This window comes from Pseudoduganella sp. GCM10020061 (genome assembly GCF_042683405.1).
In the GTDB taxonomy this organism is placed as follows: Bacteria; Pseudomonadota; Gammaproteobacteria; order Burkholderiales; family Burkholderiaceae_D; genus Telluria.
The window spans coordinates 1-114,422 of record NZ_JBHUJS010000011.1; the positions used below are offsets into that span (position 1 = coordinate 1).

At 65.6% G+C, this 114,422-nt stretch carries 96 protein-coding genes and 1 tRNA gene (1 of these 97 running past the window's edge); 61 read left to right on the forward strand and 36 right to left on the reverse strand.

What is annotated here, in order from left to right; all coding sequences use genetic code 11:
• From ACFSQR_RS14385 to ACFSQR_RS14395, 3 genes are all read left to right on the forward strand, one after another.
• The coding region (locus ACFSQR_RS14385) for a hypothetical protein (protein WP_377730606.1) at positions 1–264 on the forward strand (264 nt) is incomplete at its 5' end.
• The gene (locus ACFSQR_RS14390) at positions 251–1,267 is read left to right on the forward strand and encodes a Fe(3+) ABC transporter substrate-binding protein (protein ID WP_377730607.1); all 1,017 of its coding nucleotides are present in this window, start codon (positions 251–253) and stop codon (positions 1,265–1,267) included. The genes ACFSQR_RS14385 and ACFSQR_RS14390, both read left to right, overlap by 14 nt.
• Positions 1,268–1,408: 141 nt before the next feature.
• Positions 1,409–2,593: an MFS transporter gene (locus ACFSQR_RS14395; protein WP_377730608.1), complete on the forward strand. Its 1,185-nt coding sequence runs from the start codon at positions 1,409–1,411 to the stop codon at positions 2,591–2,593.
• A 12-nt stretch (positions 2,594–2,605) separates the two neighbouring features.
• On the opposite strand, the gene ACFSQR_RS14400 is transcribed toward ACFSQR_RS14395, so the two are convergent.
• Positions 2,606–4,249 carry an ABC transporter permease gene (locus ACFSQR_RS14400; RefSeq protein ID WP_377730609.1) on the reverse strand — a complete coding sequence of 548 codons (1,644 nt, stop codon included), beginning with the start codon at positions 4,247–4,249 and terminating at the stop codon, positions 2,606–2,608.
• Between the two features lie 78 nt (positions 4,250–4,327).
• On the opposite strand from ACFSQR_RS14400, the gene ACFSQR_RS14405 reads away from it, so the two are divergent.
• Complete coding sequence (locus tag ACFSQR_RS14405) at positions 4,328–5,407, forward strand: ABC transporter ATP-binding protein (protein ID WP_377730610.1); 1,080 nt, start codon at positions 4,328–4,330, stop codon at positions 5,405–5,407.
• A gap of 2 nt (positions 5,408–5,409) precedes the next feature.
• On the forward strand, positions 5,410–6,906 hold the full coding sequence (locus tag ACFSQR_RS14410) for a tetratricopeptide repeat protein (protein ID WP_377730611.1): 1,497 nt from the start codon (positions 5,410–5,412) through the stop codon (positions 6,904–6,906).
• Here ACFSQR_RS14410 and ACFSQR_RS14415 read toward each other — a convergent pair.
• A complete protein-coding gene (locus ACFSQR_RS14415; RefSeq protein WP_377730612.1) occupies positions 6,881–7,261 on the reverse strand; it encodes a VOC family protein in 381 nt (126 codons plus the stop codon). The genes ACFSQR_RS14410 and ACFSQR_RS14415 overlap by 26 nt on opposite strands.
• A gap of 182 nt (positions 7,262–7,443) precedes the next feature.
• Between ACFSQR_RS14415 and ACFSQR_RS14420 the strand changes: the two genes are divergently transcribed.
• From ACFSQR_RS14420 to ACFSQR_RS14470, 11 genes are all read left to right on the forward strand, one after another.
• On the forward strand, positions 7,444–9,009 hold the full coding sequence (locus tag ACFSQR_RS14420) for a methyl-accepting chemotaxis protein (RefSeq protein WP_377730613.1): 1,566 nt from the start codon (positions 7,444–7,446) through the stop codon (positions 9,007–9,009).
• Positions 9,010–9,012: 3 nt separating this feature from the next.
• On the forward strand, positions 9,013–10,431 hold the full coding sequence (gene hemN, locus ACFSQR_RS14425) for an oxygen-independent coproporphyrinogen III oxidase (protein ID WP_377730614.1): 1,419 nt from the start codon (positions 9,013–9,015) through the stop codon (positions 10,429–10,431).
• Positions 10,432–10,445: 14 nt separating this feature from the next.
• Positions 10,446–11,207, forward strand: coding sequence for a sulfite exporter TauE/SafE family protein (locus ACFSQR_RS14430; protein ID WP_377730615.1), 762 nt, complete (start codon positions 10,446–10,448; stop codon positions 11,205–11,207).
• Positions 11,204–13,570 carry a heavy metal translocating P-type ATPase gene (locus tag ACFSQR_RS14435; RefSeq protein WP_377730616.1) on the forward strand — a complete coding sequence of 789 codons (2,367 nt, stop codon included), beginning with the start codon at positions 11,204–11,206 and terminating at the stop codon, positions 13,568–13,570. The genes ACFSQR_RS14430 and ACFSQR_RS14435 overlap by 4 nt, the downstream gene beginning before the upstream one ends.
• Positions 13,571–13,714, forward strand: a complete 144-nt coding sequence (gene ccoS, locus ACFSQR_RS14440) for a cbb3-type cytochrome oxidase assembly protein CcoS (RefSeq protein ID WP_377730617.1) — start codon at positions 13,571–13,573, stop codon at positions 13,712–13,714.
• A 221-nt stretch (positions 13,715–13,935) separates the two neighbouring features.
• Complete coding sequence (ccoN, locus tag ACFSQR_RS14445) at positions 13,936–15,363, forward strand: cytochrome-c oxidase, cbb3-type subunit I (protein WP_377730618.1); 1,428 nt, start codon at positions 13,936–13,938, stop codon at positions 15,361–15,363.
• A 16-nt stretch (positions 15,364–15,379) separates the two neighbouring features.
• Positions 15,380–15,994 carry a cytochrome-c oxidase, cbb3-type subunit II gene (ccoO, locus tag ACFSQR_RS14450; protein WP_377730619.1) on the forward strand — a complete coding sequence of 205 codons (615 nt, stop codon included), beginning with the start codon at positions 15,380–15,382 and terminating at the stop codon, positions 15,992–15,994.
• A gap of 4 nt (positions 15,995–15,998) precedes the next feature.
• The gene (locus ACFSQR_RS14455; protein ID WP_377730621.1) at positions 15,999–16,157 is read left to right on the forward strand and encodes a cbb3-type cytochrome oxidase subunit 3; all 159 of its coding nucleotides are present in this window, start codon (positions 15,999–16,001) and stop codon (positions 16,155–16,157) included.
• Positions 16,150–17,070: a cytochrome-c oxidase, cbb3-type subunit III gene (gene ccoP / locus ACFSQR_RS14460; protein ID WP_377730622.1), complete on the forward strand. Its 921-nt coding sequence runs from the start codon at positions 16,150–16,152 to the stop codon at positions 17,068–17,070. The genes ACFSQR_RS14455 and ccoP overlap by 8 nt, the downstream gene beginning before the upstream one ends.
• Positions 17,071–18,453 carry a cytochrome c oxidase accessory protein CcoG gene (ccoG, locus tag ACFSQR_RS14465; protein ID WP_377730623.1) on the forward strand — a complete coding sequence of 461 codons (1,383 nt, stop codon included), beginning with the start codon at positions 17,071–17,073 and terminating at the stop codon, positions 18,451–18,453.
• Positions 18,454–18,467: 14 nt separating this feature from the next.
• A complete protein-coding gene (locus tag ACFSQR_RS14470) occupies positions 18,468–18,998 on the forward strand; it encodes a FixH family protein (protein WP_377730624.1) in 531 nt (176 codons plus the stop codon).
• Positions 18,999–19,078: 80 nt separating this feature from the next.
• Here the strand turns inward: ACFSQR_RS14470 and fnr are convergent, their stop codons facing one another.
• Positions 19,079–19,849: a fumarate/nitrate reduction transcriptional regulator Fnr gene (gene fnr, locus ACFSQR_RS14475; RefSeq protein ID WP_377730625.1), complete on the reverse strand. Its 771-nt coding sequence runs from the start codon at positions 19,847–19,849 to the stop codon at positions 19,079–19,081.
• 74 nt (positions 19,850–19,923) lie between these two features.
• Here fnr and ACFSQR_RS14480 point away from each other — a divergent pair, with 74 nt between their 5' ends.
• On the forward strand, positions 19,924–21,033 hold the full coding sequence (locus ACFSQR_RS14480; protein WP_377730626.1) for a hypothetical protein: 1,110 nt from the start codon (positions 19,924–19,926) through the stop codon (positions 21,031–21,033).
• A 16-nt stretch (positions 21,034–21,049) separates the two neighbouring features.
• Here the strand turns inward: ACFSQR_RS14480 and ACFSQR_RS14485 are convergent, their stop codons facing one another.
• The 3 genes from ACFSQR_RS14485 to ACFSQR_RS14495 form a co-directional block, all read right to left on the reverse strand.
• Entirely contained in the window at positions 21,050–22,381 is a 1,332-nt protein-coding gene (locus tag ACFSQR_RS14485) for an erythromycin esterase family protein (RefSeq protein WP_377730627.1), read from the reverse strand.
• A 2-nt stretch (positions 22,382–22,383) separates the two neighbouring features.
• A complete protein-coding gene (locus ACFSQR_RS14490) occupies positions 22,384–23,088 on the reverse strand; it encodes a phosphoribosyltransferase (protein ID WP_377730629.1) in 705 nt (234 codons plus the stop codon).
• Positions 23,089–23,181: 93 nt separating this feature from the next.
• Positions 23,182–23,352, reverse strand: a complete 171-nt coding sequence (locus ACFSQR_RS14495; protein WP_377730631.1) for a hypothetical protein — start codon at positions 23,350–23,352, stop codon at positions 23,182–23,184.
• A gap of 590 nt (positions 23,353–23,942) precedes the next feature.
• On the opposite strand from ACFSQR_RS14495, the gene ACFSQR_RS14500 reads away from it, so the two are divergent.
• From ACFSQR_RS14500 to ACFSQR_RS14510, 3 genes are all read left to right on the forward strand, one after another.
• On the forward strand, positions 23,943–26,033 hold the full coding sequence (locus ACFSQR_RS14500; protein WP_377730632.1) for an ATP-dependent helicase: 2,091 nt from the start codon (positions 23,943–23,945) through the stop codon (positions 26,031–26,033).
• A gap of 130 nt (positions 26,034–26,163) precedes the next feature.
• Positions 26,164–26,559 carry a hypothetical protein gene (locus ACFSQR_RS14505; protein ID WP_377730633.1) on the forward strand — a complete coding sequence of 132 codons (396 nt, stop codon included), beginning with the start codon at positions 26,164–26,166 and terminating at the stop codon, positions 26,557–26,559.
• Positions 26,560–26,638: 79 nt separating this feature from the next.
• Positions 26,639–26,782: a hypothetical protein gene (locus ACFSQR_RS14510; protein WP_377730635.1), complete on the forward strand. Its 144-nt coding sequence runs from the start codon at positions 26,639–26,641 to the stop codon at positions 26,780–26,782.
• Positions 26,783–27,191: 409 nt separating this feature from the next.
• On the opposite strand, the gene ACFSQR_RS14515 is transcribed toward ACFSQR_RS14510, so the two are convergent.
• Positions 27,192–27,734, reverse strand: coding sequence for a phosphohydrolase (locus tag ACFSQR_RS14515; RefSeq protein WP_377730636.1), 543 nt, complete (start codon positions 27,732–27,734; stop codon positions 27,192–27,194).
• Here ACFSQR_RS14515 and glpD point away from each other — a divergent pair.
• Both glpD and ACFSQR_RS14525 read left to right on the forward strand, forming a co-directional pair.
• Entirely contained in the window at positions 27,733–29,355 is a 1,623-nt protein-coding gene (gene glpD, locus ACFSQR_RS14520; RefSeq protein WP_377730638.1) for a glycerol-3-phosphate dehydrogenase, read from the forward strand. The genes ACFSQR_RS14515 and glpD overlap by 2 nt on opposite strands.
• 72 nt (positions 29,356–29,427) lie before the next feature.
• Complete coding sequence (locus ACFSQR_RS14525) at positions 29,428–29,814, forward strand: hypothetical protein (RefSeq protein WP_377730639.1); 387 nt, start codon at positions 29,428–29,430, stop codon at positions 29,812–29,814.
• Between the two features lie 85 nt (positions 29,815–29,899).
• Here ACFSQR_RS14525 and ACFSQR_RS14530 read toward each other — a convergent pair whose 3' ends face one another.
• Positions 29,900–32,554, reverse strand: a complete 2,655-nt coding sequence (locus ACFSQR_RS14530) for a M1 family metallopeptidase (protein WP_377730640.1) — start codon at positions 32,552–32,554, stop codon at positions 29,900–29,902.
• 164 nt (positions 32,555–32,718) lie between these two features.
• Here ACFSQR_RS14530 and ACFSQR_RS14535 point away from each other — a divergent pair, with 164 nt between their 5' ends.
• Complete coding sequence (locus tag ACFSQR_RS14535) at positions 32,719–33,420, forward strand: glutathione S-transferase family protein (RefSeq protein ID WP_377730641.1); 702 nt, start codon at positions 32,719–32,721, stop codon at positions 33,418–33,420.
• A 23-nt stretch (positions 33,421–33,443) separates the two neighbouring features.
• Complete coding sequence (locus ACFSQR_RS14540) at positions 33,444–34,070, forward strand: glutathione S-transferase family protein (RefSeq protein ID WP_377730642.1); 627 nt, start codon at positions 33,444–33,446, stop codon at positions 34,068–34,070.
• 51 nt (positions 34,071–34,121) lie between these two features.
• Here the strand turns inward: ACFSQR_RS14540 and ACFSQR_RS14545 are convergent, their stop codons facing one another.
• The 3 genes from ACFSQR_RS14545 to ACFSQR_RS14555 are packed head-to-tail and all read right to left on the reverse strand — an operon-like array spanning position 34,122 to position 41,693.
• A complete protein-coding gene (locus tag ACFSQR_RS14545) occupies positions 34,122–34,976 on the reverse strand; it encodes a CheR family methyltransferase (RefSeq protein WP_377730643.1) in 855 nt (284 codons plus the stop codon).
• The gene (locus ACFSQR_RS14550; RefSeq protein ID WP_377730644.1) at positions 34,964–39,862 is read right to left on the reverse strand and encodes a response regulator; all 4,899 of its coding nucleotides are present in this window, start codon (positions 39,860–39,862) and stop codon (positions 34,964–34,966) included. The genes ACFSQR_RS14545 and ACFSQR_RS14550 overlap by 13 nt, the downstream gene beginning before the upstream one ends.
• The gene (locus ACFSQR_RS14555; RefSeq protein ID WP_377730645.1) at positions 39,855–41,693 is read right to left on the reverse strand and encodes a putative bifunctional diguanylate cyclase/phosphodiesterase; all 1,839 of its coding nucleotides are present in this window, start codon (positions 41,691–41,693) and stop codon (positions 39,855–39,857) included. The genes ACFSQR_RS14550 and ACFSQR_RS14555 overlap by 8 nt, the downstream gene beginning before the upstream one ends.
• A gap of 230 nt (positions 41,694–41,923) precedes the next feature.
• Between ACFSQR_RS14555 and ACFSQR_RS14560 the strand changes: the two genes are divergently transcribed.
• The 4 genes from ACFSQR_RS14560 (at position 41,924) to recD (ending at position 53,938) form a co-directional block, all read left to right on the forward strand.
• Positions 41,924–44,962 (forward strand): CHASE domain-containing protein, encoded by a 3,039-nt coding sequence (locus ACFSQR_RS14560; protein ID WP_377730646.1) that lies wholly within the window; start codon positions 41,924–41,926, stop codon positions 44,960–44,962.
• 63 nt (positions 44,963–45,025) lie between these two features.
• Entirely contained in the window at positions 45,026–48,406 is a 3,381-nt protein-coding gene (gene recC / locus ACFSQR_RS14565; protein WP_377730647.1) for an exodeoxyribonuclease V subunit gamma, read from the forward strand.
• On the forward strand, positions 48,403–52,044 hold the full coding sequence (gene recB, locus ACFSQR_RS14570; protein WP_377730648.1) for an exodeoxyribonuclease V subunit beta: 3,642 nt from the start codon (positions 48,403–48,405) through the stop codon (positions 52,042–52,044). The genes recC and recB overlap by 4 nt, the downstream gene beginning before the upstream one ends.
• Entirely contained in the window at positions 52,037–53,938 is a 1,902-nt protein-coding gene (gene recD, locus ACFSQR_RS14575) for an exodeoxyribonuclease V subunit alpha (RefSeq protein WP_377730649.1), read from the forward strand. The genes recB and recD overlap by 8 nt, the downstream gene beginning before the upstream one ends.
• A gap of 156 nt (positions 53,939–54,094) precedes the next feature.
• Here recD and ACFSQR_RS14580 read toward each other — a convergent pair whose 3' ends face one another.
• Positions 54,095–55,024, reverse strand: a complete 930-nt coding sequence (locus tag ACFSQR_RS14580; protein ID WP_377730650.1) for a serine hydrolase — start codon at positions 55,022–55,024, stop codon at positions 54,095–54,097.
• A gap of 380 nt (positions 55,025–55,404) precedes the next feature.
• Here ACFSQR_RS14580 and ACFSQR_RS14585 point away from each other — a divergent pair, with 380 nt between their 5' ends.
• Positions 55,405–55,926, forward strand: coding sequence for a GNAT family N-acetyltransferase (locus ACFSQR_RS14585; protein ID WP_377730651.1), 522 nt, complete (start codon positions 55,405–55,407; stop codon positions 55,924–55,926).
• 107 nt (positions 55,927–56,033) lie between these two features.
• Positions 56,034–56,666: a YcbK family protein gene (locus ACFSQR_RS14590; protein ID WP_377730652.1), complete on the forward strand. Its 633-nt coding sequence runs from the start codon at positions 56,034–56,036 to the stop codon at positions 56,664–56,666.
• Here ACFSQR_RS14590 and ACFSQR_RS14595 read toward each other — a convergent pair whose 3' ends face one another.
• The gene (locus ACFSQR_RS14595; protein WP_377730653.1) at positions 56,667–56,858 is read right to left on the reverse strand and encodes a DUF3460 family protein; all 192 of its coding nucleotides are present in this window, start codon (positions 56,856–56,858) and stop codon (positions 56,667–56,669) included.
• A gap of 76 nt (positions 56,859–56,934) precedes the next feature.
• On the opposite strand from ACFSQR_RS14595, the gene ACFSQR_RS14600 reads away from it, so the two are divergent.
• Genes ACFSQR_RS14600 through ACFSQR_RS14610 form a run of 3 tightly spaced genes read left to right on the forward strand, consistent with a single transcriptional unit; the run spans position 56,935 to position 58,782 of the window.
• Positions 56,935–57,333, forward strand: a complete 399-nt coding sequence (locus tag ACFSQR_RS14600; protein WP_377730654.1) for a hypothetical protein — start codon at positions 56,935–56,937, stop codon at positions 57,331–57,333.
• Positions 57,334–57,343: 10 nt separating this feature from the next.
• Positions 57,344–58,123 carry a transporter substrate-binding domain-containing protein gene (locus ACFSQR_RS14605; RefSeq protein WP_377730655.1) on the forward strand — a complete coding sequence of 260 codons (780 nt, stop codon included), beginning with the start codon at positions 57,344–57,346 and terminating at the stop codon, positions 58,121–58,123.
• Entirely contained in the window at positions 58,123–58,782 is a 660-nt protein-coding gene (locus ACFSQR_RS14610; protein WP_377730656.1) for an amino acid ABC transporter permease, read from the forward strand. Before ACFSQR_RS14605 ends, ACFSQR_RS14610 begins: the two co-directional genes overlap by 1 nt.
• A gap of 48 nt (positions 58,783–58,830) precedes the next feature.
• Here ACFSQR_RS14610 and ACFSQR_RS14615 read toward each other — a convergent pair whose 3' ends face one another.
• Positions 58,831–60,459, reverse strand: coding sequence for an electron transfer flavoprotein-ubiquinone oxidoreductase (locus tag ACFSQR_RS14615; protein ID WP_377730902.1), 1,629 nt, complete (start codon positions 60,457–60,459; stop codon positions 58,831–58,833).
• 210 nt (positions 60,460–60,669) lie between these two features.
• Between ACFSQR_RS14615 and ACFSQR_RS14620 the strand changes: the two genes are divergently transcribed.
• Both ACFSQR_RS14620 and ACFSQR_RS14625 read left to right on the forward strand, forming a co-directional pair.
• Positions 60,670–61,443, forward strand: a complete 774-nt coding sequence (locus ACFSQR_RS14620; RefSeq protein WP_377730658.1) for an SDR family oxidoreductase — start codon at positions 60,670–60,672, stop codon at positions 61,441–61,443.
• A complete protein-coding gene (locus ACFSQR_RS14625; RefSeq protein ID WP_377730659.1) occupies positions 61,440–61,853 on the forward strand; it encodes an acyl-CoA thioesterase in 414 nt (137 codons plus the stop codon). Before ACFSQR_RS14620 ends, ACFSQR_RS14625 begins: the two co-directional genes overlap by 4 nt.
• A 106-nt stretch (positions 61,854–61,959) precedes the next feature.
• Here ACFSQR_RS14625 and ACFSQR_RS14630 read toward each other — a convergent pair whose 3' ends face one another.
• Both ACFSQR_RS14630 and ACFSQR_RS14635 read right to left on the reverse strand, forming a co-directional pair.
• Positions 61,960–62,223: an ORF6N domain-containing protein gene (locus ACFSQR_RS14630; protein WP_377730661.1), complete on the reverse strand. Its 264-nt coding sequence runs from the start codon at positions 62,221–62,223 to the stop codon at positions 61,960–61,962.
• 137 nt (positions 62,224–62,360) lie between these two features.
• Entirely contained in the window at positions 62,361–62,915 is a 555-nt protein-coding gene (locus tag ACFSQR_RS14635) for a LuxR C-terminal-related transcriptional regulator (RefSeq protein ID WP_377730663.1), read from the reverse strand.
• A 113-nt stretch (positions 62,916–63,028) separates the two neighbouring features.
• Between ACFSQR_RS14635 and ACFSQR_RS14640 the strand changes: the two genes are divergently transcribed.
• Complete coding sequence (locus tag ACFSQR_RS14640) at positions 63,029–63,727, forward strand: CoA transferase subunit A (protein ID WP_377730664.1); 699 nt, start codon at positions 63,029–63,031, stop codon at positions 63,725–63,727.
• A gap of 21 nt (positions 63,728–63,748) precedes the next feature.
• A complete protein-coding gene (locus ACFSQR_RS14645; protein ID WP_377730666.1) occupies positions 63,749–64,399 on the forward strand; it encodes a CoA transferase subunit B in 651 nt (216 codons plus the stop codon).
• A gap of 132 nt (positions 64,400–64,531) precedes the next feature.
• Here ACFSQR_RS14645 and ACFSQR_RS14650 read toward each other — a convergent pair whose 3' ends face one another.
• The 3 genes from ACFSQR_RS14650 to ACFSQR_RS14660 are packed head-to-tail and all read right to left on the reverse strand — an operon-like array spanning position 64,532 to position 66,887.
• A complete protein-coding gene (locus tag ACFSQR_RS14650) occupies positions 64,532–65,236 on the reverse strand; it encodes a hypothetical protein (RefSeq protein WP_377730667.1) in 705 nt (234 codons plus the stop codon).
• Positions 65,237–65,256: 20 nt separating this feature from the next.
• On the reverse strand, positions 65,257–66,519 hold the full coding sequence (locus tag ACFSQR_RS14655; RefSeq protein ID WP_377730668.1) for a TonB family protein: 1,263 nt from the start codon (positions 66,517–66,519) through the stop codon (positions 65,257–65,259).
• A complete protein-coding gene (locus ACFSQR_RS14660; RefSeq protein WP_377730669.1) occupies positions 66,516–66,887 on the reverse strand; it encodes a BlaI/MecI/CopY family transcriptional regulator in 372 nt (123 codons plus the stop codon). The genes ACFSQR_RS14655 and ACFSQR_RS14660 overlap by 4 nt, the downstream gene beginning before the upstream one ends.
• 163 nt (positions 66,888–67,050) lie before the next feature.
• On the opposite strand from ACFSQR_RS14660, the gene ACFSQR_RS14665 reads away from it, so the two are divergent.
• Both ACFSQR_RS14665 and ACFSQR_RS14670 read left to right on the forward strand, forming a co-directional pair.
• Complete coding sequence (locus ACFSQR_RS14665) at positions 67,051–69,195, forward strand: TonB-dependent receptor plug domain-containing protein (protein WP_377730671.1); 2,145 nt, start codon at positions 67,051–67,053, stop codon at positions 69,193–69,195.
• 29 nt (positions 69,196–69,224) lie between these two features.
• Positions 69,225–69,938 (forward strand): SIMPL domain-containing protein, encoded by a 714-nt coding sequence (locus tag ACFSQR_RS14670; protein WP_377730672.1) that lies wholly within the window; start codon positions 69,225–69,227, stop codon positions 69,936–69,938.
• 58 nt (positions 69,939–69,996) lie between these two features.
• On the opposite strand, the gene ACFSQR_RS14675 is transcribed toward ACFSQR_RS14670, so the two are convergent.
• Together ACFSQR_RS14675 and ACFSQR_RS14680 are read right to left on the reverse strand one after the other, a co-directional pair.
• Positions 69,997–71,322, reverse strand: a complete 1,326-nt coding sequence (locus tag ACFSQR_RS14675; protein ID WP_377730673.1) for a dicarboxylate/amino acid:cation symporter — start codon at positions 71,320–71,322, stop codon at positions 69,997–69,999.
• Between the two features lie 151 nt (positions 71,323–71,473).
• A complete protein-coding gene (locus ACFSQR_RS14680; RefSeq protein WP_377730674.1) occupies positions 71,474–73,702 on the reverse strand; it encodes an ATP-binding protein in 2,229 nt (742 codons plus the stop codon).
• Positions 73,703–73,880: 178 nt separating this feature from the next.
• On the opposite strand from ACFSQR_RS14680, the gene ACFSQR_RS14685 reads away from it, so the two are divergent.
• Positions 73,881–75,164 carry a hypothetical protein gene (locus tag ACFSQR_RS14685; RefSeq protein WP_377730675.1) on the forward strand — a complete coding sequence of 428 codons (1,284 nt, stop codon included), beginning with the start codon at positions 73,881–73,883 and terminating at the stop codon, positions 75,162–75,164.
• A 42-nt stretch (positions 75,165–75,206) separates the two neighbouring features.
• Here the strand turns inward: ACFSQR_RS14685 and ACFSQR_RS14690 are convergent, their stop codons facing one another.
• The gene (locus ACFSQR_RS14690; protein ID WP_377730677.1) at positions 75,207–75,662 is read right to left on the reverse strand and encodes a DUF1801 domain-containing protein; all 456 of its coding nucleotides are present in this window, start codon (positions 75,660–75,662) and stop codon (positions 75,207–75,209) included.
• Between the two features lies 1 nt (position 75,663).
• Positions 75,664–76,446 (reverse strand): 3-hydroxybutyrate dehydrogenase, encoded by a 783-nt coding sequence (locus ACFSQR_RS14695; RefSeq protein WP_377730678.1) that lies wholly within the window; start codon positions 76,444–76,446, stop codon positions 75,664–75,666.
• A 173-nt stretch (positions 76,447–76,619) separates the two neighbouring features.
• Here ACFSQR_RS14695 and ACFSQR_RS14700 point away from each other — a divergent pair, with 173 nt between their 5' ends.
• From ACFSQR_RS14700 to ACFSQR_RS14730, 7 genes are all read left to right on the forward strand, one after another.
• Positions 76,620–77,492, forward strand: coding sequence for an alpha/beta fold hydrolase (locus tag ACFSQR_RS14700; protein ID WP_377730680.1), 873 nt, complete (start codon positions 76,620–76,622; stop codon positions 77,490–77,492).
• Between the two features lie 20 nt (positions 77,493–77,512).
• Positions 77,513–77,863, forward strand: a complete 351-nt coding sequence (locus tag ACFSQR_RS14705; RefSeq protein WP_377730682.1) for a RidA family protein — start codon at positions 77,513–77,515, stop codon at positions 77,861–77,863.
• 4 nt (positions 77,864–77,867) lie between these two features.
• Positions 77,868–80,093, forward strand: coding sequence for a RelA/SpoT family protein (locus tag ACFSQR_RS14710; protein ID WP_377730683.1), 2,226 nt, complete (start codon positions 77,868–77,870; stop codon positions 80,091–80,093).
• 103 nt (positions 80,094–80,196) lie between these two features.
• On the forward strand, positions 80,197–84,480 hold the full coding sequence (locus tag ACFSQR_RS14715; RefSeq protein WP_377730684.1) for an EAL domain-containing protein: 4,284 nt from the start codon (positions 80,197–80,199) through the stop codon (positions 84,478–84,480).
• Positions 84,481–84,538: 58 nt separating this feature from the next.
• On the forward strand, positions 84,539–85,339 hold the full coding sequence (locus ACFSQR_RS14720; protein ID WP_377730685.1) for an ABC transporter permease: 801 nt from the start codon (positions 84,539–84,541) through the stop codon (positions 85,337–85,339).
• A 9-nt stretch (positions 85,340–85,348) separates the two neighbouring features.
• Complete coding sequence (locus ACFSQR_RS14725; protein WP_377730686.1) at positions 85,349–86,290, forward strand: MlaD family protein; 942 nt, start codon at positions 85,349–85,351, stop codon at positions 86,288–86,290.
• A complete protein-coding gene (locus ACFSQR_RS14730; RefSeq protein WP_377730687.1) occupies positions 86,287–86,967 on the forward strand; it encodes a hypothetical protein in 681 nt (226 codons plus the stop codon). The genes ACFSQR_RS14725 and ACFSQR_RS14730 overlap by 4 nt, the downstream gene beginning before the upstream one ends.
• A 29-nt stretch (positions 86,968–86,996) precedes the next feature.
• Here ACFSQR_RS14730 and ACFSQR_RS14735 read toward each other — a convergent pair whose 3' ends face one another.
• Both ACFSQR_RS14735 and ACFSQR_RS14740 read right to left on the reverse strand, forming a co-directional pair.
• Positions 86,997–87,950 carry an NAD(P)/FAD-dependent oxidoreductase gene (locus ACFSQR_RS14735; protein ID WP_377730688.1) on the reverse strand — a complete coding sequence of 318 codons (954 nt, stop codon included), beginning with the start codon at positions 87,948–87,950 and terminating at the stop codon, positions 86,997–86,999.
• Positions 87,951–88,026: 76 nt separating this feature from the next.
• Positions 88,027–88,938 (reverse strand): cation diffusion facilitator family transporter, encoded by a 912-nt coding sequence (locus ACFSQR_RS14740; RefSeq protein WP_377730689.1) that lies wholly within the window; start codon positions 88,936–88,938, stop codon positions 88,027–88,029.
• Between the two features lie 135 nt (positions 88,939–89,073).
• On the opposite strand from ACFSQR_RS14740, the gene ACFSQR_RS14745 reads away from it, so the two are divergent.
• The 3 genes from ACFSQR_RS14745 to infC all read left to right on the forward strand — a co-directional run bounded on the left by ACFSQR_RS14745 (position 89,074) and on the right by infC (position 91,813).
• Positions 89,074–89,150 (forward strand) — tRNA-Val (locus ACFSQR_RS14745).
• A 187-nt stretch (positions 89,151–89,337) separates the two neighbouring features.
• The gene (gene thrS / locus ACFSQR_RS14750) at positions 89,338–91,245 is read left to right on the forward strand and encodes a threonine--tRNA ligase (RefSeq protein ID WP_377730691.1); all 1,908 of its coding nucleotides are present in this window, start codon (positions 89,338–89,340) and stop codon (positions 91,243–91,245) included.
• A gap of 19 nt (positions 91,246–91,264) precedes the next feature.
• A complete protein-coding gene (gene infC, locus ACFSQR_RS14755; protein WP_377730903.1) occupies positions 91,265–91,813 on the forward strand; it encodes a translation initiation factor IF-3 in 549 nt (182 codons plus the stop codon).
• A gap of 58 nt (positions 91,814–91,871) precedes the next feature.
• Here infC and ACFSQR_RS14760 read toward each other — a convergent pair whose 3' ends face one another.
• Both ACFSQR_RS14760 and ACFSQR_RS14765 read right to left on the reverse strand, forming a co-directional pair.
• Positions 91,872–92,144, reverse strand: a complete 273-nt coding sequence (locus tag ACFSQR_RS14760; protein WP_377730693.1) for a DUF4242 domain-containing protein — start codon at positions 92,142–92,144, stop codon at positions 91,872–91,874.
• Positions 92,145–92,557: 413 nt separating this feature from the next.
• Positions 92,558–92,929, reverse strand: a complete 372-nt coding sequence (locus tag ACFSQR_RS14765) for a hypothetical protein (protein WP_377730694.1) — start codon at positions 92,927–92,929, stop codon at positions 92,558–92,560.
• A 457-nt stretch (positions 92,930–93,386) separates the two neighbouring features.
• On the opposite strand from ACFSQR_RS14765, the gene rpmI reads away from it, so the two are divergent.
• From rpmI to ACFSQR_RS14805, 8 genes are all read left to right on the forward strand, one after another.
• Complete coding sequence (rpmI, locus tag ACFSQR_RS14770) at positions 93,387–93,584, forward strand: 50S ribosomal protein L35 (protein ID WP_026354218.1); 198 nt, start codon at positions 93,387–93,389, stop codon at positions 93,582–93,584.
• 25 nt (positions 93,585–93,609) lie between these two features.
• Positions 93,610–93,972, forward strand: a complete 363-nt coding sequence (gene rplT, locus ACFSQR_RS14775) for a 50S ribosomal protein L20 (RefSeq protein WP_377730695.1) — start codon at positions 93,610–93,612, stop codon at positions 93,970–93,972.
• Positions 93,973–94,076: 104 nt separating this feature from the next.
• The gene (gene pheS, locus ACFSQR_RS14780) at positions 94,077–95,093 is read left to right on the forward strand and encodes a phenylalanine--tRNA ligase subunit alpha (protein WP_377730697.1); all 1,017 of its coding nucleotides are present in this window, start codon (positions 94,077–94,079) and stop codon (positions 95,091–95,093) included.
• 19 nt (positions 95,094–95,112) lie between these two features.
• Entirely contained in the window at positions 95,113–97,536 is a 2,424-nt protein-coding gene (gene pheT / locus ACFSQR_RS14785) for a phenylalanine--tRNA ligase subunit beta (protein WP_377730698.1), read from the forward strand.
• A 77-nt stretch (positions 97,537–97,613) separates the two neighbouring features.
• Positions 97,614–97,961 carry an integration host factor subunit alpha gene (locus ACFSQR_RS14790; protein WP_377730905.1) on the forward strand — a complete coding sequence of 116 codons (348 nt, stop codon included), beginning with the start codon at positions 97,614–97,616 and terminating at the stop codon, positions 97,959–97,961.
• Positions 97,962–97,967: 6 nt separating this feature from the next.
• Entirely contained in the window at positions 97,968–98,402 is a 435-nt protein-coding gene (locus tag ACFSQR_RS14795) for a MerR family transcriptional regulator (protein WP_377730699.1), read from the forward strand.
• A 146-nt stretch (positions 98,403–98,548) separates the two neighbouring features.
• A complete protein-coding gene (locus tag ACFSQR_RS14800; protein ID WP_377730700.1) occupies positions 98,549–99,181 on the forward strand; it encodes a response regulator in 633 nt (210 codons plus the stop codon).
• 133 nt (positions 99,182–99,314) lie between these two features.
• The gene (locus ACFSQR_RS14805) at positions 99,315–100,829 is read left to right on the forward strand and encodes a CHASE3 domain-containing protein (protein ID WP_377730701.1); all 1,515 of its coding nucleotides are present in this window, start codon (positions 99,315–99,317) and stop codon (positions 100,827–100,829) included.
• Here the strand turns inward: ACFSQR_RS14805 and ACFSQR_RS14810 are convergent.
• Positions 100,729–101,538 (reverse strand): Crp/Fnr family transcriptional regulator, encoded by an 810-nt coding sequence (locus ACFSQR_RS14810; RefSeq protein ID WP_377730702.1) that lies wholly within the window; start codon positions 101,536–101,538, stop codon positions 100,729–100,731. The genes ACFSQR_RS14805 and ACFSQR_RS14810 overlap by 101 nt on opposite strands.
• 314 nt (positions 101,539–101,852) lie before the next feature.
• On the opposite strand from ACFSQR_RS14810, the gene ACFSQR_RS14815 reads away from it, so the two are divergent.
• Complete coding sequence (locus tag ACFSQR_RS14815) at positions 101,853–102,524, forward strand: response regulator transcription factor (RefSeq protein WP_377730703.1); 672 nt, start codon at positions 101,853–101,855, stop codon at positions 102,522–102,524.
• Entirely contained in the window at positions 102,521–103,873 is a 1,353-nt protein-coding gene (locus tag ACFSQR_RS14820) for a sensor histidine kinase (RefSeq protein ID WP_377730704.1), read from the forward strand. Before ACFSQR_RS14815 ends, ACFSQR_RS14820 begins: the two co-directional genes overlap by 4 nt.
• Positions 103,874–103,905: 32 nt before the next feature.
• Here the strand turns inward: ACFSQR_RS14820 and ACFSQR_RS14825 are convergent, their stop codons facing one another.
• Genes ACFSQR_RS14825 through ACFSQR_RS14850 form a run of 6 tightly spaced genes read right to left on the reverse strand, consistent with a single transcriptional unit; the run spans position 103,906 to position 110,271 of the window.
• Entirely contained in the window at positions 103,906–107,163 is a 3,258-nt protein-coding gene (locus tag ACFSQR_RS14825) for a pilus assembly protein (RefSeq protein ID WP_377730706.1), read from the reverse strand.
• A 20-nt stretch (positions 107,164–107,183) separates the two neighbouring features.
• Positions 107,184–107,771 carry a hypothetical protein gene (locus tag ACFSQR_RS14830; protein WP_377730707.1) on the reverse strand — a complete coding sequence of 196 codons (588 nt, stop codon included), beginning with the start codon at positions 107,769–107,771 and terminating at the stop codon, positions 107,184–107,186.
• Positions 107,768–108,826 carry a PilW family protein gene (locus ACFSQR_RS14835; RefSeq protein ID WP_377730708.1) on the reverse strand — a complete coding sequence of 353 codons (1,059 nt, stop codon included), beginning with the start codon at positions 108,824–108,826 and terminating at the stop codon, positions 107,768–107,770. Before ACFSQR_RS14835 ends, ACFSQR_RS14830 begins: the two co-directional genes overlap by 4 nt.
• A complete protein-coding gene (locus tag ACFSQR_RS14840) occupies positions 108,823–109,404 on the reverse strand; it encodes a prepilin-type N-terminal cleavage/methylation domain-containing protein (protein ID WP_377730709.1) in 582 nt (193 codons plus the stop codon). Before ACFSQR_RS14840 ends, ACFSQR_RS14835 begins: the two co-directional genes overlap by 4 nt.
• Positions 109,405–109,411: 7 nt before the next feature.
• Positions 109,412–109,879, reverse strand: coding sequence for a GspH/FimT family pseudopilin (locus tag ACFSQR_RS14845; RefSeq protein ID WP_377730710.1), 468 nt, complete (start codon positions 109,877–109,879; stop codon positions 109,412–109,414).
• Positions 109,873–110,271, reverse strand: a complete 399-nt coding sequence (locus ACFSQR_RS14850) for a type IV pilin protein (protein WP_377730711.1) — start codon at positions 110,269–110,271, stop codon at positions 109,873–109,875. Before ACFSQR_RS14850 ends, ACFSQR_RS14845 begins: the two co-directional genes overlap by 7 nt.
• Positions 110,272–110,487: 216 nt before the next feature.
• Between ACFSQR_RS14850 and ACFSQR_RS14855 the strand changes: the two genes are divergently transcribed.
• Complete coding sequence (locus tag ACFSQR_RS14855) at positions 110,488–112,137, forward strand: peptide chain release factor 3 (RefSeq protein ID WP_377730712.1); 1,650 nt, start codon at positions 110,488–110,490, stop codon at positions 112,135–112,137.
• 74 nt (positions 112,138–112,211) lie between these two features.
• Here ACFSQR_RS14855 and ACFSQR_RS14860 read toward each other — a convergent pair whose 3' ends face one another.
• A complete protein-coding gene (locus ACFSQR_RS14860; RefSeq protein ID WP_377730713.1) occupies positions 112,212–113,612 on the reverse strand; it encodes a sensor histidine kinase in 1,401 nt (466 codons plus the stop codon).
• Positions 113,609–114,422, reverse strand: the 3' portion of a protein-coding gene (locus ACFSQR_RS14865; RefSeq protein ID WP_377730714.1) for a sigma-54-dependent transcriptional regulator. The gene runs 581 nt beyond the window's last position; 814 of the gene's 1,395 nt are visible here — the last part of the coding sequence; the start codon falls outside the window, past its right edge; its stop codon occupies positions 113,609–113,611. The genes ACFSQR_RS14860 and ACFSQR_RS14865 overlap by 4 nt, the downstream gene beginning before the upstream one ends.

Sequence of the window (114,422 nt, forward strand, 5' to 3'; positions counted from 1 at the left end):
CGGACTTGGAATGAAAAAACGGGCAAAGCCACCTATCTGACCCACAGGCTCGCAGCCTTAAGCACCATCGGTGTGACTCTGCCCGACCGGAAAAACAGCAGAAGTATCTGCCGAATTGCAGGCGGTATCAATATACGAGGCACCAGGGGAGAGTGGTGCCTGACCCCGATTAAGAATGAGAATTATTTGCATTTGGTGGCGGGGTTTGCTAGGATTGTTTGCATCTCCACAATTTTGGGAAGACACCACCATGCAGAGCTTTAAACTCGCCATCGCCGCAGTGCTGTGCCTGAGCGCCTTCGGCGCGACCGCCCAGGAGAAAGTCCTGAACCTGTATTCGGCCCGCCACTACCAGACCGATGAGGCGCTGTATTCGAATTTCACCAAGCAGACCGGGATCAAGATCAACCGCATCGAGGCCGGCGAGAACGAGCTGCTCGAGCGCCTGCGCAACGAAGGCGCGAACAGCCCCGCCGATGTGTTCCTCACCGTGGACGCTGCACGCCTGGCCAAGGCGGACGAACTGCAGATGTTCCAGCCGGTGAAGTCGAGCGTGCTGGAGGCGCGCATCCCCGCGCACATGCGCACCGCGGACTGGTACGCGTTCTCGCAGCGCGCCCGCATCATCGTGTATAACAAGTCGACCGTGAAAACGGCCGATGTCCAGAACTATGAAGACCTGGCCAACCCCAAGCTGAAGGGCAAGGTCTGCGTGCGTTCCGGCTCGCACCCGTACAACCTGTCGCTCGGCGCGGCGCTGGTCGAGCACCTCGGCGAGCAGAAGACCGAAGCCTGGGCACGCGGCATGGTGGCCAACTTCGCGCGCGCGCCGAAGGGTGGCGACACCGACCAGATCAAGGCAGTGGCGGCCGGCGAATGCGGCGTGGCGCTGGCCAACTCCTACTACCTGGCGCGCATGATGCGCTCGGAAAAGCCGGCCGACCAGCAGGTCGTGGCGCAACTGGGCGTGGTCTGGCCGAACCAGAAGACGACCGGCACGCACGTGAACATCTCCGGCGCCGGCGTCATGAAGACCGCGCCGAACAAGGCCAACGCGATCAAATTCCTCGAGTACCTCGCGTCCGACCAGGCGCAGGTCTACTTCGCCGACGGTAACAACGAGTGGCCGGTCGTCGCCAGCGTCAAGACCAGCAATCCAGCGCTCGAGAAGCTGGGCAAGTTCAAGGCCGACACCATCAACGTCGGCAAGCTGGCTAAAAACCAGGCGACCGTCCAGAAGATCTACGACCGCGCAGGCTGGAAGTAAGCGGCGCCGCAACGCTGTTGCGCGCAAAGAAAGGGCCGTCCGCAAGGACGGCCTTTTTCGTTCGTGCTGCAGGTGCTTTACCTTAGAATGGGCTGACGCACCTGCGCCACGGCGCGCAGGAACCTTTCCAACCTGCCCGCCATGAACCAGCCAACGCACAACCGCCTTCCGCCCGCGATCTGGATGCTCGGCTTCGTGAGCATGCTGATGGATGTCTCGTCCGAAATGGTCCACAGCCTGCTGCCGATGTTCATGGTCGGCGTGCTGGGCGCCTCCGCCCTGACGGTCGGCCTGGTTGAAGGGCTGGCAGAAGCCACCGCGCTGATCGTCAAGGTCTTTTCCGGCACGCTCAGCGACTACCTCGGCAAGCGCAAGGGCCTGGCGGTATTCGGCTACGCGCTGGGAGCGCTGACCAAGCCGCTCTTCGCGATCGCCAGTTCATCCGGGGTGGTGCTCACCGCGCGCCTGATCGACCGTGTCGGAAAGGGCATCCGCGGCGCGCCGCGCGATGCGCTGGTGGCCGACATCGCGCCGCCGGAGATGCGCGGCGCCGCATTCGGCCTGCGCCAGTCGCTCGACACGGTCGGCGCGTTCCTCGGTCCCCTGCTCGCGGTGGCGCTGATGCTGCTGTGGGCGAACGACTTTCGCGCCGTGTTCTGGGTGGCGGTGATTCCCGGCGCGCTGGCAGTGCTGCTGCTGGTGTTCGGTGTGCGCGAGCCGCACCGCGAAACCGGCGCGCAGCGCACGAATCCCATCCGCCGCGAGAACCTTGGCCGCCTCGGGCGCGCCTACTGGTGGGTGGTCGGCATCGGCGCCGTGTTCACGCTGGCGCGATTCTCGGAGGCCTTCCTGGTGCTGCGCGCGCAGCAGGGCGGCATTCCGGTCGCGCTGGTGCCGCTGGTGATGGTCGCGATGAATGTGATCTACGCCGCCTGCGCCTATCCGTTCGGGCGCCTGGCCGACCGCGTCAGCCACACCGGGCTGCTGGCGATCGGTCTGGCCGTGCTGGTGGCCGCCGACCTGGTGCTCGCGGCGAGCGCGCACTGGGCGGTGGTGCTGGCCGGCGTGGCGCTGTGGGGCGTCCACATGGGCATGACGCAAGGCTTGCTGGCGACGATGGTGGCGGATACGGCGCCCGCCGACCTGCGCGGCACGGCCTACGGCTTCTTCAACCTGATGAGTGGCATCGCGCTGCTGGTGGCAAGCGTGGTGGCGGGACTGCTGTGGGACCGGCTGGGCGCGAGCGCAACCTTCCATGCGGGCGCCGGCTTCTGCGTGGCCGCACTGGCCGGCTTGCTGCTGTACCGGCGCGGCGCGCTGCGCTGACGCGAGCGGGCCTTAGCGGGTGCGGCTGCGCGCGATCTGGCGCGAGATGATGATCAGCGGCAGGACGCCGACCGCGACGATCGCCAGCGCGGCGGTCGACGCTTCCGTCAGGCGCTCGTCGGAGGCGAGCGTGTACGCCTGCGTGGCCAGTGTGTCGAAGTTAAACGGGCGCATGACGAGCGTGGCCGGCAGTTCCTTCATCACGTCGACGAACACCAGCAGGCCGGCGGTCAGCATGCTCCCGCGCAGCAGCGGCAGGTGCACGCGCCACAGCGTCTCGGCCTGGCCGTAGCCCAGCGAGCGCGCGGCGTCGTCCATGGCCGGCGTGATTTTTGCCAGGCTCGTTTCCACCGAGCCGAGCGACACGGTCAGGAAGCGCACCAGGTAGGCGTATACCAGCGCCGCGATGCCGCCCGTCAGCAGCAGGCCGGGGTTGTGCCCGGTCAGCGATTGCAGGGATCCGGCCAGCCAGGTGTCGATGCGGGTCACGGGAATCAGCACGCCCACCGCGATCACCGATCCGGGCAGCGCGTAGCCCAGGCCGACGATGCGGTTCACGAAGCCGGTGGCGGGGTGGCGGCTCATGCGGGCGGCGTACGCCAGCAGCACGGCGATGGCGACGGCGATCAGCGCCGTCACGGCCGCCAGGGTGAAGCTGTTGTGCGCGAGCTGGAAGAAGCGTTCGCCGAACTGCGCATCGCCTTCGGTCAGCGCCATCTCCAGCAGCACGCCGCCCGGCACCAGGAAGCCGAGCAGCAGCGGGACCGCGCATGCCACGATGGCGCCGAACGCGGCGGGACCGCGCAGGCGCCGCCCCGGCATCGGGCGATTGCGCCCCGTGGTGTTGTGGAAGCGCGCATTGCCGCGCGAGACGCGTTCGAGGAACAGGATCAGCGCGATGAAGAACAGCAGCACGGCCGAAAGCTGCGCCGCCGCGACCCGGTCGCCCAGCGAGAACCACGCGCGGTAGATGCCGGTCGTGAAGGTCTGCACGCCGAAGTACGATACCGCGCCGTAGTCGGCCAGTGTTTCCATCAGGGCGAGCGAGGCGCCGGCCGCGATAGCGGGACGCGCCAGCGGGATCGAGATGCGCAGGAAGCTCTGCCAGGCCGTCAGGCCCAGCGAGCGGCCCACTTCCAGCATGCCGCTCGCGCGTTCCAGGAAGGCGGCGCGCGCCAGCAGGTAGACATACGGGTAGAGCACGAAGATGAAGATCAGCGTGGCGCCGGTGACGGTGCGGATGTCGGGGAACCAGTACTGGCCGGGCGCCAGGTCGAAGGCGCTGCGCAGCCAGGTCTGCACCGGTCCCACGAACTGCAGCAGGTCGGTGTAGGTGTAGGCCATGACGTAGGCGGGCACCGCGAGCGGCAGCACCAGCGCCCACTCGAACACGCGCCGCAGCGGAAAGTCGTGCACGCTGACCAGCCATGCCGTGCCCACGCCGATGAGGATGGTGCCGGCCGAGACGCCGGCGCACAGCAGCAGGGTATTGACAATGTAGTCCGGCAGGACGGTGCTGGCGAGATGCTGCCAGGTGTCGCCGGAGCCGCCGGCCAGCAGGTTCGCGGCGACGCTCAGGATCGGCACGGCGACCAGCGACGCGACGAGCAGCGCCGCCCATGCGAGCGGCGAAAGGGCGTTGCGTCCGCGGGTCATGGCGAATTGTCTCTGCACGGAGTAGGGCTAAATGAAAATGAGAATTATAATTGATGACTACTCGATCAGATCCGCATCATGTCCCTGCTTGAACTAAGCAATATCAGTTATGCCTACGGCGCCCACCAGGTGGTGTCCGGCCTGTCCCTGCAACTGGAGCGCGGGGAGATCGGCTGCCTGCTCGGACCTTCGGGCTGCGGCAAGACCACGGTCCTGCGCTGCATCGCCGGTTTCGAGCATGTGAGCGGCGGTGCGATCCGGCTCGATAACGAAGTGATCAGCAGCCCGGACGTGCATGTGCCGGCGGAGCGGCGCCGCATCGGCATGGTGTTCCAGGACTATGCGCTGTTCCCGCACCTGACGGTCGCGGACAACGTGGCGTTCGGCCTGCGCGGCGCCAGCGCCAGGGAGAAGGAAGCGCGCGTCAACGAACTGCTGCTCACGGTGGGCCTGGCGGGCCACGGCTTCAGGCATCCGCACGAGCTGTCCGGCGGCCAGCAGCAGCGCGTGGCGCTCGCCCGCGCGCTGGCGCCGCGCCCGCGCCTGCTGCTGCTCGACGAGCCCTTCTCCAACCTGGACGTGGACCTGCGCGAGCGCCTGGCGCTGGAGGTGCGCAGCATCCTGCGCGCCGAAGGCACGACCGCGATCCTCGTCACTCACGACCAGAACGAGGCGTTCGCGCTGGCGGACCAGATCGGGATCATGCACGAGGGCCGGCTGCAGCAGTGGGACACTGCCTACAATCTGTACCACACGCCGTCGAACCGGTTCGTGGCCGACTTCGTGGGGCAGGGCGTGTTCCTGCCGGGCGAACTGGTGGATCCGCGCCACATCCGCATCGAACTGGGAACGCTGCCGGTGGCCCTGATGACCGGCGGCGACAAGGCCGGGCTGGGACGCGGCAGCCAGGTGTCCGTGCTGCTGCGCCCGGACGACATTACGCATGACGACGACAGCCTGCTCAAGGCCGAGGTCATCGCCAAGGCCTTCCGCGGCGCCGAATTCATGTACACCCTCAGGCTCGCGAGCGGGGCGCAGGTGCTGTCGCTGGTGCCGAGCCACCACAACCACGCGATCGGCGAGCATATCGGCATCCGGCTGGCGGTCGACCACGTAGTCGCCTTCCACGCGGACGCCGATGTCCCGCCGGTGATGTGAGCATGGACCCGCTGGCAACAAGCCTGCAACGCGCGCTGTCGCTGCACCAGCGCGGTGACTTCGCCGCGGCGATGCCGCTGTACCGCGAGGTGCTGGCGGCGCAGCCGCGCAATGCCGACGCGCTGCACCTGCTGGGCGTGGCCCTGCGCCAGGCCGGCGATGCGGCCGCCGCTGCCGCATCCATCGAAGCGGCCATCGCGATCGATCCTTCCCTCGCCATCGCGCACAGCAACCTGGGCGCCGCCCTGCAGGACCTTGGCCGCACCGAAGATGCGCTCGCCGCGTACGACCGGGCACTCGCGCTCAAGCCCGATTACGCGATGGCGCACGCCAACCGCGGCAATGCGCTGCGCCGCCTCGGCCGCATGGCCGACGCGCTGGACAGCTACGACCGCGCGCTGCACCTGAATCCTTCTGCGGCGGAAGCCTGGAGCAACCGCGGGCTGGCCCTCGATGCGCTGGGCCGCTTCGAAGCCGCGATGGACAGTTTCGGCCGCGCCCTCGCGCTCAGGCCGAAGTTCGCGGATTCGTGGAGCGGGCAGGGCGTCGCGCTGCAAGGCGCTGGCCACCTGGAGGCCGCCGGCGACAGCTACGCCCGCGCGCTCGAATGCGATCCCGGCCATGCGGAGGCGCTGGTCAACATGGCAACGCTGCTGCAGCGCCTGCACCGCCACGACGATGCGCTCGCCTACGCCGACGAGGCGGTGGCGCGCCATCCCGCCAACCCGGCGGCGCGGCTGCGGCGCGCCAACGCACTGCACGCGCTCGGTCGGCAGGAGGAGGCGGCGCATGCATTCCATGCGGCGCGCGCGTGCGGGGCCGATCCCGGCCTGTGTTCGTTCATGCTGGCCGCGCTCGGCGCGGAGCCTGCGCCGGCGGCGGCGCCGGCGCCCTATGTGCAGGCGCTGTTCGATCAGTACGCCGGCCATTTCGACGAGCACCTCGGGGAGGTGCTCGGGTACCGCACGCCGGAAGCGCTGGCCGCCGCGCTCGCGGCGCACGTGCAGGCGAAGGGGGATGTTCTGGATGCGGGCTGCGGCACGGGCCTGTGCGGCCCCTTGCTGCGCCCGTTCGCCGCGACGCTGGCCGGCGTGGACCTGTCGCCGAAGATGGTCGAGGCGGCGCGCCGGACCGGCGTGTACGACCTGCTCGAGTGTGCGGAGCTTGGCGCATTCCTGGCGCGGCACCGGCAGGCGTTCGATATCGTGGCCGCGGCGGACGTGCTGGTCTATGTGGGCGACCTGGAACCGGTGTTCGCGTCCGCTGCCGGCGCCCTGCGCGGCGATGGACTGCTTGCGTTCTCGGTTGAGGCGGGGACGGATGCGGGGTACACCCTGCAGCCGTCCGGCCGCTACGCCCACGGCGCAGGCTACCTGCGCGCGCTGGCTGCCCGCCACGGCTTCGAGGTCCTGGACCTGTCGCGCCACACGCTGCGGCGCGACCGCGAAGGCGGTATCGAGGGTTATCTCGCCGTCATGCGGCTGGGGCGTCGCCCTTAGGCTGCCACAGTTCCACCTTGTTCCCGTCCGGGTCCATGAACCAGCCGAAGCTGCCGATTTCGTCGGACACGACTTCATCCACCAGCGTCGCCCCGCCTTCCTGCACCTGCTTCAACGCGCCTTCCAGGTCGTCCACGACCAGGTTGAACATGAATTCGCGCGTGGTCGGCGCGAACTTGTCGCTGTCGGCCTTGAATGCGGCGAACACGGTGGCGCCGCCGGGCGGCATCGCCGATGGGGCCAGCACCGCGTAGCCGCCGTTGTCGAGGCCGAGATGGCGCTGGTACCACGCCATCAGCGCCGCAGGATCGGGCGATTTGAAGAACATGCCGCCAAAGCCCAGGACTTTTGCCATTTTGCTTCCTTGATGATGAGTGAAATGAAGGCCAGACAATAGCATGCTGATAAGTCCTGTCCAAGCTGTCATCGCTATCTTCCGCTAACCCCGCTGGTCTCGGCCGTTTTTGATCCAGGTCAAGGATTTCGGGACTTGCGACCACCTACACTCCCTGTTGTCGTGAGTAAAGGGGATCTGTTTTGCGTACCAACCTGCCGGTGACCGGCGTCGAATATGTCCTCCGGGACGACGAGTTCATCGTATCGAAGACCGACACCAAGGGACGGATCACCTATGTGAATCCGTGCTTCGTCGAAGTGAGCGGCTTTTCTGCCGATGAACTGATCGGCAAGGCGCACAACATCGTGCGCCATCCGGACATGCCGCCCGAGGCCTTCGCGGACCTGTGGACGACGCTGCAAAGCGGCCAGCCATGGACCGGCGTGGTGAAGAACCGCCGCAAGGACGGCGGTTTCTACTGGGTGGTGGCAAACGTGGTGCCGGTGCGCGAGAACGGTGCGCTGACGGGCTACATGTCTGTGCGCACCCGCCCGAGCCGCGAGCAGGTGGCTGCCGCAGGCGCCGCCTATGCGCGCGTGCGCGCCGGCCAGGCCAGGGGGATCGCGATCCGCCGCGGCGCCGTGGTGCGTACCGGCCTGCGCGGACGCATTGACAGCGCGCTCGACCTGCCGCTGGGCCGGCGCATCGGCGCGAGCATGCTGTCGCTGGGCGCTGTCATCGCCGCGCTGGGCGCGGCCGCGCCGTTCGGCTGGGCCACAGCGCTGGCGGCCGCCGGCGTTGCGCTCACTTTGCTGAGCTGGTACGCGCTGGTGCGCACCATCGTGTTCCCGATGCGCACTGCCACCGGCGCGGTGGTGGCGCTGGCAGGCGGCGACCTGGGGGCGACGGTCGATTCGCGCCGAAATGACGAGGTGGGCCAGTTGCTGCGCGCGTTGCGCCAACTGAACGTTAACCTGAAGGCGACCATCGGCGACGTGCGTACCAACGTGCAGGCGATCGAAACGGCCACCCGCGAGATCGCGGAAGGCAACCGAGACCTGGCCGGCCGCACCGAATCGCAGGCGGCCAACCTGGAGCAGACCACCGCGACCGTCGCGCACTTTGCCGAGAAGGTGGCACGCAACCAGCAAGGCGCGGTGCAGGCCGACGAGCTGGTCGTGGCCGCGTCGAAAGTCGCGGGCGCGGGCGGCCATGCGGTGTCGCAGGTGGGGGCGACCATGGGCCAGATCAGCGAGTCGGCCAGCCGCATTGTCGACATCATTGGCCTGATCGACGGGATCGCGTTCCAGACCAACATCCTCGCGTTGAACGCCGCCGTGGAAGCGGCCCGCGCGGGCGAACAGGGACGCGGCTTTGCCGTCGTAGCCGGCGAAGTGCGCAGCCTGGCGCAGCGATCGGCCAGCGCGGCGAAAGAGATCAAGATCCTGATCGGCAATTCGGTCGAGAAGGTCGGTCACGGCAACGAGTTGGTCGATGCAGCCGGACGCACCATGATCGACGTGGTGGGATCGGTCGAGCGTGCGACCGGGATCATGGCGGACATCTCCCGCGCAAGCATCGAGCAGACCCGCGGGATCGCCGAGATCAACCAGTCGCTGGGCGAACTCGATGCGCTGACGCAGCAGAACGCGCGGCTCGTCGGCCAGCACGCCGACGCCACCGCGCATGTAGCAAGCCAGGCCGCGCAGCTGTCGCGCGCCGTGGGGATTTTCCAGTTTGGCGGCACACATATCAAAAGGACCTGACACATGAACACCGTTATCCCGATCGCGCCCGCCATGCCGCCCGTGGAATTCGACATCGGCCTGCTGCGCGAACTGCCGCAGACCGGCCCGCGCTACACCTCCTATCCGACCGCGGACCGCTTCACCGATGCATTCGGCTACAAGGACTACCTGCATTCGGTGGCCGGCCTGCGCACGCGCGGCGCGGACAAGCCGCTGTCGCTGTACCTGCACATCCCGTTCTGCGAGAACATCTGCTACTACTGCGCCTGCAACAAGATCATCACCCGCAACCGCGAGCGCGCCGGCACCTACCTGGGCTACCTCAAGCGCGAGATCGACATGCAGGGCACGCTGCTGGGCGCCATGAACAAGGTCGAGCAGCTGCACTTCGGCGGCGGCACCCCGACCTACCTGTCGGACGAGCAGATGGGCGACCTGATGGCGCACCTGCGCCGCACCTTCAACTTTGCTTCGGACAGCGAGGGCGAGTTCTCGATCGAGGTCGATCCGCGCACCGTGTCGCCGGAGCGCGTGCACAGCCTGCGCCGCCAGGGCTTCAACCGCATCAGCCTCGGCGTGCAGGACTACGATCCGCAGGTGCAGGAGGCGGTGAACCGGAAGCAGCCGGCCGAGGCGACCCAGGCGATCATCGACGCGGCCCGCGCCGCCGGCTTCCGCTCGGTCAGCATCGACCTGATCTACGGCCTGTCACGGCAGACCCTCGACACGATGGGCCGCACGCTGGAGCAGGTGATCGAGGCCAGCCCGGACCGCATCGCGGTTTACCACTATGCGCACATGCCGCACCTGTTCAAGCCGCAGCGCCGCATCAACGAGGCCGATATGCCGGACGCCGAGACCAAGCTGGCCATGCTCTCGCTGTGCATCGAGCGCCTGACCGCTGCCGGCTACGTCTACATCGGCATGGATCACTTCGCCAAGCCCAACGACGACCTCGCGGTGGCGCAGCGCCAGGGCCGCCTGCACCGCAACTTCCAGGGCTACTCGACCCATGCGGACACCGACATCGTGGCATTCGGCGTGTCGGCCATCGGTTCGGTCGGCGGCACCTACAGCCAGAATGCCAAGACGCTGGAGGGCTACTACGATGCGCTCGACCGCAACGAGCTGCCGGTCGCCCGCGGTATCAAGCTGACCATGGACGATGCGCTGCGCCGCACGATCATCCAGATGCTGATGTGCCATTTCGACCTGTCGATGCGCGCGATCGAGGAAGCCTACCCGATCACGTTCGCCAGCTACTTCGCCACCGAACTGGAGAAGCTGCGCGGCCTGGCCGACGCCGGCCTGCTGACGCTGGGCGACGACTGGATCAGCGTGACCCCCAAGGGCCGCCTCCTGATCCGCAACATCTGCATGGTGTTCGACCGCCACCTGGCCAAGGGTGTCCAGGGTCCGCGCTTCTCGCGCACGGTCTGAACGGCAGCGCCTGCATGTCCGTCAACCTGCTCCCAGTCCTGCTTGCCGGCCTCGCCGGCAGCGTGCATTGCGCCGCCATGTGCGGCGGCATCGTGGGCGCCTTCTCGGCCGCGCCGCGCGGGCGCGCGTTCCCGGTCGCGGTGGTCACGCAGACCGCGCAGGCGGCCGTACTCGATTCCACCGCGCGCGTGCTGGCCTATAACGGCGGCCGCATCGCAAGCTACGCCGCGGCCGGCGCGCTGGCAGGCGGCGTTGCCGCATCGGCCGGCATGCTGGGCGCGATGGAGCAGGTGCAGGCGGCGGCCTACTGGGGCGCCAACGCCATGCTGGTCGCGCTCGGCCTGTACCTGGCGGGCATCTGGAACGGTATCGCGGTGCTGGAGCGCGCGGGCAGCCGCCTGTGGCGCAGGGTCGAGCCGCTCGGGCGCCGCGTCATGCCGCTCGATACGCCGCTCAAGATGCTCGCCCTCGGCGCGGTGTGGGGATGGCTGCCTTGCGGGATGGTCTACAGCATGTTGGTCACCGCGATGCTGGCCGGCTCCGCGCTCGACGGCGCCAGCGTGATGGCCGCGTTCGGCCTCGGCACGCTGCCGGTGATGCTGTCGCTGGGACTGGCGGGCGAGCGCATGCGCGCCTTCCTGCGCAAGCCCCTGTTCCGCTTCGGCGCCGGGATGACGGTCGCAGCATTCGGCGTGGCAGGCCTGGCAAGGGCGGCCGGCGGACTGCCGGCGCACTGGCTGTCCACACTGTGCCTGACGTCGGGAGTAGGCGCATGAGCTGCTTCCATTGCGGCACCCCGATTCCGGCCGGCGTGCGTTTCTCTGCGCTGGTCGACCAGCAGGAGCGGGCGATGTGCTGCGCCGGCTGTGCAGCCGTCGCCACGTCGATCGTGGCGGCCGGACTCGATACCTACTACCGCGATCGCACAGGCTTTGCGTCGCCAGGCGGCGACGCCGCGGTGCCCGAAGAGCTGCGCCTGTACGACGATGCCGCGCCGGCCGTCGCGGGCGCCGGCTGTGCCGAAGGCGTGCTGACGGTGGAGGGCGTGCGCTGCGGCGCCTGCGTCTGGCTGATCGAACGCCACCTCGCTCGCCAGGCCGGCGTGCAGCAGGCAGTGCTGAACGTCGCCACCGGGCGCCTGAACGTGCGCTGGGATGCCGCGCGCGCCAGGCTGTCGGACCTGCTGCTGGCCTTGCGCGAGATCGGCTACGTGGCCTATCCGTTCGACGCCGGGCGGCACGAGGAGCAGCTCACGCGCGAGCGCCGCCGCTCTTTCCGCCAGCTGTTCATCGCCGGCCTGTCGATGATGCAGGTGATGATGTACGCGGTTCCGGTGTACATGGCCGATGACGGCACCATGGACGCCTCGATGGAAGGGCTGATGGAATGGGCATCGCTGTTCCTGACGCTGCCCGCCGTGCTGTATTCGGCGCGGCCGTTCTTCTCCGGCGCGTGGGCCAGCCTCAAGGCGCGCATGCCGGGCATGGACGTGCCGGTCGCGCTGGGCATCGCCGCCGCATTCGGCGGCAGCCTGCACGCCACGCTGACCGGCAGCGGTGACGTCTATTACGATTCCGTCACGATGTTCATCTTCCTGCTGCTCGGCAGCCGCCACCTGGAGCTGCTCGCGCGGCACCGCGCCGCGCGCTCGCTGGAGACGCTGCAGCGCGCGCAGCCGGCATCGGCCATGCTGGTGGACGATTTTCCGGCCAGCCGCGAGGCCAGGCTGGTCGGCGCCGGCCGCCTGCAGGCCGGCGACATCATCCTCGTGCGTCCCGGCGAAGCGTTCGCGGCCGACGCCATGCTGGTGGAAGGCGATACCCGGGTCGACCTGTCGCTGCTGAGCGGCGAGAGCGATCCGCAAAAGGCAGGCGCGGGCGATGGCGTGCCCGGCGGCGCGGTCAATGTCGCGCAGGCGGTGTTCGCCCGCGTCGAACGCCCCACCGGCGACAGCACGCTGGCCAGGCTGGTGCAGCTGGTCGAGCGCGCAGGACTGGGCAAGCCGGCCATCTCGCAGTGGGCCGACAGCGTGGCCACCTGGTTCGTGGCTGCGCTGCTGGTGCTGACCGTGGTGGTATTCGCGGCATGGCAGGTGGTCGATCCCTCCCGTGCATGGGTAGTGGCGGTGGCCGTGCTGGTGGTGTCGTGCCCGTGCGCGCTGTCGCTGGCCACGCCCGCCGCGCTGGCCGCCGCCACCGAAAGCCTGCAGCGGCGCGGCGTGCTGATCGTCCGGCCTCATGTGCTGGAGACCTTGCAGCGCTCGACCCATATCGTGTTCGACAAGACCGGGACGCTGACCGAGGGCCGGCCGGTGCTTACCCGCGTCACCGAGCTGGCCGGCATGCAGCGCTTCGATTGCCTGCGCATTGCGGCCGCGCTGGAAGCGGGCAGCAGCCATCCGCTGGCCGCGGCGATCCGCAACGCGGCGGCGCACCTGCCGCAGGACCCCGCGTTCGAAGTGCGCCAGTTCGACGGGATGGGCATCGAAGGCGTGGTGGGCGGCGTGCGGTACCGGATCGGTTCGCCCGCGTTCGCAGGCGGCGGCATGGAGGAGGGTATCGTGCTGGCCGGCCCGCAAGGCCCGCTCGCGCACTTCATGGTCGAAGATGCATTGCGCCCCGGCGCGCGCGAACTGGTCGAGCGCTTTGCCGCGCTGGGCAAGCAGGTCGTGCTGCTGTCGGGCGATGCGCCCGCGGTGGCCGAACGGGTCGCGCGGGAACTCGGGATCGGCACCGCCCTCGGCGGCCAGATGCCGGAACAGAAACTGGAGACGGTGCGCGCGCTGCAAGGGCAGGGCGCCGTGGTGGCGATGGTGGGCGATGGCGTCAATGACGCGGCGGTCCTGCGCGCGGCCGACGTGTCCTTCGCCATGGGCAGCGGCACCGCGCTGGCGCAGCTGCACGCGGACTGCGTGCTCCTGCAGGGGCGCATCGGCCTGCTCGGCGAGGCGGCCGGCGTTGCCAGCCGCACCATGACGGTGGTGCGCCAGAACCTGGCCTGGGCCAGTTTGTATAATGTGGTGGCGATTCCCGCGGCCGCATTCGGACTCCTCAATCCCTGGATGTCCGGGATCGGCATGTCCCTGAGTTCCGCCGTAGTGGTCGTCAACGCAATGCGCCTGCGGCGCGGAAGGAAATAAATGGAAGCCTTGTATTTGCTGGTGCCCCTGAGCGTGGTCGTGGTCGGCCTCGGGATCGCCGTGTTCTTCCGCGCCAGCGACAGCGGCCAGTTCGACGACCTCGAAGGCCCCGCCATGCGCATCCTTCACGACGACGACCGCTGACGCGGCGGGCCGCGGCGCGGTTTGCGCACGGCTTTTCCCCGCCGGCCGATGCCAATTCGGCATCGGTTTTTCCCTGTGCCGGAAGGCCGGCTTTGCGCCTTTTCCACACCTGCCGGATAAACATGCCTTCAGTCTGCCAGTTTTGATTCAGATCAAGGATTTTTGACTCTCCGAAACATAAGCTCTCATCCGTCATCAATGTTTCATTTCGGGAGAGCGTTTTGGACACCAGTTCCAATTACAACTACAAGATCGTCAGGCTGTTCACGATCGCCACCGTGTTCTGGGGCGTCGTCGGCATGGCAGTCGGCGTCTTCATCGCCGCGCAGCTGGCCTGGCCGGCGCTGAACTTCGACATCGCATGGCTGAGCTACGGCCGCCTGCGTCCGCTGCACACCAACGCAGTCATCTTCGCCTTTGGCATCAACGGCCTGTTCGCGACCTCGTACTGGGTGGTGCAGCGCACCTGCCAGGTGCGCCTGTTCTCGGACAAGCTGGCCGCCTTCACCTTCTGGGGATGGCAGGCCGTGCTCGTGCTGGCCACGATCACGCTGCCGATGGGCTTCACGCGCGGCAAGGAATACGCCGAACTCGAATGGCCCATCGCGATCCTGATCGCGGTGGTCTGGGTGGTGTACGCGATCGTCTTCTTCGGCACCATCGTCAAGCGCAAGGTCCAGCACATCTACGTCGCCAACTGGTTCTTCGGCGGCTACATCCTCGCCGTCGCCGTGCTGCACATCGTGAACGGTGCTGCGATGCCGGCCACGCTGTGGAAGTCCTACTCGGCCTACGCCGGCGTGCAGGACGCGATGATCCAGTGGTGGTATGGCCACAATGCGGTGGGCTTCATCCTGACCGCAGGCTACCTGGGCATGGTGTACTACTTCATCCCGAAGCAGGCCGAGCGTCCCGTGTACTCGTACCGCCTGTCGATCGTGCACTTCTGGGCGCTGATCTTCACCTACATGTGGGCGGGTCCGCACCACCTGCACTACACCGCGCTGCCTGACTGGACCCAGTCGCTCGGCATGGTGTTCTCCCTGATCCTGCTGGCGCCATCGTGGGGCGGCATGATCAACGGGATCATGACCCTGTCCGGCGCCTGGCACAAGCTGCGCTCGGATCCGATCCTGAAGTTCCTGATCGTCTCGCTCTCGTTCTACGGCATGGCGACCTTCGAAGGTCCGATGATGTCGATCAAGACCGTCAACTCGCTGTCGCACTACACCGACTGGACCGTGGCGCACGTGCACGCCGGCGCCCTGGGCTGGGTGGGCTTCATCACCATGGGCTCGATCTACTACCTGATCCCGCGCCTGGCCGGCAAGAAGGAAATGTGGAGCGTGCGCCTGGTCGACACCCACTTCTGGGTCGCGACGATCGGCGTGGTGCTGTACATCGCCGCGATGTGGATCGCCGGCGTCATGCAGGGCCTGATGTGGCGCGCGGTGAACCCGGATGGCACGCTGACCTACACCTTCGTCGAAAGCGTCAAGGCGACCTATCCGTACTACGTGATCCGCGTCCTGGGTGGCCTGCTGTACCTGTCCGGCATGCTGCTGATGGCCTGGAACACCTGGATGACGATGCGCGAGACCAAGGCTGCCGACCTGCGCATTCCTGCAGCGCTGGCGCCCCAACACTGATACACGGAGTTTTTACATGAAGTTCTCACATGAGTGGATCGAAAAGAATCCCTGGCTGCTGATCTCGCTGGTCGTGGTGGTCATCTCGTTCGGCGGACTGGTCGAAATCGTGCCGCTGTTCTTCCAGAAGTCCACCACCGAGCCGGTGACGGGCCTCAAGCCCTACTCGGCGCTGCGCCTGGTGGGCCGCGACGTGTACGTGCGCGAAGGCTGCTACAACTGCCATTCGCAGATGATCCGTCCGTTCCGCGCCGAGACCGAGCGCTATGGCCACTATTCGGTGGCGGGCGAGTTCGTGTATGACCGCCCGTTCCAGTGGGGCTCCAAGCGCACCGGCCCGGACCTGGCGCGCGTGGGCGGCCGCTACTCCGACGAGTGGCACCGTGTCCACCTGGACAATCCGCGTGACCTGGTGCCCGAGTCGAACATGCCGGGCTACCCGTGGCTTGCCGCCACCAAGCTGGATCCGCAGTCGGTGGTGCCGAAGATGCGCGCGCTGCAGCGCCTCGGCACGCCGTACTCGGAACAAGACATTGCGGCCGGTCCTTCTGAACTCGAAGGCAAGACCGAACAGGACGCGCTGGTCGCGTACCTGCAGGGGCTCGGCACACAGATCAAGGCAAGGAACTAAGACTATGGAACAGATTTTTGACAGCGCAAGCAGCGTGATGACGGTGGTGAGCTTTGTCACCTTCGTCGGCATCCTGCTGTGGACTTACGCACTGAAGGGAAAGCGCGACTTCGACCAGGCTGCGCGCCTGCCGTTCGCGGACGAGGAGAATGGCCATGGCTGATTTCACCAGCGGTTTCTGGAACTGGTACATCGCGATCATCACGATCCTGTCGATCGCCGGCTGCGGCCTGCTGCTGTGGTCCCAATCCACGCACAAGGTGGCGCCCGATTCGGACGGCACCACCGGCCACGTGTGGGACGAGAACCTCAAGGAGCTCAACACGCCGATGCCGCGCTGGTGGATGTGGCTGTTCTACATCACCATCGTGTTCTCGCTCGCCTACCTGGTGCTGTACCCGGGCCTGGGCACCTACAAGGGCACGCTCGGCTGGCAGTCCAGCGGCGAGTACAAGGAAGAACTGGCCAAGGCCAGCACCGAGTACGGCCCGCTGTTCGCGAAGTACGCAAAGCAGGACCTGCCGACCGTGGCGGCCGACCCGCAGGCACAGGAAATCGGCGAGCGCCTGTTCCTGACCTACTGCGCGCAGTGCCATGGATCGGACGCCCGCGGCAACAAGGGCTATCCGAACCTGACCGACAAGGACTGGCTGCACGGCGGTACGCCTGACGACATCAAGAAGACCATCCTTGCCGGCCGCACCGGCATGATGCCGCCGATGGCTTCCGCGATCGGATCGGACAAGGATGTCGAAGCCGTCGCCCACTATGTGCGCAGCCTGTCCGGCCTGACCACCGACCCGATCAAGACGCACTTCGGCAAGTCCAAGTTTGCGGCCTGTATCGCGTGCCACGGCGCGGGCGGCACCGGCAACACCATGATGGGTGCGCCGAACCTGGCCGACAAGACCTGGTTGTACGGCGGCAGCGAAGAGACCATCATGGAGACGATCCGCAAGGGCCGCACCAACACCATGCCTGCATTCGCCGAGTTCCTCGGTGAAGACAAGGTGCACGTGGTGGCTGCGTACGTGTGGAGCCTGTCGAACGAACCAAAAGCATTGGCAGCAAAGTAAATGAATAACCCGGAAGTAAAGGTCATCAAAATGTACGCGGCCCGCGAGGAGATCTATCCTCGCGAGGCAAAGGGGCGCTACGCGTCCCTGCGCTGGATGACCGTCTGGCTGACCCAGATCCTGTTCTACGGACTGCCTTGGCTCGAATGGAACGGTCGCCAGGCCGTGCTGTTCGACCTGGCAGCGCGCAAGTTCTACATCTTCGGCATCGTGCTGTGGCCGCAGGACTTCATCTACCTGGCGGCGCTGCTGATCATCTGCGCGTATGGGCTGTTCCTGGTGACGGCGGTGGCGGGACGGGTGTGGTGCGGCTTTGCCTGCCCGCAGACCGTGTACAGCGAGATCTTCATGTGGATCGAGCGCAAGATCGAAGGCGAGCGCAGTGCGCGCATCCGCCTCGACCGCCAGCCATGGTCGGTGAACAAGGTGGCGCGCAAGCTCGCCAAGCACACCGGCTGGGCCATCGTCGCGCTGTGGACCGGCATCACCTTTGTCGGCTACTTCACGCCGATGCGCATGATGGGTGCGGAGATCGCGGCATTTGCGCTGGGCGGCTGGGAAACCTTCTGGGTTGGATTCTACGCACTGGCCACCTACGGGAATGCCGGCTGGCTGCGCGAGCAGGTGTGCAAGTACATGTGCCCGTATGCGCGCTTCCAGAGTTCGATGTTCGACAAGGACACGCTGATCGTCACCTACGACAAGGAACGCGGCGAGCCGCGCGGCCCGAACTCCGGCGACAAGCCGGCTGGCGACTGCATCGACTGCACCCTGTGCGTCCAGGTGTGCCCGACCGGCATCGACATCCGCAAGGGCCTGCAGTACGAGTGCATCGGCTGCGCGGCCTGCATCGACGCGTGCAACACCGTGATGGACAAGGTGGGCAAGCCGCAAGGCCTGATCCGCTACGCCACCGAGCGCGCGCTCGAGAAGAAGTGGAATCCGGCACAGATCGCGCGCCGGGTCCTGCGTCCGCGCGTATTGATCTACACCGGCCTGCTGTTGGCTATCATGGTCGGGTTCGTCGCCTCGCTGGCGATGCGCAACCCGGTCAAGCTGGACGTGATCCGCGACCGTGGCTCGATGGGCCGCGAAGTGGATAACGACATGATCGAGAACGTGTACCGCCTGCAGATCATGAATACGGCCGAGAAGCCGCATGTGTTCGTGATCAGCGCGAGCGGCATCGAGTCGCTGCATGTGGCCGAGCCGACCGAAGCGGCGCTCGATGGCGCCACTACCCGCTCCGTTGCGGTGCGCGTGCGCATCCGCCACGGCAAAGGGCAGAAGGGCGCCAACCCGATTGAATTTGCGATCGTCGCGAAGGACGATCCCGCGCTGCGCGTGACCGAAGAAGCGGTCTTCATCGTGCCGCGCCGTTAAGGACAGGAGCCAGGATGGAACAGCAGGACACGCAACAGACGCCCTGGTACAAGCAGCGCTGGCCATGGCTGCTGATGATCGGCCCGGCCTGGGTGGTAGTGGGCGCGATCATCATGATCACGCTGGCATCGCGCACGCCGGACGCGCTGGTGGTGGACGACTACTACAAGCGCGGCAAGGCGATCAACCAGGACCTGAGCCGCGACCGCGCGGCAGCGGAACGCCAGCTGCAGGTCGAAGCGCGCTACAACCCGGCGAGCGAGCGGCTGGAAGGGGTGCTCAGCGCCGCAGGGAAGCCGATGGCGGCCGCGCTCGACATCCAGCTGGTGCATTCCACGCAGCCGGACAAGGACCTGAAGCTGGCTGCCCGCAGCGACGGGGAGGGACGCTTCTCGGTGCCGCTGCCGATGCTGGAGCGGGCCCGCTGGCAGGTGATCGTGGAGGGCGAAGGCCGCACCTGGCGGCTGACGGGGGAGTGGCGTTGGCCGGACGAGCAAAACGTGACGCTGGTGGCTGATGCGGAGCGTTCGCCACTGGTGCATTAAGTTGGGACACGAAAGGGCGCTTGCGCCCTTTTTCGTTATGCGGGGACGGTCCCTGGAGGGATAGTCCCCCTTGGGGCTGGCTAGTCCGAGCCGCCGGGACAGGACTCGGTGCCTGCCGCGATCGCTTTCAGCTGGACCGGATCGATGATCGTCACCTCGCGCTTGTCGACCTTGATGCAGCCTTGCTTCTTGAAGCGCGACAGCAGGCGGCTCACGCTTTCGATGGTGAGCCCCAGGTAGTTGCCGATGTCCTCGCGCGACATGCGCAGCGCGAAACTGGTGGACGAGTAGCCGCGCGCCGCATAGCGCGTGGACAGGTTGACCAGGAAGGCGGCGAAGCGCTGGTCCGCACGCATGTTCCCGAGCAGGAGCATGACGTTCTGTTCGCGTGTGATTTCCTGGCTCATGATGCGGTGGAAGTGGCGCAGCAGCGTCGGCACGTGGCCGAACAGGTCCTCCAGGCGCTCGAACGGAATCTCGCACACCTCGCTGTCCTCCAGCGCCACCGCGTCGCAGTGGTGGTGGTCCGAGCTGATCGCATCCATGCCCAGCAGCTCGCCGGCCATCTGGAAGCCCGTGATCTGCTCTTCGCCGCGCGCGTTGACCTGGTAGGTCTTGAAGTGGCCGAAGCGGATCGCGTACAGGTTGCGAAACGGCTGGTCGACCTTGTACAGCCGTTCATCCTTGGCGACACGGCGGCGCCCTCCGATGATCTGGTCGAGGCGGTTGATCTCGTTGTCTTCGAGTCCGAGCGGAAGGCACAACTGGTGCATGCTGCAGCTCGAACAACTCGCTTTCAGCGCGCCAAGGTTGATCGACGACTGCGGAACATATGGAAGTGGCTGGCTCATGGGCGCTATTATAGAAGGACTGGCGGTGCCGTGCTCAGCGGCCATGCGCTTATTCCCGAATACTCCATTAATACATGACAAAAACACAAAATCCCGCAGACGAACCCGATCACGATGTCGACGACGAGGCGGCGGTCCGCGCCCTGACCGACCTGGCGCTCGAATGCGCACGCAAGAAGGCCGAGGTGGCCTCCCTGCAGCGCGAAGTGCGCAAGCACTTGTTGAAGAAGCACGACGACGTGCTGTACGACGCGATCGAGGAAGCGCGCGACATGGCCGATGGCACCCACGCGCTGCTGCGCGAGACGGTCGAGGAATCGGCGTCGACCGTGCTGCTGCGCAGCCGGCAGGCGCGCGGCGATGCGCCGGACATGGAGATCAACGCCTTCGCCATTCCGCTGTTCGTGCGCAGCACGGGCGGCCTGCGCGCCGAACAGGGCTTCGAAGACCAGCAGGCCTACGAACAGCTGCTCGACAGCTTCACCGCGCAGGGGCTGGAAAGCCCGGATGCGCGTGTGGTGCTGATCCAGCACTGGTATGACCTTGCCGAGATGGACCGCATCAGCTACGCCAGCCTGCACGAGATCGTGCGCGAGGTGGCGAACGGGATGGACGAACGCAAGGTCAAACCGATGCCGGCGCTCGAGCGCAGCATGAGCGGCTGGGATAGCGCGCCATTCGCGCCGGACGACGAGGCGCTCGAGCTGCGCTTCCTGCTTGGCTTCTCGCTCAAGCGCGTGGACGACAAGTTCTACGCGGTGCCGAAGGGCGAGGCGCAGGCCGACGACTACTTCGAGCGGCGCATGGAACGCTATCGCGCGTGGACCGCCATGGCCGAACCGCTGCTGGCGCGGCTGCTCGCGCCGGGACGCGAGATCGAGATCAGCTTCCTGTACCAGGACCTGTTCCATGGAGCCAAGGAGCAGGGTGCGAACGAGCTGTTCATGCTGCGCATGATGGCAGGTGCGCGCGCGCTGATGGAGGAGGGCGGCATCGATCCGGGCAGCGTCGGCGCCACCGTTTCGGCGGCGGACGAGGGCCACGTCGTGCGGGCGGAGCTGCGCGATGCGTCGGGCGCGGTGCTGGCCACGTTCGACCGGCCGCTGGATGCGCCGGACCAGCTGGAGGCAGTGGTGGACGACGTGGCCGATGCGCTCGCGTCCATCGGCATCCGTCGCGTGTAATAGGCGTTTCTACACCCTAGAAGCCGGATGGGTAGGTCTCCGGCGGCTCTTCGCCTGCCATCGCGCCGCGGTCGATCGGCGTCACGGAATCGGTGCGGTCGAAGTGCAGGATCGCGTCGAACTGCTGCGGCAGGCGCGACATGAAGTAGTGGCTCTGGCGCTCGGTGCGCGGCAGGTAGACGACGCCGATCGCGCGCTGGAGCCGTTCCTGCATCAGCGCCTCGGTCGCGTGGTTGTGCTCCCGCAGCGGCAGGTAGAAGCGTTCCATGCCCGCGCGATGGAACACATCCTCATAGCTGTGCGGCAGGCCCGGGTTGACGCGCTTGCGCTCGGGCGGCTCGTCCCACGCCGACGCCGCGGTCACGTAGCCGTGGTAGGTCGAAAAGCCGATCAGCACCACTTCATCCTTGCCCCACTGCTGGCGCGCCAGCTGGCCGACCGTCCACTCTCCCATGCGACCCACTTCGGTCGCGCGCGCGTCGCCGATGTGCGAGTTGTGCTCCCACACCACGATGCGGGCCGGTTCGCCCGCCTGGATCGAGAGGTGGCGGTCGAGCGCTTCCAGTGTCTCGGCCATGTGGCGGTCGCGCAGGTTCCACGACGAGATCCGGCCGCGGAACATGGTGCGGTAGTACTCCTCGGCGTTGTGGACCAGGCGCGCATTCTGGTGCGCGGCGAAGAACTCGTCGGCGCCCGCTGTGCGCGCATAGTCGCCGGCGCGCTGCTGCAGTTCGCGCAGCTGGTTCAGCACATCCTGTTCGCACGATTCGGACATGCCGATCCCCGCCGCATAACCGTAGCGCTGGCTGTCCGCATGGTAGTGGTCGAAGCAGGCGTAGCGTTCTCGCGCATTGCGCGCCGCTTCCGGATCGACCTTGCCCAGGTAGCGCAGCACTTCCTCGATCGAGGTGAACATGCTGTACAGGTCAAGTCCGTAGAACCCCACCTTGCCGTGCACCCCGTCGTTGTGGCCGCGCAGCCATTCGACGAAGTTGACCACGTCGGTGTTGCGCCACATCCAGGTGGGAAAGCGCCTGAAGCCGTCCAGCGACTGCACCGCGTCGCGGTCCTCGCTTTCGCCGCGCACGTAGCGGTTGACGCGGTAGGCGTCGGGCCAGTCGGCTTCCACCGCCACCGCATGGAATCCCTTCTCGGTGATCAGGCGCTGCGTGATGCGGGCACGCTCCTCGTAGAACTCGTGCGTGCCGTGGGTCGCTTCGCCGAGCAGCACGAAGCGCGCGTCGCCCACCAGGTCCAGCAGCGCGTCGTAATCGCGCGCGCTGCCTTCCAGCCCGGTGGCGTGGTTGCCGATGGCGTCGGCGAGGGTGGTGTCTTTGATGCTGGGCATGGCTAGCGCGTGAACTGGGTGGCGATTTCGGCTTCGCGCTCGGTTTCAGCGTCGTCGGGATCGCGCGCGGCCTCCAGCAGCTGCTGGACCTCCGCATCGCTGGTCTGGTCGAAGTGGCCGTACCATTCGCTCACCGCCCGGAACATCATCGGGGCGCTCAGGCAGACCACGTCGTCGACTTCGGCGGCGATCATGTCGCGCGAATCGGGCGCTGCGACCGGCACTGCCACCACCACCCGGGCCGGCTTGTGGCGCTTGAGCGATTCGACGGCGACGCGCATCGTGGCGCCTGTCGCCAAGCCGTCATCGACCAGGATCACGGTCTTGCCGGTGATGGAGCGCGGCTTGCGCCCGCCGCGGTAGGCCAGCTCGCGCCGCTCGATCTCCTGCGTCTCGCGGTCGATCACCTGTTGCACCACCTGGGGCGGCACATGCATCTGCTGGACCACGGAAGTCTGCAGCACCCGCACGCCGCCGCTGGCAATCGCGCCCATCGCATATTCCTCGTGGCCGGGCAGGCCGAGCTTGCGCACCAGCAGGATATCGAGCGGAGCGTGCAGGGCGGTGGCGATCTGGTAGGCGACCGGCACGCCGCCGCGGGGCAGGGCCAGCACGACCACGTCGTCACGGTTGGCGTAGTCCGTGAGCTGGCGGGCGAGCTGGGCGCCGGCGTCCTCACGGTTCTTGAAGTGGTGAAATTCGTTCATCCGTTTGCTCGCGGGTTAGGAATTGTCGCAATGATTATAGGACCCGCCCCGTGGGCGGGAGGGTTCGGTTGCCGCAGGCAATATCCGTTTTGCTCAGCCGCCGCCGATGCCGCGCATCACGCGTCCGGTACCGCCGCATTCCTGGCACGGTTTGCCGTCCTCCATCTTTCCCGTTCCTGCGCAGTGGTCGCAAATGCCTTCGCCTGCGCCAACGGTACCCGGCTCGGCTTCGTCGCCCGGGTTGAGACGTTCATGTGGTTCCATGGTGCCCTCCTGTCGATGCACTAATTTTAGGCACGCGGGTGGCGCAGGGGCGCGCCTTTGCCCCACGGTATAAAGGCTTCAGCCGCCCGCCCGGCTCGCGTCGGCGCATTCCTACAGGCACTTTTCGGACACATGGACCGGAAAGCCGTCGAGCGAAGGCTGCGTTAGCGCCGGACTTGTCATTTTTTTATCAAAAGGATTGCTCTGGAAGGCATAGATAACCGATGGTTATTCACAAAAACGGCTGACCGGATGGCGCGGGAAAAAAGTTCGGCCGCTGCCGCGGCCTTCATCTAAGTCATTGATTTGCATGGGGTCCGGAAGCTGCCTCAAGAATGGGCACTTTGTTGGAAGCCGCATCACTGCTGGGTTCCCGCGTGTCAAGCCCGCATTGTCCACAAAGTTATTCACAATCAGTGTGGATATCATAAAAAGTCGTTTGTGTTCAGCCACTTAGCGTGAGCGGCGTATCCGCGTGGCAACAAGTTTGTAGGAGTATTCCCCGTCGCTCTGACATTCCAACTGAAAAAAACCTTGCGGCGCAGTACTGGATAAATGTACAGTCGTGACAACCGTCAATTTCTCTTTGTATGTCCGCCGTCATCGAATCCCCGCCCGCAGTCGATCCATTCGCCAGCCTCAACGAGGCGCAGCGCGAGGCCGTCGAACACGACATAGCATTGCCGCCAGGCCAGGTCCGGCCCATGCTGGTGATCGCCGGCGCCGGCTCCGGCAAGACCAACACGCTCGCGCACCGCGTCGCGCGGCTGATCGCGGCGGGGGCCGACCCGCAGCGCATGCTGCTGCTGACATTCTCGCGCCGCGCGGCGCAGGAGATGGGACGGCGCGCGGGAGGCGTGCTGCAAAAAGTGATGAAGCTGTCGCCGTCTGCATCGCCGGCCACGCTGCCGTGGGCGGGTACCTTCCACAGCATCGGCGCGCGCCTGCTGCGCGAATACGCCGGCCGCATCGGACTGGAAGACTCGTTCACCATTCACGACCGCGGTGATTCGGAAGACCTGATGGGCCTCGTGCGCCACGACATCGGCCTGACCCAGACCGCCAAGCGCTTCCCGCTCAAGGGCACCTGCCTGTCGATCTATTCGCGCGTCGTGAACACGCGCGAGCCGCTGGGCGAGGTGCTGCAGTCGGCCTTCCCCTGGTGCTCGGAATGGGAAGAAGACCTCAAGCGTCTGTTCGGCGCCTACGTCGACGCCAAGCAGGAGCAGAACGTTCTCGATTATGACGACCTGCTGCTGTTCTGGGCCGAGATGGTGGCCGACCCCGAGTTGGGGCCGGAAGTGGGCGCGTTGTTCGACCACGTGCTGGTGGACGAGTACCAGGACACCAACCGCCTGCAGGCCGCGATCCTGCAAGGCATGAAGCCGCGCGGCGAAGGCGTGATGGTGGTGGGCGACGACGCCCAGTCGATCTATTCCTTCCGCGGCGCGACCGTCCGCAACATCCTCGACTTCCCCAAGCAGTTCGGCGACAACACCCGGGTCGTCACCCTGGACCGCAACTACCGCTCCACCCAGCCGATCCTGGACGCCTCCAACGCCGTCATCGCGGCGGCCGTCGAGCGGCACACCAAGACGCTGTGGACCGACAAGGTATCGACCGCCAGGCCGCAGCTCGTGCTGATCCCGGATGAAGCCGAACAAGCGCGCTGGGTATGCAACCGCATCCTCGAACACCGCGAGGCCGGGATCGCCCTGACCCAGCAGGCGGTCCTGTTCCGCGCCGCCAGCCACTCGGCCGCGCTGGAGCTAGAGCTCATGCGGCGCAATATTCCGTTTGTCAAATTCGGCGGCCTCAAGTTCCTCGAGGCCTCGCACATCAAGGACGTCCTGGCGGTCCTGCGCTTTGCCCAGAACCCTAACGGCCGCATGGCCGGCTTCCGCGTCGCCCAGCTCATCCCGGGCATCGGTCCGGCGACCGCCACGCGCCTGCTGGACGCCATCGGCGAAGCGGCTGAACCGGTGGCCGCAGTGGAAGCGTTCGACGCGCCCGCCAAGGCCGGCGGCGAATGGCAATCCTTCGTCGAACTGTACCGCGCCTTGCGCACGCCGGGCCTGCGCTGGCCGGCCGACATCGAACTGGTGCGCAACTGGTACATGCCGCACCTCGAGCGCATGCACGATGACGCCAGCGTGCGCGCCGCCGACGTCGAACAGCTGGCGCAGCTTGCGGGCGGCTACGGCTCGCGCGAGACCTTCCTCGCCGAGATCACGCTCGATCCGCCGGAAGCGACCAGCGACCGCGCCGGCCCGCCGCTGCTGGACGAGGACTACGTGATCCTGTCGACGATTCATTCGTCCAAGGGCCAGGAATGGAAATCGGTGCACGTGTTGAACGTCGTCGACGGCTGCATCCCGTCCGACATGGCGACAGGAAGCCAGGCCGACATCGAAGAAGAGCGCCGCCTGCTGTACGTCGCCATGACGCGCGCCAAGGAGCACCTGCACATCGTCGTCCCCAACAAATTCTTCATCAAGCAGCAATCACAGATGGGCGACCGCCACGTGTACGCCGCGCGCACACGCTTCATCACCCCGGCCATGCTCAAGCATTATGAGGAGAGCGTCTGGATGGATGCGAGCACCGTGAAGAGCCGCGCGCCGATGCCTGACAGCGTGCGGATGATGGTGCGCGACCGCGCCCGTAACGCGTGGAAGTAGGGCATACCGTCCCTCAGCACCAGTCCCTCGATCCTTCCTCCACTCCAGCCACGCTTCGGCGGGGCGCGCCGCTTGCAATCCGGCGCAGCGCGTCGATACTGAGGTAAGGAGCCCAATGGGAGGATTGGTCATGAAGAACTTCTCTCGCATCGTACTGGTCGTGATTGCCTGCCTTTCAGCGAACGCATACGCTGCGGGGAGCGGAACACCGGCCGAGCCAGTCAAGAAGTGCGCTCCTGCCGACCTGGATGCCAGGACGCTGGCACGGATCGCCGATGAGCTCGACAAGTTGAAAGATCAGGTCTCGCCGAATACGAGGATTGGCGAAAACCTTTCGGGAGTGTTCAGCCCCATTGCGTTGATTGAAGCGCTGCAAGACGAATTCAATATCGTCCTCACCGAAGAGGAGGAGGAGCGCATCCTGAACGGGACCGTCAAAACGGCGCAGGAAATTGTCCGCGCCAAGCATCGTAAGAATGTCCCGCCCAATTCCTGCCATCGCGACGGCTACGATTTCGACTTGTGAATGTGTCCGGTCCGGTGGACGCGAACCTGACTCCAAATTTTCGTAAGATTACTACTCGGCTGTCGTAATGACGCAGTAGGTGTCAGGGGCAATGGCGCTGCCGGCTGCGATGCATGGGCTGCAGCTGGCCGATGCGCTGACGGGCCAGCCAGTGAAAGTCAGCGGCGGCAAGGTGCGCATCACGGTTCCGGCGCTGTTCGGCAGCGTGCTAGTGAATCGCTAACCGAGGGCCGGGCGTCCGAGCGAGTCAGGATCGCGCAGGATCGGCAAGGATGGGCAAAGATCGGCTCAATTCGGCTTCAATCGCGGCGGATCGGCACCGATCTCACCAATAGCATCAGGTTATTCTTTGATAACGCGAGTAGACCGAAGATGGGCGCAATTAGGCCTCGTTCCGCGCGACTTATCCCCTGACGCGCCGCACAATCAAAATTTCGTCCCGAAAGCGCAGCGCCGAACCAACCGTGGTAGCCAAGTCATTGATTTTTAAAGCATTTGGCTACTGCCGCCGAAACGTGCAGATTGTTACAAACCCCATCGTTACGGGCGTTTTGGCTTGTCAAGCACCCCTTATCCACATGTTTATCCACATTTGCTGTGGATATCGGCAAAAGCCCTGATAAATCCTGCACTTAGCGCCGGCGGTGCGTGCCGGCCGCGAGATCGTACGCTGCCAGGAAGGCCAGCTTGGCGGTGGCCGGATCCATCGCCACGATCGGTTCGGGCAGCGGCGCAATGTCGTCCAGGTAGGCCCAGCGCTCGGCGGAATGGGGCATGAGGTCGCGCTTTTCGGTGGCCAGCGCGATGAGGTCGGCGCGCTTGATCGGCGCGTACTCGCTGAAATCGATGTCGAAGGTGCGCGCAATGATATCGCCCACCTGCTCCTCGATCTGCGCAAACTGCGGCAGCAGCACCTTGAGCGGCTTGACCATGTCGCCGAGATAAGCCTCGGCGGCGTCGTGCATCAGTGCGGCAAAACGCAGGTGCTCCGGCACCAGCTGCGCGACCACCAGGCTGTGCTGCGCGATCGAGTAGAACTCGCAGGTCTGGCCGTTAAAGCGGCACTGGTAGGCGAGGCCGTGGGCGATATCCTCGATCGCGACCTTGTCGATGCGCGGTTCGAGCGGATAAAAGCGGTTGCCGAGAAATGTGGAAACGTAGGGCGTGGTGATCATGATGCTGCCATCTTACCTGCAGCGAGCGGCGCGCACATTTTCGATTCCTTGTCCCATATCGAATTACAATCGCACCATTGCGCCACGCGCGTACCTGCCGGGAGCGGTTCTGGAACAGATCGATTGCGATGTGCTGGTGGTGGGCGGCGGCATCAACGGCGCGGGCATCGCACGCGACGCGGCCGGGCGCGGCCTGTCGGTGGTCCTGTGCGAAAAGGACGACCTGGGCGCGCACACATCGTCCGCGTCGAGCAAGCTGATTCACGGCGGGCTGCGCTACCTCGAACACTTCGAATTTTCCCTGGTGCGCAAGGCACTGCGCGAGCGCGAGATCCTGCTGCGCAGCGCACCGCACATCATGTGGCCGCTGCGCTTCGTGATGCCGCACGACGCGGGCCAGCGCCCGGCATGGCTGATCCGTACCGGCCTGTGGCTGTACGACCGGCTCGCGCGCCGCGAATTCCTGCCCGGCTCGGAGTCGCTCAGGCTGGCGGGCCACCCGGCGGGGGAACCGCTCAAACCCGAATTCAAACGCGGTTTCGCCTATTCGGACGCCTGGGTCGACGATGCGCGCCTGGTCCTGCTGTGCGCGATGGATGCGCGTGAACGTGGCGCCAACATCCTCACCCGAACCTTGTGCGGCCCGCTGCGCCGCGAGGAGGACAGGTGGCATGCCCGCCTCATGCACGACGACGGCCGCCGCACCGATGTGCGCGCGCGCTGCCTGGTGAATGCCGCCGGCCCGTGGGCGGGAAGCGTCCGCCAACTCGCCACCGGCACATCAGCGGCGCAGCCGCTGCGCCTGGTCAAGGGCAGCCATATCGTCGTGCCGAAACTCTTCGAACACGACTATGCCTACATTTTTCAGAGCGCCGACAAGCGCATCGTGTTCGCGCTGCCGTACGAGCGGGACTTCACACTGATCGGCACCACCGACCTGGATTTCACGGGAAGCCCGGACCACGTCGCGATCGGTGACGCCGAAACCGCGTACCTGTGCGCCATCGCCAGCCAATATTTCCGCAAGCAGCTGGCGCCGGCGGACGTGGTCTGGTCGTACTCGGGCGTGCGCCCGATCGCGGATGACGACGCGGGCGATCCCTCGTCCGCCACGCGCGATTTCCGCTTCGAATACGACGCCGACGGCGCCCCGATGCTGACCGTCCTGGGCGGCAAGCTCACCACCTTCCGCAAGCTGGCGGAGGAGGCGGTATCGCGCATCGCCCCCGGGCTGGGCGCGCCGCGCGGGCCGTGGACGGAAGGCGCCGTGCTTCCGGGCGGCGACCTGTTCGGCGAACGCCCAAGCAATCGCAGCGTGCTCGAATTCGGGGAGTGGCAGCGCGGCATGCGCCTGCGTTATCCATGGCTGCCGCTGGACGCATTTCGACGCTATTGCCGCGCTTACGGCAACCGGATGAACCGGCTGCTCGAGCATTGCCGCTCGATGAACGACATGGGGCCGGAGATCGTGCCCGGCCTGTACGCGGCGGAAGTCTATTACCTCACGACGCAGGAATGGGCAGTCAGCGCGCAGGACATCCTGTGGCGCCGCACGAAGCTGGGCTTGCATGCGCCAGCCGGCAGCGAGGGCGTGCTGGCGGCGTGGCTGGCGAGCCACTGATAAACCGCGCACGCACGTCGGCCGCCATGTTATTGTCCTGCCCAACAATAACTCCCATGAACTGGCGCCCAGATGCAAATCGTCTTCTTCTTCCTCTTCCTGTTGCTCGTCCTGGGGATGCTGGCTGCGGTGGCGAAATTCGCGGTGTTCCTGTCCCGCTCCGGGACCCTCAGCTGGAAGCACAGCCTGTTCTTCGCGGGATTCCTGTTCACGCTGTCGATGGCGATCCGGGTCTTCCTCAACTTTTATCCGCTGCCTGAAGAGCTGCCGCCGCTGGTGCGGGCAGGCTTCGGCCTGGCGCTGACGACCACCTTCGCCGCGTTCTTCTTCCGGCACCATATCGTCGCTGCCGATGGCGCAGCGGTGAGCCGTGCGGCCGGCATCAAGGCCGCCGGTGTCTGGGCCGGCCTCTTCATCCTGCTTGCCATTCCCATGGTGCTGCTGGCGCCACGGCCTTGAATGCGCCGCACGCGGCTCACGCTCGTGCTCCTGCCGGGCCGCGAGCCGGGCCGGCGCATTGCGCCGCCCGGCAGCGTTCAACCGGTCAGTGCGCAGCCAGCCACTTGTCGATCTTCGGCAGCAGCTCGTTGCGCACCTTGATGCGGGTGGCGATGTTTGCCGCCGCGGTTTCTGCGTCCCGGCGCGAGGTCGGGGCGAGGTGCTCCTGCGCGTATTTCTCCAGCTTGGCGATGGTGGCCTGCTCGCCGGAGTCGCCCGCGAGCCGCGGAATGTAGCGGCTGCGCGAGGTGGCATCGACACGCTCGTTGACCTTGGCGAGATTCGCGAGCGCGAAGTCGAGCGCCATTTCCGGGTGGTTCTGCGCCACCGTCGCGATCATGTCCGCGCTGTTGGTCACGCCCGGCTCGTCGGTCAGCGCCAGTTCCAGCGCGCGCTGCGCCAGCGCCTTATCGGCCGGCGACGCGAGCAGCTCGTAGTAGCTGTCCTTGATCAGCTGCGATTTCTCGGCGCGTGCCGCCGCCCGCAATTTGTCCCAGGTGGCCGCATCCGCGTGGTAGGCAACGACATGCATGATGGTCTTGCGCAGCGGCCCTGGCATCGCGGAAGGGTCGGTTGCCGACGCTGCATAGCGGCGGCGCGCTTCGGCGATGACGGCCGGGTCGCCCAGCTGGCCGAGCGTGACAATCAGCTGCTCGCGCAGCGTCGCGATGGTTTCCAGCTCGCCCTTGCGCGCGGTCCAGCCGGTTTGCTCCATCACCGGACGCAGGCGCTTGAGGGCGTAGGCGCGGAACTTCTGCTGGCGTGCCTCGTCGCCGCGATAGCGGTCGTCGAGCCCGTTGAACACGCCGGCCACGCGCCCCCATACCTGCGGGTCTGCCGACAGCGGCAGCGTGTTGGCCAGGTCGAAGAAATTGGCCGGATCCTGCACACCGGCCATGCCCAGCGCCCAGCTATCGGACAGGATGCCCAGCTGGTCGATCGGCTTGACCTTGGCGAAGTCTTTGGCAAGGCGCGCGAACAGCGCATCCGAATACACGGTCCGGTAGTAGCCCGCCTGTCCGGCGTTGATGACCAGCGGTCCGCAGCCCGGCACAGTGAACGTGCCCTTGCCGCCGGAGACCAGTGTGCGCGCGGTCGAGATGGAGCCGACGGTCTGCGCGACCACCGGCACGCGCCACGCGAGCGGCTGTTTGCCCGGACGGTCGCGCGTGAATTCGTCCTGCGTCACGCTGACCTGTGTGTTACCGCTCTTGCAGGATGCGTCCGCAACGCGCAGCATCGGCACGCCCGGCTGCAGCGTGAAGTCGTGCGCGATTGCGGTGATCGGCTTGCGCGCCGCCTTTTCGATCTCGCGCCACAGGTCGTCCGACACCGTGTTCTGGTACGCATACTTCTTGATGTACGCACGTACGCCTTCGCGCCAGGCGGTCTCGCCCACATAGTTCTCGAGCATGCGGATGACCGCTTCGCCCTTCTGGTAGGTGATGTTGTCAAATGCCTGGCTGGCCTGTTCCACCGTGTCGATCTTCTGCACCACCGGGTGCGTGCTGGCGACCGAATCGCGGTTCATCGCATCCTCGCGCACGGCGACGGCGCTCAGGTGGCTGTTCCATTCCGGATGCAGCTTCTCGGTCATGCGGCTTTCCATCCACGATGCGAAGCCCTCGTTCAGCCACAGGTCGTCCCACCAGCGCATCGTGACGAGGTTGCCGAACCACTGGTGCGCCATTTCGTGCGCGTCGATCTGGAAGGCGCCTTGCTTGTCGCCCTGCGTGGAAATGGCAGGGTCGAGCAGCAGCGCGTACTCGAAGGTGAAAATCGCACCCCAGTTCTCCATCGCACCGAAGAACTGGCTGCGCCCCGGCGCTGCCACGTTATCGAGCTTTGGCAGCGGGTAGGGCACGCCGAAGTAGCTGTTGAATTCCTTGAGTAGCTTGCCCGATTCGTCCAGCACGTACTGGGCCTGCTTGATGTTGCCGCGCTTGGTGACGACGCCCAGTTCGGTGCCGGCCACCACCTTGGTTGCGCGTTCGAAGTCGCCCAGCGCGAAGAACAGCAGGTAGGTCGACATCTTCGGCGAGCGGCCGAACTGCACTTTCTTGCGGCCGTCCGGCAGCTTGCCGGTGCTCTTGACCGGCATGTTACTGACGGCCATCTGGTCGGCCGGCACGATCGCCTCGAGCGTGAAGGTGGCCTTGTACGCCGGCTCGTCCCACGAGGGGATCACGCGGCGCGCGTCGGAGTTCTCGAACTGGGTGTACAGCGCACGCTTCTTGCCCTGTGGCGTGTCGTAGTCGAGCGAGAACAGGCCCACGGCCTGCGTGCCGATCTTGCCGCTGTAGTCGAGCGCGAGCTTGTATTCGCCGCGCGGCAGGGGCTGCGCGAACGTGAAGGTCGCCGTCTGCGCCTGCTCGTCCACCGCGATCTTCGGCTGCTGTGCCATGCCCGATGCGCCGGTCAGTTGTGCCGACGCGAACGCCATCTCGGTCGCGTTGAGCGTGATCGATGCGGTCGGTTCCAGCACGGTCAGCGTGATCGTGGTCCTGGCGGTGTAGGTCGCGTTGGCGGCGTTCGGCGTGATCGACACATCGTAGTGGCTTGGCGCCGTGTGGCGCGGCAGCTGCGTGGTCGCATCGGCTGCGATTGCGCGTGCAGGCGCGTTGGACGGGGCGGGCGCGGCGATGGCCGGGATCGAGGCAAAAGCGGAGAGCAGGGAAGTGACGAGCAGCGTGCGGCGCATTGGAATCCTTCTCACTATATGTATGTAGGGGCGCCGGCATTTTCTGCGGCGGACCGGGCAATCTATCGTTAAATCCGCGTTGATGTCAAACCATTCAGCCGCAAGCGTGGCAGTGGAAAAGGGGATATGATCGCCGTTGCCAAAAAGTGAACAAGGAGATCCGGATGATCGATCTATATTCCGCGGCCACGCCAAATGGCCACAAAGCCTCGATCGCGCTCGAAGAACTCGGGCTGCCGTACGAACTGCATGCGCTCGAGCTGTCGACCAATGTGCAGAAGGAGCCGTGGTTCCTCGCGATTAACCCGAACGGGCGCATCCCCGCCATCGTCGACCGCGCGGAAGACAACTTCGCCGTGTTCGAATCGGGCGCGATCCTGATCTACCTGGCCGAGAAGACGGGCCAGCTGATGCCCACGGACGCCAAGGGCCGTTCGCGCGTGATCCAGTGGCTCATGTTCCAGATGGGCGGCGTCGGCCCGATGATGGGCCAGGCCAACGCCTTCTACCGCTACTTCCCCGAAAAGATCCAGCCCGCGATCGACCGCTACCAGGGCGAGAGCCGCCGCCTGTTCACGGTGCTGGACGGGCAGCTCAAGGACCACGAGTACCTCGCGGGCGACTATTCGATCGCCGACATTGCGCACTTTGCCTGGGTGCGCACCGCGCCATGGTCGGGCGTGTCGACCGAGGGCCTGCCGCACCTGCAGCGCTGGCTGGCGCAGATCGAGCAGCGGCCGGCAGTGCAGAAGGGCGTGCAGATGCCGCCATACAAGCGCGACCTCACGCGCAATGTGGACGATGCGGAAGCGCTGATCAGCGAAGTGCGCGGCATGATCGAAACCGGCCAGTCCAAACAGAAGTAACCCGCCAATAAAAAGGAGAAGCAATGAAGCTCTACGTCAGCCCGTACGCGCCGAATCCGCGCCGTGTCACCATGTTCATGGCCGAGAAGGGCATCACCGGCATCGAGCAGGTATCGATCGACCTGATGAAGGATGAGCACCGCACGCCCGAGTACCTGGCCAAGAATCCGCTCGGCCTGGTGCCGGCGCTGGAGCTGGACGATGGGCGCGTGCTGTCCGAGACGCGCGCGATCTGCACCTACCTCGAGGGGCTGTATCCGGAGCCGAACCTGATGGGCAGGGACGCGGAAGAGCGCGCGTTCATCGAAATGGCGGACCGCCGCGTCGAGTTGCAGCTGTTCCGCGGGATCACCGACTGGGTGCGCCACACGCATCCGGCGCTGGCGACGCTGGAGAGGCCGCAGTTCTCCGAGTTCGGGCTGGCGCAGGCGGGCAAGGCGCGCGACAAGCTGCGCTGGCTGGACGAGGTGCTGGGCAAGCAGCAGTACGTGGCGGGTGACCGCTTCACGATCGCCGACATCACGGCCTACTGCGGGCTGGAGTTTGCCAAGGCGCTGGTCAAGCTGCGGCCGGGCGAGGAGGGGCTGGTCAATGTGCAGGCGTGGCGGGACCGGATCCATGAGCGGCCGTCTGCCGCCGCGTCGAAGTAATACAGGCCGTGGGACTGTCCCCGCAGGACCGTCCCACCCGACCAAACCGTATTACGCGATGCGCTTGTACCAGGGCTCGCTCGGAAACACCGGCTGGTAGCGACCATGCAGCGCATCGCCCGGCTCGAGCATGCGGTCGATGCCCAGCACCCCGAACAGCGCCAGGCTGTCGTGGAATAGTTGCAGCACCCGCGCGCGCAGCACGGGGCCGTAGTCCGGCAGCGAACGCCGGCAGATAATCATCTGGAACTCGTTGGGCGAGGCATCCGTCACCAGGTTGTACTGCGCCCAGGTGATACGGCTTTGCAGCCGCGGCAGCAGCGTTGCGCGCTTGCCCTTGATGACGAAGTAGTCGGCCAGGTTGCCCGTGCCTCCGCTCTTCAGGTAGGCCTCCTGGTACTCATCCATCCGCTCCACCGGGATGCTCGCTCCGGCCGCTTCTGCCGCCGCTTCCTCGCTTGGGAAGGTCGCATAGATCTCGGTGCGGCGGTGGAGCTGCTCTTCGGCCAGCAGGATCGCCAGCGACCACGCAGCCTCCGGCCCGGCACAATCGGGCATCCACACCTTGGGAACCGGCGACGCGTGCAGGCAGGCCAGCACGATGCGCATCAGGCGCGCCTGCTCCGGGTCGTCGAACAGCAGCGCCGGCTGCACCGACAGCGCGCGCAGCAGGTCCGAGCTGACGCCGGCCTGGTGCAGCACCGCGTGCTGCAACAGCGAGACGGTCTGATGCCCGTGCGACTGCATCAGCGAGTGCAGCCTGCGCCGCACGCTGGCGCGGTCGAAGGAGCGGAAATCGAAGCCGTAGCGCTGGTAGACTGCCTCCAGCAGCAAGTCGATCTCCAGCTCCTCCGTGGCCAGGACCGCGCCCGGGTCCATGATCGGGAGCCGCGTCAATGCAGCCACACTCGCATCAGCGACAGCAGCTGCGCCACGTCCACCGGCTTGGTGATGTAGTCGGACGCGCCGGCGGCAATACACTTGTCGCGGTCACCCTTCATCGCCTTCGCGGTCAGCGTGATGATCGGCAGCGAACGGAACTTCGGAATGCGGCGGATCGCCCGCATCGTGTCGTAGCCGTCCATCTCCGGCATCATGATGTCCATCAGGACGATCTCGATGCTCGGGTCCTTCTCCAGCACCTCGATGCCGTCGCGGCCGTTCTCGGCGAACAGCACCTGCATCTGCTGGCGCTCCAGCAGCGAGGACAGCGCGAAGATGTTGCGCAGGTCGTCGTCGACGATCAGCACTTTGCGTCCGGCGAGACCGCCATCCTGCGCGTGGATCTCGTCCAGGATGCGGCGCTGCGCTTCCGGCAGGCTGGCGTGCGAACGGTGCAGGAACAGCGCCGTTTCGTCCAGCAGGCGTTCCGGCGAGCGTGCGTCCTTGATCACGATGGTCTTGGCGTATTTCTTGAGCTTCGCGACTTCGCGCTTGTTCAGTTCCTTCGCCGTGTAGATCACGACCGGCACGTCGCGCAGGGTCTTGTCCTTGCCGATCGTGTCCAGCAGGTCGAAGCCGGAGATGTCGGGCAGGGTCAGGTCCAGCACCATGCAGTCGAAGTGGTTGTTCTTCAGCGCTTCCAGCGCCTCGGCGCCATTTTCGACGGCGACGATGCGGATGTCCTTCGCGCCGATCAGCTCCACGATCGAATCGCGCTGCGCCTGTTCGTCATCCACCACCAGCAGGCTGCGCTTGCCGCCCAGCAGGAACTTCTGGATGCGGGTGAACTCTTCGTGCAGCGCTTCCTTCGACACCGGCTTGTTGAGGTAGGAGATGGCGCCCTGGCGCAGCGCCTTCTCGCGCTCGCGCATGCTGGACATCACGTGCACAGGGATGTGGCGGGTGCTCGGGTCGCGCTTGAGGCGGTCCAGCACCGTGAAGCCGTCGATGTCCGGCAGGTCCAGGTCGAGCAGGATCGCGGACGGCAGGTAGTCGCGCGCCAGCGACAGCGCCGAGTCGCCCTTGTGCGTGACGATGCCCTTGAAGTTCTTTTCGCGCGCATAGTCCAGCACCACCTTGGCGAAGCGGTCGTCGTCCTCGATGATGAGCACGGACGGGTCGCCCGGCGCCACCAGGCCCCGGTCGTCTAGCATGTTGCCGTATTCGACCGGCGGCGCCGAGCTGCTTTCGTCCAGCACTTCGACGGTGGTGACGTCCATTTCGCGCGCAGGAGCGTACACCACGTGCGACGGCAGGGCCGCTGCAGGGCGTGCGACCGGCTGGCGCGCCAGGTCGTAGTTGATGAAGCCTGCGCGGTTGTACGGCAGGTACAGGGTGAAGGTCGATCCGGAGTTGACCACCGACTCCACGCGGATCTCGCCGCCCAGCAGTCGCGCCAGTTCACGGGAGATGGACAGGCCAAGGCCGGTGCCGCCGTATTTACGCGCGGTGGAGCCGTCGGCCTGCTGGAACGCTTCGAAGATCAGCTGCAGCTTGTCGGACGCGATACCCACACCGGTATCCTTGACCGAAAACGCCAGCACCGCGTCGGCGTGCACCAGGTTCGGGTGGTCGCTGGTCCAGCCGGAATCGGCCATCGAGATTTCCAGCTCCACCTGGCCGTGGCTGGTGAACTTGAACGCGTTCGACAGCAGGTTCTTCAGGACCTGCTGCAGGCGCGTGGTATCGGTCATCACGGAGTTCGGCAGGTTGTCCGCCAGTTCCACCTTGAAGCCGAGGTGCTTCTGTTCGGCCATGTGGCGGAAGGTACGCTCCACGTAGTTGCGCAGGTTCGAGAAGCGGTACTCGGACACGTCCAGCGTGACGGTACCGGATTCGATCTTCGACAGGTCGAGAATGTCGTTAATCAGGGTCAGCAGGTCGGAACCAGAGCCGTGGATGGTCTTCGCGAATTCCACCTGGCGCGGCGACAGGTTGCCTTCCGGGTTGTCGCCCAGCTGCTGCGCCAGGATCAGCAGGGAGTTCAGCGGGGTACGCAGCTCGTGCGACATGTTCGCCAGGAACTCGGACTTGTACTTGGAGGACAGCGCCAGCTGGGTGGCTTTTTCTTCCAGCGCCAGCTTTGCCTGTTCCACCTCGCGGTTCTTGCGTTCCACCTCGATGTTCTGCTCGGACAGCAGGCGCGCCTTCTCCGCCAGCTCCTGGTTGGTCTGCTGCAGTTCCTGCGCCAGCGACTGGGACTGGGTCAGCAGCGATTCGGTACGGCTGTTCGCCTCGATGGTGTTCAGGACGACGCCGATCGATTCCATCAGCTGGTCCAGGAAGGACAGGTGGGTCTCGGTGAAGCGGTCCAGCGACGCGATCTCGATGACCGCCTTGACCTGCTGTTCGAACAGGATCGGCAGCACCACGATGTTGGTCGGCGGCGCCGCGCCCAGGCCGGACGAGACCACGATGTAGTCGCGCGGCACGTCGGTCAGCCAGATACGGGTCTTCTCGACCGCGCACTGTCCCACCAGGCCTTCGCCCGGCAGGAAGGAGGTCGGCAGCTTGCGGCTTGAACGGTAGCCGTAGCTGGCGATCATGCGCAGGCGTGCGTCCATCTCCTGCGAGTCCATCATGTAGAACACGCCGTGGTGCGCCGACACCAGCGGCGCCAGTTCGGACAGGATCAGCTTGGTCACCGCGCCAAGGTCGCGCTGGCCCTGCAGGAGTCGCGTGAAGCGCGCCAGGTTGGTCTTCAGCCAGTCCTGCTGCGCGTTCTTCTGCGTGGTCTCCTTCAGGTTTCGGATCATCTCGTTGATGTTGTCCTTCAGGTAGGAGACCTCGCCGCGCGCTTCCACCTGGATGGAACGGGACAAGTCGCCTCGCGTCACTGCGGTTGCCACCTCGCCGATCGCGCGCATCTGGTTGGTCAGGTTCGCCGCCAGCTGGTTCACGTTCTCGGTCAAGTCCTTCCAGGTACCTGCCACACCGGACACGTTTGCCTGGCCGCCCAGCTTACCTTCGGTACCCACCTCACGCGCCACACGGGTCACCTCCGATGCGAACGAGGACAACTGGTCCACCATGACGTTAATGGTGTCTTTCAGTTCGAGAATCTCGCCCTTGACGTCCACGGTAATCTTCTTGGACAAGTCGCCTCGCGCCACCGCGGTCGTCACCGCCGCGATGTTACGGACCTGGCCCGTCAGGTTCGACGCCATGAAGTTCACGTTGTCGGTCAAGTCCTTCCAGGTGCCGCCCACGCCCGGCACGTATGCCTGGCCGCCCAGCTTGCCTTCGGTACCCACCTCACGCGCCACGCGGGTCACCTCGGACGCGAATGAGGACAACTGGTCCACCATGACGTTAATGGTGTTCTTCAGTTCGAGAATCTCGCCCTTCACGTCCACGGTAATCTTCTTGGACAGGTCGCCGTTCGCCACCGCGGTCGTCACGTCCGCGATGTTACGCACCTGGCCGGTCAGGTTACCCGCCATCGAGTTCACGCCGTCGGTCAAGTCCTTCCAGGTACCCGCGACGCCTGGCACGTTTGCCTGGCCGCCCAGCTTACCTTCGGTACCCACCTCACGCGCCACGCGGGTCACCTCGGATGCGAAGGAGTTCAGCTGGTCGACCATGACGTTAATGGTGTTCTTCAGCTCCAGGATCTCGCCCTTCACGTCCACCGTGATCTTCTTGGACAAGTCGCCGTTCGCCACCGCGGTGGTCACCTCCGCGATGTTACGCACCTGGCCGGTCAGGTTACCCGCCATCGAGTTCACCGAGTCGGTCAAGTCCTTCCAGGTACCCGCGACGCCCTTCACCTGCGCCTGGCCGCCCAGCTTGCCCTCGGTACCCACCTCTCGCGCGACTCGCGTCACCTCGGATGCGAACGAGGACAGCTGGTCCACCATGACGTTAATGGTGTTCTTCAGTTCGAGAATCTCGCCCTTCACGTCCACCGTAATCTTCTTTGACAAGTCGCCGTTCGCCACCGCGGTCGTCACCGCCGCGATGTTACGGACCTGGCCCGTCAGGTTCGACGCCATGAAGTTCACGTTATCGGTCAAGTCCTTCCAGGTGCCGCCCACGCCCGGCACGTATGCCTGGCCGCCCAGCTTGCCCTCGGTACCCACCTCACGCGCCACGCGCGTCACCTCGGATGCGAAGGAGCGCAGCTGGTCCACCATGACGTTAATCGTGTCCTTCAGCTGCAGGATCTCGCCGCGCACGTCCACCGTAATCTTCTTGGACAAGTCGCCGTTCGCCACCGCAGTGGTCACCTCCGCGATGTTACGCACCTGCGACGTCAGGTTACCCGCCATCGAGTTCACCGAGTCGGTCAAGTCCTTCCAGGTGCCCGCCACGCCCTTCACCTGCGCCTGGCCGCCCAGCTTGCCCTCGGTACCGACCTCTCGCGCCACGCGCGTCACTTCGGAAGAGAAGGAGGAAAGCTGTTCCACCATCGTGTTCGCGGTGGTCGCCGCGCGCAGGTACTGGCCCTTCAGCGGATGGCCGTCGACCTCCAGCGCCATGGTCTGCGACAGGTCGCCTTTTGCCACCGCGCCGATGACACGCGCCATCTCGGTGGTCGGGCGCACCAGGTCGTCGATCAGGGTGTTGACGGAGCTGATGATCGTTCCCCAGCCGCCCTGCATGTTCGGCACGGCGGCGCGCTGGGTCAGGCGGCCTTCGCGGCCCACCACGCGCGAGACCTCGGTGATGGTCTTGACCATCCGCTCCTTGGTCTCGATGATCTCGTTCAGCGTATCGGCGATCTTGCCGGAGATGCCGGTCAGGTCGCTCGGCATGCGCGCGCTGAAGTCACCCTTCCTGAGTGCCATCAGTGTTTGCAGCAGCAGCTTGGCATCCAACTCTTCGGCAAATTCGGTCATGTTATTCATTGACTAAGTCCTCATTCCTGGGGATGGTGGGGTGAAGCATGTAATTATGCACTGCCGCGAACTCCGGGACGGAATGCGCAGGCAGCGGGGGAGAGAGCAGGTCGCCCTGGTACTGGTCGCACTCGTGCAGGCGCAGCGTGTCGAGCTGCTCCTGGGTCGAGACGCCCTCTGCCACGGCGCTGAGTTTCAGGGCGTGGGCCATGTGGATAATGGCCGCAACGAGGTCCGCGCCGCCGGGGTGATGGCCGATCCCCTCCACGAAGGACGGGTCCATCTTGACCAGGGCGAGCGGGGCCTGCTGCAGCGTGGCGAGCGAAAATGCGCTGCGGCCGAAGCCGTCGAGCGCAAGCCTGGCGCCGGCGCCGGACAGCTCGCGCAGCTGGCTGGCGGCGCTGCCGTCTTCGAGCAGCGCGGCGCCCACTTCCAGTTCCAGCCAGCCCTCCGGCAGGCCGCTGTCGGCCAGCTGGCGCAGCAGCCGTTCGGTGGACTCCGGCACCAGGCTGGCGAATTCCAGGTTGAGCGCGAGCGGCAGGGCAGGCAGGCTGCTGCGCCACTGGCGCGCATGGCCGGTCAGTTCGCGCATCGCCCATTCGTTGAAGCGCTCCTGGAGGCCGCGGTCGTTGGCCTCGGCCAGCGGGCCGCTCGCGGCAACCAGTCCGTGGCGGGGATGATTCCAGTAGGGCAGGGCTTCGATTCCGGTCAGGTGGCCGCTGGCGACCGCCGCGCGCGGGGCGTAGTACAGCTCCAGCTGGCCCAGTTCCAGCGCCTCGTGCAGCTCGCCGACCAGGCGCGTCCGCTCATTTTCCTGCTGGTCCTGCTCGGCACAGAAGAATGCGATGCCGCCGCGCTGTTTCTGCTTGGCGAAATACATGGCGCTGTCGGCGCGCTGCATCAGGAGCGTGGCGTTGACGCCGTCTTGCGGGTAGAGAGCGATGCCGATGCTGGCGCTGCACGCCAGCGGCTTGGCGCCGATGTCGAACGGGCGCGTGTGCGCCTGCTCGATCTTGCGCGCCACCCGCGCGGCATTCTGGTGCGCGCCGCGGCCTTCCAGCAGGATCACGAATTCGTCGCCCCCCAGGCGCGCCACCACGTCCGAGGCGCGCACCGCGGCAGTCAGGCGGGAGGCGACTTCGCGCAGCAGCTGGTCGCCCACTTCGTGGCCAAGGGTGTCGTTGACCTGCTTGAAGCGGTCGAGGTCCAGGTAGAGCAGCGCGAATTCGGTATCGTGGCGCTCGGCCGAGGCCACCGCATGCTCGAGCTGGGCGATCAGGGCGCGCCGGTTGACCAGGCCGGTGAGCGGGTCGCGGATCGACAGCTCGTGGGCGCGCTGTTCGGCCAGGCGGCGTTCGGCCACCTCCTGCTCCAGCACGCGGTTGGCGCGTTCGAGTTCGCGCACGCGCTGCACCTTCAGGTTGCGGTACAGCTGTTCCAGCTCGCCGGTGCGCTCGAGCAGCTCGGCGTTCTTGCGCGCCAGTTCGACGAACACCGCCACCTTGGCCTGCAGGATGCGCGGCACCAGCGGGGTAAACAGGTAGTCGACCGCGCCCATGCCGTAGCCTTCGACCTTGTGCAGCTCGTCGGCATAGTATGCGGTGATGAAGATGATCGGCACGTGCGCCGAGCGGGGATGGGAGTGGATCGCGCGCGCGGTTTCAAAACCGTCCATGTCCGGCATGTCCACGTCGAGCAGGATGACCGCGAAATCGTGGATCAGCACCTGGCGCAGCGCATCCTGCCCCGAGCCGGCGCGCACCAGCTGGTATTCGCGCGCACGGTCCTGTCCCGAGAGCACACTTTCCAGTGCGGTCAGGCTCGCGGCGTCGTCATTCACCAAAAGAACCTTTGGTATCTGCACAGTGTTGAATTCCGAATTGTCGGCAAGCAGTTTCAAGGCGGAGAAAATCGAAGATACCTGAGTGGAGACGCGAGTCAAGGAAAAATTGATTTACCAAGGGGCACGAAAGCGTACCGGAATGTAATTTTCCGCGCCGCACGATTGAAAACGGACTCGACTTTGGGTGATATGATCGGATCGACTCCTGCTTACTCCCCCGATTTGCCATGACCCAGGCACAACTGCGACTGGACAGCCACCCCGGTGGCCGCGCCGCCGGCTCCTCGCGTGCGCTGCTGTGGGGCGTGGGCATGGCGCTGTCGGCTTTTGTCGGGATGGCGCTGTACGTGGCGGCCGAGCGGATCGTGGAGGAAGATGCGCGCAGGCGCTTTGAACGCATGGCTTTTGCTGCGCAGGCCGGGCTGAAAGTGCGCATCGAGACCTACACCAACACCGTGCGCTCGGTGGCAGCACTGTTCCGCGATCCCGACACGCCGGTCACGCGCACCCGCTTCCATCGCTTTGTAGAGGGACTGGTGGCGTCGCCGGCCCGTCCCGCCATCAGCTCCTTTACCTATGCCGTGCGCCTCGAGGACGCGGCGCGCGACGGATTCGAAAACGCCGTGCGCAGCGACCGCAGCCTCGACCCGGCAGGCTATCCCGGCTTTTCGATCTGGCCTGCCGACCGCAGACCGCAATACGAGGTGGTGACCTTCATCGAGCCATCGGACGTGGGTCACGAGCGCTTCGGCTTCGACATGTACTCGGTCCGCCGGGTCGCCCGGTCGCTCGACGCCGCAAGGGACAGCGCCGGCGTGGCTGCTTCCGGCTATCCTATCCCCATTGCCAACCCCAGACCCCACCACGCACTGAGCATCCGGGTGCCTGTGTACAGGACGGGCGCGCCGCCGGCGACGCTGTTGGAGCGGCGGCGCGCCTATGTGGGATCGGTCGGGGTGCGCTTCAGCATCCCCGGCCTGGTCGAGGGCACGATTGCCGAACTGGCGCGGCGCGGCATGCGGCTGGCCCTGTACGCCACGTCCGAAGCCCCAGGGAGCGAGGCGTCGCCCGTCCTGCGTCCTGCCGACAAGCTGCTGTACGACCGCAACCGACCGGTAGGCGGCCCGCCGGAGCAGCCGGACGAGAATGGCCGCTTCCACCTGGTGTTGCCGGTCGATTTCTGCGGTACGCTCTGGAAGGCGCACTTCAGCGCCCGCAAGCAGGACCTGTACACGGACTTCGACGAATCGCTCCCGGTGGTGGCGATGCTGGCGGGCGGCGCCGGCACCATGCTGGCGTATGCCTTCTTCTTCACGCTGTACTGGTCGCGCCGCAGCGCGATCGAACAGCGCACCCTGCTCGATACGGTGCTCGACAGCGTGGATGCCTATGTGTACATGAAGGACCTCGACCTGCGCTACATCTATGCCAACGCACGGTCCGCCCGCGCCATCGGCAGGAAGGTGGAGGACATCATCGGCAAGCGCGATACCGAATTGTTCGGCCCGGAGAAGGCGCGCGAGTCCTGGGAAATGGACCGGGAAGTGTTCGACACCGGCCGGGAGCACGTGGCCGAACGCGAATTCACCGCGCCGGACGGGCGCAGGATGGTGCTGTGGTCCGTCAGGGCGCCGGTGGTCATCGATGGCGAAGTGCGCGCCGTGATCGGCCTGTCCACCGACATCACCGAACTGCACCGGCTGAAGGCGCAGGCCGATGCCGCCAACCGGGCCAAGAGCAACTTCCTGTCCAACATGAGCCATGAGATCCGTACCCCGCTCAACAGCATCATCGGCATGGCGCACCTGGCGCTGCGCTCCGTGGCCGATCCCAAGCAGCGCGACTATCTGGAAAAGATCCGGCATTCAGGTAACCACCTGCTGGGGATCGTCAACGACATCCTCGACTTCTCCAAGATCGAGGCCGGCAAGCTGGAACTGGAGCTGCTCGACTTCGGGCTACACACGCTGCTGCGCAATGTGGAGGGGCAGATGGGCGATGCGGCGGGGGCGCGCGGCCTGCGGCTTGAATTCGAGGTCAGGCCGGGCGTGCCGCCATGGCTGCGCGGCGACCCGCTGCGGCTGGAACAGGTCCTGATCAACTTCGTGGGCAACGCGGTCAAATTTTCGGACCATGGCGTGGTCCGGACCACGGTGTCGCTGGAGCAGGGGCAGGAGGACGGCGGCAGCTCCGACAGCGTGCTGGTGCGATTCGAAGTGCGCGACAGCGGTATCGGGCTCGGGCCGGAGGAGCTCGGCGGCCTGTTCCAGCCATTCCATCAGGGCGACCAGAGCACCACGCGCCGCTACGGCGGCACCGGCCTGGGACTGGTGATCAGCAAGCAGCTGGCCGAGCTGATGGGAGGGACGGTGGGCGTGCAGAGCGCACCGGGGGAGGGCAGTACTTTCTGGTTCACCGCCCGCCTGGGCCTGGGCGCGGCGATGGAACAAAACGGCGAGGACAGCCTGCCGCCCGACCTTGCGGCGGCGCTGGAAGGGGCCCGCATCTTGCTGGTGGAGGACAACGTGTTCAGCCAGCAGGTCGGGCGCGAACTGCTTGAAGACGCGGGTGCCACGGTGCTGGTCGCCGCGAACGGCAAGGAAGCGGTCGACCTGCTGCTCAAGGAGCGCTTCGACTGCGTATTGATGGACGTGCAGATGCCGGTGATGGACGGCTTTGAGGCCACGCGCCTGATCCGATCCGACCCGCGCCTGAAGGACACGCTGGTGATCGCGATGACGGCCAACGCGGGCAAAGAGGATTTCGCGCGCTGCATCGAGGCCGGCATGGACGACTTCATCACCAAGCCGGTCGCGCCCGCGCAGCTGCTGGGGACCGTTGCGCGCCGGCTGGCGCAGCCCGGCCGGGAGCGTGCCGGCGGGCCGGCCCCCGCCGAACCGCCGGAGAAAGGGTGGGACGCCACCCTGTTCGACATGGCTGCGCTGTCCGCGACCTTCGCGGGCGACCACGGGCGCATGCGCAAGTTCGCGCTGCTGTTCCTCGATTCCTCGCGCAGCGGGCTGGATGAGCTGGACCAGGCGCTCGCGCAGGGCGACCTGCGCCGTGCCGCCGGCCTGGCGCACCGGCTCAAGTCCCCGGCCCGCGCAGTGGGCGCGGCCAGCTTCGCCAGCCTGTGCGCGCAGCTGGAAGACATTGGCCACGACGGCGATCCGGCCAGGGCCGGCGCCATGGCGCGCGACCTGCGGCGGCTGGCGGCGCGGCTCGATAGCCTGGTCAAGGCCAGGATCGAGGCCGGCGAGCTCTGAAGGCTCTACCGCGGGAGCGGCAAAAGCGCTATGCTTCTGCAGTCCTCCACCCTCCCTCGCCCGATGCCCACACCCGTTTCGCCCGGCTTGCTCATTTTGCATGGCAACCAGCTGGAAGAGCTGCGCAGCGCCGTATTTACATGGCTGCGCCAGCATCCGCTCGGGCCACTGGAAGAAGAGACCATCCTGGTACAGTCGAACGGAGTGGCCGAGTGGCTGAAGATCGCGCTAGCGCATGACGCCGGCGTGTGCGCCGCCACCCGCGTGGCGCTGCCGGCCCGCTTCCTGTGGGAGGCGTACCGCAACATGCTGGGGCGCGAACAGGTTCCGGCCCGTTCACCTTTCGACAAGGGCCCGCTGACCTGGCGCCTGATGCGGCTCCTGCCGGCGCTGCTGGACGGGGCCCCGTTCGCGCCGCTGCGCCACTTCCTCGGCGACGGCGACCCGGAACGGCGCCTGCAGCTGGCCGAACGGCTGGCCGACCTGTTCGACCAGTACCAGGTCTACCGCGCCGACTGGCTGGAAGACTGGGCCGCGGGCCGCGACTGCCTGCGCAGCGCGCGCGGCGAAGTGGCGCCGCTGCCGGAGGACCAAGTGTGGCAGGCCCACCTGTGGCGCGCCGTGAACGAGGAGCTGCCGGTGCAGGAGCGCGGTACCGGGCGCGCCACCGTCCACACCCGCTTCGTGCAGGCGATCGCCGAGGGCCGCGCCCCGGCCGCGCCGCTGGCCCGGCGCGTGGTCCTGTTTGGCATCTCCGCACTGCCGTACCAGACCTTGCAGGCGATGGCCGCGCTGTCCGCGCATACCCAGGTGATCCTGGCGGTGCCGAACCCGTGCCGCTACTACTGGGGCGACATCATCGAAGGGCGCGACCTGCTGCGCGCCGCCTACCGCCGCCAGCAGCCGCGCGCCGGGCAGGACCTGTCGGCAGTGCCGATGGAAGAACTGCACCTGCACAGCAACCCGCTGCTGGCCAGCTGGGGCAGGCAGGGGCGCGACTTCGTGCGCATGCTCGACGAATTCGACAGCGCCAGCGAAGGACGCTACGACAACCTGCGCGTGGACCTGTTCGGCGAGGACGAGGGCGAGACCCTGCTGGCGCAAGTCCAGTGCGCGGTGCGCGATTTGCTGCCGCTGCCTGAACACGCTTTCCCGCAGCCGGCGCCTGACGACCGGTCGATCGAATTCGCCGTGGCCCACGCCACCCAGCGCGAAGTCGAGATCCTGCATGACAAGCTGCTGTCCTGGTTCGCCGCAGATCCCACGCTGCGCCCGCGCGACGTGGTGGTGATGGTGCCGGACATCGACACCTTCTCGGCCGCCATCCACGCGGTGTTCGACCAGCACAAGCGCAGCGACCCGCGCTACATTCCTTTCGAAATCGGCGATGTGCGCGACCGCAGCGTCGATCCGCTGCTGGTGGCGCTCGAATGGCTGCTGCGCCTGCCCCAGCAGCGCTGCCGCCAGAGCGAAGTGCGCGACTTGCTCGACGTGCCAGCGATCTCGGCGCGCTTCGGCCTCGACGAAGACGACCTCGCTCTGCTGGGACAATGGATCGAGGGTGCTGGCGTGCGCTGGGGTCTCGACGCTGCCCACCGCGACAGCCTGGGCCTGGGCGCAGCGGGCGAACAGAATTCCTGGATCTTCGGCGTGCGCCGCATGCTGCTCGGTTACGCGAGCGGCGACGGCGAAGCGTTCGCAGGCATCGAGCCCTATCGCGAAGTGGGCGGCCTGGACGCCGCGCTGGCCGGTTCGCTGGCCCAGTTCATCGAAGCGCTGCTGCACTGGCGCGCCGCACTGCACGAAGAGCGCAGTCCCGCGGAGTGGGGCATTGCCGCGCGCGCGCTGCTGGCGGCGTTCTTCAAGCCGCGCCAGGAGGAAGACAAGCTGGTGCTGCGCCAGCTCGACGAGGCGCTGCAGAAATGGCTGGAGACCTGCGCCGACAGCGCCTTCGACGAGCCGGTCCCGCTGGGCGTGCTGCGCGAAGCCTGGCTCAAGCTGCTCGACGAGCCTGCGCTGAACCACCAGTTCGTCTCCGGGGGCGTCACCTTCTGCACCCTGATGCCGATGCGCGCCGTGCCGTTCCGCGTGGTGTGCCTGCTCGGCATGAACGACGGCGAATTCCCGCGCCGCGCCCGCCACGCCGACTTCGACCTGCTGGCGCTGCCCGGCATGGCGCGGCCCGGCGACCGCTCGCGCCGCGACGACGACCGCTACCTGATGCTCGAAGCGCTGCTGGCCGCGCGCGACAAGCTGTACATCAGCTGGGCGGGCCGCAACGTGCGCGACAACTCCGAACAACCGGCTTCCGTACTGGTCTCGCAGCTGCGCGACTACCTGCACGCCGGCTGGCGGATCGATCCAGGCAAGCTGACCACCGTGCACGCGCTGCAGCCGTTCAGCCGCCGCTACTTCGAGGGCGACGCCAGGCTGTTCACCTATGCCGGCGAATGGCGGGCCGCCCATGCGGGGCAGGCGGAGCGGGAAGACGTGCTCCCGCCGTTCGAACTCGAAGCGGGCTACGCGCTGCGCTTCCACGACCTTGCCGATTTCCTCCGCCAGCCCGCACGCCACTTCTTCCGGCGCAGGCTCGGCGTGAGCTTTGGCGATTCGGCGGTGGTGGGCGAGGACGACGAACCGTTCTCGCTCGATGCGCTGCAGCGCTACGGCGTCGAGGACAGCCTGCTGGACGACAGCGCCGAGCCGGAATCGCTGGCCGAGGTGCGCGCCCGCCTGGCCGAGCGCGCGGGCGGACTGGCGCGCGAAGGCGTGCTGCCGATCGGCCTGGTCGGCAAATTATGGGAAGAAGCACTGGTGGAGGAACTGGTCCCGGTGCGCAGCAGCTGGCTGTCGCTGTGCGAGCGCTTCCGCACGCCTGCGCCCAAGCTGGCGGTCAGCCTCGACTTCGGCGAACTGCGCTTCGAGGACTGGGTGGACAAGCTGCGCACGGACGGCAGCGACGTCGCCTGGCTGGCGCAGATGTCGTCGCGCGTGCTGTCAAAGGCGGGCGAAGTGCGCGACGAAAAGCTGGCCGGTGCCTGGCTACGCCAGCTGGCCTGCGCCGCCGCCGGCCAGCCGGTGACGGGCTACCTGGTGGCGCGCGACGCGGTCGTGACCATGGCGCCGCTGCCGCAGGCAGGGGCGATCGCCGCGCTGTCCGAACTGGCGCGCCTGTGGCGCAGCAACCTAGACGCGCCGCTGCCGGTGGCTTGCAAGACCGCATTGGCCATGCTGCATGACGGCGATGCGCGCCGCGTCTACGAAGGCGACTTCGAGATGAGCGGCGAGGTCGACGACCTGTGCCTGGCCCGCTTGTGGCCGGATTTCGCCACGCTGAGCGGGGAAGAGGCGTTCCCGGAAGTCGCCGACGCCCTGTACCGGCCCCTGGTCGACTGGATCGCCGAATACGTCAGCGTGCGCAAGATCGGCGAGGAGCAGGCATGAGCGAAAAACTCGACGCCCTGGCATTCCCGCTGCACGGCTCGCGCCTGATCGAAGCGTCTGCCGGCACCGGCAAGACCTGGACCATCGCCGCGCTGTACCTGCGCCTGGTGCTGGGCCACGGGGCAGGGGCGGCGTTCCAGCGGCCGCTGATGCCTCCGGAGATCCTGGTGATGACCTTCACCCGCGCCGCCACGCGCGAGCTGTCCAACCGCGTGCGCGAGCGCCTGGTCGAGGCGGCCGCCTTCTTCCGCAGCGGCGGCGAGGGCGCCGACCCGTTCCTGCGCGCGCTGGCCGCCAGCTATCCGGACGAGCGCGAACGCATGGCCTGCGCGCACCGCCTGGCGCTTGCCGCCGAGACGATGGACGAGGCCTCGGTATTCACCATCGATGCCTGGTGCCAGCGCATGCTGCGCGAGCACGCATTCGACAGCGCCAGCCTGTTCGACGAGGAACTGGTCAGCGACGAGCGCGCCCTGTTCGAGGACGCCGTGCACGACTACTGGCGCGCGCATGTCTACTCGCTCGATGCCCGTGCGCTGCAATCGGTGCTGGACTGCTGGCCGGACGTGGGCGCCCTCAAGTCCGCGCTGGGCCAGCTGGTGCACCGCGCCGCCCTGCTGGGCGAGGTACCGCATGAGCCGCTGGCGCAGCTGATTGCGCGGGCCGAAGCCGAACGGCGCGCCTGCCTGGCGCGGATCAAGGAAGGCTGGGCGGAGCGCACCGACAGCATGGAAGGCTGGATCGCCGCGCAGCGCGAGGCCAATCCCAAGTGCTTCAACGGGAACAAGATGCGCGCCGACACCCTGGCCAAGGCCTTCGGCGCCTTGCGCGCATGGGCGGCCGACCCGGCGCAGCACATGCCCGACCTGACCGAGGCGGCCTGGAAGCGCCTGACCCCGGACGGCATCGCGGACGCCTTCTCCGCCAGTTTCGTGGCCGAGGTCCCTGGCTGCTTCGAACCGTTCGCCACGCTGCGCGAATGCCTGGCCGAAGTCGAGCCGCTGAAGCATGCGCTGGTGCGCCACGCGTGCGCGCACATCACGCGCCGCATGGCAGAACTCAAGAGCCGGCGCCGCCAGTTCGGCTTTGCCGACATGCTGGAACGGCTCAAGTCCGCGCTGGAAGGCGGGAACGGCGCGGCGCTGCGCAAGCGCATCGTGCAGCAGTTCCCGGTCGCGATGATCGACGAATTCCAGGACACCTCGCCGGACCAGTACCGCATCTTCGACCTGCTCTACCGCGTGGCCGACAACGACGCCGACACCGGCCTGCTGCTGATCGGCGACCCCAAGCAATCGATCTACGGCTTCCGCGGCGCCGACATCCACAGCTACCTGGCCGCGCGCCGCGCGACCGAGGGCCGCCACTACCAGCTCGGCACCAACTACCGGTCGACCGAAGCGCTGGTGGCCGCAGTCAACCAGCTGTTCATGCACGCCGAAGGCGACGGCGCGGGCAAGTCCGGCTTTGCCGCCGGCGCCTTCCGGTTCCGCAGGGACGGCATGAATCCGCTGCCGTTCGATCCGGTGGACGCAAAAGGGAAGTCCGAACGCCTGGTGGGCGTCGAGGGACCCTACCAGGCGCTGGCCGTGTGCGCGAGCGAGCGCGATGACATGCGCGTCAACGAATACCGGGACTTCTTTGCCCAGCACTGCGCCGAACACATCGTCGGCCTGCTGAACAACCCCGCGGTCGGCTTCGACGGCGCACAGGGCTTCCGCCGCGTGGCGCCGGCCGATATCGCCGTGCTGGTGCGGGACCGCAAGGAGGCGAACGCAATCCGCAAGGCCCTGCAGCAGCGCCTCGTCGCCAGCGTCTACCTGTCCGACAAGGACTCCGTGATGGAAAGCGTGGAAGCGGCCGACATGCTGCGCTGGCTGGGCGCCGTTGCCAGCCCGCTCGACGGCGCGCTGGCGCGGGCCGCCTTTGCCACCCGTACCGCCGCGCTGCCGCTGGCCGAACTGGCGCGCCTGTCGCACGACGAGGCCGCGTGGGAGCAGCGCGTCGAACAGCTCAAGTCCCTGCACTCGGTATGGCAGCGCCAGGGCGTGCTGGCGATGCTGCGGCGCTTCGTGCACGAACTGGGCCTGCCGGCGCTGCTGCTAGGCCAGCCGGGCGGGGAACGCAGCCTCACCAACCTGCTGCACCTGGCGGAGCTGCTGCAAAGTGCCAGCACCCAGCTCGATGGCGAGCAGGCGCTGATCCGCTGGTTCGCCGAACAGGTGCAGGGGGAGGGCGAGGACAGCGACGAGCGCGTGCTGCGGCTGGAGAGCGACGCTGCGCTGGTCAAGGTGGTCACGGTCCACAAATCGAAGGGCCTGGAGTATCCCCTGGTGTACCTGCCGTTCGCGGTCACCGCGCGCAAGACCGAAAAGCGCAACCGCAGCTTCTTCGAATACGTCGACGGCGACGGCGTGCGCAAGCTGGACCTGGCGCTGCGCGACGAGGCGATGGCTGCCGTCGAACGGGCGCGCATCGAGGAAGACCTGCGCCTGCTGTACGTGGCACTCACGCGCGCCGGCCATTTCCTGTGGCTGGGCGTGGCTGCGATCGCGGACGGCCGCACCGGCAAGAGCCGCCTGCATGAATCGGCGCTCGGCTACCTGCTTGGCGGCGGTGAACCGGTCGAGGCGGCGGGCCTGCGGTCCTGCTGGGACAGCGTGCGCGGCGAGGGCTGCGACATCGCCTTCGCGTCGGTCGGCGCACCCGAGGGGATGACCATGCTCGACCGCGCCGACGTGCAGCCGGCGCTGCGCGACGCCTGCGAATTCGACGGCCAGTTCGAACGCGACTGGTCGGTCGGCAGCTTCACCTCGATCACGCGCCAGACCAGCGCGCCGCCCGCGCAGGCCGCCGACGAGACCCTGCTCGAAGACGGCGATGCCGTGGCCGCGTCGCGCCTGGACGACGCGCCGTGGCACCGCTTCCCGCGCGGGCCGGTGCCCGGCAGCTTCCTGCACGGCGTGCTGGAACTGGCTGCGCGCGAAGGCTTCGGCCAGCTTGGCCATGACTACGCCAGGCGGCGTATCGAGCAGCACATCCGCCGCGCCGGATGGGAGCACCGGCTGGAAGAGACCCTGGCATGGGTCGACGCGGTCGCAGCTGCGCCGCTGCCGCCGCTGGGCGGCGCCTTGTCCGCCATCGGCGTGTCGATGCCGGAAATGGAATTCTGGTTCCCGAGCGAGCGGCTGGACGTGCGCGCGCTCGACCGCCTGTGTGCGGACCGCACGCTGGGCGGCATTGCGCGCCCGCTCTTGCCGGCGCGCGAGCTGCACGGCATGCTCAAGGGCTTTGCCGACCTGGTGTTCGAACACGAAGGCAGGTACTGGGTGCTCGACTACAAATCGAATGCGCTGGGCGGCAGCGACGCCGCCTACACGGCAGGCGCGATGGATGCCGCCATGGCCGCGCACCGCTACGACATCCAGGGCGCCATCTATATGCTGGCGCTGCACCGCCTGCTGGCGAGCCGGCTGGGCGACCGCTACGATCCGGCGCGGCAGCTGGGAGGCGCTATCTTCCTGTTCCTGCGCGGGATCGGCAACCCGTCCACGCGCGGCTGCTGCATGCTCGCACCGGACCTGGAACTGCTGGACGCCATCGATGGCCTGTTGAAGGGAGAGGACGCGCATGGCTGACCTGAACCCACTCTGGCTCGAGGTGGATCGCCTGACCGAAGAGGGCAAGCTGCGCCGCCTATCCGGCGCCTTCGCGCGCTTCATCGCCTCCACCGTTGGCGGCGGCCCCGAGCTGATGCTGGCCTGCGTGGTCCTGTCCGAACTCGAAGGCCGCGGCCACAGCTGCCTGGTGCTGGGCGAGCTGGCATCGAAGCCGGCCGAGCTGCTGGGCTGGGATGGCGAAGACTGGCGCGCGCTGGGCCAGCACTGCCACGCGTTGCCGCGCACCGCCAAAGCATGGGGCGAGGTCCTGGGCGCCGCGGGCCAGGTCTGGCTGCCTGGCGATTTCGACTTCGGCCAGCCGCTGGTGCTGGACGGCGAGCGCCTGTACTTGCGCCGCTACTGGCGCGACGAAGCGCAGGTTGCCGGCTCCATCATGGAGCGTGCGTGCGCGCGCCGCGAGGTCGACACCGGCGCCGTGCGCGCATGGCTGGACGCGCTCTTCGTCCAGGACCGCAAAGGGGAGGATGGGCAGGACTGGCAGAAGCTCGCCTGCGCGGTCGCCCTGCGCAGCCATGTCGCCATCATTACGGGCGGTCCCGGCACCGGCAAGACCTATACCGTCGCGCGCCTGCTCGCGCTGCTGTTCGCCACTGCCGGCAACGCCCGGCAGCAGCGCATCGCGCTGGCTGCGCCAACCGGCAAGGCGGCGGCCCGCCTCAAGCAATCGATCGAAAAGGCGCTGGGCGAACTGGCCGGCCGCGTGGAAGGGGAACTCGACCTGCGCGAACTGATTGCCCGCATGGGCGCCGCGCGCACCCTGCATAGCCTGCTGGGCGCGCGGCCCGATACGCGCGCGTTCGCGCACCACCGCGGCAACCCGCTCGACGTGGACGTCCTGATCGTCGACGAAGCATCGATGGTGCACCTGGAGATGATGTCCGCGCTGCTGGACGCGCTGCCAGCGCACGCCACGCTGGTCCTGCTGGGCGACAAGGACCAGCTGGCATCGGTCGAGGCGGGCGCCGTGCTGGGCGACCTGTGCCACGACGCCCAGGCCGGCAACTACACAGCCGACACCGTCGGTTTCATCGAACAGGCCAGCGGCGAGCAGGTGCCGGACGCATTCCACGGCAATGGCGGCGCCCTGGCCCAGCAGACTGTCATGCTGCGGCGCAGCCGGCGCTTCGGCGGCCCGATCGGCCAGCTGGCCCTCGCCGTGAATGCCGGCGACATCGAGCGCGTGCGCGAAGTGCTCGCGAGCGGCGGTCCCGAGGTCGAATGGCAGGACAAGGCCAGCCAGCGCAGCGTCGTGCAGCTTGCCGTGGACGGCTACCGGCCCTACCTCGAGCGCCTGCGCGCCGACCCGCACGACGCCCGGCCGATCCTGCAGGCGTTCGAATCCTTCCGGCTCCTGTGTGCAGTGCGCGAAGGCGAGTGGGGCGTCGACGGCCTGAACACGGCCATCGAAGAGCGTCTCGACGCGCTGCGCCTGTTGCCCGGTCGCGGCGAATGGTACGTCGGCCGTCCCGTCATGGTGACCCGCAACGACTACGGCGCCGGCGTCTTCAACGGCGACATCGGGCTGACGCTGCCGGATCCGGCGCGGCCCGGCTCCCTGCGCGTGTACTTCCTGGAAGGCGACAGCGTGCGCAGCGTGCTCGCCACACGCCTGCGCCACGTCGACACCGCCTTCGCCATGACCGTCCACAAGTCGCAGGGATCCGAATTTGCCCACACCGTCCTGGTCCTGCCGCGCGAGCGCAGCGCCGTGATCGCCCGCGAGCTGATCTACACAGGTATCACCCGCGCCAGCCGCCGCTTCACCCTGATGTCCTCTGGCGCGAGCGTCCTCGAGCAGGGCATCGCCACGCGCACCCAGCGCGCCAGCGGCCTGCGCGCCCGCCTCGCCTGACGCCGCGCACACTGCACCTCTCTGTTGAAGACGTCTCGTCAACGGATGGGTTGTGCCTGCCCTGCGTTTGGCGGAATCGGCCCAAACATGACCGATTCCGCCAATATTGAGGCAATAAAAAAGGACGCCGAAGCGTCCTTTTGGGGAGCGTGCCGCTTAGCGGCGCTTGCGGGTCGAGACGCGCTTCTTGCTCTTGCTGATGCTGCTCTTGGCCTTGACGATGCGGATCGACGAGCGCTTGCCCTTGGCAACCTTGCGCGACTTGACTGCCTTGCGCACCTTTGCCACTTGCGGCTCTTCGCCGGTGATGAAGCGGCGGATGTTCATGGCGTCCAGCACGCGGCTGGAAGTGGTCTGCGCGTTCAGCAGCACCAGGGTGGCGTTCTTGCCCGCCATCTTGATGCTCATGATCAGGCAACGGCCGGCTTCGCGGGTGTAGCCGGTCTTCGACAGGCCGATGTCCCAGCCCTTGGCGCTCACCAGGCGGTTGGTGTTGTGGAAGCCGACCGCGCGGCTGCCCAGGCGCACTTCTTCATTGCTGGTGGTCGACAGGCGGGTGATCTCCGGATACTTGGAAGCTGCCTGGGCCATCTTGATCAGGTCGGCTGCGGTCGAGCGGTTGCGCGGCGACAGGCCGGTCGGCTCTTCGATGACGGTGTTGGTCATGCCCAGCGCGGCGATCTTGGCGTTGACGGCAGCCTTGAACGCAGCGAAGCCACCCGGATAGGTGCGGCCCAGCGAGGCGGCGGCACGGTTATCGGACGACATCAGGGCCAGCAGGAGCACGTCGCGGCGCGCGATGACGCTGCCCACAGGCACGCGCGAGCTGCTGTGCTTGAGCGTGTCGACGTCGGTACGGTCGATCGCGATGCGCTCGTCCATGTCCTGGTTGGCGTCGAGCACGACCATCGCGGTCATCAGCTTGGTCAGCGATGCGATCGGGACGACCGCATTGGCGTTCTTTTCCAGCAGGATCTTACCGGTCTCGTCTTCGACGACGAGCACGGACTTCGAGCCGAACGGTAGCGCGAACGCGGCGCTAGCGGCAACGGACAGGAAGGCGGCGACGAACAGTTTCTTGATCATGGATCTCCATTTCATAGCTGAGAAGGCTCCACAGGAAAATGTTACATGTGACACTGAAAGTGTGTCGGGCCGTGAAGCATTACTTTAAGTACCGACGATAGCACCTGAAAATCCCCATGTAAATGCCAAGCACACCAATATGCCGCGTAATCGCTAAAAAAATCGCGTTCTGTGATCAGAATGGCTTCTTAATATGCCAAAAATGGGCTGTTTTGCTGTCATTTCGTCATGGATGGGGTAACAAAGCGCCGATACAACGGTTGCGCCAAATCTGTTGAGGTATCGCAGGACACTGGCTTACAATCCGCAGCCGACCCGATTGGCGAGGCCAGTGTATAGTTGGGTATATGCATACCGCTTCCGCATTTTTTGCCTGAAACATGAACCTTGTGATCCGCACCGCCACCCCTGAAGACGCCAGCGCCGCCTGCACCGTGCTGCGCCGTTCGATCGTGGAATGCTGCGCCGAGGATCACCGCAACGATCCGGTCGTGCTGGACGCCTGGCTCGGCAACAAGGATCCCCAGACGGTGGCCGGCTGGTTCGCCTCGCCCGCCAACTGTTCGCTGCTGGCGGAACTGGACGGGAAGGTGGTCGGCGTCGGCCTGGTCAACCAGGCCGGCAAGCTTTCGCTGTGCTACGTGCTGCCGGAGGCGCTGCACATCGGCGCCGGCAAGGCCCTGCTGCGCGGCCTGGAGCAACAGGCGCGCGCCTGGGGCGTGACGACCATCCGCCTGAACAGCACTGCGGCGGCCAGCGCCTTTTATGCCCGCAACGGCTACCTGCACGGCGGGCGCGAGCGATCCTGCTTCGGCCTCGAATGCGATTTCTTCTGGAAGAAGCTGGACGAGCCGGTGCAGGCGGGCGCCGCAAAGCAACGCTTCTGCGGCTGCAGCGGCTGATCTTCACCAAAGGGCTTGTTGCGCAGTCAACATTCTTGCCCGTGCTCACTTGAAAAACCGCTACGTTCCGCTATAGTACGGGCCACGTTATTGTTGGGTTACCGTAGATGGCTTCACGCAGAGAATTTATCCGGCGCTCGTTCGCGTTGTCGGCGCTCGCTGCCCCGATGGTGTGGGCTAAATCCCGCAAGGAAGCGGCCGCGCAGACCGAGCTGGCGCCGCCGCCCGACCTGTTCGATGCGCAGGCGCTCGACCTGGATTTCTGGCTCAAGCCGCGCACGCTGTCGCTGGTGCGTCCGCAGACCGGCGAGCGCACCAGGGTGCTGTACTGGAAGGATGGCGAGGTCATCGATTCGGCCTACCAGGAGCTGTGCCATGTGCTGCGCGACGTGAACGGCAAGCGCGCCGCCCCGATCGACCCCAAGCTGTTCGAGACGCTGTGGGGTACGCAGGCCTTCATCGAACGCTACGGCATCAGCCAGCCGCTCGAGATCCTGTCCGGCTACCGGACCGAGGAATCCAACAACCGCCTGCGCGAGCAGGGCATTCCTGCGGCGCGACAGTCGCTGCACCTGCAGGGCAAGGCGGCCGATATCCGGGTGCCGCGCCTGTCGGCCGAGGTGCTGGGCGGGCTGATCCGCAGCTTCCGCACCGGCGGGGTAGGCTTCTATTACCGTTCCGGCCCGTCCGGCGGCTGGATCCATACCGACACCGGCTTGCAGCGAACCTGGAAAGGCTGATCAGTCGTAGGGATACGGCTTGGCCGGCACCTCGGACTCGCGCTCCTTTTCGGCCTGGTCCAGGTCCAGCCGGTGGTCCCACCAGATATACCAGCCCCGTTCCTGGTCCTCGATGACGTCCGGGTGCTTCTTCAGGAACGCATCCATATACCGTTCGAACTCCGAAACATACGCGCCTTTGGTCTTGTGCATCTGTCGAGCTCCTTGAACATACAGACGGGGCAGGTAAAATGCCGTACGATATGCCGTCCAGCAATTTTTCCCCATCATGAACCACGCAGCCGCACCCCGATTCAAACCACGCCCCTGGGTGGAACTGCTCACACCACAAGATGTGGAGGCCTGGATCGAGGAACACAACGCCTGCATGCAGGAAATGATCGGCCCGCGCGAAACGGGAGCGGGCATCCGCTTCGAGCTTGCGCCGGGCGGCAGCCTGACCATGCAGACCCAGGAGGACGCGGTCGTAGTAGACCTCGACGCGGAGGCCGAATGGATCTCCCCGCTGATCGAAGCCGCCACCAGCGTCACGCCGCCCAAGGGCCGGCTCTGGGTGCTGCCGGCCGACCGCCTGGTCCAGCTCATCCTGGGGCTGTCCACGCTGGTGTCGAGCACGATCCTCGTGACCGGCCATCCGTTCGGCAGCCGCCGCCACAGTTATCTCTAAGGATTCACGCATGAAAAAACAGCTCTTGACGCTGGCGCTGGGCGCACTGCTCTCGCTGCCCGCCATCGCGGCCGACCTGCTGGACGTGGCCAAGGCGCGCGGCACCCTGCGCATCGCAATGGAAGGCACCTACCCGCCATTCAATTTCAAGGATCCGAAGTCGGGGCAACTGGCCGGCTACGACGTGGACGTGGCGCGCATCGTCGCTGCCAAGCTGGGCCTCAAGCCGGAATTCGTGACCACCGAGTGGAGTGCGATCCTGGCGGGACTGGGCGCGGGCAAGTACGACGTGATCGTGAGCCAGGTCGGCATCAGTCCCAAGCGCGTGCAGGCCTTCGATTTCTCGACCCCGTACACCTTCTCCAGTCCCCAGTTGATCGTGCGCCGCAACGACAGCGCGGCCTACCGTTCGCTGGCGGACCTGAAGGGCAAGAAGATCGGCGTCGGCCAGGGCAGCGTATTCGAACAGCAGGCCAAGGCGGTGCCGGGCATCGAGGTGCGCAGCTATCCGGCCGCGCCCGAGAACCTGCAGGACCTGGCGTTCGGCCGCATCGACGCGGCCCTCAACGACAGCCTGATGGTCGCCTACCTGCTGCAGAATTCAAAGCTGCCGATCAAGGCCGGCGCGCGCGTCGGCGCGATCGAGCGCACCGGCATCCCGTTCAAGAAGAACAACCCGAAGTTCAAGTCGGCGCTGAACAAGGCGCTCGCGGACGCGCAGGCCGATGGCAGCCTGAAGGCGGCATCGGTCAAGTGGTTCGGCGCTGACGTGACGCGCGCGCCGAACTGATGGTCGAACTGTTCGAGCTGCTGCGCGAAGCCGCTCCCGTCTTGATGACGGGAGCCATGTACACGCTCCTGTTTGCGCTGGCATCGATGGTCGGCGGCCTGGCGATCGGCTTCCCGGTTGCGGTGATGCGGCTGTCGCCATGGGCGCTGGTGCGCTGGCCGGCATCGGTGTACGTGAGCGCGATGCGCGGCACGCCGCTGCTGGTGCAGCTGTTCGTCATTTACTATGGCCTGCCAAGCATCGGGATCGAATTCACGCCGGTCACTGCAGGCGTGCTGGCGCTGTCCCTGAATGCGGGCGCCTACCTGTCGGAGAGCCTGCGCGGCGCGATCCAGAGCATCGGGCAGGGCCAGTGGCGGGCCAGCTTCAGCCTCGGCCTGGGATACTGGCAGTCGCTGTGGTTTGTGGTGATGCCGCAGGCGCTGCGGGTGGCGGCTCCCTCGATGAGCAATACGCTCATCAGCCTGATCAAGGATACCTCGCTGGTCTCGGTGATCACCATGACCGAGCTGATGCTGTCCACCAAGGAGGTGATCGCGGTGACGTTCCAGCCGCTGCCGCTGTACATCGCCGCCGCGTGCATCTACTGGATCATGAGCCTCGGGTTCGAGCACCTGCAGCGCATCGCCGAGCGCCGCCTGAACCGCGCGCACCGCTAAGGGGACCGTCCCCAATAAAAAAACCTGCCGAAGCAGGTTTTTTTGCGATCACATGTTCGGGTAATTCGGCCCGCCGCCGCCTTCCGGCGTCACCCACACGATGTTCTGCGTCGGATCCTTGATGTCGCAGGTCTTGCAGTGCACGCAGTTCTGCGCGTTGATCTGCAGCTTGTCCTTGCCGTCGTCCGTCTTCACGAACTCGTACACGCCCGCCGGGCAGTAGCGCTGCTCGGGACCGGCAAACTGCGCCAGGTTCACGCCGACCGGAATGCTGTCGTTCTTCAGCGTCAGGTGCACCGGCTGGTCTTCCGCGTGGTTGGTGTTCGAGATGAACACCGACGACAGGCGGTCGAAGGTCAGCTTGCCATCGGGCTTCGGATACACGATCGGGCGGAAGTCCGCCGCCGGCCGCAGGCACTCGTGATCCGCCTTCGAGTGGCGCAGCGTCCACGGCGCCTTGCCGCGGAAGACGATCTGGTCGATGCCGGTCATGATGGTGCCCAGCACCAGGCCCTTGTTCAGCCACTGCTTGACGTTGCGCGCCACGTGCAGCTCTTCCTTCAGCCACGACGCTTCGAACGCCTGCGGATACTCGGCCAGTTCGTCGTGCTGGCGGCCGGCGGCCAGCGCCTGCGCCACCGATTCGGCGGCCAGCATGCCGGTCTTGATCGCGGCATGGCTGCCCTTGATGCGGCTCATGTTGAGGAAGCCGGCGTCGCAGCCGATCAGCGCGCCGCCCGGGAACACCACCTTCGGCAGCGACTGCAGGCCGCCGGCGGTGATCGCGCGCGCGCCATAGGAGATGCGCTTGCCGCCTTCGAAGAAGGTGCGGATCTCAGGGTGCGTCTTATAGCGCTGGAACTCCTCGTACGGCGACAGGTAAGGGTTGGCGTAGTTCAGGCCCACCACATAGCCGACGGCCACCAGGTTGTTCTCCAGGTGATACAGGAAGGAGCCGCCGTAGGTGTCGTGCGGCAGCGGCCAGCCGGTGGTGTGGATGACCAGGCCCGGCTTGTGCTTGGCCGGATCGATCTCCCACAGCTCCTTGATGCCGATGCCGTAGGCCTGCGGGTCCTTGCCCTTGTCGAGTTCATATTTGGCGATCAGGCGCTTGCCGAGGTGGCCGCGCGAACCTTCCGCGAACAGCGTGTACTTGGCGTGCAGTTCCATCCCGAGCTGGAAGTCGGGACCCGGCTCGCCGTCGCGCTTGACGCCCATGTTACCGGTGGCGACACCCTTGACCGAGCCGTCGTCGTTGTAGAGGATTTCCGCCGCAGGGAAGCCGGGGAAGATCTCGACGCCCAGGCTTTCGGCCTGCTGGCCGAGCCAGCGCACCACGTTCGCCAGCGAGACGATGTAATTACCATGGTTCTCGAAGCAGGCCGGCACCATGAAGCCAGGCGTCTGGTACGCCTTCTTCTCGGTCAGGAACAGCACACGGTCTTCGGTCACTTCGGTGTTCAGCGGCGCGCCCAGTTCCTTCCAGTTCGGCAGCAGCTCGGTCAGCGCGCGCGGGTCCATCACGGCGCCCGACAGGATGTGCGCGCCGACCTCGGAGCCTTTTTCCAGTACGCAGACGTTGATCTCCTGGCCTTTTTCGGCGGCCAGCTGTTTCAACCTGATCGCGGCGGACAGTCCGGCAGGGCCGCCGCCGACGATGACCGCGTCATATTCCATCGCTTCGCGCGGGCCGAATTGTTCTACTAGTTTGTTTGGCTCATTCATGGTGGGCAAGGGTGCAAAGAATCAGGCACGAAGTGTGCGTGTTTTTAGCGAGGATTGCAACTTTGGGTGTTAGTTCGCCTGATTATTAGACTGCGCAATCTAATGTGGCGATTTGTGTAAGATGATGGTTTCGCCAGCATTAGCGATCCGGGGAGTCCGATTGTGGGTATTGAAGTGAATTTCGAGGGCAAGATCGCCCTTGTGACAGGAGCGTCGAGTGGCTTGGGCGCCAGTTTTTCGCGGGCCCTGGCGGCGGCCGGCGCCGAGGTCGTGCTGGCGTCGCGCGACGTCGAGCGGCTCAAGGAGCTGCGCGCGGAGATCGAGGCGGCCGGCGGCGCCGCCCATGTGGTCACGATGGACGTCACCGACTACAACAGCATCAAGGCGGCCATCGCGCACGCCGAGACCGAAGCAGGGCCGATCGACATCCTGGTGAACAACTCCGGCGTCTCGGCCACCCAGCGCCTGCTGGACGTGACGCCAGAGGACTACGCCTTCGTCATGGACACCAACCTGCGCGGCGCTTTCTTCGTGGCGCAGCAGGCGGCCAAGCGGATGGTGGCGCGCGCCAAGGGCGACCCGAAGAAGAGCCACCGGATCATCAACATCGCCTCCGTGGCGGGCATGCGCGTGATCCCGCAGATCGGCGTGTACTGCATGAGCAAGGCCGGCGTGGTGCAGATGACGCGCGCCATGGCGCTGGAATGGGGCAAGTACAACATCAACGTCAACGCGATCTGCCCGGGCTACATCGCCACCGAGATCAACGAGGAATACTTCGCGTCCGAGCAGGGCCTGCAGCTGATCGAATCGCTGCCGCGCAAGCGCGTGGGCAAGCCGGAATACCTGGACGGGCTGCTGCTCCTGCTCGCGTCCGAGGAATCGCACTTCGTCAACGGCGCCGTGATCGCGGCGGACGACGGGATGACTGCATGACCGACAAAAAGCACGTCCACACCATGCGCATGCCGATCCGCTGGGGCGACATGGACGCCATGGGGCATGTCAACAATACCGTCTACTTCCGCTATATAGAAACCGCGCGTATCGCCTGGCTCGAAGAGAACCGCTACGAGCCGACGGCGGAAGGCGAGGGCCCTGTCATCGTCAGTGCGTTCTGCTCCTTCATGCGCCAGTTGAAGTACCCGGGCGACATTGAAATCCGTACCTTCGTTGGCCCGGCGGGCCGCTCCAGCTTCGAGATGACGCACGAGATCCGCGCCGTCGGGCCGGACGGCGTGGCGGGCGAGGTGAATGCCGAAGGCGGCGCCAAGATCGTCTGGGTCAACATGAAGCAGGAAAAGTCCGTCCCGCTTCCCGACCAGGTCCGCGCATTGCTGGCGTAAACGGGCGGTCCCCGCAGGTGCAAACCTCGGTAGTGCGATCGCTTGCGCGCTGCCCAGTACTGACGAGAGCATCGCTACGCCCTGTTCCGTGAACGCATACGGCGCGTTAGCGTCGGCCCCCACGCCCAGGCTTTGAGATCACAGATTGTGATCTCAAAGCGTCCCATTCGATGGCATCTAACTGGAACATGAAATCTTCCGGGAAGCGGTCGAGGTTGCGTTTGACCGCTTGCACCAAGGCGCTTGTGGTTACGCCATACAAAGCAGCCAGGTCAGCATCAAGCATGATTCTCTGTGCGCGGATAACCAGGATCCTTCGGTCGATCTGGACAAGTGGCGCCTGGTGAAGAGTTGCTCGCAGCGTGCTCATCGTTTCGGATCCCGGTGTGGTCGCGTTCGTAGGAGCAGGCGGTCGGGTCAGTGAAACCATTGGAAGGGCTGCCCGTGGATACTCCGCGTCGAGTAGAACAGTTATGTATTGACCGTAAAAAAAACCTGGCCAGTTCCCTAAGCGCCCATCAGCTTGTGGACTAATTCAGAGGAGGTGGAGGCGCTGAACTTGCGCATCAGCTTCGCGCGGTGCATTTCCACCGTGCGCGGCGACAGGCCCGTCTCCTTGGCGATGATCTTGCTGGTCTTGCCTTCGACGATGAAGGCGGCGATCTCGCGCTCGCGCGGTGTCAGCTCCTTCGACACCGGCCGCTTTTCGCTGACATCCTCGAACGTCCATACACCGGCACCGAGCGGCTGCCGGGGGTCGAGCGCACGCCCGCTCACATGGCACCAGAACAGCTCCCCGTTCGCGCGCCGCATGATGCGCTCGTCCGAGTAGCGTCCCTTGGCATTCATGATCGGTACGATGCGGTCGCCCGTGCGCAGGAATTCGTCCATGGTCGGGTACAGCACCTGGAACGACTTGCCGGCCAGTTCGCCGCGCGCGTAGCCGAACATGTCCTCCAGCGTATCGTTGGACGACTGGATCACGCGGTCGACCGAGATGCACATGCCCACCGGCGCATACCGGAAGATGGTTTCGAAGTCGATGGCAGGGTTTGCGGTCATCGTTTGCGCAGCCTCGGATTGGACAGGTATTTCTACGGTATTGTGCTTTCTGAACGCGTATTCTATGCTGGCTTCCTACTCTGCTGTACAGATTAACGATAAAAGGGACGGGTATGAACAAAGTTTATCCTGATGCGGCGTCGGCGCTGGCCGGCATTGTCAAAGATAACCAGACCATCGCGGTCGGCGGCTTCGGCCTGTGCGGGATTCCGGAAGCGCTGATCCTCGCGCTGCGCGATTCCGGCGTCACCGGCCTGACGGCCATCTCGAACAACGCGGGCGTGGACGACTTCGGCCTCGGGCAGCTGCTCACCACGCGCCAGATCAGGAAGATGATCTCGTCCTACGTCGGCGAGAACAAGGAGTTCGCGCGCCAGTACCTGGCCGGCGAGCTGGACCTGGAATTCACCCCGCAGGGCACGCTTGCGGAAAAGCTGCGCGCAGGCGGCGCCGGCATCCCGGCCTTCTTCACCAAGACCGGCGTGGGCACCATCGTAGCCGAAGGCAAGGAAGTGCGCGAGTTCGACGGCGAGCAGTACGTGATGGAGCGTTCGCTGGTGGCCGACGTGGCGCTGGTCAAGGCGCACGTGGCCGACAAGGCCGGCAACCTGGTGTTCCGCAAGACCGCCCGCAACTTCAACCCGAACGTGGCGATGGCCGGCAAGATCTGCGTCGTCGAAGTCGAAAAGCTCGTGGAAGTGGGCGAGATCGATCCGGATGCCGTGCACCTGCCAAGCATCTACGTGCACCGCATCGTCGTCAACCCGACCCCGGAAAAGCGCATCGAACAGCGCACCGTGCGTCCTAACTAAGCGAATACCGGAGACAAGAACATGGCATGGACTCGTGACCAAATGGCCGCGCGCGCGGCGCAAGAACTCCAGGACGGTTTCTACGTCAACCTCGGCATCGGCCTGCCGACGCTGGTGGCGAACTACGTCCCGGACAATATCGAAGTATTCCTGCAGTCCGAGAATGGCCTGCTGGGCATCGGTCCGTTCCCGACCGACGCGGAGGTGGACGCTGACCTGATCAATGCCGGCAAGCAGACCGTGACGGCGCTGCCCGGCGCGGCCTTCTTCAGCTCCGCCGATTCGTTCGGCATGATCCGCGGCGGGAAGATCAACCTGGCGATTCTCGGCGCGATGCAGGTATCGCAGACCGGCGACCTGGCCAACTGGATGATTCCGGGGAAAATGGTCAAGGGCATGGGCGGCGCGATGGACCTGGTGGCCGGCGTCAAGCGCGTGGTCATCGTGATGGAACACGTCGCCACCGCCAAGGACGGCACCACTTCGCACAAGATCCTGGAGAAGTGCGACCTGCCGCTGACCGGCGTGGGCGTGGTGGACCGCATCATCACCGACCTGGGCGTCATCGACATCACCGAGCGTGGCCTGAAACTGGTCGAGCTGGCGCCTGGCGTCGGCGTGGAAGAAGTGCTGAAGGCGACCGGCGCGGAGCTGGACGTTTCCGCAGTTTGACGCGACGCGCTGACGTTAAAAAAGGACGCTTTGAAGCGTCCTTTTTTTTTTCGTCCCGGCGCAGCGTTCACTGTTCCCAGGTGTAGCTCGTCTCATACCAATCGACCCGGCGGCCGGGCCGGCAGTTCTGGGCTAGCGGGCGTCGAGCATGCGGCGCACCGTCTCTTCGGACGGAGGATCTGTGAACAGCTCCTGCCAGGTCATGCCTTTCTCACGGATGAGGAAGTCCAGCATCAGGTGGTAGCGCCGATACGTGCGAGGGTACCAGTTCAGCGCGCCCATTTGGTACAGCTTGTGCTCCGCGGCTGCGTCGAACTGGCCACCTTTTCCGATATAGTCGGCGAATCCTTCGCTCAGCCACACGGGTTTGGTGATGTAGGTTGTGCGGCCGAACGCGCGCGATTGCAAGATGTGCGCCGCTTCGTGAGCGATAAAGTAGGAGAGCGGACGCAGGTCCGCGTCTACCAGGCGCCGACCCTGCGGCATGCGCACGGTGTTATTCGCGATGTCCGCCGAGCGGATGACGATGTTGCGGGTCAGGAGCATCTCGGCGCCGCCGCCCATCGTCGTATCGAAGCGCATCCCGTAGAACCAGAGGCGCCATGGGGCATTGCAGATGAACAGCTTGATCGTCCAGTCGGGCTTGTAGAGTTCCGACGTTTTCAGCCTGCGGGTGGCGTCGTCCAGCACCGCTGCGATGCTGTCCGGGATAGGCTCGTCGGACCAGACTTCATAATTCTGGTAGCGCACGTGGTGCGCGAACATCGGCTGCGGGAAGGAGACGATCGCCACGTACGCTGCCACGAGCGCGAACAGGCCGAGCGCAAGCCGGCCCACAGTTCTCCTCGCAGGGCGCATTACCGGAGCGTCCAGACGTACTGGATTTGCGCTTGCAGCGCGATCGGTATACCGTTCAGCGTGCCCGGCTTGAAGGTGCACTTGCGCAGGGCGTTGAGCGCGGCGGCGTCAAGCAACGCATCACCGCTCGATGTGTGGATTTGTCCGTCCTCCACGGTCCCTTCCGCAGTCACGTTGAAGATCATCTTCACCGTGCCTTCGCTCTTGCGGGCCAGCGATTCGGCGGGATAGCGGGGCTTGGCGCAGCTTGCAAAGTTCAGCTGCGGCTTTTCGATGCGATCAGCGGCCGCGTCGGCGTCGGCACGCGCCGGCTGGCCGACATGCAAGGCGCCGGCCATGAGCGCCAGGCCAAGCACCGGGACGAACGCGCTCCAGCCGGACGACCTGGTGTCGGGTTTGATCAGGCGCTTGATACGAACCATCAGGTCGCCGCCGTTGGCCGCCTGGGCCAGGTGATGGTGCGAGAACTGGATCTTTTCCAGTTCGGACAACGCCAATGCCAGCCGGCGTGGTTCGCCCAGTTGGCGGGCCGCCAGGTCGTCCGCGATTTTTTCGCGCTCGTCGCGCACCTGCTTCGAGATCCACCACACGGCCGGGTGGTAGAACAGCAGGGTTTCGATCACGTTCTGGCACAGGTTCACCAGGTAATCCATGCGCTTGATGTGCGCCATCTCGTGGGCGAGCAGGGCGTCGAGCAGGTCGGGCGGCATGCCGGTGACGAGCGATGCCGGCACCAGCACGACCGGGCGCCACCAGCCTGCGGTGATGGGGCTGGCGAGCTTGTCGAGGACGCGCAGGCGCACCTCGCGCGTGACTCCGAAGCGGCCAGCCAGCTGTGCCAGGCGCGCCTGGAGCGCCGCATGCGGCGTGCCATCGGCAGCGCTGTGGCGGCCGATCCACAGGAGGCCAGCCGTCATCCGCGTGCCAAGAGCCAGTGCGCACGCTGCCCACGCCCAGGCGATGGTATCGAGGTGCGGGCCAAGCAGGTCGAGCATGCGGGAAGGCCCCGCGATCGCGGCGGATGCCGCGCCCGGCGCCAGCAGGGCAAGCGACGCGGCTTCGGCGGAGGACAGCCGCGCCGCCAGCGTCATGGCCGGCCAGGCGAAGCAGGCCAGCATCGCGGCACAGGCGACCAGGTAGCGCGGACCCGGCGCGGCACGGCGCATGGCGGCCAGCAGCGCCGCCGCAAGTACGCCGATGACGGCGCCTTGCCATACGAAGTCGACCAGCGTCCAGCCGAGGGCGGTCATGAAACCGTTCATTCTTTGTCCTCCTTCAGCAGCGCTTCGATCTCGGCGCGCTCCTTCTTCGAGATGCCGCTCTTGAGCGCGGCCAGCACCAGCGCCTTGGCCGAGCCGGCGAAGGCGCGGTTGACGAAGTCCTTGAGCAGGTTGGTTTGCAGCGAGTCGCGCTCGTAGGCGGCGGTGTACACGTGCGAGCGGTGGCTCTCGTCGCGCGTGAGCAGGCCCTTGCCGTGCATGATCTGCATCAGGCGCAGGACCGTGGAGTAGGTGACGTCGGGACGGTCCTTGAGCATCTGCTCGTGGACTTGCCGCGCGGTCGATGGACCCATCGGCCACAGCGTTTGCAGCAGGTCGAGTTCCGCCGGGGTAGGTTTTTGCACGCTCATTGGTCGTCCTCTTCAAGACCGGTTTTCCCGAGCAGCCTAGCTGACCTAGACATGGTTGTCTATATTTTTCGTACTCATGTGGAAACATAGACACACCTGTCTAGATCGTTCCGGGTTTCCTGTATGATCGAACTAGACACTGATGTCTAGGAGACCCAAGCGCATGGCAGCAGCACCGAACGTGTTCATAATTTTCCTGCCCGGCCTGTTCGCTGCCGGAAGCGCGAACGGGCAGGCGGCGCCGGAAGCGGCACCCGCGCCGGTTGCCACGGTCGCCGTGTCTGGCAATGCCGAGTCGATGCGCCGCAACGATACCGCCACGCGCATCGTGGTGACGCGGGCCGACATCCTGAAATATGGCGACACCTCCGTGACCGAGGTGATGAAACGGCTACCCGGCGTGACGGTAGCAAATGGCGAGGTGCGCATGCGCGGCCTGGGCGGCGGCTATACGCAAATCCTCGTCAACGGCGAACGCCCGCCGGCCGGTTTTGCGATCGAGTCCTTGGCACCCGACGCGATCGAGCGTATCGAAGTGCTGCGCGCGGCAACGGCGGAGTTCAGTACGCAGGCCATCGCCGGCACCATCAACGTGGTCCTTCGCCGCAGCGCCAGCAAGAAATCGCGCGAGGCGAAGGCCAGGCTCAGTGGCGATGGCGGCAATCCGCAGCCCGGCGTAACGCTGATCCTGTCCGATCAATTCGACACGTTCAACTACACCGGCAGCGTGGGGCTTGGCCGCAGCGGCTTCAGCGAGGATTCTTCCGAGCGGGTCGAGGAGCGCAACCCGATGGGCGAGGTCGCCGGCCTGCGTGCGACGCGCGTCGCCAGCGACAATATCGGCGAGCTGCTGAACGTGAACACCCGCCTGCACTGGAAACTGCCGGATGCTGCGAGCCTCACCTGGCAGATGTCCGGCATGGCGGGGACCTTCAAGGGCGACACCAGGGAGCGGACTTCGACGGAGCTGGGTGCTCCCTATCCGTATCCCCGCCTGGACGTGCGCTACACGCGCGATTTCGCAAGCCTGGGCACAGACCTCGAGTGGACGGCGCGCATCGGCGAGGCAGGAAAACTGAGTACCAGGGTCAAGGCGAACCTGGAGGACAACGAGCGCTTCATGGGGCGGCTGGCGCGCAACCAGTCGGACAAGGTGGTCCTGGACCGGCGCTTCGCGACCGACACGCGCGACCGTGGCTGGTCGTGGACCGGCAAAGCGTCGTTCCCGTGGACCGAGCGACATGCGCTGGCGCTCGGCTGGGACGCGGGTCACGGCAGGTACCGCGAGCACGAGGCGCAGGACGACGTGCCGACCGCGCTCGGCCCGGCACCGGTCGATTTCGATAACACCTTCGATGCCGCGATCCGCCGCATGGCGCTGTACGCGCAGGACGAGTGGGAGGCCACGTCCACGCTGTCGCTGTACCTCGGCTTGCGCTGGGAAGGCGTGGACACGCGCACCAGCAGCGTGGCGGCTGTGTCGCAGTCCAGGTCGCGCGTGTGGAGCCCGCTTCTGCAGGCGCTCTGGAAGGTCCCGGGATCCGGGAACGACCAGCTGCGCTTTGCGCTGACCCGGACCTACAAGGCGCCGTCCCTGCGCCAGCTTGTCCCGCGCATTTTCCAGACCTCGTTCAACACGGCGGTCAGCCCGGACTTCACCGGCAATCCCGGCCTGCGCCCGGAACTCGCAGTGGGCGCGGACCTCGCCTATGAGCACTTCTGGGCCGGCGGCGGCATGGTCTCCGCCAGCGCATCGGTGCGCAGGATCGATGGCCTGGTGCGCAGCGCGGTGCTGTTCGACGGCAAGCGATGGGTTTCCAGTCCGGTCAACTCGGGCGAAGCGCTTGTGCGCGGCCTGGAACTGGAGGCCAAATTCCCGCTGAAGGCCCTGTTTGCCGGGGCGCCGGCGATCGACGTGCGCGCGAGCGCCAGCGGCAACTGGTCGCGCGTCAGCGTGGTGCCGGGGCCGGACAACCGCCTGGCCGGCCAGAACCCGTGGTCGGCCAACGTTGGCGCCGACTACCGGCGCGGCCCCGTGAGCGCCGGCGCCAGCCTGTCGCTGGTGGCTGGCGGATGGAACCGGCTCTCGGCGGCCGAGTTCCGCTACGTGTCACAGCGGCGCGACCTGGATGCCTATGCCGCGTACGCGTTCGATCCGCGCCGCCAGTTGCGCGTATCCGCCTCCAACCTTCTGGGAACGGACCGTACCAATGCGTCTCGCTACGCCGATGATGCCGGCAGCATGGAAAGCCGCACACGGACGGCGGCGCAGCCCATGTGGCGCATCCAGTACGAACACAAGTTTTGAACCCCGCGATCATTTGAAAGGAAGTGCACATGTTGAGAAAATTTGCTGCGGCGCTGGCGCTGGCTGCCTTCGGCCTGAACGTTCACGCGGCCGATATCCCGGCCTATCCATTCGTTCACGTCGATGGCTCCGCCGAAGTCCGGATCAATCCTGACACCGGCGAGTTCGACGTCGAAATCAGCACCATGGATACCGATCCGGACGCGGCGTGGAAGACCATCGAAGCACGCCTGGCCGAGATCCGCGCGGTGCTGGCCCAGCACGGGATCGCTCCCGCCGACTACGTGGTGCAGGACATCGCGCGGCGCGTGCGCAAGGGCGAGGCGCCCACGCCGGGCGTGCCGCCGGTGATCGAGACCACCGCCGCGGTGCACGTCACCGTGCGCGACCTGTCGAAATGGGCCGCGATCGTGGAGCCGCTCGCGAAGATGCAGAACGTCGCGGCATTCGCCGTCGTGTTCAGTCACACGGACCAGGAGAAGATCAAGGATGCGCTGATGGCCGAGGCGCTTGCCGATGCGCGCCGTAAGGCCGCGCTGGTTGCGCGAGGCGTGGGACGCAAGCTAGGGCAGGCCAGCGGCGTCGCGACCTCGCCGCTCAAGAACATGTCCAACACATTCGGCTTCGCGGTCGACTATCCGCTCGGCCGGGGTGCACGCGCCGCGCCGGACGCTGTGGACTACACGCTGGTGGCGGCGATTCGCTATGCGCAGGATGTCGATGTGATTTTCCGGCTGCAGTAGGGTCCCGCGCACCCTTTGTTTCGCCCGGTTTGCGTCCCCGCGTGCGCGGGGATCACTGTCAGCCGGTCGGCCCGGGCGGGTCGCCGGGGTGGGGGAATAGCTCCGGGTCTTCTTCCAGGTGGCTCGGATGCGCCAGTTCGCGCGCCAGCCGGTCGTGGTCCAGCTCATGCTCCCACTTCGACACCACCACCGTGGCGACCCCGTTGCCGATGAAGTTGGTCAGCGCCCGCGCTTCGCTCATGAATCGGTCCACACCGAGGATCAGGGCCATCCCCGCGACCGGAATGCTGGGCACCACCGCCAGCGTCGCGGCCAGCGTGACGAAGCCGGCGCCGGTGATCCCGGATGCGCCTTTCGAGGTCAGCATCGCCACGCCAAGGATGGTGAGCTGCTCGGTCAGCGTCAGGTCGGTGTTGGTGGCCTGCGCCACGAACAGTGCCGCCATCGTCATGTAGATATTGGTGCCGTCCAGGTTGAACGAGTAGCCGGTCGGGACCACCAGGCCGACCACGGTATCCGAACAGCCCAGCTTTTCCAGCTTGCGGATCAGGGCGGGCAGGGCGCTTTCGGATGAACTGGTCCCCAGCACGATCAGCAGTTCCTCCTTGATGTAATTGATGAAGCGCAGGATCGAAAAGCCGGTTGCGCGCGCGATTGCGCCCAGCACGATGAACACGAACAGGAAGGCAGTCAGGTAGAAAGTCCCGACCAGCTTTGCCAGCGGAAGCAGCGATTCCAGACCGTATTTGCCGATCGTGAAAGCCATCGCGCCGAATGCGCCGATTGGCGCCAGCTTCATGATGATGCCGACCATGCCGAAGATGACGTGGGACAGCAGGTGCACGCCGGCGGTGACGGCGCGGCCGCGCTCGCCGAGCAACGCCAGCGCAAAGCCGAACAGGATGGCGATCAGCAGCACCTGGAGGATGTCGCCCTTCGCGAACGCGTCCACGAAGGTGGCCGGGATAATGTTCATGAGGAAGTCGATCGTGCTCTGGCCTTCTGCACGTTCGGTGTACTGCGCGATCGCGCTCGCATCCAGCGTGGCCGGGTCCACGTTGAAGCCGTCGCCCGGCCGGACCACGTTGCCGACGATGAGTCCGATTGCCAGCGCGATGGTGGACACCACCTCGAAATAGATCAGCGCCTTGCCGCCGACGCGCCCGATCTTCTTCATGTCCTGCATGCCCGCGATACCGGAGGCGACTGTCAGGAAAATCACTGGCGCGATGATCATCTTGATGAGCTTGATGAAGCCGTCGCCGAGCGGCTTCATTGCCTCGCCAAGGGACGGGTAGAACGCGCCGAGCGTTACGCCCACGACGATGGCGAACAGGACCTGGATGTACAGGACGCGATAGAAAGGTTTTCTTACAGTAGCCATGACGCACCCCCTGTTAGCCCCCCGTCATCGGATGATAGAACAGGACCGCGGCCAGCGACGCACGCTGGCCACCGGGTGTTGTGGCGCTTGCCTGTCCTGCCGCAGCGCATCGGCAGGTTGGCGGAATTGGCGGCGCCGCCGCGCCCTGCGCTTAAGCCAGCGGGAGCGTCACCGTGAAGACGACCTTGCCGTCACGGTAGGCATATGCCAGCGTGCCTTTGTGTTCCTGCACGATCTGGTGGGCAATGAACAGCCCGAGCCCCAGTCCGGTGCGGTTGAGCGGATTGTTCAGCGAGGTCTGCTTGAACGGCCGGAACAGGGTTGCCGCGATCTGGTCCGGGATCGGCGCCGCGGCATTGGCGATGCTGATCGTCGCCTGGCCCTGCGCTGCGGTCAGGCTGACCTCGATCGGCTTGCCCTGTTCGCCGTGATGGCGTGCATTGCTCAGCAGGTTCCCGATCACCTGCCCAAGACGGCCCCGGTCCCCCATCACAGCCGCCGGCCCGCTGGGTAAATGGGGACAGACCCCATTTTCGAAATGGGGTCTGTCCCCATTTTCGAACTGGTACAGGGTGTCGGGATAGGCCAGCTTGGACTCTTCCATCAGGTCGTCGATCAGCCCGCCGAGGTCGATGCGTTCGAGCGCGGCGCCCAGCGCCACGCCCTGTTCGATGCGGCTCATGTCGAGCACCTGGCTGATCAGCCGCTGCATGCGGTTGCTGGATGACTGGATGCGCCGGCCCAGCGCGCCCTTGCTGGCATCGTCGCCAGTATGTTCCAGCACGATGCCGGCCATATTGATCGAGTGGAGCGGGTCGCGCAGGTCATGTCCCAGCATCGCCAGCAGCTGCGCGCGCATGGTCTCGTTTTGCGCGCGGCGGGTGTTGGACACGCGCGCGAGTTCGCCGAGCGTGGTGCGAACGTTGCCGATGATGCCCTCTTCCCAGGGAGTGCAGCAGCCGCGCACCGTCTCGTGCCATGCCTCGAACGATCCGCGCGGGGTCAGCCGTTCGCCCATCGGGCCGTGCCGGTCGGTCTTTTCCGGGCGGCCGGCCCAGGCAACCTGTTCGATCTGCTCGACGCGCATCAGCACGCACCAGCCGCCGCTGGGCGGGTCGAACGGCATCCCAAGCATGCCGGCCCATTTGCCCAGCTGCGCACGCATGGCCTCCGGCCAGTCAGCGGCGCATTGGCGCAGGACCAGGTCGCTGGCCTCGCTCGGCAGCGAGGCGACGACAGCTTCCGCTGCCGCCTGCTCGATGCCCATGCAAATCACCCGGCCGTGCTGGGACGCGATCATCGCTTGCGAGCGCGTGCATGCGAGCATGGCGCCGGCGTTCTTGGACAGCGCGTCGAGCGGATCTTCTTCCAGCAGCAGGGATTCGACCAGCGCGGAACGTACCGTGGCCGCGCTTTCGACCAGTTCGGCCTGCTGGCGCGCCTCGATGCTCTGGACCATCGAGGCGATCACCTGCGCCACCACGTCTGCCGCCATGCGGATCGAATGCGGAACGCGCTTTGGCGACATGTGGTGGCAGGCGATCAGCCCCCACAGGCGCCCGTTGATGACGATCGATACGCTCATGGACGCGCCCACGCCCATGTTCTGCAGGTATTCGATGTGAATCGGCGACACGCTGCGCAGCACGGCAAAGCTCATGTCCAGCGGCGCCGCGCCGGGCAGTCCCAGCAAGGGTATCGCCTGGTAATTGACGTCCGCGATCAGGCGCAGCGTATTCAGGATGTACATGCGCCGAGCCTGCGGCGGGATGTCGCCCGCCGGATAACGCTGTCCGAGATAGGGCGTCAGGTCGTCGCGGCGCGCTTCGGCCACCACGTCGCCGCTGTCGTCGCTGCGGAAGCGGTAGGCCATCACGCGGTCGAAGCCGGTGAACTCGCGCACCTGGCGGACCGCGGTGTCGAGCAGGTCCTGGATGTTTTTCTGGCGGCGCAGGCGCTCTATCGAGGTATGGGCGCGCACCGCGAACATCGCATCGGCGTCGGCCGCGTCGGCGACTTCGAATTCGGCGATCGCGCGGCCCATGTGGGCGTGCACCACCACGTCGAACGACACTCCGTCGAGCTGGATCTTGGTGAGGGCTGGCGGGTTCTCGCCCTCCGTCATGGTGTCGAGGCATTCGCGGACCAGGGCTGTCGCTTCTCCGGGCAGGGCGAGTTCCGGCAATTCCTGTCCCGGCTGCAGTGCTGCGCCCAGCAGTTGTGGCGCATTCGCGCTCCAGCCTTCCAGCGCTCCGCCGGCGGTGAAGAAGAGCAGGGCGCCATGCGGCTGGATAGCGCCGGGGATGTGGATCGGTTCATCTGCGCAATTGCGCAGGTCGGCCCGCTGGGGCGTCGCCATGGGCTCGGGTGTGCCGAACATCAAATCAGGATCCTTTCATAGGGGGTTATTGAATTATACGATGCGGAAATGACAAGATATGGCGGCACGATTCGAGGCGTGCGCGCGACGGCCCTATAGCGTGAAAGTTTGCCATTGCACAACGATTACGATGGTGGATAATGCGGATTCGCTTTGATCCATCGAACAAGGGAGCAGCATGAAAACCAAGATCTTCGCCGCCGCAGCAATGCTCGTCGCCGGCACGGCATTCGGTGCCACCGTCCAGGATGTGGCCGACCGCTACATGAAATCAGTGCTGGCCGTCGGCGTGCACGACGCGTCCTATGTGGACGCCTATTACGGCCCGAAAGAGATCCAGGACCAGGTACAGAAGGAAAAGAAAGGTCTCGCTGCCATCCGCGCCGATGTCACTGACGCCCTGAAGGACCTTGAAGGCCAGCGCGCGGCAAATGAAGATGAAGCGCTGCGCATCGAATTCCTGCGCAAACAGCTCGGCTCCATGCTGACCCGCATCGATATGCTGGGCGGGCAGAAGTTCGCATTCGACGACGAGACGGCGCGCCTGTACGACGCCGTCTCGCCGCACTACGACCGCGCGCACTACATGAAGCTGGTCGGACAAATCGACAAACTGCTGCCGGGGAAAGGCTCCGTGCCGGAGCGCCTGAAGGACTTCCGCGCGAAGTTCGTGATCCCGAAGGACAAGCTGAAAGCGGTGTTCGACGCCTCGATCGCCGCCTGCCGCGAACGCAGCGCCAAATACATCGACCTGCCGGCCAACGAAAACTTCGTCCTGGAGTTCGTGTCCGACAAGCCGTGGAGCGGCTACAACTGGTACAAGGGCAACGCGCAGAGCCTCATCCAGATCAACACCGAGTTCCCGATCTATATCGACCGCGCTGTCGACCTGGGCTGCCATGAAGGTTATCCGGGCCACCACGCCTACAACGCGCTGCTGGAGAAGGCGCTGGTCAAGGGTAAGGGCTGGACCGAGTTCAGCGTGTATCCGCTGTATTCGCCAATGTCGCTGATCGCCGAGGGCAGCGCCAACTACGGCATCGAAATGGCGTTCACCGAGGATGAGCGGCTGGCGTTCGAGCAGAAGGTGCTGTACCCGATGGCGGGCATCGATCCGTCGCTGGCGAAGAAGTATGCGGAGGTGCTGAAGCTGACCGCGCAGCTGAGCTATGCCGACAACGACGCCGCCAAGAATTACCTGGAAGGGAAGTGGACCAAGGCGCAGACCATCGAATGGCTGGTGAACGTGCAGCTGGCGCCGCCGGAGAAGGCCGAGCAGCGCATCAAGTTCTACGACGGGCTGCGCGGCTATGTCATCAACTACAACCTCGGCAAGGACCTGGTGAAGGCCTACGTGCTGCGGCACGTGACGTCGAAGGATCCGGAGGTGGCACGCCAGCAGAAGTGGGATGCGTTCCGCAAGCTGCTGTCGTCGCCGCGCCTGGCCAGCAGCATCCGCTAGCGGGAAGGGACGGTCCGGCAAGGACCGTCCCCGAGCGCAGCACTATCGTTGAATCATGCTTTCGTAGCGCGCGATCCACTGCGCCGGCGTCATCTTCGACGCCAGTTCCCCCACCAGTTCCAGCGGAATCTGCTCCGGCTTCTTGAACCGCACGCAGCTCTTGCCCATATCCAGCCTGGTCTTGCAGTGCTTCGGGTACTCGCTGGTGAACCACGCATGCAACTCCGGATCCGCGTACATCCCCATGTGGTACAGGCAGATCGCGTGCTTCTGGTTCGCCAGGCTCAGGAACGGCAGCGGATCGGACGGATTGCAGTGGTACCCGGCCGGATAGGCGGAATGCGGTACCACCCAGTGCAGCATGCCTTTGGCGACGATTTCGTGGAAGCCTTCCGGCAGGCGCTCGCGCACCGCCTGGCGCAGCGCCGCCACTGCATCACGGCGCTCGTCCGGCAGGTTGGCGAGGAATTCTTCGACCTCCATTTCGGCCGGGCGCATGTTACTGGGCCACCCAGCCGCCGTCCATGTTCCACGCCACGCCGCGCACCTGGTTCGCGGCCTGGCTGCAGAAGAACACGGCCAGCGCGCCCAGTTCGTCCGGCGTCACGAACTCGCCCGACGGCTGCTTTTCGGCCAGCAGCGCCTTCTTGGCCTGTTCGGTCGTGAGGCCATCGCGGGTGGCGCGGTCGTCGACCTGTTTCTGCACCAGCGGCGTGAGCACCCAGCCCGGGCAGATCGCGTTGCAGGTGATGCCGGTGTGCGCGAGTTCGAGCGCGGTCACCTTGGTAAAGCCGATCAGGCCGTGCTTGGAGGCGACGTAAGCGGATTTGCCGGCCGAGCCGACGAGGCCGTGCACAGACGCCAGGTTGATCACGCGGCCCCAGTTCTTCGCCTTCATGCCGGGCAGCGCGAGGCGGGTGGTGTGGAAGGCGGAAGTGAGGTTGATCGCGATGATCGCGTCCCATTTCTCGGTCGGGAACTCGTCCACGTTGGCCACGTGCTGGATGCCGGCGTTGTTGACCAGGATGTCGACGCCGCCGAAATGGTCGGCCGCGTACTGCATCATCGCCTCGATCTGCTCCGGCCTGGACATGTCCGCGCCGTGGTAGCCCGTGAGCACGCCGAACTCGCGCGCCACCCCGGTGTGCAGCGCCTCGATCTGGCCCGCGTCGCCAAAGCCGTTGAAGACGACGTTGGCGCCCTGCGCCGCGAGCGAGCGCGCGATGCCCAGGCCGATGCCGGAAGTGGAGCCTGTAACGAGTGCTGTTTTACCGCTTAACATGGTCGAGTTCATGGAAATCCCTGTTCTAGGTTGGTATGAATATCAGGCTGCCTGCGCCCTCTGGCACACTTCGGTAGAATTCTAAGCGCAACGAACGGTAAAATGTCATTTGAGCCAGAAGTTTTAGAACCAAAACAGGCCACGCGCCGCCGAATGGATCAAGGATTGACCCCATGACCGAACCCCGACTGAAATCCGTGCAGTGCATCTCGCCAGCCGGGCTGCATCGCGTTGCGTACAAGGAGTGGGGTGATCCGGGCAACCGCAATGTGCTGATCTGCTCGCACGGCGTGACGCGCGTGTCCGACGACTTCGACGCCCTGGCCCGCGCGCTGTCGGACCACTACCGGGTGGTATGCCCGGACACCGTGGGGCGGGGTCGCTCGGGCCGCCTGGCCAATCCCCAGTTCTACCGGGTGCCGCAATACGTGAGCGACATGGTCACCCTGATCGCCCGTGTCACGCAGGACGAGGACCAGGTGGACTGGTTCGGCACCTCGATGGGCGGCCTGATCGGCATGGGCCTCGCTTCGCTGCCGGGCAATCCTGTACGCAAGCTGGTGCTCAACGATATCGGCCCGACCATGGATGCGGCGGCGTTGGCGCGCATCGGCGACTACATTGGGCAGGACCTGCGCTTTTCGACCTACGAGGAAGCGAAGTGCTTCGTGCGCGACGTGTCGCAGTCCTTCGGCGAACACACCGACGAGCAATGGGAAAAGCTGGCCTGCGACGTCCTGCGCCAGGACGAGCAGGGCCGCTGGGTGCGCCATTACGACATGGGCCTGGCCGAGCCGATTCGCGCGGTAACGCCCGAGTCGTGCAAGTCGGACGAGGCGCTGCTGTGGGCCGCCTATGATGCGATTACCTGCCCGACGCTGCTGGTGCGCGGCGAGAAATCCGACCTGCTGTCGCATGACACCGCGGTAGCCATGACGCAGCGCGGCCCGCGGGCACAATTAGTGGAAATTCCGAACGTCGGCCACGCGCCGACCTTCCTGCATGAAGACCAGATCGCGATTGCGCGACAATTTTTGGTGGGCTGAAGCCCATCGTTGAGAGACATATGGAAATCAAACGACTGCACGTAGGCCGCCGCCTCTCCGAAGTGGCGATTCACAACGAAACCGTGTACCTGGCCGGCCAGATCGCCGAGGACACCTCGCAGGACATCGGCGGCCAGACGCGCGAAGTGCTCGGCCACGTCGACCGGCTGCTGGCCGAAGCCGGCAGCGACAAGACCTGCATCCTGATGTGCCAGATCTACATCAAGGACATGGCGGACTTCCCTGCAATGAACGAAGTCTGGGACGAATGGGTCGCACAGGGCCACACACCGCCGCGCGCGACGGTGGAATCGAGGCTGGCCAATCCTGAAGTGCTGGTGGAGATCGTCGTCACCGCAGCACTTCGCTAAGACAATGGTATCGGTCACGGCGCTCGGTGGCGCCACGACGCAGCTCGTGCGCGGTTTGAATGCCGACGACGCCGCGCGCGTCTCGCAGGCGCTCGAGTATGTAAGCGAAGCTTACGGCGGCAAGGTCGCGTCATCCGGCCAGGATGCGTTCGAGTTCTCGCACGGGGTGGCCAGCACGCTCGCCTCGCTCGACCTCGACGCCGATGCGCGCATTGCCGGCCTGGTGTTCGAGCTGACCGTGACCGATCCGCAGGCGGTCGCCAACCTCGAGGGCCGCTTCGGCAAGGACGTGGTCGACCTGGTGTCCGGCATGCGCCAGCTGATCCGCCTGCGCGACATGACGGTCGGGCAGGGCAGCCGCGACGCCAAGGCCGGTTCGCAGCTGGAGTCGCTGCGCAAGATGCTGCTGGCGATGGCCAGCGACATGCGGGTGGTGCTGATGCGCCTGGCCTCGTGCGTGACCACGCTGCGCTACTTCGCCGACCACAAGATCTTCAACGAGCTGACCCACGCCTACGGCAAGGAGACGCTCGACCTGTACGCGCCGCTCGCCAACCGCCTCGGTATCTGGCAGCTCAAGTGGGAGCTGGAGGACCTGGCGTTCCGCATGATCGAGCCGGAGACCTACAAGCAGATCGCCAAGATGCTGGAAGAGAAGCGCATGCAGCGCGAGTCGTTCGTGTCGGCGTCGATCCAGCGGCTCGAATCGGCCCTGGCCGAGTCGGGCATCCAGGCCAGCGTGTTCGGGCGTCCCAAGCACATCTATTCGATCTGGAAGAAGATGCGCGGCAAGGAGCTCGACTTCTCGTCGCTGTACGACGTGCGCGCATTCCGCGTGATCGTCGAAGACGTCAAGACCTGCTACACGGTGCTGGGCGTGGTGCACAACATCTGGACCCCGATCCCGAAGGAGTTCGACGACTACATCTCGCGTCCCAAGCCGAACGGCTACCAGTCGCTGCACACGGTGGTCACGGCCGACGACGGACGGCCGCTGGAGGTGCAGATCCGCACGCAGGAGATGCACCACTTTGCCGAATACGGCGTGGCCGCGCACTGGCGCTACAAGGAATCGGGCGGCTCGAACTTCAAGGGCCAGAAATACGACGAGAAGATCGCCTGGCTGCGCCAGCTGCTGGCGTGGAAGAGCGACGTCGCCGAGCACGTGGTCGAGGAAGAGGGCAAGCAGCAGCGCGAGTGGGTCGAAAAGCTCAAATCCGCGACGCTGGACGACCGCATCTTCGTGCTGACGCCGCAGGCGCGCGTGCTGGAACTGCCGGCCGGCGCCACCCCGATCGATTTTGCCTACCACCTGCACAGCGAGGTCGGCCACCGCTGCCGCGGCGCCAAGGTCGACGGCGTCATGGTGCCGCTGAATACGCCGCTGAAGAACGGCCAGACCTGCGAGATCATCACCGCCAAGGGCGCGCCCGGAACCGCCGGGCCGTCGCGCGACTGGCTCAGTCCGGGGTACACGGTCAGCAGCCGCACGCGCTCCAAGGTGCGCGCCTGGTTCCACGCCATCGACCTGCAGGAGACGCTGGCCCACGGCCGCGCGCTGGTTGAAAAGTCGCTGCAGCGCGAAGGCAAGACCTCGGTCAACCTGGAAGCGCTGGCGCACAAGCTGGGCTTCAACAGCATGGACGACCTGTTCGTCTCGGTCGGCAAGGACGAGTTCTCGCTGCGCACCGTCGAGAATGCGCTGCACGACAGCGGCGAAGCGGCTGCCGTGCCGGACGAGGTGGTGGTCAACAAGAGCCGCACGTCCAGCGTGGAGCAGGGCGCCAAGTCCGGCGTGCTGATCGTGGGCACCGACGGGCTGATGACAGCGCTGGCCAAGTGCTGCAAGCCGGCGCCGCCGGACCCGATCATCGGGTTCGTCACGCGCGGCAAGGGCGTCTCGATCCACCGCACCACCTGCAAGAACTTCGCGGACATGCGCAACAAGGCGCCGGAGCGCGTGATCATCGCGGACTGGGGCCTGACCAAGGCGGACACCGTGTATCCGGTCGACCTGTTCATCATGGCGAGCGATCGCCAGGGACTGCTGCGCGATATCTCCGAAGTTTTCTCGCGCGACAAGATCAACGTGACGGGCGTGAACACGCAAAGCGCCAAGGGTGTCGCGCGCATGGTCTTCACTGCGGAGATCGGCTCGACCGCCATCCTGCAGAAGGCCCTTGCCGCCATCAGTGAGGTGCCCGGCGTCCTGGAAGCGCGGCGCCAGTAAGCCGCGCCCCGGCCGCAGGCAAGCCGGGCCATTCCAGGCGCGTGTTGGGGCGCGGCGTCTGCGATATATACTGGGCGTTCCATTATGCGATCGAACGCCGCCCATGGCTCCGCTGATCTCCCCGGGGTCCGTTGCCACGATCCTGCTGGCTGCGGGCTACGTCCTGTTTGGGCAAGTTGCGTTGCTGTCGGCGGCTGCGCCGGGCTACGCGGCGTCTGTATGGCCGCCTGCCGGCCTGGCGCTCGCCGGCCTGCTCCAGCTGGGCTACCGCGCATGGCCGGGCGTCACGATCGGCTCCTTTGCGCTCACGTTCTCGACCGTCTATGCCACCGCAGGCACCGGTCTGGGCGCCGCGATTGCCCTGGGGGTGGCCACGGGCGCGACGCTGCAGGCGCTCCTGGGCGCGTTCCTGGTGCGGCATCTCGACGGCGCCAGGACCGAACCGGCAGGGCTGGGCCGCATCATTGCGATCCTGGTGGCGGGCGGGCCGCTTGCCTGCCTGGCAGGGGCCTCGGCCGGCGTTGCGACCTTGTGGGCATCGGGTTCGATCGCCAGCAGCGACATCGACTTCAACTGGTTCACCTGGTGGGTTGCCGATACCATCGGCGCGCTGATCGTGCTGCCGCTCTACCTGGTCTGGAAGCGCGATGCCGTCTACCTCACCAGGCGCCACCAGGTCCTCGCCACCCTGCCGATGCTGGTGCTGCTGGGCGTCATCACGCTGTTGTTCAGGCGTACCAGCGAGCTGGACCAGGAAAGCGTCGCAGCCGATTTCAACCGGCGCAGCGAACTCATCGTCCATAACCTGGGGCAGAAACTGGCCGAGTACGCGGAAGCGCTGCACTCGGTGGCCGGCTTCCTGACGGTCAGCGACGTGAAGCTGGACCGCAGCGGCTTCCGGCGGCTGGTGGAAGACCTGCTCCGGCGCCATCCCAGCCTGCACGCGATCTGGTGGAGCCCGTACCTGACGGCCGACGAACGGGCCGGATATGAACGCGCGTTGCGGGCCGAAGGCTATGCGCCGTACGGGATCCGCGTGCTGGATGCGCACGGCGCGCTCGTTCCGGCCCCGGCACAACCCGAATATGTGCCGGTCACGTTCATGGAACCGGTCAGGAGTAACCTGGAACGCATCGGCTTCGATATGGCGTCCGATCCGGTGCGGCGCGCCACATTGCAGAAGGCGCGCGACAGCGGGCGTCCCGCCACCAGCGAGCTGGTCTACCTGGTGCCGCCGAGGGCCAGCCAGCGCAGCATCCTCATCATTGCGGCAGCCTACCGGCCGGGCGAGCCGCGCGCAACGGTGCAGCAGCGCCAGCGCGCGCTGCGCGGTTATGTGGGGGCTGCGCTCAGGGTGGAGTTGATGATGGCCGACTTCCTGGGCCAGATCGATACGGCCGGCCTGTACATCCGCCTGCAGGACCCCGGCGCCGGCCCAGCTGCACGCCTGCTGGTCGAGCTGCCGCCGTCCTCCGGGCCGCCCGCGCCGCGGCTGCAGCGCCTCGCCGCCGCGCGCGCGAGTCCCGTCCACCAGGCCCTCGTGGCTGTGGGGGACCGGCGCTGGGAACTCACGGTGACGCTCGATGAGAACAATCCGCTGCCGTACCGTTCGCCGATGGCGTGGAGCGCCCGGGTCGCGGCCCTGTTGCTCTCCGGCCTGTTCAGCACTTTCCTGCTGGTCATCACCGGTCGCAACGTGGCCATCGAGCGGGAGGTGCGGCAACGCACGCGCGAGCTTCGCAACAGTAACGCCGCCTTGCAGGAGTCGATTGCCGGACTGGCGCGCAGCGAGCACGCGCTGCGGGAAAGCGAGGAACAGGCGCGCAGCATCCTCGAAACGGCGCGCGATGCCTATATCGCGATCGATCCGGCCGGGCGCATCGTCGACTGGAACCGGGAGGCCGAAGCGACCTTCGGCTGGCCGCGCGACGAAGCGCTCGGCCGCCTGGTGCTGGAGCTGCTGCTGCCGTCCCGCGCCGGCCGTCCCCGTAGCAGCGGTCTCGTGCGCCACCTGGCCAGTGGCAGGACCCGTTTCCTCAACCGCCGCATGGAGGCGGTCCTGCAAAAGCGCGATGGAACCGCGGTTCCGGTCGAGCTGATCATCTGGGCGACGGGAACCGGGAGCGAACGCCGCTTCCATTCCTTCGTTCATGAGATCAGCAGCCGCCGCGTAGCCTTGCAACGGCTGGCCGCACAGGAGGCGGCTGCCGCGGCGCTGGTCAGGTCGGCCACGCTGGCCGACGCGGCGCCGCGGGTGCTGCGGGCAATTTGCACCGAACTGGGGTGGAGCACCGGAACCATCTGGATGCGCGATGAAAAAGAAGGCGGCTTGCACTGCTGCGAATTCTGGAGCGCCGACAGCGCCAATGCACCGTTCGAGGCAGCCACCCGGGCGCTGCAACTCGCGCCGGACGAGGGCCTGGGTGGCCGCGTGCTGCGCAGCGGCCAGCCGGTATGGGTCAGCGACATCGCGGCGGACGAGAGCTTCGTGCGCAAGCGCGAGGCGGGGGAGGCGCACCTGCGGTCCGGATTTGCGTTGCCGGTCAGGGCCGGCGGCGACCTGCTGGGCGTGATGGAGTTCTTCTCGCGGCAAAAGACCGAACCCGACCCCGGCCTGCTGGCGATGATGGAAACGGTCGGCAGCCTGCTCGGCCAGTTCATCGCGCGCCGGCGCGCGGAGGCGGCCCTGTTCGAGGAGAAGGAGCGCGCAGAGGTGACGCTCGGCTCGATCGGCGACGGGGTCATCGTGACCGACATCTACTGCTGCGTCACCTACCTGAATCCGGTAGCGGAAACGCTGACCGGATGGCCCACTGCGCAAGCGCGGGGCCGTCCCGTGAACGAGGTGTTCCGGCTGGTGTCGCAGTCGGGCGGGGAAACCTTGCCGTGCCCGCTGGGCGCGGCGATCCATGCGAACCGCCGCGTCGGCCTGAGCATGGACGCCGAACTGGTGCGGCGCGACGGCTACCGCCTGATGGTGGAGGATGCCGCCGCGCCCGTGCATGACCGGGCCGGGCAGGTTGTCGGCGGCGTGATGGTGTTCCACGATGTCAGCGAGGCGCGCGCCATGCAGGTGAAGATGTCGCACCTGACCCGCCACGACCACCTCACCAGCCTGCCTAACCGGGCACTCCTGTACGAGCAGCTGTCGCAGGCGCTGCACCACGCGCGCGGGCGCGATGTCGAACTGGCGCTGCTGTACATCGACCTGGACGGGTTCAAGCACATCAACGATGCGCTCGGCCACGAGGCCGGCGACATCCTGCTGCAGGAGGTCACCCAGCGCCTGCTCGCCTGCGTGCGAACTGCCGATACCGTGAGCCGCCAGGGCGGCGACGAGTTCACCATCCTGCTGCCCGAGATCCGCAGCAGCAGCGACGCGATCCGCGTGGCCGAGCAGGTCCTGGAGCAGGTGCGCGCGCCGTTCCACATCGGCGACCTGGAGCTCAACCTGACGGCCAGCGTGGGGATCGCCCTCTACCCGGAGGACGGCGACGATCCCGGCGTGCTGCTGAAACATGCCGACGCGGCCATGTACCGCGCCAAGCGCAGCGGCCGCAACCAGTATCACTTCTTCACCCCCGAGATCAGCGCGCTGGCCGACCGCCGACTGGCGGTGGAGACGGCCCTGCACCAGGCCCTGCGCAACCACGAACTGGTGCTGCATTTCCAGCCGAAGGTGGCGCCATCGACCGGCGCGATCACCGGCATGGAAGCGCTGGTACGCTGGCAGCGGCCCGACGGTGTGCTGGTCCTGCCGGCCGACTTCATCGAAGTGGCCGAAGACAGCGGACTCATCACCCGGATCGACCAGTGGGTGCTGGAGGAGGCGTGCCGCCAGAACCAGGCCTGGCAAGACGCGGGGCTGCCGGCGGTGCCGGTCGCTGTCAACCTGTCGGCGGCCAACGCCCAGATCGACCAGTTCCCCGCCTTCCTTGCCGGAGTGCTGGAGCGGACCGGACTGCAGCCGCGCTACCTGCAGATCGAGATGACCGAGAGCCAGATGCTGGCCGATACGCAGCGCTTCGAGACGCTGATCCGCAGCATCAATGCGCTGGGCGTCAAGGTCGCGATCGACGACTTCGGCACCGGATATTCCAGCCTCAGCTACCTGCAGCGCTTCCCGTTCGACATGCTCAAGATCGACCAGTCCTTCGTCAAGGCGCTCAAGGGCGACTCGCCCGAGTCCGCGATCGTGGAAGCGATCACGCGGCTGGCGCACGCCTTCGGCTTCGCCCTGGTGGCCGAGGGCGTGGAGACCGACGAGCAGGCCCGCATCCTGCAGGCATACGGCTGTGACGAAATGCAGGGCTTCCTGTACAGCCGCCCGGTTCCGGCGCACGAGCTTGAAGCACTGCTGCGGACGGCCCCCTGCGCGCCGTCCTGAGCTGTTTTGCTTCGAATCATGCCGCACGGATGTGCCGGACGCAGGTATGATTCCAAAAATGCATCCTCATTCTTTCCTGCACGCAAAGCCGAGCCAATGGGGGAAGGTTGCCCAGCGCCACGTTGCAGGGTGGTGGTACACGCTGCACCTGGGCGCGATCGCGATCGTGATGGCGCTCTCGCCATCGACCTATACGCGCCAGAACCGCGTCCTCACGGCCCGCTATATGTACGCCTACACCTGGCAGGTCATGCCATGGTTCACCATCCTTGCCTCGCTGGTGAGCCTGGTCGTGATCCGCATCGTGGTCGTCACGGCGGCCAGCTATGGCCTGTCCAACTTCGCGCTGGAAATGGTGGTGCGGGTGCTGGTGCTCGAGATCATTCCGCTGACCGCCGCGCTATTCGTGGCGCTGCGCGCCGGCCTTGCCTTCAACGCCGCCGATGCGCTGGCCGCGGCGTCCCTGTCGCCGGGAGATTCGGCCGCCGCGCAGAACCGGCTGCGGCGCGACCTGGTGCCGCAGGTGGTGGCCAATACTTTTTCGGTCCTGAGCCTGGCGATGGTCAGCAGCGTGGTGGTGCTGGTCCTTGCCTACCTGGTGGTGTACGGCTTTTCGCCCTGGGGCATGGGCTATTACACGCGCACGGTGGGACGGGTGTTCGACCCGGTGGTGACGATCGGCTTTGTCGCCAAGACGGTCGGCTTCGGCCTGGCCGTCGCGGTCATCCCGGCAGCTGCGCTGCTGCAGCTGCAGCGCACCGGACGCAAACGCAAATCGACCGTGCAGCCGGGCGCCATCGGCCTGCTGGTCGTACTGTTCCTGATCGAGGCGCTGTCGCTCCTGATCAAATACATCTGAGGGGAATTCATGCAGCAAGCGCAAAACGAGGTGGCGCCGGAACCGGTCGCCAACGTGGAAGCGAAAGCGATCATCCTGCTGGTGCTGGTGGCAGCGCTGATCGGACTGTTCCTGCTTTACATCGCGTACGCGCGCGGCGTGTTCCAGCCCACGCAGCGGCTGGTGCTGCTGGCGGACGATTCGGAAGGCGTGGTGGTCGGGATGGACATGACGTTCTCTGGTTTTCCGATCGGGCGCGTGCAGCAGGTCGACCTGGGCAAGGACGGCAAGGCGCGCATCCTGGTCGACGTGCCGGTTGAGGACGCGAAATGGCTGCGCACGTCGAGCATCTTCACGCTGGAGCGCGGCATGGTCGGCGACACCAAAATCAAGGCCTTCTCCGGCATCCTGACCGATCCGCCGCTGCCCGACAACGCGGAACGCGAAGTCCTGCGTGGCGACACGGCGGCCGAGATTCCGCGCCTGGTGGCGAGCGCGCGCACGCTGCTCGACAACCTGGTGTCGATGACGAACGAAGGCTCGAGCATCAACGAGAGCCTGTCGAATATCCAGAGCGCCACCGGACGCCTGGGCGGCAAGTATGGGCTGCTGGGCGGTGCGCTGGGCAGCGACGCCGAGGCGCGCAAGCTGGTGGAAACCGTGGAGCGCCTGAACACGCTGCTGGCAAAGACCGACCAGCGCGTGTACGGCAAGGCCGGGCTGATGGACGATGTCCAGGCCAGCGTGCGCCAGCTGAACGTGGTGCTGCAGGACGCGAGCAACACGCTCAAGAAGGCCGACGCGGTGCTGGTGGAGGCGCAGGCGGTCGGCGCCAACGCGCGCGCGGCAACCCAGGACCTCGGCGCCCTGCGCGGCGAGGTCGATGCCAGCCTGCGCAAGATCAACCAATTAGTTGATGATATCAACCGTAAGTGGCCATTCGCCCGCGAGAAGGAGATCAAGCTGCCATGAAGCGACTCACCCTGATCATGGCTGCGTGCGCGCTGGCCGCATGCTCCAGCAAGCCGGTGCCGCCGGCGTGGCAGGCGAATGCCTACGGATCGCTGAACAGCTTCAGCAACGCCTACCTGCGCGGCGACAGCAGGGTTGCGCAGGCCGAGTTTGCGCGTGCGCGCGGCGAGGTGGCCAGCACCGGGCGGCCCGACCTGGTGGCGCGTGCGGAGCTGGTGCGCTGCGCGGCGCAGGTCGCGTCGCTCGATTTCGGACCGTGCGAAGGCTACGCGGCGCTGGCGCAGGATGCGGCCCCCGCGGAGCGCGAATACGCTGCCTACATCGGCGGCCGATGGGATGGTCTGGACGCGAGTCTGTTGCCGGAGCAGCACCGGCCGGTGGTGTCATCCGGGACGGCGGCCGGCGTCGAGGATCCGCTGGCGCGGCTGGTTGCCGCCGGGGCACTGATGCGCGCCGGCCGTGCCGGGCCGACCGATATTTCGGCGGCCGTCGAGACGGCGTCGGCGCAGGGTTGGCGCCGGCCCCTGCTCGCGTGGCTGGGCGTGCAGCTCAAGCGCGCAGAGGCGGCAGGGGATGCGACCGCGGCAGCGCAGATCCAGCGCCGCATCACACTGGCCGGCACCACTCCGGCGCCGGTCAATCCCGTCGACGAAACGCCACCTGCCGACCGCAAATAGGCTGCCGCGGCGCCAGGCTGTCTTCGCATTCAAGCGTAGCGGGCGGGGAGGGCATTGTGGATGCAGGTGGCTGCGACAGCGGCCTGTCCGGTGGCGACGGCGATCTGGTTCAGGCCGCGCACGACGTCGCCCACTGCAAACAGTCCCGGCACCGTGGTCTGCTGCTTGTGGTCCACGAGCAGCTTCTCGCAGTCGGTCACCTCGGCGCCAAGCGATACCGCCAGGGTTGAGCGGGCGGTCTCCCCCAGCATGGGGTACACCACGTCGAACTGGAATTCCTCGCCATCGGCCGTGTGCACGACTGGCTTCATATCGTCGGTGAGGGTAACGCAGACGCAGGGCGAGGCAATGTGCCGCACCTGTCCGGCCTGCAGGCGCTCGCGGTCGGTATCGGAATATTCGGATTGCTTCTCACGGTCGAACAGCGTGACGTGCTCGCAGTAGGTGCGGAGGAACAGCGCATGATTGACGGGCTTTTGTTCGCACGCGAGCACGCCCACCTTTTTTCCCTTGACGTCGTAGCCATCGCATACCGGGCATAAACGGATCGCGCCGCAGGCGACGGCTTCGTGCCAGCGCTCCATTGGCATGCCGCCATCGATGACGCCCGATGCCAGCAGGACTGTGCGGGCGCGCACTTCGCCGATGCTGGTACGGGCCACGAAACACAGGTCCCCGGACCGGGTCAGTTCGAGCACCTCGCCATCGTGCACTTCGCCGCCGTAATGGCGCAGTTGCGTGCGCATGCGCTCGAGCAGTTCGGCGCCGTTTACGCCGTCGGGAAAGCCGGGGTAGTTGTGGCTGACCGGGATCAACGAGAGGCGGCTGTGGCCCTTGTCGATCACGGCAACCGAGCGGCGGAAACGGCGCAAGTAGGTGGCGGCCGTCAGGCCGCCAGGTCCCCCGCCCACGATGAGCACGTCGTAAAGTTCGTCATTGAGCGCCATGATGCAATGGTGCTGCACCAGGGCAAGGGTTGCCATCGGCGTGCCGGCCTTGTTGCAGTGGGATGTGGACTACAACGGCGCGCAGGCGATGCGCCCGGCAGCCGGTAAGGCGTTAGCGAAGTTCCGGCTGGAGGGTGATGTGGTCGATGCCGTGCTTTTCCAGCAGCATGGCCTTGACCTGGCCAAGGATGCCCGGCCAGTCCGACAGTTCGGCAATGTGCAGGTGCCCGATCAGCGCCGGCTGGCCGGGCGACATGTCCCACACATGCAGGTCGTGCACGCCCAGCACGCCCGGAACCTGCGCCAGGTCGGCGCCTACCTGCACGTAGTCGATGTGGTGGGGCACGCCCTCCATCAGGAAGTGGTAGGCGTCGCGCAGCACGCTGAAGGTCGAGCGCAGGATCAGCAGGCAGACCAGCACCGACAGCAGCGGGTCGGCCTGGTACCAGCCGGTGAAATAGATGATGCCGCCGGCCAGCAGCGCCGCCACCGAGCCGAGCAGGTCGCCCATCACATGGATCAGCGCGGCGCGCGTGTTCACATTGTCCTTGTCGCGCGAGAGGAACCATGCCACCGAAATATTGATGACCATGCCGATCACCGCCACCACCGTGACGGTCGCACCGGCCACCGGGGTCGGGTGGGTCAGCCGCTGGAACGCTTCCCAGCCGATCCACGCGACCAGGGCCAGCATGGCCAGCGCGTTGACGAACGCGGCCAGCGCTTCGGCGCGCACCAGTCCGAACGAATGCTTGGCCGACGGCGGGCGGCGCGCGATCACCTGTGCCATCAGGGCCAGGCCGAGCGCCGCAGCGTCGGTCACCATGTGGCCGGCGTCAGAGATCAGCGCGAGCGAGTTGGCCAGGAAGCCGGCGATGACTTCGACCACCGCGAACAGCAGCGTGAGCCCGAGCGCCCACGCCAGCACGCCCGGCCTGCCGCCTTCGAGCGTGTGTAGGTGGGCGGCGTCGCCGTCGCCGTGCGCATGCAAGTGTGCCGAAGAGTGGTGGTGGTGGCCTGCCATGGATGTTTCGATAATATGAGAGTGGCGAAAGTGTAATCGAAACAGGCATTCCGTTCCTGCTTTGGCATCGTTTTGATTCCGCTCGAAAAAAGACCCTTGTCATGGGCGGAATGAGTCTCTATAATGCTGGGCATCGGGCGGTTAGTTCAGCTGGTTAGAATACTTGGTCGACATCCAAGGGGTCGCAGATTCGAATTCTGCACCGCCCACCAGTACACAGTAAGAGCGAGAAAGGCACCACGGTTATGACACCGCGAACTACAACGCAGTTGTGGGAGCGACGCTAGTCGGCGGTGGGTCTTCTTTGGCTGTTACAAAAGAGAGAAAGCGCGGCTAGTCCGCGTTTTTTTTCGTCCATACATTCCGCATCCAATCCAAGCAGTACAACCGGAGAACACTATGTTGAAAGTCCGACTCCCCGATGGTTCCGAGCGCCCGTTCGAAGGCCCGGTCACTGTCGCGCAGGTAGCTGCCAGCATCGGCACCGGCCTGGCCAAGGCTGCCCTGGCGGGCAAGGTCGACGGCAAGGTCGTCGACACCTCCTTCCTGATCGAGAAGGATTCCGACCTGGCGATCATCACCGACAAGGACCCCGAGGGCCTGGACGTGATCCGCCACTCGACCGCGCACCTGCTGGCGTACGCGGTCAAGGAACTGTTCCCGGATGCGCAGGTGACGATCGGCCCGGTGATCGAAAACGGCTTCTACTACGACTTCTCGTACAAGCGCCCGTTCACGCCGGAAGACCTGGCCGCGATCGAAAAGAAGATGACCGAGCTGGCCAAGAAGGACGAGCCGGTCACGCGCAAGGTGCTGCCGCGCGACGAGGCGGTGGCGTACTTCAAATCCATCAACGAACACTACAAGGCCGAGATCATCGCGTCGATCCCGGCAGGCGAAGACGTGTCGCTGTACAGCGAAGGCGGCTTCACGGACCTGTGCCGCGGCCCGCACGTGCCGTCGACCGGCAAGATCAAGGTATTCAAGCTGATGAAGCTGGCCGGCGCCTACTGGCGCGGCGACTCGAAGAACGAGATGCTGCAGCGCGTGTACGGCACCGCCTGGACCAAGAAGGAAGACCAGGAGCAGTACCTGCACATGCTGGAGGAGGCGGAAAAGCGCGACCACCGCAAGCTGGGCAAGCAGCTGGACCTGTTCCACTTCCAGGATGAAGCGCCGGGCCTGATTTTCTGGCACCCGAAGGGCTGGACCATCTGGCAGCAGGTGGAGCAGTACATGCGCCACAAATACCAGGTCAACGGCTACCAGGAAGTGAAAGCGCCGCAGATCCTCGACCGCACGCTGTGGGAGAAGACCGGCCACTGGGAGAACTACCGCGAGAACATGTTCTCGACCGAGTCTGAGAACCGTTCGTACGCGCTCAAGCCGATGAACTGCCCGGGCCATGTCCAGATCTACAACAGCGGCATGAAGAGCTACCGCGACCTGCCGCTGCGCTACGGCGAATTCGGCCAGTGCCACCGCAACGAGCCGTCCGGCGCGCTGCACGGTGTGATGCGCGTGCGCGGATTCACCCAGGACGACGGCCACATCTTCTGCACCGAAGAGCAGATCGAGCCGGAAGTGACCGCCTTCCACGCGCAGGCGATGGAGGTGTACACCGACTTCGGCTTCGAGAACATCGACGTCAAGATCGCGCTGCGTCCAGACAACCGCATCGGTTCCGACGAAGTCTGGGATACCGCCGAAGAGGCGCTGCGTTCGGCGCTGCGCGCGTGCGGCGTGAGCTGGACCGAGCTGCCGGGCGAGGGCGCGTTCTACGGCCCGAAGATCGAGTACCACCTGAAGGACAGCCTTGGCCGTCCATGGCAGGTCGGCACGATGCAGGTCGACTTCTCGATGCCGGGCCGCCTCGGCGCCGAGTACGTGGCCGACGACAACACCCGCAAGGTGCCGGTCATGCTGCACCGCGCGATCGTCGGTTCGCTGGAGCGCTTCATCGGCATCCTGATCGAGAACTACGCCGGCGCCATGCCGCTGTGGCTGGCGCCAGTCCAGGTTTCGGTCCTGAATATCTCCGACGCCCAGGCCGATTACGTCAAGGATGTGACGGAGCGCCTGCGCAAGGCCGGCTTCCGCGTTCAGGCTGATTTGCGGAACGAGAAGATAACCTATAAAATACGCGAGCATTCCGTCCAAAAGTTGCCATATATTCTAGTTATCGGTGACAAGGAGCGGGACGCCAACACTGTGGCCGTGCGAGCCCGTGGCAATGTCGACCTCGGCGTCATGTCGGTCGATGCACTGCTGGAACGACTCCGTTCGGAGCTCGAAACCAAGGCGTGATATCCTCGCACCGGTAATCATTAAGACTTTTAAAGGAATAACCATAGCTACTGATAAGTCGCAACATCGCATCAATGGCGAGATCACTGCCCCCGAAATGCGTTTGAATGGGGTGGACAATGAACCGCTGGGGATCGTGAGCCTTGCCGAAGCGTTCCGCCTGGCCGAGGAAGCCAACGTGGACCTGGTGGAGATCGCGCCAAACGCGAATCCGCCTGTTTGCCGCCTGATGGACTACGGCAAATTCAAGTATTCGGAGCAGAAGAAGGCCCACGAAGCCAAGTTGAAGCAGAAAATCATCGCCGTGAAGGAAGTCAAGTTCCGTCCGGGCACCGATGATGGTGACTACAACATCAAGCTGCGCAACCTGATCAAATTCCTGGAAGAGGGTGACAAGACCAAGATCACCCTGCGCTTCCGCGGACGCGAGATGGCGCACCAGGACATTGGTTTCCGCATGCTGGAGCGACTGAAAGCCGACCTCGAGCCGCATGGCCAGGTCGAACAGTTCCCGAAGATGGAAGGCCGCCAGATGATCATGGTCATCGCGCCGAAGAAAAAGAAGTAATCCGCTCTGCGGAAGCAGAAAGGCAGGCTGCATAGCCTGCCTTTTTCTTTTTGTGGCGTCAGTGGGCTGTGGCCGGACTGATGACGGCGGTGATGGGAGTGATTTTATCGGCTGGGAAGCCGGTTTTCACCGAGTGCTGCCGGATCAACTCCTCGCTGGGCGCCTCGTACACGCAGTAGATCTTGTCGCCGGCGACGTAGCTGTGATCCCACTTGATGTCCGGACCGAGTTCCGCCAGGACGGCATTGGATTGCCGTGACGCCTCCCTCAGCTGGTCCGCAGTCATCTTCCCGGCACCATCGATTCCTCTCTCGATCAAGTATTGTGGCATGTCGATTCTCCTCGGGTAAATCGCCGCTATGGAGTGGGAAGTCGTGGACGCGGCGGTTTTCGCACGGCGCCTGCCAGTGTACGCCCATGCGTGTTGCGCACGCGTCCAGTGCCGGCGCGGCGTGCGCCGGGGTGTTGTAACTTCTGGTGCTCTTCTGTCAGTGAAGATTATTTGCCTAGCATGGTTACCTTGCAAATATTCTTTACATCACCTCGCCCATCTCCCGGTGGTCTTCCAATTGCACAGAAGGGGTTCCGACATGAAACTGAGCCATCGACCTACCTTTAAAGCGTGAAATCGACAAGCGTCGGCCTCTTCGTTTCTTGAGTATTGCCTCTTCAAAGACGGGAAAGCATCCCGAATGCCACGAACAGCCGCCAGGATACGTTTTCCTTGATGCAGCCTCTCATCCATCAGTCCGGCGCGACGCTAGAGATTGATGTGACCTTCTCCTGCTCAAAGGAAATCACTAATCCTTTCTGTTCGTAGATTGCCGAGACCTGTACCGAGCCATCGTCATACAGGACGGGTTCGTCCCATTTGTCGGGAACTCCAAGAATTCGAACGAGTTCGCCTTCGCTGCACCCGATCAGGTTGATGTTGTTCAGAATACAGTTAGCATGACAAGTAAAGTGAATTACCTTGTCATCTTTCACATAGCATGTACTGTCTGGATCCCGCGCAAAAGCGCGTGCGTCCGAAAACTCATCATAGAGTGCAGGAATTTCAGAGTAACCCAAAGCTAAAAGATCGGTAACGCCCATGCCGAAATGTACGTCATTCACGCCCTCTCCGATCTTTATGATGTGCACCCACTCTATTTCCAATGCGGTTCTCCCTTCGCCTTCTTCTGCGCGATCTCCCTAATAAGCCGTATCTTATCCTCAATCAATTTTTTATTCTTTTTTGGATGTCTGGCCGCCGAGTCGGACCAGATCTGGCCGGAATTGCTGGGGTCGCTGCGCGGCGTCGCCGATGAATATTTGCCGGAATGCGTCAAAATGCAAATTATATTTGTTTGCTTATTTTTCCAGTTCGCGCGCTCCATGTATCCGGACGCCACACGCACGGCCCCTTCGCCGCCTGACCGGCGAGTTAACGCACGGCGGGGCTTTTGTGGTACACTCTCCGGCTCTCGTTCTCACAAGGACGGGATCTGTGAAAGCAGGCATCTAAGAGCAGCAATGGGCTGCCACCTGCAATCCAGTTCATAATGGAGCTGTCCGCCAGGACAGTAATACTATGCCAAAAATGAAAACCAAAAGCTCCGCGAAGAAGCGTTTTCGCGTGCGCCCAGGTGGTACCGTTAAATCGGGTATGGCTTTCAAGCGCCACATCCTGACCAAGAAGACCACCAAAAACAAGCGTCAACTGCGTGGTACCCGTAACATCAATGCGTCCGACGTCACGAGCGTCTACCGCATGATGCCGTCCGCTTAATCTCACATAAACTAAAGGAGCTACAATGCCTCGAGTAAAACGTGGGGTTACTGCACGTGCCCGTCATAAGAAAGTCCTCGACCTTGCAAAAGGTTACCGTGGTCGCCGCAGCCGTGTCTATCGCGTCGCCAAGCAAGCAGTCATGCGCGCTGGCCAGTACGCATACCGCGACCGCCGCAACAAGAAGCGCGTCTTCCGCGCCCTGTGGATCACCCGTATCAACGCCGCTACCCGTGAGCATGGCGTGACGTATAGTGCATTCATGAACGGCATGAAGAAAGCCGGTATCGAACTGGATCGTAAGGTCCTGGCCGATATGGCCGTGATGGACAAGCCTGCATTCGCAGCGATTGTCACCGCGGTGAAAGCAAAGCTCGCTTCGATCTAAAGCCAGCCAAGCTGTAATGCTGCGCCCCGGCGCAGCGTGAAAAGAGCGGGACATCGGTGCAGACCTGTGTCCCGTTTTTGATTTCCCAGACTGGAAAAAAAAGCATGAACTCCCTGGAAGAACTCGTCGTCTCCGCGCAGGCTGATTTCCTCGCCGCCGAAGACGCAGCCGCACTGGAAAACGCCAAGGCCAAGTACCTGGGCAAGACCGGCCAGATCACCGAGCAGATGAAGGGCCTGGGCAAGCTCGATCCGGAGCAGCGCAAGCAGCAGGGCGCCCTGATCAACGCGGCCAAGGAGCGCATCGAGTCCGCACTGACCGCGCGCCGCGACGCGCTGGCGAACGCGCAGCTCGAGCTGCGCCTGAACGCCGAGGCGATCGACGTGACGCTGCCGGGCCGCGGCCGTGCCAAGGGCGGCATCCATCCGGTGATGCGCAGCTGGGAGCGCGTGGAACAGATCTTCCGTTCGATCGGGTTCGACGTGGCCGACGGCCCCGAGATCGAAACCGACTGGACCAACTTCGGCGCCCTGAACAGCCCGGAAAACCATCCTGCCCGTTCGATGCAGGACACCTTCTACATCGAGGGCAACGACAGCACCGGCAAGCCGCTGCTGCTGCGCACCCACACCAGCCCGATGCAGGTGCGCTATGCGCGCACGCACACGCCGCCGATCAAGGTGATCGCGCCGGGCCGCACCTACCGCGTCGACAGCGACGCCACCCACTCGCCGATGTTCCACCAGGTCGAAGGCCTGTGGATCGGCGAGGACATCTCGTTCGCCGACCTGAAAGGCGTGTACCTCAGCTTCGTCAAGGCCTTCTTCGAGACCGACGACCTGCAGGTGCGCTTCCGTCCGTCCTACTTCCCGTTCACCGAACCGTCGGCCGAGATCGACATCGCGTTCGGCAGCGGCCCGCTCAAGGGGCGCTGGCTGGAAGTGTCCGGCGCCGGCCAGGTCCACCCGACCGTGGTGAAGAACTTCGGCCTCGATCCGGAAAAATACATCGGCTTCGCGTTCGGCTCCGGCCTGGAGCGCCTGACGATGCTCCGCTACGGGATCAACGACCTGCGCCTGTTCTACGAAGGCGACCTGCGTTTCCTAAAGCAGTTCAACTAATTCGAGGACAGACAAGACTATGCAATTCTCCGAAAAATGGCTCCGCACGATGGTCGATCCGAAGATGTCTTCGGACGAACTGGCGCACCTGCTGACGATGTCCGGCCTCGAAGTGGAAGAGGTCGAACCGGTCGCGCCGCCATTCAACAACGTGGTGGTGGCCGAAGTCCTCGAAGTGGCCAAGCATCCCGACGCTGACCGCCTGAACGTGTGCCAGGTCGATGCAGGCACCGGCACCATCCTCAACATCGTCTGCGGCGCGCCCAACGTGCGCGCGGGGATGAAGGCGATCTGCGCGATGGCCGGCGCGGTGCTGCCGCCGGGCGCGGACGGCAAGCCGTTCGCGATCAAGGTGGGCAAGCTGCGCGGCGTCGAGTCGCAGGGCATGATGTGCTCGGCCAAGGAACTCAAGCTGTCGGAAGAATCGAGCGGCCTGCTCGAACTGCCGGCCGACGCGCCGGTCGGCATGAACCTGCGCGACTACCTGGCGCTCGACGACCTCAAGTTCACCATCAAGCTGACCCCAAACAAGGCGGACTGCCTGTCGGTGCTGGGCGTGGCGCGCGAAGTGTCCGCGCTGACCGGCGCGCCGCTGTCGGTGCCGACCGCGCGCGCCGTGGCGGTGACCACCGACGAGGTGCTGCCTGCGAAGATCAGCGCGCCGGACCTGTGCGGCCGCCTGACCGGCCGCGTCATCCGCGGGCTGAACGCGAAGGCCGAGACCCCGGCCTGGATGAAGCAGCGCCTCGAGCGCAGCGGCCAGCGCCCGGTGTCGGCGCTGGTGGACATCTCCAACTACGTGATGCTGGAGCTGGGCCGTCCTTCGCACGTGTTCGACCTGGCCAAGATCCATGGCGGCCTGGATATCCGCTGGGGCAAAAAGGGCGAATCGCTCAAGCTCCTGAACGGGAACACGGTCGAAGTCGACGAGTGGGTCGGCGTGATCGCCGACGACAAGGAAATCGAATCGCTGGCCGGCATCATGGGCGGCGACTCGACCGCCGTGACGCTCGACACCACCGACATCTACCTGGAAGCAGCGTTCTGGTGGCCCGATGCGATCCAGGGCCGCGCGCGCAAGTACAACTTCTCCACCGACGCGGCGCACCGCTTCGAGCGCGGCGTTGACTACGCCACCACCGTGGAGCACATCGAGCGCATCACGGCGCTGATCGTCGAAATCTGCGGCACCGGCGAAACCCGCGTGGGTCCGATCGACGACCAGGTCGTGAACCTGCCGGTGCGCACGCCGGTCAAGATGCGCACCGCGCGTGCGCAGAAGGTGATTGGCGTCGAGATCACCGATGCGATCGTGGCCGACATCTTCACGCGCCTGCAGCTGCCGTTCACGATGGAAGAGGGCGTGTTCGCGGTGACCGCGCCGTCCTACCGTTTCGACATCGAGATCGAGGAAGACCTGATCGAGGAAGTCGCGCGCGTGTACGGCTTCGAGAACATTCCGGCCAAGCCGCCGGTCGCGCCGAACAACATCCTGCTCGAGCCGGAGAACACCCGCTCGCTGTTCGCGGTGCGCCACCAGCTGGCCGACCTGGGCTACCAGGAAGTGATCAACATGAGCTTCGTGGAGTCCGCGTGGGAAAGCGACTTCGCCGGCAACGAGGACCAGATCCGCCTGCAGAACCCGATCGCCAGCCAGTTGTCGGTGATGCGTTCGACCCTGATCGGCAGCCTGGTCGCCAACGTGCGCTACAACCTGAACCGCAAGCAGCCTCGCGTGCGCGTGTTCGAAACGGGCGCGGTCTTCCTGCGCAACAAGGACGCCGTGGACGGTCCGCTGTCCGTGGCCGGATTCGACCAGCCCAAGCGTGTTGCCGCGATCGCCTACGGCCCGGTGGCCGACGAGCAGTGGGGCCAGCCGACCCGCAACGTCGATTTCTTCGACGTTAAGGCGGACCTGGAAGCGCTGTTCGCACCGCGCCAGCTGCGCTTCGCCAAAGCCGAGCATCCGGCCCTGCATCCGGGCCGTTCGGCGCGCGTGGAACTCGACGGCAAGGCAATCGGCTGGATCGGCGAACTGCACCCGCGCTGGATGCAGAAGTACGACCTGCCGAATGCGCCGGTGCTGTTCGAGGTGGATGCTGTTGCGCTCCAGCAACGACCAGTCCCGCACTACGAGGAAATCTCCAAGTTCCCCGGCACCACGCGCGATCTCGCGCTGGTGGTCAAACAGTCGGTTCCGGCCCAGGACCTGCTCGACCGCTTCGAAGCGGCGCGGCAGGCCACGGCCGAAGCGCGGATCGTGCAAGCCATTGTTTTGTTTGACGAATATCGTGGCAAGGGACTCGAAGCGGACGAAAAAAGTCTTGCGTTCCGCTTTAGCTTGCAAGATACTCAAAACACTTTGCAGGAGACTATCGTGGAGGCCGTCATGGCCGCGATGGTCAACGCAGCAAGCTTGAGCGGCGCCAAGCCGCGCTCCTGACAACCACGAATAGGCAGGGCTTCAAAATTACTAATAACGACGTGGATTCCACCGTCCTGGCGAACCTGCAGCGCGCCATGCAGGTGTCGCAGGTACGCCAGGCGGCGGAAAAAGAACTCCCGACCTTGACCAAGGCCGAGCTGGCCGAACTGCTGTTCGAGCAGGTCGGCCTGAACAAGCGCGAGGCCAAGGACATGGTCGAGACCTTCTTTGACGAGATCCGCAACGCGCTCGAGCGTGGCGAATCGGTCAAGTTGTCCGGCTTCGGCAACTTCCAGCTGCGCGACAAGCCGCAGCGCCCGGGCCGCAATCCCAAGACCGGCGAGGAGATCCCGATCACGGCGCGCCGCGTCGTGACCTTCCACGCCAGCCAGAAACTCAAGGGCATGGTCGAAGAAACCAACCCGCTCGCCCGCGCTGCCTGATAATCCATGACCGACCGAGCCCTCAAGGCGGAGGCGAAAGCCGCCGTATTGCCCTCGATCCCCGCGAAGCGCTACTTCACGATCGGCGAGGTCAGCGAGCTGTGCGGCGTCAAGCCGCACGTGCTGCGCTATTGGGAACAGGAATTCACGCAGCTCAAACCGGTCAAGCGCCGCGGCAACCGGCGCTATTACCAGCACCACGAGGTGCTGCTGATCCGCCGCATCCGCGAACTGCTGTATGAACAGGGCTTCACCATCAGTGGAGCGCGCAACCGCCTGGACAGCCGCATCAACGAAGTGTCGCTCCAGATCGCCGACGAAGCCATCGAGATGGCCGAGGACATGCAGGCCGCTCCCGCCGTCAGCGATCCGCTGCTTGACCGGGACTTGATTCGGCGCGAACTGACCGCCATATTGGAATTGCTTCAGGGCCGCTCATAAGTCCGCAAGCGCACAATCGAACATGTGTGGCGGCTTGGGAGTGCTAGAATGATAAAGTTGCCAGAGTACCGATAACAACGCATATGCAGTCCGGCTGAATTGCCAGGTCCGGACGCTTTCCTATTCGGGAAAAATTAAGGGAAGATATGATTCGCGTTGCCATTTGTGACGACCACCAGATTGTAAGAGCAGGTTTCAAGCAGATTTTTTCGGAGTCCGAGGACTTCAGCGTTGTCGCCGAAGGCGCCACGGGCCGCGAGGCCCTGGACATCGCACGCCGCGAGATTTGCGATGTGCTCCTGCTCGATATCGCCATGCCCGACCAGAGCGGCATCGATATCCTGCGCACCATCCGCCAGGGGCAGCCGAACCTGCCGGTGCTGATCCTGTCCGGTTATCCGGCGCAGCAGTACGCCCTGAATTTGTTCAAGATGGGTGCCAACGGCTACCTGAACAAGGAATGCGACGCCGACGAACTCAAGACGGCCGTGCGCACCGTGTACCAGGGCCGCCGCTACGTCAGCTCGACCGTTGGCGAACTGCTGGCGCAGAGCTTCGACCGTGATCCGAACACCGCGCTGCACACGGAATTGTCGGACCGCGAGTTCCAGGTCTTCCTGCGCCTTGCCAAGGGCGCGACCGTGTCCGACATCGGCCAGGCCCTGTCGCTGTCGATCAAGACCGTCTCCACCTACCGCACCCGTATCATGGAAAAAATGGGCCTGCAGTCGAACAGCGACCTGACCTATTACGCCATGAAAAACAACCTCCTCGATTAAGGGGAGAGGGACTGCCCCGCTCCGGCCCTGGCCTCTGCGGGCAGCTCCCGGGCAACTCGTTCTGCTTGGCGGCACGCAACACCATCGCGGTCTATAATGATTTGGACGGGCGTTTCGCCAGCCACAGGGAACGATGATGTATCTTTCCACCAAATCGCAAGACCGGCCACGCCTGCCGGTGTACGCCTCCGGCCTGTTGCTCATCTGCGTGCTGATCCTGATTGCCAACGCCGTCAGCCTGTCGATGAACCTGCAGTCGCTGCGCGAGGCCAATGCCGCCCAGGTCACCAACGCGCGCGCAGTCGACAAGCTCCAGTACCTGAATGTCATCGTCACCGATGCCGAGAGCAGCCTGCGCGGATATTTCCTGTCCGGATCGGAAGCCTACCTCGGCCCCTGGCGCGCGGCGCCCGGTGAGATCGATGCGAAATTGCGCGAACTCGACCAACTGCTCGCCGGTTCGCCTTCGCAGAAGCGCAACCTGGCTCAGCTGCGCACACTGCTGACGCGTAAGCTAGCCAACCTGAACGACATCCACGAGGTCTACAAGGTCGGCGGACTGCAGGACATCGTCAAGATCGCCAGCGTCACCGACGACAAGTCGGTGATGGACGAGATCCGCCTGCTCACCGTCATCATGGTCGAGGAGCAGAACGAGCTGATCGCGCGGCGCGGCGACAGCTTCTACCTGGAGTACCGCAACGGCGTGCTGATCGGCATTGGTATCAGCGTCGGCGCAATCCTCGTGCTGCTCTTGTTCTATCGCCTGGTGCAGGACAGCTATTCCAACCGCGTGGAAGCGGAGCGCGCATTGCAGCGTTCGAACGAGACGCTCGAAACGACGGTTGCGCAGCGTACCGAACAGCTGTCGGTGCTGTCGCGCCACCTGATCAATGTGGCGGAAGTGGAAAAAGCGAAGCTGGCGCGTGAACTGCATGACGAGATGGGGGCTAACTTGACCTCGATCAGCATGAACCTGATGACCGTGGCATCCAGGCTCAAGCATACCCACCCGGAACTGGCGGCCACGCTCGAGCATGCCCGTGGCACGCTGAATGACACGGTCGAGCTGAAGCGCCGCATCATCGAGGACCTGCGCCCGAGCCTGCTGGACAACCTCGGCCTGTCCGCCGCGCTGGACGCTTACGGCAAGGATTTCGCGGAAACGACCGGACTGGCTTGCGATGTGCTGGTGGACGGCCCGGTGGACCAGGCTGCACCTTCCAGCGCCATCGCGGTGTTCCGCATCGTGCAGGAGTCGCTCAATAACGTGGCCAAGTACGCCTCGGCACAGCATGTGACGGTGCACCTGGCGCGCGAAGGCGACCTGCTCGCGCTGGAAGTGTCGGACGACGGTGTGGGAATCGACGGCGATGCAGCGGCCAAGCCCAAATCGCACGGCCTTGTGGGCATGCGCGAAAGGGCTTTACTGCTGGGAGGGACCTTCAAAGTCGAGCGCGGGGTGAACAACGTGGGCACTCGGGTGACTGCGCAGGTTCCGCTGGGGAACCGGGACGACGCCGGCGCGGCGCCGTCCGCTGATGCTGTTAGCGGGCTACGTCAGTCAGGAGACGGTCATACTCCGTCTTCGCAACCTTATAGCACTCGCCCGCATACTCTTCCAGACCTCGACGGTCAATTACCGTGATGTTGCCGCGGCGGTAGGTGATCAGGCCATCGTCCTGCAATTTGCCGGCCGCTGCGGTGATCGATTCGCGGCGCACGCCGAGCATGATAGAGATCAGTTCCTGGGTCACCTTCAGCTCGTTGCTTGGCGAGCGGTCCAGGCGGTCCAGCAGCCAGCGGCAGAGCTTTTGCTCGATCGAGCTGTGGCGGCCGCCGACGGCGTTCTGGGCCATCTGCGCAAACAGGGCATTGGTGTAGCGCATCAGCAGCTGGGGCAGGGCGCCGCCCTTGGTGAATGCATCGCGCAGGAACTGGGTCTTGAGGCGGTAGCCGTAGCCCGCGCTCTGCACCACTGCGCTGCACATGGCGCGCTCGCCCATGAACAGGGACACGCCGACCACGCCTTCATGGCCGACCACGGCGATCTCGGTGGTGGCGCCATCTTCCATCACATACACGAGGGAGACGATGGCCGTAGTGGGGAAATACACATATTCAAGCTTGCTGCCGTATTCAAACAGCTCTTTGCCGAAAGGCATGTTGACCAGTTCGAGGTGTTCGAACATCGATTCCAGGTCCTGGCGCGGCAGTGCTGCCAGCAGTTCGTTCTGCTGGGTGCCGCTGTAGCTGACGACAGGTTTGGACGCAACTGCTGGTTCCTGGCTGCCTAGCGGAACCTGTGACACCGAATGATTCTTCTGTGCGGTACCACCGAGTTGTGGGTTGTTCATATTATCCTCACTATCTTTCTAATGTACGTGCGGGACATCAGCTTTCCCGTTGACACGACCAGTCAAACGACCGGGTTTGAAGCGTCGATGTGTGTACATTAAAGCTATAGTCTCTTTGCGAACATAAGATTAGCCGTCGCCCGTGTGTAGGCCCGTCGCATGCTGATTTGTCAGCGTAGTCCTACTGGACAAAACACCATTTTCGTTGCCCCTGCCGCAAGAAAACCACGATTTTTGCCGCTTGAGGCGGCTTGTTCGTAGGAAAGAAAATGTCGCATATAATGCGCTACGCCCCCCTGGACCCGATTAAGCTCATGCAAGTTCTATTAGTGGAAGACGACGCGGTGCTGGCCGATGGACTGAGCCGCGTGCTGGCGGGACACGGGATCGCCACCGATGTTGTGGGTAACGGCCTGGATGCCGACCTGCGCTTGCAGCGCAACGACGTGGCCGTGGCCGTGCTCGACATCGGCTTGCCCGGGATCGACGGATTCGAAGTGCTGCGCCGCCTGCGCGCGCGCGGCAGTACGGTACCGGTGCTGCTGCTGACAGCGCGCGATGCGGTCGAGGACCGGGTGCGCGGACTGGAAAACGGCGCCGACGATTACCTTGTCAAACCCTTTGCCACGCCCGAGCTGGTGGCGCGCATCCGCGCGCTGGCCCGCCGTAACGCGCCGCGGCCGGCCGTGCTGGCGATGGGCGCGCTGTCGCTCGACACCGATGCCAAGCGCGCCCATGCCGCCGGGCGCCCGCTCGACCTGTCCGTGCGCGAATGGGCGGTGCTGGAATACCTGCTGCAGCACCCGCAGCGCGTGGTGTCCAAGCAGCAAATCATCGACGCCATCCTGCCCTGGGGCGACGACCTGACCCAGAACGCGGTCGAAGTCTATGTCTCGCGCCTGCGCCTGAAGCTGCAGGATGCGGGCGTATCGATCCGCACCATCCGCGGATTCGGCTACCTGATCGAGCCGCTGCCCGCCCCATGACCAGCCTGCGCCTGCGGCTGCTCAAGTGGCTGATCGGTCCGATCCTGCTCCTCAACCTGGCCGGCGGCGCCCTGATGTACTTGCTGGCCTGGCTGCCGGCCCAGCAGGCGCTCGACCGCGGCCTGGCCGACAGCGCCGGTGCATTGGCCGCGCGCGTGACCCGTGGGCCTGCCGGACTGGCGATCGACCTGCCGCGCCAGGCCGAGCAGATCCTGCGCGCGGACGACGCGGACGACATTTATTTCGTGGTGCGCAGCGCCGGCCGCACGCTGGCCGGCGACGCCGATTTCCCGGCGCTGCCGCCAGCGCCGCAGGGACGCGCCGGCGCGTTCGACAGCACCATGCGCGGTGCGCCGGTACGCATCGCCGTCGTGGACGTGAACGGGGGCGGGCAGGGCGCCGAGGTGGCGGTCGGCACCACGCTGCGCAAGCGCGAGGAAACCCGTTCCGCCATCCTGCGTGCGCTGGTGCCATTGCAGGCGCTGCTCACCCTGGCCGTCATCGGCCTGATCTGGTTTTCCGTGAGCACCGGCCTGCTGCCGCTGGCGCGGCTGCGTTCCAGCCTCAAGGCGCGCGACGGCGAGGACCTGTCCCATCTCGATCCAGATGCGGTGCCTGGCGAACTGGCGCCGGTCGTGGGCGCATTCAACGAACTGCTGGACAAGGTGGCTGCCGGGGCGCAGGCGCGGCACGAATTCCTGGCCAATGTCGCGCACCAGCTGCGCACCCCGCTGGCCGGCCTGACCTTGCAACTGGAATGGCTGGCCGCGCGCCACGCGTCCGACAGCGCCTCCGCCCATTCGATCGGCCTGATGCAATCGCTGGCCGAACGCATGACGCGCCAGACCAACCAGCTGCTGGCCCTGGCGCGTGCCGAACCCGGCCAGGCCGAGCGCCCGGCGCTGGTGCCGCTCGACCTGGCGGCGCTGGTGGCCGAGCCGGTGCAGTATTTTGTCGAGCGGGCGGCGCACAAGCGCATCGACCTGGGCTTCGAGCTGGAGCCGGCGCAGGTGGCAGGAGACCGCTTCCTGCTGCGCGACCTGGCCGACAACCTGATCGACAACGCGCTGCGCTACACCCCCGAGGGCGGTACCGTCACGGTGCGGGTCGCGCCGCTGCCGGATGGCTGCGCGCTGCTGTCGGTGGAGGATTCGGGGCCGGGCATCGCGCCGGCCGCGCGGGCGCTGGTGTTCGCGCGTGGCGTGCGCCTGAGCGACCAGGTGCAGGGCAGCGGGCTGGGGCTGTCGATCGTGCGCGAGATCGCGCGGGTGCACCGGGCCGGTATCGAGGTGGGCGCGCCGGCCAGTGGCACGGGCGCGGTGTTCACCGTCCGCTTTCCCGCGCCGTAGGGACGGTCCCCGGGAGGGACCGTCTTGCTCCACTACTTGGTATAGGTGTAGGAGCGCTTGCGTTTGGAGTTGATCGCCGGACGGATCTTCTGCGGGCTGATCGCGACCGAAGCACCGCCGCTCTTCTGCACGGCGCCGATGACCACCGACACCGCACGTCCCGCCACCGGCACGCCCGACGCCATCACCGGCGATGGAGGCAGGCCGCCGCCGATGAAGATCGATGAGCGCTGTCCGCCGCAGGTGCCGTCCACGCCGATCCCGCCCGATGCGTTAAACAGGTTGACCCAGTAGCCCTTCGCTTCGCCCAGCGCCGCCGAGCAGCTGGTCGAGGAGCCCGACATCGGCCGGTTGGTGCTGAAGGTAACCATGCCGCTGGCGATCAGCGCGCTGGTCACCACCTGCTCACCCTGCGCCAGATCCATGTACCAGCCGGCCAGGTTCCCGGTCGGAAGCACGCCCGGCGAGCTGCACGTGGTGTTGGCACTGTAGTCGGACATTTCGTCGAGGTCGTACGCCAGTTCGCTGTTCGACACCGTCAGGTCGTCCAGGCGGACGTAGAAGCGGTTGCGCACCTCGTTGTACGGGTACTGCCAGGCGAGCGGATGCTCGCGGTCGCCGCTGCCGATGGCGATATACACCTTGTTGCGCGCAGCGAACAGGGCGGGGCCGAACAGGAACTTGCGGCCGTCGCCCGAAGTGAAGGCAACCTTGTAGGCAGCCCAGTCCTCGCGCGCCAGCGCCTCGCGGGTCTCCGGTCCGTCGATGAAGTTGATGCGGTAGATATTCCCGCCAATGTCGGCCGCGTAGGCGTAATCGGGCATCGCGTCGTTGTCGATGTCGACCAGCGAGATGTCGGCGGCAACGCCGCGCGCGGTCGGGAAGCTGGCCAGCAGCGCGCCCGTGTCGGCGTTCAGCACGTAGACGAAGCCGCCCTTGGTCGAGCTGCAGGCCGGCAGCTTGAGGTTGGCGTCCTCGCAGCTGTCGTAGCCACCGCCCACTACAATCACCGGGGTCTCGGTGGAGAACCCCTTGATAAATGCCACCGCAGGGGTCGACCAGGTCTGGCCGATACCTTCCATGCCGTCCGTGCAATTGAGGTCGTTGGTCAGGTTGGGGCAGCCCGCCTTCCACTTGAATACAGGTGCGGTCGGGGTGCTCACGTCCAGGGCGTAGATCATGCGGCCGCCGCGGCGCATGGTCGGGAAGACCCATACTGCGGAGCTGTCGGCGTTCTGGTAGACGCCGGTGGAGCCATCGAAGAAGTAGTCCTTCGGCATGGCGGTCGCCGAGGTCGACGGCCCGCTCGCCGTCGGATAGTTCAGCTGCGGCGTTTCGGTCTTCAGGCGCTCCAGGCGCGGGAAGAATTCGGGTGCGATGAACGCCCAGTTCTCCTTGCCGGTGGCGGCGTGCACCGAACGGAACGTTCCGTCGTTGGCGCCGTAGTACACCACCACGCCGGTCGTGCCGCCGTAGTTGATCGGCAGGGGGCGCGAGTGGATCACGTCACCGTGGATCGATGGCCGGGTCGTGGTCAGCGAATTGGTGCCTTTTTCGTTATTGACATCCTCGCCGCGGATGAAGCGCACGACGCTGTCGGACAGTCTGCTGGACGTGGTATTGAACGCGGTCAGGCCGCTGGTGCCCTGGGTGTAGATGGTGCGGTTGACAGCATAGGTCGGCGAGGCAGTCGTGGTGGGCGGATTGTTGCCGTTCCTGAGCACCTGTGCCACGGCGCCTTTCTCGACCAGTGGGCCGTCGGGCGAATCGGAATACGCATCGGCGACCGTGCAGCTGCCGGCCGGATCAGGGTTGATGCCCAGGCCCGCCCAGTAATTGCCGCTGCCGCTGGTCCAGTAGGAGATCGCGCATGGCGTCACGAAGCCGGTCAGCGTGTTAACCGCCAGCTTGCCGGTCACGTCGCCCAGCTCGATGGTGTCGCCCCGGCTGATCAGCTGGTAGCGCTTCAGGTTGCCGAACCAGCGCGGGCTTGCGTCCGGATCCGGACGGAACATCCCGATGAACACCTGGTTTTCGTTCTGCGAGCGGTTGGTCGCGTTGACCGGCAGGGAAGTGGAGGCGAAGCTGTTATTCACCGACAGCACTTCGCCCAGGATCTCTTCCATCGCATTCATGATGGCCTGTTCGCTCTGGGCTGCGAAGTACTTGCCGCCGCCGACCTTCGCCATGCTCAGCAGGAGCGAGGTGTGCACCGCGTTAGGCTGCTTGTTGTACACGTCGATGGTATAGGTGGTGACGTACGGGCGAACGTCGCTGCCGGCTACCGGCACGCCTTTGTCGTGCATGAAGCGCGCCCATTCGTCCGCGTTCATCGGACGGGTATCGGTGGAGCTGCCGCCGGTGGCGACGTTGGTGATTTCCTCGTTGGTGCCGATCACATGGTAGGTGCTGGTGTTCGGGGCGCAGGTGAGGGGAGCCGGCTGGACCGGGGCGCCGATCGAGCATCCCTCCGAATACGCGGCGCACTTGGTCGCGAATGCCGGCAGTTCCGCCTCCGCCGCTTGCTGGTTTGCATAGCAGGCGGTGGTGGTTCCCACCGATGCAGGAACCAGGATCTTGCTGGAGGTGAAGGCGGGCAGGCCAAGCTGCGCGGTGATGCCGCCCAGCCCCGCCAGCGCCTGTGTATTGGAGCTGGGGTCGGAATCCGGGCCGGACGAATTCGGGTTGCCGATGAAGATGATGAACGAGCGGCCGCAGGTAGCCTCGTTGGTCAGCGGCGCCTTGAACTTGCTGTACAGGGTGGTGTAGCCATTGGCGTCGGCGGTGCCGGACGGCGTGTTGGAACCGGCCGTGGAATTGGCGCCGGCGAAGTAGTTGTAGACGTCCCGCATCAACGTGCCATACGGCGCGCTCGAGTTGCGCTTTTCGGTTGGCGAGTTAATGTTGGCGTAGATCGTGTCCAGCTTCGCCTTCAGCGCTGTCTTGTTCACGTCGTTCATCGGCGAGACGGCATGCCGCACGTAGCCGCCCTCGACGTTACCCGGCACGAATTCCATGATGCCCACGTTGACGTTGGCATTCAGCTTGGTGATGGCCTTCTTGATCGCGCTGACTTCGGCCTGGCCCTGGGTGATCCCGCCGGGCCACTGCTGGGACTGGCGCGACCAGTTCGACGTATTGTCGAGCACGATCAGGATGCGCGGGTTGACCGCGGCGCCGGCCGATGCGCCGGTAAAGATGTCGATGTCGTCGGCGCGCGAAATGGCTGGCGCCAGTGCGATGCCGGCGGCCAGCGCGGCAGCGAAGGCACGTGGGAAGATGGTGTGCATGCTTGATTCTCCTTGACTGCTTATTCAGGGCAGCTGGTTTCGATGTCGTCGCGCGCGACGCGCACTGCAACGCCCTGCGTCACTTCGACCCTGGCCTCGGTGACGGTGTCGGTGGCAACCGCGTTCAGCTCCCACAGGCTGTCCGCGCACAGCGATTCGCCGGTCACGCTGCCGGATACGCCGAAGCTCTGGCTGGCGCCGAGCGCGCAGCCCACGTCCTCTTCGTCCGAGACGTCGAGCTGGGTATTCATCACGCTGCGGGCACGAATGCAGGCGGGCGCCGGGGTCAGCTCCACTTTCACGTCCTGGGTGCCGTCGCCATTGACGTCGACGCAGCGGGTGTTGGGGACGCCGTTGCACGGTTCGTCGAGAGAGTTGCCCGGCGTGGCGAAGAACTGCGTGCTGGAGATGGTCTCCTCGATCACCTGGCGCGCGGCGGTCTCGCCTTCGGCCTTGGCCTGCATGTTCGACACCACCTGGATGCCCGAGCGGCTCATATTGAATGTGGTGAGCGCGAGCAGCGTGATCAGCACCAGCATGATGAGGCCGACAATCAGCGTCACGCCGCGCTGGCGGGCCAATGGCCGGTGCATGGTGGTGCGCCTCATGGGGCTTTCCTTCCGGTGGGGTTGGGCAGGTTGACGAGCGACTGGAACACGTGGCGCTTGAAGCCATCGTTGGCGGCGGCCACCGTGTTCGCGGTGCCGTCGCTGAGGTAGCCGAGCTGGTAGGTCTTGGTGTCGGTGTGGCCCGCGGTCGGGACCGTGTTTCGGGCCAGCAGGCTCACCCGGGTGGCTAGCACGTTGCTCCAGTTGGTGATGGCGCATGCGGCCAGCGCGCAGCCATTGAAGGTGGCCGGGTCGGTCGCATAGGAGTCCGCCGCGCCGTCGGCGTCCGTGTCCATGCCGTACTCCAGCTGCATGTTCTGGATGCCTTCCACCAGCGGGACGATGCGGAACGCGGCCTCGCCGTCGGAGCGCAGTTCGGCGCGCTTGAGCGTCGGGATCCCGTCGCCTTCTTCGTTGTTGGCTGCGATGTAGTAGATGTGGACCTGCAGGCGCCGCAGCGCCGCCGCGGTCTCGCAGTCGCGCCGGGTCAGGGGCAGGGCGGCAGCGTCGGTGCCCACGGCGAAGAAGGTGTCCGGGTTGCCCGAGTTCAGCTCCGACACGTTGTCGCACAGGGAGGCTTGCAGGAACGGTCCGCCGTCGGCGACCGCCTCGCAGTCTTCCGCGCCGGCGATGCAGGTGTTCGCGTGGCGCACCACCAGGATGTCCGTGCCCGCGGCAATGTCGTCCAGGCAGGCGAGCGCAGTGGCGCTGGCATTGTCCACGCCCTGCACGTGCAGCTTGAGCGACGCCTTGACCTCGTCCATGTCGACGCTGCAGGCGTCGGGCACGGTGGCCGGCGCCGGCAGCACGGTCGGATCGAACTCGGCGTAGAAACCGGCGTTGCGCAGGTCGGTGCCCATCAGCTGCATCGCGTAGCGGCCGTTCTCCACCTGGCGGCTGGCCGTTTCCAGCGCCGCCTGGGCATTGTTATTGTTGACGAACAGGGTGGTCATGCCGGCGATGATCATCAGGCCGAGCGCAACCGACACCATCAGTTCGGCCAGGGTGAAGCCGCTCTGGCGGCGGGCAGGCTGGCGCATGGTTGGGCCCTTCATGAGCAGGTCGTCAGTCCGACGGTGATGCGCGAGCTGATCGCGCGGCGGAAGGTGTCGGTGCCGTAGGCGTTCCTGCCGCAACTGAGCGCCGGTGCGCGCGTCTCGTGCAGGCCCTGCCAGGCCACGGTGACGCGGTACACGGCCGGCGTGCACACGCCCGGCGCCGGGTTGGCGATGGTCACCTGCTCGATGCAGCCGCGCGCGCCGATCATGCCGCCGACCTGCGTACCCGATTCGTCCACTTCGGCGGCGCCCTTGAGCGCGGCGCTCCATTCGCACAGGTCGCGGTCGACGCCGGGGTCCGCTTCCGAGCAGTCGGCCGGCTGTTCGTCGGCGGTGCCGAACGTGCCGACATAATCGGCGGCCGCGTCGCTGTTCACGTTGATGCGGCTGGTCATGTCGTCCAGCAGGATGATCGCTTGCGCGCGCTGGTAGGACTCGACCGAGCCGACCTGCGCCTTGGCCTGGAAGGCCGCGACCCCGAGCAGGCCGAATGCCACGATCACGAGCGTGACCAGCACCTCGATCAGGCTGGTGCCGCGCGCGCGCCGCAGCGCGGTGTGATTGAAATGGTTCATATGGTCCTCAGCACGCGGTTTTCTTGATGGCCGGGCGGCCCGACAGGTCGACCGTCACGCAGCGCACGTTGTCGGTGGACTCGGCGCCCAGCTCGAACTCAGGGGCGGTGTCGCCGGACAGGCGGCCGGTGCCGCTGTACACCACCGAGTCGGGACCGCTGATGGTCAGGTTGGAATACCGGCCCTGCGCGCCGATCGGGCTGTCGCCGCCATCCGAAATGGTCCAGCCGCCCGCCCATCCGTTCGGCGATGGACTGATTTCCACCTCGGTGTTGCGCTTGATTGCCTCGCTGCGCGCAAGCAGCAGTGCGGTGTGGATGTCGCTCGATGCCGCCTTCACGCGCTGGGACGCCACCATGTCGGTCATCCCTGGCGCGGCCACGCCGGCCAGTACGGCAACGATGGCCAGCACGGTCATCAGCTCGACCGCGTTGACGCCGCGCTGGCGGACCGGCGATGTGAAGGGTTTTACCATGGCCCGGTCTTCGCGCCGGTGTTGTCGATCGTCAGCGCGTCGTCGCCGGCCATGGCGCCGCCTTCGACCGGACTGGCGGTGATGGTGAATTCGGGAGGGGGACCGTCGCCGGTTTCGATCTCGATCTCGTAGTGGCGTGCCACCTCGGCCGGCGTGGTCATGTTCAGGGCGGCTACGGTGTCGGCATAGCTGCGCGAGTCGGCCATGAACTGCTGCTGGCGCTGGGCCAGGTCGACCAGGTGCGCCTGCGCCGCGGCGCGGTGGCCGCGCTGCACGTAGCGGGTGTAGGACGGGTAGGCGACCGCCGCCAGGATGCCGACCACGGCGCAAACGATCATCAGTTCGATCAGCGTGAATCCGCGCGAACGCGGCAGGCGGGTGCTCAGGTGCATGGCGGTCCTTATGTTGTTGTAGGGCATCATTTACTCCGTAGTCTAATCGAAGTTCCTGTCATTTCCCTGAGGAAATGCTGACAGGAAGCTGACAATGTGGCGCCGGACGCATCAGCAGGGGCTTCCCCGGCCCGGGCAGGCGGCGCCAGTGGCGCGGCAGGGGTGCTTCGCGGTAGAATTGCAGGTTTCCCCGCACTGCCCGCAGAGGGCGCGAATATGTCGAACGAGCTCGAATCCACCCAGGCGCCTGTCGCGCCTTCCAGCAAACCGCAGGCCGTGATTGCGCGCGAAGTGGCGCGCCGCCGCACGTTCGGCATTATCTCCCACCCCGACGCGGGTAAGACCACCCTGACCGAAAAGCTGCTGCTGTTCTCGGGCGCGATCCAGATGGCCGGCACGGTCAAGGCGCGCAAGAGCGCGCGACACGCTACCTCCGACTGGATGGAGATCGAAAAGCAGCGCGGCATTTCGGTGGCATCGTCGGTGATGCAGTTCGAATTCCGCGACCACGTGATCAACCTGCTCGACACCCCGGGTCACCAGGACTTTTCGGAAGACACCTACCGCGTGCTGACCGCGGTCGACTCGGCGCTGATGGTGATCGATGCGGCCAAGGGCGTGGAATCGCAGACCATCAAGCTGCTGGACGTGTGCCGCATGCGCAGCACGCCGATCGTCACCTTCATGAACAAGATGGACCGCGAGACGCGCGATCCGCTCGAACTGCTTGACGAGCTGGAGTCGGTGCTCAAGATCCAGTGCGCGCCGGTGACCTGGCCGATCGGCATGGGCAAGAGCTTCCGCGGCGTGTACCACCTGATGCGCGACGAAGTGATGCTGTTCACGCCGGGCGAAGAAAAGGCCGACCAGACTTTCGAAGTCATCAAGGGCATCGACAACCCGCGCCTGGACGAGATGTTCCCGCTCGAGATGGAGCAGCTGCGCATGGAAGTGGAGCTGGTGCACGGCGCCTCGCATCCGTTCGACCTGGAGCAGTTCCTGGCCGGCGTGCAGACTCCGGTGTTCTTCGGTTCTGCGATCAACAACTTCGGCGTGCGCGAGATCCTGTCCGCGCTGGTCGACTGGGCGCCAGCGCCGAAGGGCCGCGACGCCACCGTGCGCGAGGTGCAGCCGACCGAGGAACCGTTCACCGGCTTCGTCTTCAAGATCCAGGCCAACATGGACCCGGCGCACCGCGACCGGATCGCGTTCCTGCGCGTGTGCTCGGGACGCTTCGAGCGCGGCATGAAGGTCAAGCACCTGCGCCTGGGCCGGGAAATCAAGGTGTCGTCGGTGGTGACCTTCATGGCATCGTCGCGCGAGCAGGTCGAAGAAGCATACGCGGGCGACATCATCGGCCTGCCGAACCACGGCAACATGCAGATCGGCGACAGCTTCTCGGAAGGCGAGATGCTGACCTTTACCGGCATTCCGTACTTTGCGCCGGACTTCTTCCGCTCGGTGCGGATCCGTAACCCGCTCAAGCTCAAGCAGCTGCAGAAGGGCTTGCAGCAGCTGGGCGAAGAGGGCGCGGTACAGGTGTTCAAGCCGGTGCTGGGCAGCGACGTGATCCTGGGCGCGGTGGGCGTGCTGCAGTTCGAAGTGGTGGCGAGCCGCCTGATGAACGAATACGGCGTCGATGCCGTGTTCGAGGGCACCAGCATCAGCAGCGCGCGCTGGGTCAGCAGCGACGACAAGAAGGCGCTGGCCGATTTCGAAGCTGCGCTCGGCCACAACGTGGCCTACGATGCGGCCGGCAATCTTGCCTACCTGGCGACTTCTGGCGTCAACCTGCGCCTGACCGAGGAGCGCTGGCCGAAGCTGAAGTTCCACGCCACGCGCGAGCACGCAGCCAAGCTGGATTAACGCAGGGATGGGGACCGTCCCCCAAAAAGGGACCGTTCCCAGTCTTCAGTAATACCGTTAGTGCTGGCACAAGATCAGTGGGCGGTTCCCTGCGGAGACAGCCCCCGGGCTGCCGGGAACCAGATATCGAAGCGGGTCTCGCTATCCGCATCGGGCGCCAGCGAGAACGTGCACCCATGCCGGTTCAGCACCTCGCGCACGAACATCAATCCGATCCCCTGGCCACCCTTCTTGGTGCTGAAGAACGGTGTGAACACATGGTTTCCCGCCGCCGCCAGCTGCCGTCCCGAGTCCGTGACCGACAGCCGCACACGTTCGCCTTCATCCGCCAGCGCGATCCGTATGAACCCACCCCCGGCCCCGCGCGCATCCACGGCTTCCACGGCGTTCTTCACGACATTGAGCAGCGCCTGCTCCAGCAGCTGGCGGTCCACCTGCTGTGGCGGCACGCTGTCGCAGCGGCTCCACTCCAGCGCGATCCCGCGCGCATTGCACTGCTCCCGGTTCAGCCACAGGATGTCGTCCATGACCTCCTTCAGGCTGACAGGCCGTAGTTCCGGCTCCGGCATCTTGACCACCCGCGTGAAGCGCTCGATGAATTCGCCGAGGCTGACATTGCGCCGGCGGACGGCAACGACCGCCGTGGTGAAATCGTCCGCATCGCGCGGGGCCAGCTGCTTCGCGTAGAACAGCAGCGATTCGAGCACCGAGCCGGTAGCCGCCACCGTGTTGTTCACTTCATGCGCGAGAACGCGGATGAGTTTTTCGTAGGCAGCGCGCTCGGAGCTCTCCAGTTCCGCAGTCAGCTCCTCGACCATGACGAATTCGCGCGCGAAACCGCGGTCGTAGAACTGGCCGCGCTGCGCGCGGAAGCGGCGGCCTTCCGGATCGGTCAGCAGGCGGCGTTCCCCGAGCGGCAGCGCGTCCAGCTGCGCGATCAGGTCCAGGCTGCGGGCGCGCGTGCGCTCGTCCATCGCGCCCGACAGCCTGGCGCGTCCATCCAGCCATGCTGCAAGCGGCTGGCCTTGCGGATGTTCCAGGCCCAGCAGCGTGGCCGCGCTCGCGTTCAACAGGCTCACCCGGCGATCGAAGTCGAATACCAGGACCGCACTCGGCGTCGCCTCCAGCAGCCGGTTCAGGAATCCCTGCTGCTCGCCGATCTCGAGCCGTTCGCGGTGGAGCGTGGCGAGCAGGGTGTTGAACAGGCTGACCAGTTCATCCAGCCCGGGATCGCGCGCGGGCGTCAGGCGGTTGGCGTACTGCTGGTCCTGCAGCAGGTCGCGGAAACGGCGCGTGTAGCTGAGTGGTTCCAGTGCCTGGCGCAGCAGGAAAAAGCCGCCGACCAGGCTCGCCAGCAGGCCGGCTTCCGCCGCGATGAACCTGACTGGTTCGGCATGCCACAGCAGCGCGACAAGGCCGAACAGCACCAGGTGCAGTCCGGCGAGGTAGGCGAGCAGGCGGGCCCTCAGGCTCATGCGGCGTTCTCGCCGCCGGGTTCGATTAGTCCGAAGCGCTCCAGGCGGCGGTACAGCGCGGTGCGCGACAGGCCGAGCGCCTTGGCCGCGCGCGAGATGTTCCCGGCGTGCTGCTCCAGCGCGCGTTCTACCATGTGGCGCTCGACCTGTTCCAGCGTCATGCCGTCGACACCGAAGCGGTGCGCTGCCGCTGCCTCGCCGCCGGCTGTGGCGACGAAGTCCGCCTGCGCCAGCTGGTCCTTCCCGGACAGCAGCATGGTGCGTTCGATGGTCTGGCGCAGCTGGCGGATGTTGCCGGGCCAGGGCTGCGTCGCCAGCCACTCCATCGCCTGCGGGGCGATCGTGGCCTCGGGCAGCCCGTAGCTGGTGGCGACGCTCGTCGCGATGTGCCGCGCCAGCAGTGCGATGTCGCTGCGCCGCTCGCGCAGCGGCGGCAGCCGGATCGTGATCAGGTTCAGGCGGTAGAACAGGTCCTCGCGGAATTCGCCGGCCGCGACCAGCTCCGCCAGTTCGCGGTTGGTGGCAGACACCACGCGCACGTCGGCCTGCTCGGTATGGCTGGCGCCCACCGGCTGGAAGCGCTGGTCCTGCAGCACGCGCAGCAGCTTGACCTGGTCGGCGCGATTCAGCTCGCCGATCTCGTCCAGGAACAGCGTGCTGCCGTCGGCGCTGGCGATGTGCCCCTTGCGGTCGGTGCGCGCGTCGGTGAAGGCGCCGCGCACATGGCCGAACATCTCGCTTTCGAACAGCGACGGCGTGATCGCGCCCATATTGATCTTGACCATCTCCTTCGCAGCGCGTGGGCTGTTG

Excerpts from the sequence above, each read along its gene's own strand:
- ACFSQR_RS14735 (WP_377730688.1), bottom strand. The coding sequence starts at position 87,950 with ATGGCAACCCTTGCCCTGGTGCAGCACCATTGCATCATGGCGCTCAAT.
- ACFSQR_RS14410 (WP_377730611.1), top strand. The coding sequence starts at position 5,410 with ATGGACCCGCTGGCAACAAGCCTGCAACGCGCGCTGTCGCTGCACCAG.
- ACFSQR_RS14810 (WP_377730702.1), bottom strand. The coding sequence starts at position 101,538 with ATGAACAACCCACAACTCGGTGGTACCGCACAGAAGAATCATTCGGTG.
- ACFSQR_RS14730 (WP_377730687.1), top strand. The coding sequence starts at position 86,287 with ATGAAGCGACTCACCCTGATCATGGCTGCGTGCGCGCTGGCCGCATGC.
- ACFSQR_RS14720 (WP_377730685.1), top strand. The coding sequence starts at position 84,539 with ATGCATCCTCATTCTTTCCTGCACGCAAAGCCGAGCCAATGGGGGAAG.
- ACFSQR_RS14820 (WP_377730704.1), top strand. The coding sequence starts at position 102,521 with ATGACCAGCCTGCGCCTGCGGCTGCTCAAGTGGCTGATCGGTCCGATC.
- pheT (WP_377730698.1), top strand. The coding sequence starts at position 95,113 with ATGCAATTCTCCGAAAAATGGCTCCGCACGATGGTCGATCCGAAGATG.
- ACFSQR_RS14685 (WP_377730675.1), top strand. The coding sequence starts at position 73,881 with ATGAAAACCAAGATCTTCGCCGCCGCAGCAATGCTCGTCGCCGGCACG.
- ACFSQR_RS14805 (WP_377730701.1), top strand. The coding sequence starts at position 99,315 with ATGATGTATCTTTCCACCAAATCGCAAGACCGGCCACGCCTGCCGGTG.
- ACFSQR_RS14390 (WP_377730607.1), top strand. The coding sequence starts at position 251 with ATGCAGAGCTTTAAACTCGCCATCGCCGCAGTGCTGTGCCTGAGCGCC.
- glpD (WP_377730638.1), top strand. The coding sequence starts at position 27,733 with ATGATGCTGCCATCTTACCTGCAGCGAGCGGCGCGCACATTTTCGATT.
- ACFSQR_RS14790 (WP_377730905.1), top strand. The coding sequence starts at position 97,614 with ATGCAGGTGTCGCAGGTACGCCAGGCGGCGGAAAAAGAACTCCCGACC.
- ACFSQR_RS14660 (WP_377730669.1), bottom strand. The coding sequence starts at position 66,887 with ATGAGCGTGCAAAAACCTACCCCGGCGGAACTCGACCTGCTGCAAACG.
- ACFSQR_RS14680 (WP_377730674.1), bottom strand. The coding sequence starts at position 73,702 with ATGTTCGGCACACCCGAGCCCATGGCGACGCCCCAGCGGGCCGACCTG.
- ACFSQR_RS14550 (WP_377730644.1), bottom strand. The coding sequence starts at position 39,862 with ATGAATAACATGACCGAATTTGCCGAAGAGTTGGATGCCAAGCTGCTG.
- ACFSQR_RS14590 (WP_377730652.1), top strand. The coding sequence starts at position 56,034 with ATGGCTTCACGCAGAGAATTTATCCGGCGCTCGTTCGCGTTGTCGGCG.
- ACFSQR_RS14490 (WP_377730629.1), bottom strand. The coding sequence starts at position 23,088 with ATGAACGAATTTCACCACTTCAAGAACCGTGAGGACGCCGGCGCCCAG.
- ACFSQR_RS14715 (WP_377730684.1), top strand. The coding sequence starts at position 80,197 with ATGGCTCCGCTGATCTCCCCGGGGTCCGTTGCCACGATCCTGCTGGCT.
- pheS (WP_377730697.1), top strand. The coding sequence starts at position 94,077 with ATGAACTCCCTGGAAGAACTCGTCGTCTCCGCGCAGGCTGATTTCCTC.
- ACFSQR_RS14835 (WP_377730708.1), bottom strand. The coding sequence starts at position 108,826 with ATGAAGGGCCCAACCATGCGCCAGCCTGCCCGCCGCCAGAGCGGCTTC.
- ACFSQR_RS14625 (WP_377730659.1), top strand. The coding sequence starts at position 61,440 with ATGACCGACAAAAAGCACGTCCACACCATGCGCATGCCGATCCGCTGG.
- ACFSQR_RS14595 (WP_377730653.1), bottom strand. The coding sequence starts at position 56,858 with ATGCACAAGACCAAAGGCGCGTATGTTTCGGAGTTCGAACGGTATATG.
- ACFSQR_RS14525 (WP_377730639.1), top strand. The coding sequence starts at position 29,428 with ATGCAAATCGTCTTCTTCTTCCTCTTCCTGTTGCTCGTCCTGGGGATG.
- ACFSQR_RS14645 (WP_377730666.1), top strand. The coding sequence starts at position 63,749 with ATGGCATGGACTCGTGACCAAATGGCCGCGCGCGCGGCGCAAGAACTC.
- ACFSQR_RS14615 (WP_377730902.1), bottom strand. The coding sequence starts at position 60,459 with ATGGAATATGACGCGGTCATCGTCGGCGGCGGCCCTGCCGGACTGTCC.
- recD (WP_377730649.1), top strand. The coding sequence starts at position 52,037 with ATGGCTGACCTGAACCCACTCTGGCTCGAGGTGGATCGCCTGACCGAA.
- ACFSQR_RS14665 (WP_377730671.1), top strand. The coding sequence starts at position 67,051 with ATGGCAGCAGCACCGAACGTGTTCATAATTTTCCTGCCCGGCCTGTTC.
- ccoP (WP_377730622.1), top strand. The coding sequence starts at position 16,150 with ATGGCTGATTTCACCAGCGGTTTCTGGAACTGGTACATCGCGATCATC.
- ACFSQR_RS14455 (WP_377730621.1), top strand. The coding sequence starts at position 15,999 with ATGGAACAGATTTTTGACAGCGCAAGCAGCGTGATGACGGTGGTGAGC.
- ACFSQR_RS14655 (WP_377730668.1), bottom strand. The coding sequence starts at position 66,519 with ATGAACGGTTTCATGACCGCCCTCGGCTGGACGCTGGTCGACTTCGTA.
- fnr (WP_377730625.1), bottom strand. The coding sequence starts at position 19,849 with ATGAGCCAGCCACTTCCATATGTTCCGCAGTCGTCGATCAACCTTGGC.
- ACFSQR_RS14630 (WP_377730661.1), bottom strand. The coding sequence starts at position 62,223 with ATGAGCACGCTGCGAGCAACTCTTCACCAGGCGCCACTTGTCCAGATC.
- ACFSQR_RS14530 (WP_377730640.1), bottom strand. The coding sequence starts at position 32,554 with ATGCGCCGCACGCTGCTCGTCACTTCCCTGCTCTCCGCTTTTGCCTCG.
- ACFSQR_RS14740 (WP_377730689.1), bottom strand. The coding sequence starts at position 88,938 with ATGGCAGGCCACCACCACCACTCTTCGGCACACTTGCATGCGCACGGC.
- ACFSQR_RS14435 (WP_377730616.1), top strand. The coding sequence starts at position 11,204 with ATGAGCTGCTTCCATTGCGGCACCCCGATTCCGGCCGGCGTGCGTTTC.
- ACFSQR_RS14605 (WP_377730655.1), top strand. The coding sequence starts at position 57,344 with ATGAAAAAACAGCTCTTGACGCTGGCGCTGGGCGCACTGCTCTCGCTG.
- ACFSQR_RS14540 (WP_377730642.1), top strand. The coding sequence starts at position 33,444 with ATGAAGCTCTACGTCAGCCCGTACGCGCCGAATCCGCGCCGTGTCACC.
- recB (WP_377730648.1), top strand. The coding sequence starts at position 48,403 with ATGAGCGAAAAACTCGACGCCCTGGCATTCCCGCTGCACGGCTCGCGC.
- ACFSQR_RS14760 (WP_377730693.1), bottom strand. The coding sequence starts at position 92,144 with ATGCCACAATACTTGATCGAGAGAGGAATCGATGGTGCCGGGAAGATG.
- ACFSQR_RS14610 (WP_377730656.1), top strand. The coding sequence starts at position 58,123 with ATGGTCGAACTGTTCGAGCTGCTGCGCGAAGCCGCTCCCGTCTTGATG.
- ACFSQR_RS14600 (WP_377730654.1), top strand. The coding sequence starts at position 56,935 with ATGAACCACGCAGCCGCACCCCGATTCAAACCACGCCCCTGGGTGGAA.
- ACFSQR_RS14840 (WP_377730709.1), bottom strand. The coding sequence starts at position 109,404 with ATGAACCATTTCAATCACACCGCGCTGCGGCGCGCGCGCGGCACCAGC.
- ACFSQR_RS14825 (WP_377730706.1), bottom strand. The coding sequence starts at position 107,163 with ATGCACACCATCTTCCCACGTGCCTTCGCTGCCGCGCTGGCCGCCGGC.
- ACFSQR_RS14500 (WP_377730632.1), top strand. The coding sequence starts at position 23,943 with ATGTCCGCCGTCATCGAATCCCCGCCCGCAGTCGATCCATTCGCCAGC.
- ACFSQR_RS14845 (WP_377730710.1), bottom strand. The coding sequence starts at position 109,879 with ATGGTAAAACCCTTCACATCGCCGGTCCGCCAGCGCGGCGTCAACGCG.
- ACFSQR_RS14515 (WP_377730636.1), bottom strand. The coding sequence starts at position 27,734 with ATGATCACCACGCCCTACGTTTCCACATTTCTCGGCAACCGCTTTTAT.
- ACFSQR_RS14415 (WP_377730612.1), bottom strand. The coding sequence starts at position 7,261 with ATGGCAAAAGTCCTGGGCTTTGGCGGCATGTTCTTCAAATCGCCCGAT.
- thrS (WP_377730691.1), top strand. The coding sequence starts at position 89,338 with ATGTTGAAAGTCCGACTCCCCGATGGTTCCGAGCGCCCGTTCGAAGGC.
- ccoG (WP_377730623.1), top strand. The coding sequence starts at position 17,071 with ATGAATAACCCGGAAGTAAAGGTCATCAAAATGTACGCGGCCCGCGAG.
- rplT (WP_377730695.1), top strand. The coding sequence starts at position 93,610 with ATGCCTCGAGTAAAACGTGGGGTTACTGCACGTGCCCGTCATAAGAAA.
- ACFSQR_RS14725 (WP_377730686.1), top strand. The coding sequence starts at position 85,349 with ATGCAGCAAGCGCAAAACGAGGTGGCGCCGGAACCGGTCGCCAACGTG.
- ccoS (WP_377730617.1), top strand. The coding sequence starts at position 13,571 with ATGGAAGCCTTGTATTTGCTGGTGCCCCTGAGCGTGGTCGTGGTCGGC.
- ACFSQR_RS14400 (WP_377730609.1), bottom strand. The coding sequence starts at position 4,249 with ATGACCCGCGGACGCAACGCCCTTTCGCCGCTCGCATGGGCGGCGCTG.
- ACFSQR_RS14580 (WP_377730650.1), bottom strand. The coding sequence starts at position 55,024 with ATGATCAAGAAACTGTTCGTCGCCGCCTTCCTGTCCGTTGCCGCTAGC.
- ACFSQR_RS14670 (WP_377730672.1), top strand. The coding sequence starts at position 69,225 with ATGTTGAGAAAATTTGCTGCGGCGCTGGCGCTGGCTGCCTTCGGCCTG.
- ACFSQR_RS14640 (WP_377730664.1), top strand. The coding sequence starts at position 63,029 with ATGAACAAAGTTTATCCTGATGCGGCGTCGGCGCTGGCCGGCATTGTC.
- ACFSQR_RS14710 (WP_377730683.1), top strand. The coding sequence starts at position 77,868 with ATGGTATCGGTCACGGCGCTCGGTGGCGCCACGACGCAGCTCGTGCGC.
- hemN (WP_377730614.1), top strand. The coding sequence starts at position 9,013 with ATGAACACCGTTATCCCGATCGCGCCCGCCATGCCGCCCGTGGAATTC.
- ACFSQR_RS14635 (WP_377730663.1), bottom strand. The coding sequence starts at position 62,915 with ATGACCGCAAACCCTGCCATCGACTTCGAAACCATCTTCCGGTATGCG.
- ACFSQR_RS14405 (WP_377730610.1), top strand. The coding sequence starts at position 4,328 with ATGTCCCTGCTTGAACTAAGCAATATCAGTTATGCCTACGGCGCCCAC.
- ACFSQR_RS14535 (WP_377730641.1), top strand. The coding sequence starts at position 32,719 with ATGATCGATCTATATTCCGCGGCCACGCCAAATGGCCACAAAGCCTCG.
- ACFSQR_RS14585 (WP_377730651.1), top strand. The coding sequence starts at position 55,405 with ATGAACCTTGTGATCCGCACCGCCACCCCTGAAGACGCCAGCGCCGCC.
- ACFSQR_RS14800 (WP_377730700.1), top strand. The coding sequence starts at position 98,549 with ATGATTCGCGTTGCCATTTGTGACGACCACCAGATTGTAAGAGCAGGT.
- ACFSQR_RS14815 (WP_377730703.1), top strand. The coding sequence starts at position 101,853 with ATGCAAGTTCTATTAGTGGAAGACGACGCGGTGCTGGCCGATGGACTG.
- ccoO (WP_377730619.1), top strand. The coding sequence starts at position 15,380 with ATGAAGTTCTCACATGAGTGGATCGAAAAGAATCCCTGGCTGCTGATC.
- ACFSQR_RS14495 (WP_377730631.1), bottom strand. The coding sequence starts at position 23,352 with ATGGAACCACATGAACGTCTCAACCCGGGCGACGAAGCCGAGCCGGGT.
- ACFSQR_RS14560 (WP_377730646.1), top strand. The coding sequence starts at position 41,924 with ATGACCCAGGCACAACTGCGACTGGACAGCCACCCCGGTGGCCGCGCC.
- ACFSQR_RS14700 (WP_377730680.1), top strand. The coding sequence starts at position 76,620 with ATGACCGAACCCCGACTGAAATCCGTGCAGTGCATCTCGCCAGCCGGG.
- ACFSQR_RS14395 (WP_377730608.1), top strand. The coding sequence starts at position 1,409 with ATGAACCAGCCAACGCACAACCGCCTTCCGCCCGCGATCTGGATGCTC.
- ACFSQR_RS14470 (WP_377730624.1), top strand. The coding sequence starts at position 18,468 with ATGGAACAGCAGGACACGCAACAGACGCCCTGGTACAAGCAGCGCTGG.
- ACFSQR_RS14485 (WP_377730627.1), bottom strand. The coding sequence starts at position 22,381 with ATGCCCAGCATCAAAGACACCACCCTCGCCGACGCCATCGGCAACCAC.
- ACFSQR_RS14705 (WP_377730682.1), top strand. The coding sequence starts at position 77,513 with ATGGAAATCAAACGACTGCACGTAGGCCGCCGCCTCTCCGAAGTGGCG.
- ACFSQR_RS14830 (WP_377730707.1), bottom strand. The coding sequence starts at position 107,771 with ATGAGGCGCACCACCATGCACCGGCCATTGGCCCGCCAGCGCGGCGTG.
- ACFSQR_RS14430 (WP_377730615.1), top strand. The coding sequence starts at position 10,446 with ATGTCCGTCAACCTGCTCCCAGTCCTGCTTGCCGGCCTCGCCGGCAGC.
- ACFSQR_RS14505 (WP_377730633.1), top strand. The coding sequence starts at position 26,164 with ATGAAGAACTTCTCTCGCATCGTACTGGTCGTGATTGCCTGCCTTTCA.
- ACFSQR_RS14855 (WP_377730712.1), top strand. The coding sequence starts at position 110,488 with ATGTCGAACGAGCTCGAATCCACCCAGGCGCCTGTCGCGCCTTCCAGC.
- ACFSQR_RS14690 (WP_377730677.1), bottom strand. The coding sequence starts at position 75,662 with ATGCGCCCGGCCGAAATGGAGGTCGAAGAATTCCTCGCCAACCTGCCG.
- ACFSQR_RS14695 (WP_377730678.1), bottom strand. The coding sequence starts at position 76,446 with ATGTTAAGCGGTAAAACAGCACTCGTTACAGGCTCCACTTCCGGCATC.
- rpmI (WP_026354218.1), top strand. The coding sequence starts at position 93,387 with ATGCCAAAAATGAAAACCAAAAGCTCCGCGAAGAAGCGTTTTCGCGTG.
- ACFSQR_RS14480 (WP_377730626.1), top strand. The coding sequence starts at position 19,924 with ATGACAAAAACACAAAATCCCGCAGACGAACCCGATCACGATGTCGAC.
- recC (WP_377730647.1), top strand. The coding sequence starts at position 45,026 with ATGCCCACACCCGTTTCGCCCGGCTTGCTCATTTTGCATGGCAACCAG.
- ACFSQR_RS14860 (WP_377730713.1), bottom strand. The coding sequence starts at position 113,612 with ATGAGCCTGAGGGCCCGCCTGCTCGCCTACCTCGCCGGACTGCACCTG.
- ACFSQR_RS14795 (WP_377730699.1), top strand. The coding sequence starts at position 97,968 with ATGACCGACCGAGCCCTCAAGGCGGAGGCGAAAGCCGCCGTATTGCCC.
- ACFSQR_RS14675 (WP_377730673.1), bottom strand. The coding sequence starts at position 71,322 with ATGGCTACTGTAAGAAAACCTTTCTATCGCGTCCTGTACATCCAGGTC.
- ACFSQR_RS14850 (WP_377730711.1), bottom strand. The coding sequence starts at position 110,271 with ATGCACCTGAGCACCCGCCTGCCGCGTTCGCGCGGATTCACGCTGATC.